The organism is Streptomyces sp. bgisy027, from assembly GCF_057710365.1.
This window is the reverse complement of record NZ_JBYIVZ010000017.1, coordinates 1-111,844: the sequence shown is the minus strand read 5'-3', so window position 1 is coordinate 111,844 and position 111,844 is coordinate 1. Positions and strand designations below refer to the sequence as shown.

110 protein-coding genes, 1 pseudogene and 1 riboswitch (1 of these 112 cut by a window edge) are annotated in these 111,844 nt (G+C 71.0%); of the genes and pseudogenes, 67 read left to right on the top strand and 44 right to left on the bottom strand.

Annotation, left to right across the window (positions count from 1 at the left end; all coding sequences use genetic code 11):
- Together AC3ETA_RS19400 and AC3ETA_RS19395 are read right to left on the bottom strand one after the other, a co-directional pair.
- On the bottom strand, positions 1 to 108 hold the 5' end (the start) of the coding sequence (locus AC3ETA_RS19400; RefSeq protein WP_432194156.1) for a GNAT family N-acetyltransferase. Its footprint begins 366 nt before the window's first position; 108 of the gene's 474 nt are visible here — the first part of the coding sequence; its start codon is at positions 106 to 108; the stop codon falls past the left edge of the window.
- A gap of 68 nt (positions 109 to 176) precedes the next feature.
- On the bottom strand, positions 177 to 776 hold the full coding sequence (locus tag AC3ETA_RS19395) for a flavin reductase family protein (protein ID WP_432194155.1): 600 nt from the start codon (positions 774 to 776) through the stop codon (positions 177 to 179).
- 337 nt (positions 777 to 1,113) lie between these two features.
- Here AC3ETA_RS19395 and cdgB point away from each other — a divergent pair, with 337 nt between their 5' ends.
- Positions 1,114 to 2,769, top strand: coding sequence for a diguanylate cyclase CdgB (gene cdgB / locus AC3ETA_RS19390; RefSeq protein WP_432194154.1), 1,656 nt, complete (start codon positions 1,114 to 1,116; stop codon positions 2,767 to 2,769).
- Positions 2,770 to 2,887: 118 nt separating this feature from the next.
- Positions 2,888 to 3,823 (top strand): CBM35 domain-containing protein, encoded by a 936-nt coding sequence (locus AC3ETA_RS19385; RefSeq protein WP_432194153.1) that lies wholly within the window; start codon positions 2,888 to 2,890, stop codon positions 3,821 to 3,823.
- Here AC3ETA_RS19385 and AC3ETA_RS19380 read toward each other — a convergent pair whose 3' ends face one another.
- The 3 genes from AC3ETA_RS19380 to AC3ETA_RS19370 all read right to left on the bottom strand — a co-directional run bounded on the left by AC3ETA_RS19380 (position 3,824) and on the right by AC3ETA_RS19370 (position 7,053).
- On the bottom strand, positions 3,824 to 4,753 hold the full coding sequence (locus tag AC3ETA_RS19380; protein WP_432194152.1) for a 1-phosphofructokinase family hexose kinase: 930 nt from the start codon (positions 4,751 to 4,753) through the stop codon (positions 3,824 to 3,826).
- A 144-nt stretch (positions 4,754 to 4,897) separates the two neighbouring features.
- Positions 4,898 to 6,109, bottom strand: a complete 1,212-nt coding sequence (gene nagA / locus AC3ETA_RS19375) for an N-acetylglucosamine-6-phosphate deacetylase (RefSeq protein WP_432194151.1) — start codon at positions 6,107 to 6,109, stop codon at positions 4,898 to 4,900.
- Positions 6,109 to 7,053, bottom strand: coding sequence for an ROK family protein (locus AC3ETA_RS19370; protein ID WP_432194150.1), 945 nt, complete (start codon positions 7,051 to 7,053; stop codon positions 6,109 to 6,111). The genes nagA and AC3ETA_RS19370 overlap by 1 nt, the downstream gene beginning before the upstream one ends.
- A gap of 159 nt (positions 7,054 to 7,212) precedes the next feature.
- On the opposite strand from AC3ETA_RS19370, the gene AC3ETA_RS19365 reads away from it, so the two are divergent.
- Genes AC3ETA_RS19365 through otsB form a run of 3 tightly spaced genes read left to right on the top strand, consistent with a single transcriptional unit; the run spans position 7,213 to position 9,670 of the window.
- Positions 7,213 to 8,457, top strand: coding sequence for an extracellular solute-binding protein (locus AC3ETA_RS19365; RefSeq protein ID WP_432194149.1), 1,245 nt, complete (start codon positions 7,213 to 7,215; stop codon positions 8,455 to 8,457).
- Positions 8,458 to 8,493: 36 nt separating this feature from the next.
- Positions 8,494 to 8,745, top strand: coding sequence for a DUF3263 domain-containing protein (locus tag AC3ETA_RS19360; RefSeq protein WP_030959984.1), 252 nt, complete (start codon positions 8,494 to 8,496; stop codon positions 8,743 to 8,745).
- A gap of 40 nt (positions 8,746 to 8,785) precedes the next feature.
- Positions 8,786 to 9,670 (top strand): trehalose-phosphatase, encoded by an 885-nt coding sequence (gene otsB, locus AC3ETA_RS19355; protein WP_432194148.1) that lies wholly within the window; start codon positions 8,786 to 8,788, stop codon positions 9,668 to 9,670.
- Between the two features lie 184 nt (positions 9,671 to 9,854).
- Here otsB and AC3ETA_RS19350 read toward each other — a convergent pair whose 3' ends face one another.
- Both AC3ETA_RS19350 and AC3ETA_RS19345 read right to left on the bottom strand, forming a co-directional pair.
- Positions 9,855 to 11,357 (bottom strand): alpha,alpha-trehalose-phosphate synthase (UDP-forming), encoded by a 1,503-nt coding sequence (locus AC3ETA_RS19350; RefSeq protein ID WP_432194147.1) that lies wholly within the window; start codon positions 11,355 to 11,357, stop codon positions 9,855 to 9,857.
- A gap of 95 nt (positions 11,358 to 11,452) precedes the next feature.
- On the bottom strand, positions 11,453 to 12,397 hold the full coding sequence (locus tag AC3ETA_RS19345; RefSeq protein WP_432194146.1) for a glucosyl-3-phosphoglycerate synthase: 945 nt from the start codon (positions 12,395 to 12,397) through the stop codon (positions 11,453 to 11,455).
- Between the two features lie 147 nt (positions 12,398 to 12,544).
- Positions 12,545 to 12,714, top strand: a riboswitch (SAM riboswitch).
- 18 nt (positions 12,715 to 12,732) lie between these two features.
- On the opposite strand from AC3ETA_RS19345, the gene thrC reads away from it, so the two are divergent.
- The 8 genes from thrC (at position 12,733) to AC3ETA_RS19305 (ending at position 20,574) form a co-directional block, all read left to right on the top strand.
- Positions 12,733 to 14,019: a threonine synthase gene (gene thrC / locus AC3ETA_RS19340; protein ID WP_432194145.1), complete on the top strand. Its 1,287-nt coding sequence runs from the start codon at positions 12,733 to 12,735 to the stop codon at positions 14,017 to 14,019.
- A gap of 111 nt (positions 14,020 to 14,130) precedes the next feature.
- A complete protein-coding gene (locus tag AC3ETA_RS19335; protein WP_128432056.1) occupies positions 14,131 to 14,406 on the top strand; it encodes a ubiquitin-like small modifier protein 1 in 276 nt (91 codons plus the stop codon).
- 442 nt (positions 14,407 to 14,848) lie between these two features.
- Positions 14,849 to 15,055 carry a cold-shock protein gene (locus AC3ETA_RS19330; RefSeq protein ID WP_007493268.1) on the top strand — a complete coding sequence of 69 codons (207 nt, stop codon included), beginning with the start codon at positions 14,849 to 14,851 and terminating at the stop codon, positions 15,053 to 15,055.
- A gap of 387 nt (positions 15,056 to 15,442) precedes the next feature.
- Entirely contained in the window at positions 15,443 to 17,065 is a 1,623-nt protein-coding gene (gene groL / locus AC3ETA_RS19325; protein ID WP_030949077.1) for a chaperonin GroEL, read from the top strand.
- Between the two features lie 352 nt (positions 17,066 to 17,417).
- A complete protein-coding gene (locus tag AC3ETA_RS19320; RefSeq protein WP_432194144.1) occupies positions 17,418 to 18,545 on the top strand; it encodes an NADH:flavin oxidoreductase in 1,128 nt (375 codons plus the stop codon).
- 28 nt (positions 18,546 to 18,573) lie between these two features.
- Positions 18,574 to 18,750: a metallophosphoesterase gene (locus tag AC3ETA_RS19315; RefSeq protein WP_432194143.1), complete on the top strand. Its 177-nt coding sequence runs from the start codon at positions 18,574 to 18,576 to the stop codon at positions 18,748 to 18,750.
- A gap of 38 nt (positions 18,751 to 18,788) precedes the next feature.
- Positions 18,789 to 18,938: a hypothetical protein gene (locus tag AC3ETA_RS19310; protein ID WP_432194142.1), complete on the top strand. Its 150-nt coding sequence runs from the start codon at positions 18,789 to 18,791 to the stop codon at positions 18,936 to 18,938.
- Between the two features lie 157 nt (positions 18,939 to 19,095).
- Positions 19,096 to 20,574, top strand: a complete 1,479-nt coding sequence (locus AC3ETA_RS19305; RefSeq protein WP_432194141.1) for an MFS transporter — start codon at positions 19,096 to 19,098, stop codon at positions 20,572 to 20,574.
- 3 nt (positions 20,575 to 20,577) lie between these two features.
- Here AC3ETA_RS19305 and AC3ETA_RS19300 read toward each other — a convergent pair whose 3' ends face one another.
- The 6 genes from AC3ETA_RS19300 to rpmB all read right to left on the bottom strand — a co-directional run bounded on the left by AC3ETA_RS19300 (position 20,578) and on the right by rpmB (position 23,535).
- Positions 20,578 to 21,153: a hypothetical protein gene (locus tag AC3ETA_RS19300; protein WP_432194140.1), complete on the bottom strand. Its 576-nt coding sequence runs from the start codon at positions 21,151 to 21,153 to the stop codon at positions 20,578 to 20,580.
- A 38-nt stretch (positions 21,154 to 21,191) separates the two neighbouring features.
- The gene (locus AC3ETA_RS19295; protein ID WP_432194139.1) at positions 21,192 to 21,725 is read right to left on the bottom strand and encodes a DinB family protein; all 534 of its coding nucleotides are present in this window, start codon (positions 21,723 to 21,725) and stop codon (positions 21,192 to 21,194) included.
- A gap of 26 nt (positions 21,726 to 21,751) precedes the next feature.
- Positions 21,752 to 21,955 (bottom strand): DUF397 domain-containing protein, encoded by a 204-nt coding sequence (locus AC3ETA_RS19290; RefSeq protein WP_432194138.1) that lies wholly within the window; start codon positions 21,953 to 21,955, stop codon positions 21,752 to 21,754.
- On the bottom strand, positions 21,939 to 22,778 hold the full coding sequence (locus AC3ETA_RS19285) for a helix-turn-helix domain-containing protein (protein ID WP_432194137.1): 840 nt from the start codon (positions 22,776 to 22,778) through the stop codon (positions 21,939 to 21,941). The genes AC3ETA_RS19290 and AC3ETA_RS19285 overlap by 17 nt, the downstream gene beginning before the upstream one ends.
- A 215-nt stretch (positions 22,779 to 22,993) precedes the next feature.
- Positions 22,994 to 23,299 carry a 30S ribosomal protein S14 gene (gene rpsN, locus AC3ETA_RS19280; protein ID WP_125526809.1) on the bottom strand — a complete coding sequence of 102 codons (306 nt, stop codon included), beginning with the start codon at positions 23,297 to 23,299 and terminating at the stop codon, positions 22,994 to 22,996.
- The gene (gene rpmB / locus AC3ETA_RS19275; RefSeq protein ID WP_432194136.1) at positions 23,299 to 23,535 is read right to left on the bottom strand and encodes a 50S ribosomal protein L28; all 237 of its coding nucleotides are present in this window, start codon (positions 23,533 to 23,535) and stop codon (positions 23,299 to 23,301) included. The genes rpsN and rpmB overlap by 1 nt, the downstream gene beginning before the upstream one ends.
- A 62-nt stretch (positions 23,536 to 23,597) precedes the next feature.
- Here rpmB and rpmG point away from each other — a divergent pair, with 62 nt between their 5' ends.
- The 8 genes from rpmG to AC3ETA_RS19235 all read left to right on the top strand — a co-directional run bounded on the left by rpmG (position 23,598) and on the right by AC3ETA_RS19235 (position 27,145).
- Positions 23,598 to 23,762 (top strand): 50S ribosomal protein L33, encoded by a 165-nt coding sequence (gene rpmG, locus AC3ETA_RS19270; protein ID WP_007383717.1) that lies wholly within the window; start codon positions 23,598 to 23,600, stop codon positions 23,760 to 23,762.
- An 8-nt stretch (positions 23,763 to 23,770) separates the two neighbouring features.
- Entirely contained in the window at positions 23,771 to 24,019 is a 249-nt protein-coding gene (locus tag AC3ETA_RS19265; protein WP_030944086.1) for a type B 50S ribosomal protein L31, read from the top strand.
- A gap of 4 nt (positions 24,020 to 24,023) precedes the next feature.
- On the top strand, positions 24,024 to 25,175 hold the full coding sequence (locus tag AC3ETA_RS19260; protein ID WP_432194135.1) for a CobW family GTP-binding protein: 1,152 nt from the start codon (positions 24,024 to 24,026) through the stop codon (positions 25,173 to 25,175).
- A 6-nt stretch (positions 25,176 to 25,181) separates the two neighbouring features.
- Positions 25,182 to 25,412 (top strand): 30S ribosomal protein S18, encoded by a 231-nt coding sequence (gene rpsR / locus AC3ETA_RS19255; RefSeq protein WP_432194134.1) that lies wholly within the window; start codon positions 25,182 to 25,184, stop codon positions 25,410 to 25,412.
- A gap of 87 nt (positions 25,413 to 25,499) precedes the next feature.
- Complete coding sequence (locus AC3ETA_RS19250) at positions 25,500 to 25,871, top strand: VOC family protein (RefSeq protein ID WP_432194133.1); 372 nt, start codon at positions 25,500 to 25,502, stop codon at positions 25,869 to 25,871.
- Positions 25,872 to 25,886: 15 nt separating this feature from the next.
- A complete protein-coding gene (locus AC3ETA_RS19245; protein ID WP_030944077.1) occupies positions 25,887 to 26,240 on the top strand; it encodes an ArsR/SmtB family transcription factor in 354 nt (117 codons plus the stop codon).
- On the top strand, positions 26,237 to 26,722 hold the full coding sequence (locus AC3ETA_RS19240) for an SRPBCC family protein (RefSeq protein WP_432194132.1): 486 nt from the start codon (positions 26,237 to 26,239) through the stop codon (positions 26,720 to 26,722). The genes AC3ETA_RS19245 and AC3ETA_RS19240 overlap by 4 nt, the downstream gene beginning before the upstream one ends.
- 168 nt (positions 26,723 to 26,890) lie before the next feature.
- Positions 26,891 to 27,145 carry a DUF397 domain-containing protein gene (locus AC3ETA_RS19235; protein ID WP_030944073.1) on the top strand — a complete coding sequence of 85 codons (255 nt, stop codon included), beginning with the start codon at positions 26,891 to 26,893 and terminating at the stop codon, positions 27,143 to 27,145.
- Positions 27,146 to 27,229: 84 nt separating this feature from the next.
- On the opposite strand, the gene AC3ETA_RS19230 is transcribed toward AC3ETA_RS19235, so the two are convergent.
- Positions 27,230 to 27,733, bottom strand: coding sequence for an ATP-binding protein (locus AC3ETA_RS19230; protein WP_403080032.1), 504 nt, complete (start codon positions 27,731 to 27,733; stop codon positions 27,230 to 27,232).
- A gap of 354 nt (positions 27,734 to 28,087) precedes the next feature.
- On the opposite strand from AC3ETA_RS19230, the gene AC3ETA_RS19225 reads away from it, so the two are divergent.
- The 5 genes from AC3ETA_RS19225 (at position 28,088) to AC3ETA_RS19205 (ending at position 33,033) form a co-directional block, all read left to right on the top strand.
- On the top strand, positions 28,088 to 28,912 hold the full coding sequence (locus tag AC3ETA_RS19225) for a helix-turn-helix domain-containing protein (RefSeq protein WP_269641221.1): 825 nt from the start codon (positions 28,088 to 28,090) through the stop codon (positions 28,910 to 28,912).
- A gap of 91 nt (positions 28,913 to 29,003) precedes the next feature.
- A complete protein-coding gene (locus tag AC3ETA_RS19220) occupies positions 29,004 to 30,464 on the top strand; it encodes an aldehyde dehydrogenase family protein (RefSeq protein WP_432194131.1) in 1,461 nt (486 codons plus the stop codon).
- 114 nt (positions 30,465 to 30,578) lie between these two features.
- Positions 30,579 to 31,220: a PadR family transcriptional regulator gene (locus tag AC3ETA_RS19215; RefSeq protein WP_432194130.1), complete on the top strand. Its 642-nt coding sequence runs from the start codon at positions 30,579 to 30,581 to the stop codon at positions 31,218 to 31,220.
- 74 nt (positions 31,221 to 31,294) lie between these two features.
- Positions 31,295 to 32,275 (top strand): ATP-binding cassette domain-containing protein, encoded by a 981-nt coding sequence (locus tag AC3ETA_RS19210; protein WP_432194129.1) that lies wholly within the window; start codon positions 31,295 to 31,297, stop codon positions 32,273 to 32,275.
- Complete coding sequence (locus AC3ETA_RS19205; protein ID WP_432194128.1) at positions 32,272 to 33,033, top strand: ABC transporter permease; 762 nt, start codon at positions 32,272 to 32,274, stop codon at positions 33,031 to 33,033. The genes AC3ETA_RS19210 and AC3ETA_RS19205 overlap by 4 nt, the downstream gene beginning before the upstream one ends.
- A gap of 18 nt (positions 33,034 to 33,051) precedes the next feature.
- On the opposite strand, the gene gad is transcribed toward AC3ETA_RS19205, so the two are convergent.
- Positions 33,052 to 34,470 carry a glutamate decarboxylase gene (gad, locus tag AC3ETA_RS19200; protein ID WP_432194127.1) on the bottom strand — a complete coding sequence of 473 codons (1,419 nt, stop codon included), beginning with the start codon at positions 34,468 to 34,470 and terminating at the stop codon, positions 33,052 to 33,054.
- Between the two features lie 88 nt (positions 34,471 to 34,558).
- Between gad and AC3ETA_RS19195 the strand changes: the two genes are divergently transcribed.
- On the top strand, positions 34,559 to 35,320 hold the full coding sequence (locus AC3ETA_RS19195) for a MerR family transcriptional regulator (protein WP_432194126.1): 762 nt from the start codon (positions 34,559 to 34,561) through the stop codon (positions 35,318 to 35,320).
- A gap of 17 nt (positions 35,321 to 35,337) precedes the next feature.
- Here the strand turns inward: AC3ETA_RS19195 and AC3ETA_RS19190 are convergent, their stop codons facing one another.
- Positions 35,338 to 35,703 carry a YbjQ family protein gene (locus AC3ETA_RS19190; RefSeq protein ID WP_432194125.1) on the bottom strand — a complete coding sequence of 122 codons (366 nt, stop codon included), beginning with the start codon at positions 35,701 to 35,703 and terminating at the stop codon, positions 35,338 to 35,340.
- 137 nt (positions 35,704 to 35,840) lie between these two features.
- Between AC3ETA_RS19190 and AC3ETA_RS19185 the strand changes: the two genes are divergently transcribed.
- The gene (locus tag AC3ETA_RS19185; protein ID WP_432194124.1) at positions 35,841 to 36,797 is read left to right on the top strand and encodes a DedA family protein; all 957 of its coding nucleotides are present in this window, start codon (positions 35,841 to 35,843) and stop codon (positions 36,795 to 36,797) included.
- A 29-nt stretch (positions 36,798 to 36,826) separates the two neighbouring features.
- Here the strand turns inward: AC3ETA_RS19185 and AC3ETA_RS19180 are convergent, their stop codons facing one another.
- Entirely contained in the window at positions 36,827 to 38,458 is a 1,632-nt protein-coding gene (locus AC3ETA_RS19180) for a threonine/serine exporter family protein (protein ID WP_432194123.1), read from the bottom strand.
- Positions 38,459 to 38,632: 174 nt separating this feature from the next.
- Positions 38,633 to 39,124, bottom strand: coding sequence for an inorganic diphosphatase (locus tag AC3ETA_RS19175; RefSeq protein ID WP_015658794.1), 492 nt, complete (start codon positions 39,122 to 39,124; stop codon positions 38,633 to 38,635).
- Between the two features lie 94 nt (positions 39,125 to 39,218).
- Between AC3ETA_RS19175 and dacB the strand changes: the two genes are divergently transcribed.
- The 6 genes from dacB (at position 39,219) to folE (ending at position 47,050) form a co-directional block, all read left to right on the top strand.
- Positions 39,219 to 40,835, top strand: coding sequence for a D-alanyl-D-alanine carboxypeptidase/D-alanyl-D-alanine endopeptidase (gene dacB / locus AC3ETA_RS19170; RefSeq protein WP_432194122.1), 1,617 nt, complete (start codon positions 39,219 to 39,221; stop codon positions 40,833 to 40,835).
- A gap of 71 nt (positions 40,836 to 40,906) precedes the next feature.
- The gene (locus AC3ETA_RS19165) at positions 40,907 to 42,046 is read left to right on the top strand and encodes a zinc-dependent metalloprotease (protein ID WP_432194121.1); all 1,140 of its coding nucleotides are present in this window, start codon (positions 40,907 to 40,909) and stop codon (positions 42,044 to 42,046) included.
- Between the two features lie 212 nt (positions 42,047 to 42,258).
- Positions 42,259 to 43,425 carry a tRNA lysidine(34) synthetase TilS gene (gene tilS, locus AC3ETA_RS19160; protein WP_432194120.1) on the top strand — a complete coding sequence of 389 codons (1,167 nt, stop codon included), beginning with the start codon at positions 42,259 to 42,261 and terminating at the stop codon, positions 43,423 to 43,425.
- Between the two features lie 71 nt (positions 43,426 to 43,496).
- Positions 43,497 to 44,057 carry a hypoxanthine phosphoribosyltransferase gene (gene hpt, locus AC3ETA_RS19155; protein ID WP_432194222.1) on the top strand — a complete coding sequence of 187 codons (561 nt, stop codon included), beginning with the start codon at positions 43,497 to 43,499 and terminating at the stop codon, positions 44,055 to 44,057.
- Between the two features lie 207 nt (positions 44,058 to 44,264).
- Positions 44,265 to 46,304, top strand: a complete 2,040-nt coding sequence (gene ftsH, locus AC3ETA_RS19150; RefSeq protein WP_380851000.1) for an ATP-dependent zinc metalloprotease FtsH — start codon at positions 44,265 to 44,267, stop codon at positions 46,302 to 46,304.
- Between the two features lie 140 nt (positions 46,305 to 46,444).
- Positions 46,445 to 47,050: a GTP cyclohydrolase I FolE gene (folE, locus tag AC3ETA_RS19145; RefSeq protein WP_432194119.1), complete on the top strand. Its 606-nt coding sequence runs from the start codon at positions 46,445 to 46,447 to the stop codon at positions 47,048 to 47,050.
- Positions 47,051 to 47,229: 179 nt separating this feature from the next.
- Here the strand turns inward: folE and AC3ETA_RS19140 are convergent, their stop codons facing one another.
- From AC3ETA_RS19140 to AC3ETA_RS19115, 6 genes are all read right to left on the bottom strand, one after another.
- Positions 47,230 to 47,718, bottom strand: coding sequence for a DUF3180 domain-containing protein (locus AC3ETA_RS19140; RefSeq protein ID WP_432194118.1), 489 nt, complete (start codon positions 47,716 to 47,718; stop codon positions 47,230 to 47,232).
- 57 nt (positions 47,719 to 47,775) lie between these two features.
- Positions 47,776 to 48,387 (bottom strand): 2-amino-4-hydroxy-6-hydroxymethyldihydropteridine diphosphokinase, encoded by a 612-nt coding sequence (gene folK / locus AC3ETA_RS19135; RefSeq protein WP_107904547.1) that lies wholly within the window; start codon positions 48,385 to 48,387, stop codon positions 47,776 to 47,778.
- A complete protein-coding gene (folB, locus tag AC3ETA_RS19130; protein ID WP_432194117.1) occupies positions 48,384 to 48,743 on the bottom strand; it encodes a dihydroneopterin aldolase in 360 nt (119 codons plus the stop codon). Before folB ends, folK begins: the two co-directional genes overlap by 4 nt.
- A gap of 344 nt (positions 48,744 to 49,087) precedes the next feature.
- The gene (locus tag AC3ETA_RS19125) at positions 49,088 to 49,591 is read right to left on the bottom strand and encodes a nuclear transport factor 2 family protein (protein WP_432194116.1); all 504 of its coding nucleotides are present in this window, start codon (positions 49,589 to 49,591) and stop codon (positions 49,088 to 49,090) included.
- Positions 49,588 to 50,487, bottom strand: coding sequence for a dihydropteroate synthase (folP, locus tag AC3ETA_RS19120; protein WP_432194115.1), 900 nt, complete (start codon positions 50,485 to 50,487; stop codon positions 49,588 to 49,590). Before folP ends, AC3ETA_RS19125 begins: the two co-directional genes overlap by 4 nt.
- Before the next feature lie 148 nt (positions 50,488 to 50,635).
- Positions 50,636 to 52,468, bottom strand: a complete 1,833-nt coding sequence (locus tag AC3ETA_RS19115; RefSeq protein WP_432194114.1) for a phosphatidylglycerol lysyltransferase domain-containing protein — start codon at positions 52,466 to 52,468, stop codon at positions 50,636 to 50,638.
- 258 nt (positions 52,469 to 52,726) lie between these two features.
- Between AC3ETA_RS19115 and AC3ETA_RS19110 the strand changes: the two genes are divergently transcribed.
- Together AC3ETA_RS19110 and AC3ETA_RS19105 are read left to right on the top strand one after the other, a co-directional pair.
- A complete protein-coding gene (locus AC3ETA_RS19110; protein WP_432194113.1) occupies positions 52,727 to 53,845 on the top strand; it encodes an alpha/beta hydrolase in 1,119 nt (372 codons plus the stop codon).
- A 144-nt stretch (positions 53,846 to 53,989) separates the two neighbouring features.
- Positions 53,990 to 55,633 carry a hypothetical protein gene (locus AC3ETA_RS19105; protein WP_432194112.1) on the top strand — a complete coding sequence of 548 codons (1,644 nt, stop codon included), beginning with the start codon at positions 53,990 to 53,992 and terminating at the stop codon, positions 55,631 to 55,633.
- A gap of 384 nt (positions 55,634 to 56,017) precedes the next feature.
- Here AC3ETA_RS19105 and AC3ETA_RS19100 read toward each other — a convergent pair whose 3' ends face one another.
- Positions 56,018 to 57,352: a PH domain-containing protein gene (locus AC3ETA_RS19100; RefSeq protein WP_432194111.1), complete on the bottom strand. Its 1,335-nt coding sequence runs from the start codon at positions 57,350 to 57,352 to the stop codon at positions 56,018 to 56,020.
- Entirely contained in the window at positions 57,349 to 57,867 is a 519-nt protein-coding gene (locus AC3ETA_RS19095; RefSeq protein WP_432194110.1) for a PH domain-containing protein, read from the bottom strand. The genes AC3ETA_RS19100 and AC3ETA_RS19095 overlap by 4 nt, the downstream gene beginning before the upstream one ends.
- Before the next feature lie 31 nt (positions 57,868 to 57,898).
- Here AC3ETA_RS19095 and AC3ETA_RS19090 point away from each other — a divergent pair, with 31 nt between their 5' ends.
- Complete coding sequence (locus AC3ETA_RS19090) at positions 57,899 to 59,050, top strand: NADH-quinone oxidoreductase subunit D (protein WP_432194109.1); 1,152 nt, start codon at positions 57,899 to 57,901, stop codon at positions 59,048 to 59,050.
- 30 nt (positions 59,051 to 59,080) lie between these two features.
- On the opposite strand, the gene AC3ETA_RS19085 is transcribed toward AC3ETA_RS19090, so the two are convergent.
- Positions 59,081 to 60,097 (bottom strand): SAM-dependent methyltransferase, encoded by a 1,017-nt coding sequence (locus AC3ETA_RS19085; protein WP_432194108.1) that lies wholly within the window; start codon positions 60,095 to 60,097, stop codon positions 59,081 to 59,083.
- 118 nt (positions 60,098 to 60,215) lie between these two features.
- Between AC3ETA_RS19085 and AC3ETA_RS19080 the strand changes: the two genes are divergently transcribed.
- The 3 genes from AC3ETA_RS19080 (at position 60,216) to AC3ETA_RS19070 (ending at position 62,862) form a co-directional block, all read left to right on the top strand.
- Positions 60,216 to 61,430, top strand: coding sequence for a sensor histidine kinase (locus AC3ETA_RS19080; protein WP_432194107.1), 1,215 nt, complete (start codon positions 60,216 to 60,218; stop codon positions 61,428 to 61,430).
- A 75-nt stretch (positions 61,431 to 61,505) separates the two neighbouring features.
- Positions 61,506 to 62,177, top strand: a complete 672-nt coding sequence (locus AC3ETA_RS19075; protein WP_030967559.1) for a response regulator — start codon at positions 61,506 to 61,508, stop codon at positions 62,175 to 62,177.
- Between the two features lie 52 nt (positions 62,178 to 62,229).
- Positions 62,230 to 62,862: an AAA family ATPase gene (locus AC3ETA_RS19070; RefSeq protein WP_432194106.1), complete on the top strand. Its 633-nt coding sequence runs from the start codon at positions 62,230 to 62,232 to the stop codon at positions 62,860 to 62,862.
- 175 nt (positions 62,863 to 63,037) lie between these two features.
- Here the strand turns inward: AC3ETA_RS19070 and AC3ETA_RS19065 are convergent, their stop codons facing one another.
- Positions 63,038 to 64,144, bottom strand: a complete 1,107-nt coding sequence (locus tag AC3ETA_RS19065; protein WP_432194105.1) for a DUF5937 family protein — start codon at positions 64,142 to 64,144, stop codon at positions 63,038 to 63,040.
- 185 nt (positions 64,145 to 64,329) lie between these two features.
- Here AC3ETA_RS19065 and AC3ETA_RS19060 point away from each other — a divergent pair, with 185 nt between their 5' ends.
- On the top strand, positions 64,330 to 64,545 hold the full coding sequence (locus tag AC3ETA_RS19060; protein WP_432194104.1) for a hypothetical protein: 216 nt from the start codon (positions 64,330 to 64,332) through the stop codon (positions 64,543 to 64,545).
- Here the strand turns inward: AC3ETA_RS19060 and AC3ETA_RS19055 are convergent.
- On the bottom strand, positions 64,535 to 65,803 hold the full coding sequence (locus AC3ETA_RS19055) for a threonine aldolase family protein (protein ID WP_432194103.1): 1,269 nt from the start codon (positions 65,801 to 65,803) through the stop codon (positions 64,535 to 64,537). The two genes, AC3ETA_RS19060 and AC3ETA_RS19055, sit on opposite strands and share 11 nt — an antisense overlap.
- Positions 65,804 to 66,000: 197 nt before the next feature.
- Here AC3ETA_RS19055 and AC3ETA_RS19050 point away from each other — a divergent pair, with 197 nt between their 5' ends.
- From AC3ETA_RS19050 to AC3ETA_RS19005, 10 genes are all read left to right on the top strand, one after another.
- Entirely contained in the window at positions 66,001 to 66,957 is a 957-nt protein-coding gene (locus AC3ETA_RS19050) for a Rossmann-like and DUF2520 domain-containing protein (protein WP_432194102.1), read from the top strand.
- On the top strand, positions 66,954 to 67,952 hold the full coding sequence (gene panC, locus AC3ETA_RS19045; RefSeq protein WP_432194101.1) for a pantoate--beta-alanine ligase: 999 nt from the start codon (positions 66,954 to 66,956) through the stop codon (positions 67,950 to 67,952). Before AC3ETA_RS19050 ends, panC begins: the two co-directional genes overlap by 4 nt.
- The gene (locus AC3ETA_RS19040) at positions 67,949 to 69,712 is read left to right on the top strand and encodes an L-aspartate oxidase (RefSeq protein WP_432194100.1); all 1,764 of its coding nucleotides are present in this window, start codon (positions 67,949 to 67,951) and stop codon (positions 69,710 to 69,712) included. The genes panC and AC3ETA_RS19040 overlap by 4 nt, the downstream gene beginning before the upstream one ends.
- Positions 69,713 to 69,717: 5 nt before the next feature.
- Positions 69,718 to 70,689: a carboxylating nicotinate-nucleotide diphosphorylase gene (gene nadC, locus AC3ETA_RS19035; RefSeq protein WP_432194099.1), complete on the top strand. Its 972-nt coding sequence runs from the start codon at positions 69,718 to 69,720 to the stop codon at positions 70,687 to 70,689.
- An 8-nt stretch (positions 70,690 to 70,697) separates the two neighbouring features.
- Positions 70,698 to 71,495 carry a type III pantothenate kinase gene (locus tag AC3ETA_RS19030; RefSeq protein ID WP_432194098.1) on the top strand — a complete coding sequence of 266 codons (798 nt, stop codon included), beginning with the start codon at positions 70,698 to 70,700 and terminating at the stop codon, positions 71,493 to 71,495.
- A 383-nt stretch (positions 71,496 to 71,878) separates the two neighbouring features.
- Positions 71,879 to 72,568: a hypothetical protein gene (locus tag AC3ETA_RS19025; RefSeq protein ID WP_432194221.1), complete on the top strand. Its 690-nt coding sequence runs from the start codon at positions 71,879 to 71,881 to the stop codon at positions 72,566 to 72,568.
- Between the two features lie 335 nt (positions 72,569 to 72,903).
- Complete coding sequence (locus AC3ETA_RS19020) at positions 72,904 to 73,083, top strand: hypothetical protein (protein WP_432194097.1); 180 nt, start codon at positions 72,904 to 72,906, stop codon at positions 73,081 to 73,083.
- A 196-nt stretch (positions 73,084 to 73,279) separates the two neighbouring features.
- Positions 73,280 to 73,783, top strand: a complete 504-nt coding sequence (locus tag AC3ETA_RS19015; protein WP_432194220.1) for a BlaI/MecI/CopY family transcriptional regulator — start codon at positions 73,280 to 73,282, stop codon at positions 73,781 to 73,783.
- Positions 73,784 to 73,918: 135 nt separating this feature from the next.
- On the top strand, positions 73,919 to 74,482 hold the full coding sequence (locus AC3ETA_RS19010) for an amino-acid N-acetyltransferase (protein ID WP_107904505.1): 564 nt from the start codon (positions 73,919 to 73,921) through the stop codon (positions 74,480 to 74,482).
- Positions 74,483 to 74,740: 258 nt separating this feature from the next.
- Positions 74,741 to 75,076, top strand: a complete 336-nt coding sequence (locus AC3ETA_RS19005; protein WP_030959275.1) for a histone-like nucleoid-structuring protein Lsr2 — start codon at positions 74,741 to 74,743, stop codon at positions 75,074 to 75,076.
- Positions 75,077 to 75,108: 32 nt separating this feature from the next.
- Here AC3ETA_RS19005 and AC3ETA_RS19000 read toward each other — a convergent pair whose 3' ends face one another.
- Entirely contained in the window at positions 75,109 to 75,933 is an 825-nt protein-coding gene (locus AC3ETA_RS19000; protein ID WP_432194096.1) for an SCO3374 family protein, read from the bottom strand.
- Positions 75,934 to 76,363: 430 nt separating this feature from the next.
- On the opposite strand from AC3ETA_RS19000, the gene AC3ETA_RS18995 reads away from it, so the two are divergent.
- Positions 76,364 to 78,889, top strand: a complete 2,526-nt coding sequence (locus tag AC3ETA_RS18995; protein ID WP_432194095.1) for an ATP-dependent Clp protease ATP-binding subunit — start codon at positions 76,364 to 76,366, stop codon at positions 78,887 to 78,889.
- Positions 78,890 to 78,968: 79 nt separating this feature from the next.
- On the opposite strand, the gene AC3ETA_RS18990 is transcribed toward AC3ETA_RS18995, so the two are convergent.
- Both AC3ETA_RS18990 and AC3ETA_RS18985 read right to left on the bottom strand, forming a co-directional pair.
- Positions 78,969 to 79,604: an HAD family acid phosphatase gene (locus tag AC3ETA_RS18990; RefSeq protein WP_432194094.1), complete on the bottom strand. Its 636-nt coding sequence runs from the start codon at positions 79,602 to 79,604 to the stop codon at positions 78,969 to 78,971.
- Positions 79,605 to 79,707: 103 nt separating this feature from the next.
- Positions 79,708 to 80,226, bottom strand: coding sequence for an NACHT N-terminal Helical domain 1-containing protein (locus AC3ETA_RS18985; RefSeq protein WP_432194093.1), 519 nt, complete (start codon positions 80,224 to 80,226; stop codon positions 79,708 to 79,710).
- A gap of 370 nt (positions 80,227 to 80,596) precedes the next feature.
- Between AC3ETA_RS18985 and AC3ETA_RS18980 the strand changes: the two genes are divergently transcribed.
- Positions 80,597 to 81,223: a M23 family metallopeptidase gene (locus AC3ETA_RS18980; protein WP_432194219.1), complete on the top strand. Its 627-nt coding sequence runs from the start codon at positions 80,597 to 80,599 to the stop codon at positions 81,221 to 81,223.
- 12 nt (positions 81,224 to 81,235) lie between these two features.
- Here AC3ETA_RS18980 and AC3ETA_RS18975 read toward each other — a convergent pair whose 3' ends face one another.
- Positions 81,236 to 81,823, bottom strand: coding sequence for a TetR/AcrR family transcriptional regulator (locus AC3ETA_RS18975; RefSeq protein ID WP_432194092.1), 588 nt, complete (start codon positions 81,821 to 81,823; stop codon positions 81,236 to 81,238).
- Between the two features lie 118 nt (positions 81,824 to 81,941).
- On the opposite strand from AC3ETA_RS18975, the gene AC3ETA_RS18970 reads away from it, so the two are divergent.
- Both AC3ETA_RS18970 and AC3ETA_RS18965 read left to right on the top strand, forming a co-directional pair.
- The gene (locus AC3ETA_RS18970; RefSeq protein WP_432194091.1) at positions 81,942 to 83,522 is read left to right on the top strand and encodes an MDR family MFS transporter; all 1,581 of its coding nucleotides are present in this window, start codon (positions 81,942 to 81,944) and stop codon (positions 83,520 to 83,522) included.
- 163 nt (positions 83,523 to 83,685) lie between these two features.
- A pseudogene (locus AC3ETA_RS18965) lies at positions 83,686 to 83,766 on the top strand (AraC family transcriptional regulator); the annotation flags it as partial.
- An 86-nt stretch (positions 83,767 to 83,852) separates the two neighbouring features.
- Here the strand turns inward: AC3ETA_RS18965 and cseC are convergent.
- The 6 genes from cseC to AC3ETA_RS18935 form a co-directional block, all read right to left on the bottom strand.
- Positions 83,853 to 85,319, bottom strand: a complete 1,467-nt coding sequence (gene cseC, locus AC3ETA_RS18960) for a two-component system sensor histidine kinase CseC (protein ID WP_432194090.1) — start codon at positions 85,317 to 85,319, stop codon at positions 83,853 to 83,855.
- 10 nt (positions 85,320 to 85,329) lie between these two features.
- The gene (cseB, locus tag AC3ETA_RS18955; RefSeq protein WP_432194089.1) at positions 85,330 to 86,034 is read right to left on the bottom strand and encodes a two-component system response regulator CseB; all 705 of its coding nucleotides are present in this window, start codon (positions 86,032 to 86,034) and stop codon (positions 85,330 to 85,332) included.
- Between the two features lie 49 nt (positions 86,035 to 86,083).
- Positions 86,084 to 86,674, bottom strand: a complete 591-nt coding sequence (locus AC3ETA_RS18950; RefSeq protein WP_432194218.1) for a hypothetical protein — start codon at positions 86,672 to 86,674, stop codon at positions 86,084 to 86,086.
- Positions 86,675 to 86,895: 221 nt separating this feature from the next.
- Positions 86,896 to 87,435, bottom strand: a complete 540-nt coding sequence (locus AC3ETA_RS18945) for a SigE family RNA polymerase sigma factor (RefSeq protein ID WP_030961701.1) — start codon at positions 87,433 to 87,435, stop codon at positions 86,896 to 86,898.
- 314 nt (positions 87,436 to 87,749) lie between these two features.
- A complete protein-coding gene (locus tag AC3ETA_RS18940; protein WP_432194088.1) occupies positions 87,750 to 88,688 on the bottom strand; it encodes an HhH-GPD family protein in 939 nt (312 codons plus the stop codon).
- A 1,239-nt stretch (positions 88,689 to 89,927) separates the two neighbouring features.
- The gene (locus tag AC3ETA_RS18935) at positions 89,928 to 90,527 is read right to left on the bottom strand and encodes a phosphatase PAP2 family protein (RefSeq protein ID WP_432194087.1); all 600 of its coding nucleotides are present in this window, start codon (positions 90,525 to 90,527) and stop codon (positions 89,928 to 89,930) included.
- Between the two features lie 261 nt (positions 90,528 to 90,788).
- Between AC3ETA_RS18935 and AC3ETA_RS18930 the strand changes: the two genes are divergently transcribed.
- On the top strand, positions 90,789 to 91,622 hold the full coding sequence (locus AC3ETA_RS18930; protein ID WP_432194086.1) for a hypothetical protein: 834 nt from the start codon (positions 90,789 to 90,791) through the stop codon (positions 91,620 to 91,622).
- A 198-nt stretch (positions 91,623 to 91,820) separates the two neighbouring features.
- On the opposite strand, the gene disA is transcribed toward AC3ETA_RS18930, so the two are convergent.
- Positions 91,821 to 92,945 carry a DNA integrity scanning diadenylate cyclase DisA gene (gene disA, locus AC3ETA_RS18925; RefSeq protein WP_030958303.1) on the bottom strand — a complete coding sequence of 375 codons (1,125 nt, stop codon included), beginning with the start codon at positions 92,943 to 92,945 and terminating at the stop codon, positions 91,821 to 91,823.
- A gap of 82 nt (positions 92,946 to 93,027) precedes the next feature.
- Entirely contained in the window at positions 93,028 to 94,437 is a 1,410-nt protein-coding gene (gene radA / locus AC3ETA_RS18920; protein WP_432194085.1) for a DNA repair protein RadA, read from the bottom strand.
- Between the two features lie 205 nt (positions 94,438 to 94,642).
- Here radA and AC3ETA_RS18915 point away from each other — a divergent pair, with 205 nt between their 5' ends.
- Positions 94,643 to 96,439: a BACON domain-containing protein gene (locus AC3ETA_RS18915; RefSeq protein WP_432194084.1), complete on the top strand. Its 1,797-nt coding sequence runs from the start codon at positions 94,643 to 94,645 to the stop codon at positions 96,437 to 96,439.
- 53 nt (positions 96,440 to 96,492) lie between these two features.
- On the opposite strand, the gene AC3ETA_RS18910 is transcribed toward AC3ETA_RS18915, so the two are convergent.
- Entirely contained in the window at positions 96,493 to 97,353 is an 861-nt protein-coding gene (locus tag AC3ETA_RS18910; protein ID WP_432194083.1) for a DUF3109 family protein, read from the bottom strand.
- A 74-nt stretch (positions 97,354 to 97,427) separates the two neighbouring features.
- On the opposite strand from AC3ETA_RS18910, the gene AC3ETA_RS18905 reads away from it, so the two are divergent.
- From AC3ETA_RS18905 to ilvD, 4 genes are all read left to right on the top strand, one after another.
- Positions 97,428 to 98,360, top strand: a complete 933-nt coding sequence (locus AC3ETA_RS18905) for a Ppx/GppA family phosphatase (protein ID WP_432194082.1) — start codon at positions 97,428 to 97,430, stop codon at positions 98,358 to 98,360.
- A gap of 550 nt (positions 98,361 to 98,910) precedes the next feature.
- On the top strand, positions 98,911 to 99,735 hold the full coding sequence (locus AC3ETA_RS18900; RefSeq protein WP_432194081.1) for a sugar phosphate isomerase/epimerase family protein: 825 nt from the start codon (positions 98,911 to 98,913) through the stop codon (positions 99,733 to 99,735).
- Positions 99,732 to 100,358, top strand: a complete 627-nt coding sequence (locus AC3ETA_RS18895) for a TetR/AcrR family transcriptional regulator (protein ID WP_432194080.1) — start codon at positions 99,732 to 99,734, stop codon at positions 100,356 to 100,358. The genes AC3ETA_RS18900 and AC3ETA_RS18895 overlap by 4 nt, the downstream gene beginning before the upstream one ends.
- A gap of 243 nt (positions 100,359 to 100,601) precedes the next feature.
- The gene (ilvD, locus tag AC3ETA_RS18890) at positions 100,602 to 102,455 is read left to right on the top strand and encodes a dihydroxy-acid dehydratase (RefSeq protein ID WP_432194079.1); all 1,854 of its coding nucleotides are present in this window, start codon (positions 100,602 to 100,604) and stop codon (positions 102,453 to 102,455) included.
- Between the two features lie 154 nt (positions 102,456 to 102,609).
- Here ilvD and AC3ETA_RS18885 read toward each other — a convergent pair whose 3' ends face one another.
- The gene (locus tag AC3ETA_RS18885) at positions 102,610 to 104,799 is read right to left on the bottom strand and encodes a serine/threonine-protein kinase (RefSeq protein ID WP_432194078.1); all 2,190 of its coding nucleotides are present in this window, start codon (positions 104,797 to 104,799) and stop codon (positions 102,610 to 102,612) included.
- A 182-nt stretch (positions 104,800 to 104,981) separates the two neighbouring features.
- Here AC3ETA_RS18885 and AC3ETA_RS18880 point away from each other — a divergent pair, with 182 nt between their 5' ends.
- The 6 genes from AC3ETA_RS18880 (at position 104,982) to proC (ending at position 110,317) form a co-directional block, all read left to right on the top strand.
- On the top strand, positions 104,982 to 105,326 hold the full coding sequence (locus AC3ETA_RS18880; protein ID WP_432194077.1) for an SH3 domain-containing protein: 345 nt from the start codon (positions 104,982 to 104,984) through the stop codon (positions 105,324 to 105,326).
- Between the two features lie 67 nt (positions 105,327 to 105,393).
- The gene (locus AC3ETA_RS18875) at positions 105,394 to 105,906 is read left to right on the top strand and encodes an EamA/RhaT family transporter (protein WP_432194076.1); all 513 of its coding nucleotides are present in this window, start codon (positions 105,394 to 105,396) and stop codon (positions 105,904 to 105,906) included.
- Between the two features lie 709 nt (positions 105,907 to 106,615).
- The gene (locus tag AC3ETA_RS18870; RefSeq protein WP_432194075.1) at positions 106,616 to 107,386 is read left to right on the top strand and encodes a class I SAM-dependent methyltransferase; all 771 of its coding nucleotides are present in this window, start codon (positions 106,616 to 106,618) and stop codon (positions 107,384 to 107,386) included.
- A 392-nt stretch (positions 107,387 to 107,778) separates the two neighbouring features.
- Complete coding sequence (locus AC3ETA_RS18865; protein WP_432194074.1) at positions 107,779 to 108,591, top strand: ABC transporter ATP-binding protein; 813 nt, start codon at positions 107,779 to 107,781, stop codon at positions 108,589 to 108,591.
- A complete protein-coding gene (locus AC3ETA_RS18860; RefSeq protein ID WP_432194073.1) occupies positions 108,588 to 109,379 on the top strand; it encodes an ABC transporter permease in 792 nt (263 codons plus the stop codon). The genes AC3ETA_RS18865 and AC3ETA_RS18860 overlap by 4 nt, the downstream gene beginning before the upstream one ends.
- Before the next feature lie 122 nt (positions 109,380 to 109,501).
- Positions 109,502 to 110,317: a pyrroline-5-carboxylate reductase gene (gene proC, locus AC3ETA_RS18855; protein WP_432194072.1), complete on the top strand. Its 816-nt coding sequence runs from the start codon at positions 109,502 to 109,504 to the stop codon at positions 110,315 to 110,317.
- Between the two features lie 41 nt (positions 110,318 to 110,358).
- On the opposite strand, the gene trpS is transcribed toward proC, so the two are convergent.
- On the bottom strand, positions 110,359 to 111,390 hold the full coding sequence (gene trpS / locus AC3ETA_RS18850) for a tryptophan--tRNA ligase (protein WP_432194071.1): 1,032 nt from the start codon (positions 111,388 to 111,390) through the stop codon (positions 110,359 to 110,361).
- Positions 111,391 to 111,844: the final 454 nt, after the last annotated feature.

Sequence of the window (111,844 nt, the reverse complement as noted above, 5' to 3'; positions counted from 1 at the left end):
GGGGGAGACCGCGTGTTCCTGGTCGGGCCGGACCCGTATGCCCGTGGCGGCTTCGAAATTTCCAGGTGTGATCTTTTCGAGGCGGGGTGCGGAAGTCGTCGGCGTCATCCCGGCACGCTATGCCGGGCGGTCAGTCGTCGGCCACGGGAATTCGACCGCCGTATCCGCGGCGGAGATCATCCCAAGTGCCGGTAACGGCCCCGGAAATAGGTCAGCGGGCGTCCGTCCGCACTCGGCAGCGAGGCCGACAGGACGCGTCCGATCACCAGGGTGTGGTCGCCGGCCGTCACCCGCTGCTCGGTGCGGCACTCCAGGGTGGCGAGGGCGCCGCCCACCAGAGGGGCGCCGGTCTCCTTGCCGCGGACGTAGGGGATGTCGGCGAACAGCAGGCGGTCGCTGACCCGGCCCTTCATCGCGAAGCGTCCGGCGATGTGGCGCTGGCTCTCGGCGAGGACCGAGACCCCCCACAGCGGCTGCTCGTCGAGCAGCTCGTCCATCCGGGCCCCCGTACGCAGGCTGACCAGCACCAATGGCGGATCCAGGGACACCGACACGAACGCCGTCGCGGTCATGCCGACGTCCTCGCCGGGCGGCGCGTGCGGATCGTCGGGGTCCAGCGGCGGCTCCAGCGCGGTCACCAGGACCACGCCCGCGGCCAGCCGCGACATCGCGGCAAGGAACTCGTCGTCGCTCACTCCCTCAGCATGCCCAAAGGGGCTGCGGGAGGCGGGGAGGACTGCGGTCACGGGCTGCGCGGGGGAAGAAGTGTTCGGCACGCCGGAAACGCTAATGTCGGTCCCGCACGCCCCGCATCGGGCCTGCGCCCGAGAACGGACCTAGGACTCCCGACGGAGTCGCGCGGAACTGTTCGCGGCCGTTTCGTGCCATCTCCACGGGCATGCCAACTTTGCGTTCCGTAAACACACAGGAAAAACGCAGAAACACCGCTCAATTGTTCACGTTTAGCTGTGACTTGAGTCACAAGAGCCATTAATTGTTGACCCTGTGTACCGAGTGAGCAGCGCGCTGTGATTCAGTGGCGGGGACTAGCAAGGGACGTTACGCCGAAGCAGAACCCTTGATTCGCTGCGAGGTCTCGGGGGGAGGGCGAGCATGGAGACCGAGTCGGAGCCGTACGTCCGTCTTGCGACCCTGCGGCAGCTGCACCAGGTCATGGCGGACATGAACACGGCCCGCAGCCTGGCGGACACGCTCCAGACCGTGGCCGACGGCGTCGTCAACGGCCTCGGCTACGAGCTCGCGTGCGTCAACCTCGTACGCCCCGACGGCGATCTCGTCGTCGCCGCCTTCGCCGGCAACCCCGCCGCCGAGGCCCTCATCACCGGCCGGGTCGGCTCGCGCGAGTCGTGGGAGCGCCGGCTGAGCATGGGCCAGCACTGGGGCGACCTGGTGTTCATACCGCACACCGAGGGCTGGATCCTCGACGACGACGACGTCCCGCAGTGGTACACCGACGGGCCCGCCCCCCGTTTCGAGGACGAGTGGCACCCCTCGGACCGCCTGTTCGCGCCGATGTACACGCCCGGTGTGCAGGGCGGCGCGTGCGGCGAACTGATCGGCGTCCTGTCCGTGGACCGGCCGCGCAACGGCCGGCTGCCGGGCGCGTGGGGGCGCGAGGCGCTCCAGATGTACGCCTTCCAGGCAGCCATCGCGATCAGCAACGCACGTCTACGCGCGAATATGCAGCGGGCACTGGTCAGGCTGGAGCGCGAGCAGCAGGCCCTGCGCGCGAGCGAGGAGAGCTTCCGGCAGGCCTTCGAGTACGCCCCCTCCGGCATGGCCATCGCCGAGATGGGCGGCGACCAGCACGGTCGCATCCTGCGCACCAACGACGCGCTGTGCCGTCTCCTCGGCCGCCCCGCCTCCGCGATGCGCCGCTACTCCTTCTCCGACCTCGTCCACCCCGAGGACATCGGCACGCTGCTGCGGACGTCCGCCGAGGGCGGGCGCGCGGAGCTCAGGCTGGGGCGCCGGGACGGTTCGTACGTCTGGGTGTCGCTGCGCAACAGCGTCGTCGCGGACGCCGCCGACGGGCCCCGCTTCCTGCTGACCCACGTCGAGGACATCGAGGAGCGCAAGCGCCGCGAGCTCCAGCTCGCCCACCGCGCCTCGCACGACTCGCTCACCGGACTGCCGAACTCCGCCGAGCTGCGGGCGCGCCTGGCGGCGCGGCTGTGCCGGCGTCCCACGCACGCGGGTGCCCTGGAGTCCATGGACGCCGCCTACGGCCACCCCGCCGTCTTCGACGCCAACGGCCACGGCTTCGACTTCCCCGGTGTGGCGGCGCTGGACGCCTACGACCACCATGTGCACATCGTCTCCCCGGACGAGGCCGAGCGCGACGACGGCACCAAGGGGCTCGCGGTGCTCTTCTGCGACCTCGACGGCTTCAAGTCGATCAACGACCGGTTCGGGCACAACGCGGGTGACGCGGTTCTCATCGAGGTCGCCCGGCGGCTGACCCGGCAGGTCCGCGACGGCGACACCGTCGCCCGGCTCGGCGGCGACGAGTTCGTGATCCTCGCCGACGGGCTCGGCCGCGCCGACGCCCAGGACCTCGCCGTCCGGCTGCGCGGTGAGATCATCCAGCCGATCCGGGCCGAGGGCCGTGCCGTGCGGGTCGGGGCCAGCTTCGGCATCGGGTGGGCACACTGCGGGATGACCGCGGACGAAGTGTTGAAGTCCGCTGACGAGCGGATGTACGTAGAGAAACGATCTCGTCCCAAACAACACAGACGCGCGGGATGAATCCCAGGTCAGCGAGCTGATGCGGTCCGAGTCACCCGTTTGGGCCATCAGGAGCGGGTAGGCTCGCCCTTCTGACCGCCCCATCGCAACGCCCGCACCTGGTGAGGAGTACCAAGGGATGACGTCCGGCAACAACGGCGCCAGCACGCCCGAGGACGACGACCCGTTCGGCTACCTCTACGCCGACGGCCAGGCCAACGGAGCCCAGCCGCCGTCCGGTGGCTACGGCTACCCGAACGCCGTCAACCGGGTGCGTGCCGTCGGCCAGCGCCAGTACGGCCAGCAGCCGACCGCGGCGGCCCCCCAGATACCGCAGCAGCAGGGCGCCTACGGTCAGCCGAACGCGCACTACGCCGCGCCGGAGACACACCCCGGCGGGGCGACCACGGTCCAGCAGCAGCCGTCGTACGGCGGCGGGCGCGGCCGGGGCCCGAACACCAAGGGCCTCCTCATCGGCGCGATCGCGGTCGTCGCGGCGGTCGTCATCGGCATCAGCGTGGCGATGCTGGGAGGTGACGACGACAAGGACAAGAAGGACGACGCGGCACAGCCGACGCCGACGCAGTCCCAGCAGAGCAGCGCGCCGAGCCCGTCGAACAGCAACAGCGCCGCCGCCGAGGACGACCTGCCGACGATCGACGCCAAGGCCCTGGCTCTCGCCGGCGGTGCCGCCACCGCGTCCGACATCAAGGGCGCCCAGGCGGACGGCGGCGTCTATGTCACCGGCTTCAACCAGGTCGGCTCCTCGGTCTCCTGGTCCGTGAGCGACATCCCGAAGAGCGGCAAGTACACCGTCTACGTCGGCTACAGCGTCCCGGGCAAGGACCAGAACGCCACCCTGACGGTCAACGGCACGCCGTCCACCGCGCCGGTCAACTTCAAGAACTACGCCAACGGCCCCGAGGGCGACTACGAGAAGGGCTGGACGAAGACCTACAACTACGTCCAGCTCAACAAGGGCTCGAACACGATCAAGGTGTCCTGCGAGCAGGGCAACCAGTGCGACGCCCTCATCGACCAGATGTGGCTGGTCAAGGGCTGGGTCAAGTCCTAGTCACGCGGCGGTGACGTCCGCGGTCACCGCCACCCGGCTCAGGAACTCCTCGTAGGTCGCGCGGTCGAACTCGCCCGCCGCCGGGGACACGACGGTCGCCGCCGACAGGGCTGTCGCCCGGGTCAGCCGATCGGGCCAGGGGAGTTTCTCCACCAGCCCCGACAGCAGGCCCGCCACCGCCGCGTCGCCCGCGCCCGTAGGGTTGCCGTGCAGGCGGGTGGGCGGGGCGGCCTGCCAGCGGCCCTCGGGGGTGACGGCCAGGAGGCCGGCCTCGCCGAGGGACGCGACGACCGCTCGGGCGCCGCGCCTGCGGGCGTCCTGCGTGGCGCGCGACGGCTCGTGGGAGCCGGTCAGTTCGGCCAGCTCATCGGCGTTGGACTTGATGATGTCCGGGCGGGCGGCGACACCCCGGCGCAGTGCCTCGCCGCTGGTGTCCAGCAGGACGGGTACCTCGGCCGCCTTCGCGGACCGGACCAGACCGGCGTACGCACCCACCGGCACACCCGGCGGCAGGCTGCCGCACAGGGCCACCACGGAGGCCGACGCCAGCAGGTCGTCGTACGCCTCCTGGAAGGCGGACCACTCGGCGGGCGTGACCGTCGGGCCCGGCTCGTTGAGCTGGGTCGTGTCGCCGGTGCGCTCGTCGACCACGGCGATGGTGCGCCGGGTCGCGCCGGAGACCGGCAGCAGGGCGTCCACCACGCCGGGGACGCCGGTGAGCCGCTCCTGGACCACCCGGCCCGTCGCGCCGCCGGTGAAGCCCGTGACCGTCACCTCGTGTCCGAGGGCCGCCAGCACCCGGGCCACGTTCAGGCCCTTGCCGCCGGGGTGCTCGGTCACCTCGGAGACCCGGTGGGAGGCGTGGGGCCGCAGCGCCCGGACGCGATAGGTGATGTCGAGAGCGGTGTTCAACGTGACCGTGAGAATCACCTGTACTCGACCTCCCCCGAAGAGTTCGGCATGCGTGTGCCGTCCGTCCGCCGGTTGTTCGCTCCGGCAGATGCCGATCATGCCAAACGGGCGGCAGTCGTCCCAGTCTCGCAGGACAACCACCGCCCCCAACAGGCGGACACATCACCCCAGTTGCGGCTCAACCACCCATTCGCCCCGCCGCATCACGCCCTTGAGGTCGAAGTCGGAGTCCACGACGACCAGGTCGGCGTCCTTGCCGGGCTCCAGGGAGCCGATGCGGTCGTAGCGGCCGAGGAGGCGGGCGGGGTTCGCCGACAGGGCCGCCACCGCGTCCTCGATCGGCAGCCGGTCGACCGTCACCGCCCGCTTGAAGGCGCGGTCCAGGGTGAGGGTCGAGCCCGCGATCGAGCCGCCCTCGACCAGACGGGCCACCCCGTCGGCGACCTCGACCTCCAGCGGGCCGAGCATGTAGCGGCCGTCGCCGAAGCCGGCCGCGTCCATCGCGTCCGTGATGAACGCGACCCGGTCGGCGCCCGCGTGATGGAACGCCAGCTGCAGGGACGCCGGGTGCAGGTGCGTGCCGTCGTCGATCAGCTCGACCGTGACGCGCTCGTCCTCCAGCAGGGCGGCGATCGGGCCCGGCTCGCGGTGGCCGAGCGGCGGCATCGCGTTGAAGAGGTGGGTGGCGACCGTCGCGCCCGCCTCGATCGCCTCCACCGTCTGCTCGTAGCTGGCGTCCGTGTGCCCGATCGCCGCGATGACGCCGCGCTCGGCGAGGAGACGTACGGAGTCGATGCCGCCCGGCAGTTCGGTGGCGAGGGTGACCATCGTCGCGTGGCCGCGGGCCGCGTCGACCAGCCTGCGCACGTCCGCCGGGTCCGGGTCGCGCAGCAGCTCCTCGGAGTGCGCGCCCTTGCGGCACGGGGAGATGAACGGCCCCTCGAAGTGGATGCCCGCGATGTCGCCCTGCTCGGCCAGCTCGGCCAGCAGGCCCGCGCGCCGGGCGAGGAAGTCCATGTCGCCGGTGACGGTGGAGGCGACCAGGGTGGTGGTGCCGTGCAGGCGGTGGGTGTGGATGCCCCGCAGCACCTCCTCGGGGGTGCCCGAGGTGAAGGAGGCGCCGCCGCCGCCGTGGTTGTGGATGTCGATAAAGCCCGGCAGGAGCCAGTGGCCGCTCACGTCGATGTGGTGAGCGTTCTCCGGGGCCGCGCCGGCGATGCGCGTGCCGTCGACGATCAGCCGGCCCTGTTCCAGGGTTCCCGTCGGCGTGACCACGTTGGCGCCGGACAGGACGAGGGGTGCCTTGTCGGTTGCGGGGTGCGGGCGTTCCGTGGCTTGTCGCGCAGTTCCCCGCGCCCCCAGGTCGGCTGTCATCAGGGAGTTACCTCCGTACGGTCGGTTCGGTCGAGGAGATCCCAGGCCAGGAGCCCGGCGCCGAGGCATCCCGCCGTGTCGCCCAGGGCCGCGGGGACGATGGACGGCAGCTTCTGGAAAGTGACCCGCTGCCGGACCGCGTCCCGCAGTGGTGTGAACAAGGTTTCCCCCGCCTCGGCGAGGCCGCCACCGATGATCAGGGTGCGGGGGTCCAGCAGGGTGAGAGCGGTGACCAGGCCGTCGGCGAGGGCGTCCACGGCCTCCTGCCAGATCCGTACGGCGTTCGGGTCCCCGGACGCGACGGCCTTGGCGCAGTCCGCGGCGTCCGCCTCCGGGTCCCCGCAGGCCGCGGCCCACGCCTCGCTCACGGCCGCGGCGGACGCGAACCGCTCCAGGCAGCCGCGCTGTCCGCACGGGCAGGGGGCGCCGCCCGGCCGTACGACGATGTGGCCGATCTCGCCCGCGAAGCCGTGGGCGCCCGCCTCCACCCGGCCGTCGATGCCGATGGCGCCGGCGATCCCGGTGCCCAGCGGCACGAAGAGAAAGCGGTCGGCGCCCCGGCCCGCGCCGATCCGGCCCTCGGCGAGACCGCCGGTGCGCACGTCGTGGCCGAGGGCGACGGGGACCCCGCCGAGCCGCTCGGACATGAGCCGGCGCAGGGGTACGTCCCGCCAGCCCAGGTTGGCCGCGTAGGCGGCGATGCCGTGCTCCTCGTCGACGATGCCGGGGACGGCGACGCCGACGGCGGCCGCGGGCTCGCCGAAGCGCTCCTCGCCGTACCCGCGCAGCTCCGCGGCGAAGTCGAGGATTCCCTCGACGACCGCGTCCGGCCCGCGCTCGCGTCCGGTCGGGCGGCGGGCCTGGTGGAGCAGCTCACCACCCGCGCCCGCCAGGGCGGCCTTCATCCCGGTGCCGCCCACATCGAGGGCGATGACATGTCTCACGGGGGACAGTGTGGCTTGCGCACCCGCGAGAGGTCTAGTCCACTTACGTGGTGTAGACCTGATGGGGGCAATATGTATGACGTTTCGAAAATTTCGAACATGGGCGTGGGGCGGTTTGGCGTGCAGCGGCGTAGTCGTGGTCGTAGGCGTACGGGAGCGATGGCGGCGGTGTCCGCGCTGGGCCTGACGGCGGCCCTGGGAGGCTGCGGGCTGACCGGCGGCTCGGGCGACGTGACCCTGCGGCTGGTCGCCGCGGACTACGGGGACAGCGAGTCGAACGGCTCCCAGAAGTACTGGGACAAGCTCGTCACGGCCTACGAGGCCGAGCACCCCGGCGTCACGGTCGACGTCACCGTGTACTCCTGGAACGACGTCGACGCCAAGGTCAAGGAGATGGTCGACGCCGGGAAGGCCCCGGACATGGCCCAGATCGGCGCGTACGCCGACTACGCCGCGAAGGGCCTGCTCTACCGGGTCGACGATCTGCTCTCCATCCCCGTACAGGCGGACTTCGGCGCCCAGTTCGCGGACGCGGGCCGGGTGAAGGACGTGCAGTACGGCATCCCGTTCGCCTCCTCCACGCGGCTGCTCTTCTACAACAAGACGCTCTTCGAGAAGGCCGGCATCTCCGCGCCGACCACCTGGAAGGAGCTGGCCGCCGACGCCGAGGCGCTCAAGGCGCAGGGAGTGAGGACGCCGTACGCGCTGCCGCTCGGCGCCGAGGAGGCGCAGGCCGAGACGATGCAGTGGCTGCTCAGCGGCGGGGGCGGCTACACCGACCGAAACCTCGGCACGTACAGCATCGACTCCGCCGAGAACGTCGCCACCTTCGACTGGCTCAAGAACGACCTGGTCGGCAAGGGCCTCACCGGCCCGGTCGCACCCGGCGAACTCAACCGCGCCGACGCCTTCGCCGCCTTCGCGGCCGGTGACGTCGGCATGCTCAACGGCCACCCGACCCTGATGCAGATGGCCAAGAAGAAGGGCGTGAAGTTCGGCATGGTGCCGATGCCCGGCGTCGACGGCCCGAGCAAGGTCTCCATGGGCGTGGCGGACTGGATGATGGCCTTCAAGGAGAACGGCCACGCCGACGAGGTGGGCGACTTCCTCGACTTCGTCTACGACAAGCAGAACGTCCTGGACTTCTCCCGCGAGTACGACCTGCTGCCGGTGACGAACTCCGCGTCCACGGTGATGACCGCGGCCGAGCAGGACGCCGACCTCAAGCCCTTCCTGGAGCAGCTCCCGCTCTCCGAGCTCTACCCGGTCGGCCGCACGTCCTGGGCGGAGGTCAGCGCGGACATCAAGAAGCGCATAGGCAGGACCGTCACCTCCGGCGGCAGCCCCTCGGCGGTCCTCGGCGGGCTCCAGACGACGGCGACGCGGGCCGAGAGCGCCGAGTAGCGGCGGTTGTCGGTGGCGGGGGTTACGGTGCGAGCCATGGACCAGCACCAGGACCCGCCCGAGGCCGCCCTCGCCGAGCGCGAGCGGGCCATCCTCGCTCTGGAACGCCGGGGCTTTCCGGGCCCCGGCGTCAAGGAGCGCGCGATACGCGAGGAACTGGGCCTGGCCCCCGTCCGCTACTACCAGCTGCTGAACGCCCTGCTGGACGACCCGAGGGCCCTGGCCCACGACCCGGTCACGGTGAACCGGCTGCGGCGGGTGCGGGAGGCCCGGCGGGCGGAGCGCTGAGCGAGGGGTGGGCGGCGCCCTCGCTGGATAGGGTCGACGTATGGCCAGTGACAAGAAAAAGGATCTGACCGACCCCGACCCGGCCGGCGCCACGGCCCCTCTGCCCACCCCCGCGACCGCGCGCGGCCGTGACGGGCTCGCCGCGCTCCTCGCGAGGCCCGCGCGGGCACTGATCGCCCTGGACTTCGACGGGACGCTCGCCCCGATCGTGCCGGACCCGGAGCAGGCGCGGGCCCACCCCGACGCCCTCACGGCGCTCACGGCGCTCGCCCCGAAGGTCGCCGCCGTCGCGGTGATCACCGGCCGCCCGGCCGACGTCGCCGTCCGGTACGGCGGCTTCGCCGGGGTCCCCGGCCTTGAGCACCTCGTCGTGCTCGGGCACTACGGCGCCGAGCGCTGGGACGCCGTCAGCGGCGAGGTCACCGCGCCCGACCCGCACCCCGGCGTCGCGGCCGCACGGGCCGAACTCCCCGGCATCCTCGACGCGAACGGCGCCGGAACAGGCACCTGGACCGAGGACAAGGGACACGCCGTCGCCGTCCACACCCGCCGCGCGGCCGATCCCCAGGGCACCTTCGATGCCCTGCGCACCCCCCTCGCCGACCTGGCCGTGCGCAACGGCCTGATCCTCGAACCCGGCCGCATGGTCCTGGAACTGCGCCCGCCCGGCATGGACAAGGGCGTCGCGCTGAGCGAGTACGTACGGGAGCTCGGCGCCGAGTGCGTCCTGTACGCCGGCGACGACCTCGGCGACCTGTCCGCCTATGCCGCCGTCGACAAACTCCGCTCCGACGGCACCCCCGGCCTGCTGGTGTGCAGCGGCAGCGAGGAGGTCACCGAACTGTCGGAACGGGCGGACATCGTGGTGGACGGCCCGGCAGGGGTCGTACGGCTGCTGAAGGCGCTCGCCGACCGGGCCGGCTGACCCGCGGCTGCCTGCCCCGGCGGCTGGGCCCGGCCGGACCGAACGCCCGGTCACGGGTCGGCCGGAGCGAACGCGACCGGGCTGGGGCCGGTTGTCCGTCGCGGGCCGGGTGGCGGGACAGAGCCGGCCGGTCCCGGCCGGCAGGCCGCCCCGCTTCAGTCGGGCTGACCGGGCGCAGACGGGCTCACCGGGCTCCGGCGGGCGGACCCGCCTGTTCCTCCAGTGCGTGCAACTGGTCCAGGAACCACTGGGCGGGCGGCAGCGCGGTCGCGGCGGCCGCCAGGCGCTTCGAGCGCTCCGCCCGCTCCTCCGGCCGCACGGACAGGGCCTCGTGCAGCGCCCGTGCCGTGCCGACCACGTCGTACGGGTTGACGGTGATCGCGTCCTCGCCGAGCTCCTCGTGGGCCCCGGCCTCCCGCGACAGCACCAGCGCGCAGCCCTCGTCGGAGACGACCGGCACCTCCTTGGCGACGAGGTTCATGCCGTCCCGGATGGGGTTGACCAGCGCCACGTCCGCGAGCCGGTAGGCGGCCAGCGAGCGGGCGAAGTCGTCCTTGACGTGCAGCACGACCGGGGTCCAACCCGGCGTGCCGTACTGCGAGTTGACTTCGTCCGCCAGCCGCTGCACCTCGGCCGTGTAGTCCCGGTACACCGCCAGGTCCTGCCGCGAGGGGTAGGCGAAGGCCACGTGCACCACCCGCTCGCGCCACTCGGGGTGGTCGTCGAGCAGCTGCCGGTAGGAGAGCAGACCGCGCACGATGTTCTTGGACAGCTCGGTCCGGTCGACCCGCACGATCGTCCGGCGGGCGGTGCCGTCCGGGGCCGAGCCGATCTCGGCGCGGAGCGCGGTCATCCGCTCCGCCACGTCCGCCCGGTGGGAGCGTTCGCGCAGGAAGTCCGCGTCCGCGCCCAGTCCGTGCACGCCGATCCGCGTGCCCCCGAGCCCGTCGGCGAACCGGGCGCAGCACGCCTCGAACGCGTCCGCCCACCGCCGGGTGAGGAACCCCAGCCGGTCCGCGCCCAGCATCCCGCGCAGCACCTGCCCGGCGATGTCGTCGGGCAGCATCCGGAAGTACTCCGGCGGCGCCCACGGCGTGTGCGAGAAATGGCCGATCCTGAGGTCGGGGCGCAGCTCACGCAGCATCCCCGGCACCAGCGTCAGGTGGTAGTCCTGCACCAGCACCGCCGCCCCCGGCGCCGCCCGCCCGGCCAGCGCCTCGGCGAAGGCGCGGTTGTACGCCTCGTAGGACGCCCACTGCCGGCGGAACTCCGCGTCGAACACCGGCTCCAGGGGCGTCTGGTAGAGCATGTGGTGGACGAACCACAGCACCGAGTTGGCGATGCCGTTGTACGCGTCCGCGTGCACGTCCGCCGGGATGTCCAGCATCAGCACGCCGTCCTCTCCCGCCCGCCGCCCGCCACCACCCTTCTGCGGAGGGGCCTCCGGCCCCGCACCTGCGATTCCGCGCCGCACCGCCTCTCGGTCGCCGTCGGACAGCGCCGAGCACACCCACAGGGCGCCCGCGTCCGGCCCGATCGCCGACAGCCCGGAGACGACTCCGCCGCCCCCGCGCCTGGAGTGCAGCGAGCCGTCGTCCCGCACCTCGTACGAGACCGGGCCGCGGTTCGACGCGACGAGGACCTTGGCAGCACCGTGCGCACCCGGCGCATCCTGCGTGGAAGCCATAAGCCTCAACCTAGCCCGCCCCGGAAACGCTCAAACGTGCGGTTCCGCTCGCTGGAGGGCTCTGGTCCGCCCTGTATACGGCCGGTTTCCGGCGTTTACGCGACCTTCCGCTTCGCGTACTCGGCGATCTCCACCATCGGCGGCCGTTCCTCGGTGTCCACGGAGTACGTACGCGGCTCGAAACCGTCCTCGCCGCGCTCGAACTGGGTCAGCGACGGCCGCACCAGATGCCCGCGGGCCAGCCGCAGCTGCGCCGTGCGGTAGATCGCGGCGGACATCCGGCCGAGCGCCTGCCCGTCCTGGTGCCGGTGCTTGCGCACCCCCACGTCCACCTGGGCCAGCGCGTCCAGCCCCACCAGGTGCAGCGCGTCGACCAGCATGCCCAGCTCGACGCCGTACCCGACCGGGAACGGGAGCTGTTCCAGCAGGCTGCGGCGGGCCGCGTACTCGCCGCCGAGCGGCTGCACGAAGCCGGCGAGCTGCGGCCAGTGCATGTTGAGCAGCGGGCGTGCCATCAGCTCGGTGACCCGGCCGCCCTGCCCGGCCGCACCCCCCAGCGGACGGTCGTACATCGCCTTGACCAGGTCCACGCCGGGGTCGGTGAGCAGCGGGCCGACGATCCCGGAGACGAAGTCGGAGGAGAACTCCTTCAGGTCGGCGTCGATGAAGCAGACGATGTCGCCGCTCGTCACGAGCAGGGAGCGCCACAGGACCTCGCCCTTGCCGGGCACGGTGGGGACGCGCGGCAGGATGTCGTCGCGGTGCACCACCCGGGCGCCCGCCGCGGCGGCCACCTCGGAGGTGCGGTCGGTGGAGCCGGAGTCGACGACCACGATCTCGTCGACCAGCGGGACCTGCCGGACGAGGTCATGGGCGATGATCGAGACGATCTCGCCGACCGTCTCCTCCTCGTTGAGCGCGGGCAGCACGACGGACACCGACTGGCCCGTGCGCTGTTTGGCGGCCAGGATGTGATGCAGCGGGCGGTCGGCAACGGACCAGGAGCGGCTGCTCAGCCAGCGCTCTGCTTCTTCCAGCACGGTCGGCGGCTCCTCACTGTCGGGAGGTCTGTGATCCATCTCGCGGATCGGACGGCTATCTCAACTGTCCTGGCGTTCGGTTACAGTCTTGAACAACGCGGATGACCATCGCATGTCCGAGGTCGGCCGTCGTCCACAACCGAATACCGCTCATCCAGAGGGGCAGAGGGATACGGCCCGATGAAGCCCCGGCAACCCTCCAGTCGGTTCTCGTAGATCAGCGTCGATCGTCACGGCTGATCGTCTCCGCGAGGCTCCCGGCTAGGGAAGGTGCCAAATCCGTCTCACGGCGAGATGCGTCGTGAGGAAGATGAGGAGAAAGGGCCTCGCCTCACATGGCTGCGCAGACTGTTGCAAGCACCACCGAATCCACCGTAGACCTCGGCCCCGCCGCGGCGCTCTCCTGCCGCGAGTGCGGTCACCGGGTACCGCTCGGCCCGGTCTTCGCGTGCGAGGAGTGTTTCGGCCCGCTGGAGATCGCCTACGACTTCTCGGCCCACGACGCCGAGGAGCTCCGCAAGCGGATCGAAGCGGGCCCCGCGAACATCTGGCGCTACGCGCCACTGTTGCCCGTCCCGGCCGACGTCGCCGACAAGCCGAACCTCAACCCCGGCTGGACCAAGCTCGTCAAGGCCGACCACCTGGCGAACGAACTCGGCGTCGACGCCGGCAAGCTGTTCGTCAAGGACGACTCCGGCAACCCGACGCACTCCTTCAAGGACCGCGTCGTCGCCCAGGCCCTGGAGGCCGCCCGCGCCTTCGGTTTCACCACGCTCTCCTGCTCCTCCACCGGCAACCTGGCCGGCGCGGTGGGTGCCGCGGCCGCCCGTGCCGGCTTCCGCTCGTGCGTGTTCATCCCGCACGACCTGGAGCAGGGCAAGGTCGTCATGGCCGCGATCTACGGCGGCGAGCTCGTCGGCATCGAGGGCAACTACGACGACGTGAACCGTTTCTGCTCCGAGCTGATCGGCGACCCGGCCGGCGAGGGCTGGGGCTTCGTCAACGTCAACCTGCGGCCCTACTACGCCGAGGGCTCCAAGACCCTGGCGTACGAGATCTGCGAGCAGCTCGGCTGGCGGCTCCCGGACCAGTTGGTCGTCCCGATCGCGTCCGGCTCGCAGCTCACGAAGATCGACAAGGGGCTCCAGGAGCTGATCAGGCTCGGGCTCGTCGAGGACAAGCCGTACAAGATCTTCGGTGCGCAGGCCGAGGGCTGCTCGCCGGTGTCGACCGCGTTCAAGGCCGGCCACGACGTGGTCCGTCCGCAGAAGCCGAACACCATCGCCAAGTCGCTGGCCATCGGCAACCCGGCCGACGGGCCGTACGTCCTCGACATCGCGCGCCGCACCGGCGGGTTCGTGGAGGATGTGACGGACGAGCAGGTCGTCGAGGCGATCAAGATCCTCGCCCGGACCGAGGGCATCTTCGCGGAGACCGCCGGCGGTGTGACCGTGGGCGTGACGAAGAAGCTGATCGAGAACGGCGTCCTCGACCCCACCAGGACCACCGTCGTGCTGAACACCGGCGACGGCCTCAAGACGCTGGACGCGGTGGCCGGCACGGGGCTCACTGCGACAATCCGCCCCAACCTGGACTCGTTCCGCGAGGCCGGCCTCGCCTAGTCGTTTTTCGTCCGCGGGCCGGTGGGGGCTGGTCGCGCCCACGCGGCGGCAGCCGCAGATCGAACACGGCCCCGCGCCCCTGGGCCCGTACACCTGACCGGAGGTTTCATCGTGAGCGTCAACGTCCGCATCCCGACCATCCTGCGCACCTACACCGGCGGGCAGGCCGAGGTCGCCGCCGAAGGTGCCACCCTCGGCGAGGTCATCGCCGACCTGGAGAAGAACCACACCGGGATCGCCGCCCGGGTGCTCGACGACCAGGGCAAGCTGCGCCGGTTCGTCAACGTCTACGTCAACGACGACGACGTGCGTTTCGAGCAGGGCCTGGAGACGGCGACCCCGGACGGTGCGGGCGTTTCCATCATCCCGGCCGTCGCCGGCGGCTGACCGAATGACCGATCATTACCATCGGTAACCCAGGTTACTGAGAGTTCATCGAATTGCCTCCTCCGTGAGAGAAGCGGAGGGGGCAATTCTGTGTGGTTGAGCGAGGTACAGTTGGGGAACGTGCCGCCGGTCTCCGAGTCGGTTGCCTTGAATTTCTGCCGTAAGCCCGACAAGAAGTAGCCAAAGTGTGCGGGGTTTTTGCGGCTTTTGTTCCGTATGCCGGGTCCGACTTGACCTGAAGTCAGCGGAATTGTCCCCACATTCCCGACCGGGCGTGCCCGGATTTCTCGTCCGATTGACCTGTTGCAGACGGCAGTTGGGCAGATACATTCAGCCGCGGTCGACGCGTTCCGGCGCACGCCCCCGACCGATGGGGGGTGAGGTCTGACCCGGATCCGCGAAGTGTGGATCTGTGCAAGGGCCAGTAATAGGGGAGTTAGGCATGGCTCAGGGCACCGTCAAGTGGTTCAACGCGGAGAAGGGGTACGGCTTCATCGCGGTCGACGGTGGTGCGGATGTTTTCGTCCACTACAGCGCGATCCAGATGGACGGGTACCGCACCCTGGAAGAGGGCCAGCGGGTCGATTTCGAGATCTCGCAGGGTCAGAAGGGGCCGCAGGCGGACATGGTCCGACTGGCGACCGGCTGAAGCACGCGTCGACTAACAGCAGCGACGTACTTCTTCGAAGGGCCCGCACCTCCCGGGGTGCGGGCCCTTCGTCGCGTTCGCGCCCCGTTCGCGCCCTGTTCGCCCCGGCGGAGCGCCCCGCCCGATCCCCGGGAGCCGCTTGCGCCCGCCCGTCACCCGACCACCGCCCCTCAACGAGCGCCCGCTTCGCGAGCGCGCCTTGCACTCTCCTGGGTCGAGTGCTAATCATTGCGTTAGCACTCTGAAGGTGAGAGTGACAAAGAAGGACCGGGTCGGTGAGGCCCGCAGGCCAGGTGGGGCAAGGAACCACGAGGCATGTGAGCCGTCCGTCGCGGGCGCGGGCGCGGTCCGAAGGAATCACCCCCAGTCCTGGAGGGACCACTTCACATGGCCAAGATCATCGCGTTCGACGAGGAGGCGCGGCGCGGCCTCGAGCGCGGCATGAACCAGCTCGCGGACGCCGTGAAGGTGACGCTCGGCCCCAAGGGCCGCAACGTCGTCCTCGAGAAGAAGTGGGGCGCCCCCACGATCACCAACGATGGTGTCTCCATCGCCAAGGAGATCGAGCTCGAGGACCCGTACGAGAAGATCGGCGCCGAGCTGGTCAAGGAAGTCGCCAAGAAGACGGACGACGTCGCCGGTGACGGTACGACCACCGCGACCGTTCTCGCCCAGGCCCTGGTCAAGGAGGGTCTGCGCAACGTAGCCGCCGGCGCCAACCCGATGGCCCTCAAGCGCGGTATCGAGCGTGCCGTCGAGGCCGTCTCCGCCGCCCTGCTGGAGCAGGCCAAGGACGTCGAGACCAAGGAGCAGATCGCCTCCACGGCCTCCATCTCCGCCGCCGACACCCAGATCGGCGAGCTCATCGCCGAGGCGATGGACAAGGTCGGCAAGGAAGGCGTCATCACCGTCGAGGAGTCCCAGACCTTCGGTCTGGAGCTGGAGCTCACCGAGGGTATGCGCTTCGACAAGGGCTACATCTCGGCGTACTTCGCCACCGACATGGAGCGGATGGAGGCGTCGCTCGACGACCCGTACATCCTGATCGCCAACTCCAAGATCGGCTCCGTCAAGGACCTGCTCCCGCTCCTGGAGAAGGTCATGCAGTCGGGCAAGCCGCTGCTGATCATCGCCGAGGACGTTGAGGGCGAGGCCCTGTCGACCCTGGTCGTCAACAAGATCCGCGGCACCTTCAAGTCCGTCGCCGTCAAGGCCCCGGGCTTCGGTGACCGCCGCAAGGCGATGCTGAACGACATCGCCATCCTCACCGGCGGCGAGGTCATCTCCGAGGAGGTCGGTCTCAAGCTGGAGAACACCTCCCTGGACCTCCTGGGCAAGGCCCGCAAGGTCGTCATCACCAAGGACGAGACCACCATCGTCGACGGTGCCGGCTCCTCCGAGCAGGTCGCCGGCCGCGTGAACCAGATCCGCGCCGAGATCGAGAACAGCGACTCGGACTACGACCGCGAGAAGCTCCAGGAGCGTCTGGCGAAGCTCGCGGGCGGCGTGGCCGTCATCAAGGCCGGTGCCGCGACCGAGGTGGAGCTCAAGGAGCGCAAGCACCGCATCGAGGACGCCGTGCGCAACGCCAAGGCGGCCGTCGAGGAGGGCATCGTCGCCGGTGGTGGCGTGGCCCTGCTGCAGGCCTCCGGTGTCTTCGAGAAGCTGGAGCTGGAGGGTGACGAGGCGACCGGCGCTGCCGCGGTCAAGCTCGCGCTCGAGGCCCCGCTGAAGCAGATCGCCGTCAACGCCGGCCTTGAGGGCGGCGTCGTGGTGGAGAAGGTCCGCAACCTCACCCCGGGTCACGGCCTGAACGCCGCGACCGGTGAGTACGTCGACCTGGTCGCCGAGGGCATCATCGACCCGGCGAAGGTGACGCGTTCCGCGCTGCAGAACGCCGCGTCGATCGCCGCGCTGTTCCTCACCACCGAGGCCGTCATCGCCGACAAGCCGGAGAAGGCCGCCGCGCCCGCCGGTGGCGGCATGCCGGGCGGTGACATGGACTTCTGATCGGCCTCGGGGGCGCTGACCTCCGGTTGATCAACGTCCTTCCCGAGGGCGGCGCCTCTTGTTGCGACATTCGCGACAGGGGGTGCCGCCCTCGGTGCGTTTGACGGGTGCGGGCCGGTGGGGGCTGGTCGCGCAGTTCCCCGCGCCCCTGAAGAAGGGGCGTCCGCCGCGCGCCCCTCAGGGGTGCGTGGGAACTGCGCGACCAGCCCCCACGCACCTGCGGTCGCCCGTGAAACCGATCCCCCTCCTCGGGAATGCGCAGTCTCACACCCATCGTTGCTTAATGAGGTGCAACAATGCGTGTGCACATACTGACCGGTATAAGAAGACCCCTATCCCCTGGAGCCCCCACGTGACCGTCACCCAGCCCGCCGCCTCCCGTGCGGCGCAGATCCTCGCCCGGCCGACCGCGATCAACGGCCTCACCGTTCCCAACCGCATCGTGATGGCGCCGATGACGCGGATGTTCTCGCCGGGCGGTGTGCCGGGTGCGGATGTGGAGTCGTACTACTCGCGTCGGGCCGCCGCCGGTGTGGGGCTGATCGTGACCGAGGGGACGTACGTCGGGCACGAGTCGGCCGGGCAGAGCGACCGGGTGCCGCGGTTCCACGGCGAGGAGCAGCTCGCCGGCTGGGCGAAGGTCGCCGACGCGGTGCACGCCGCGGGCGGCACCATCGTGCCGCAGCTGTGGCACATCGGCATGGTGCGCGAGCAGGGCCAGCCGCCGTACGCCGAGGCGCCCGCGGTCGGGCCGTCCGGGCTGCGGATCGGCGCCGACGTGGCCACCGGCAAGGCGATGACCCGGCGCGACCTGGACGACGTGATCGGTGCCTTCGCCGAGGCCGCCGCGGACGCCGAGCGCATCGGCTTCGACGGCGTGGAGATCCACGGCGCCCACGGCTACCTCGTCGACCAGTTCCTGTGGGAGGGCACCAACCGCCGCACGGACGCCTACGGCGGTGACCCGGTCGCCCGTGCCGCCTTCGGAGCGGAGATCGTGGCCGCCGTACGCGAGCGCGTCTCCCCGGACTTCCCCGTCATCTTCCGCTACTCGCAGTGGAAGCAGGAGGCCTACGACGCCCGCCTCGCCGAGACCCCCGAGCAGCTGGAGGCCATCCTGGCCCCGCTCGCCGCGGCCGGTGTCGACGCCTTCCACGCCTCCACCCGCCGCTACTGGATCCCGGAGTTCGACGGCTCCGACCTCAACCTCGCGGGCTGGACCAAGAAGCTGACCGGCAAGCCCACCATCACCGTCGGCTCGGTCGGCCTGGACGGCGAGTTCCTGGGCGCCTTCGCCGGCCAGGGCTCCGGGGTCAAGGGCATCGACGACCTCCTGGACCGTCTGGAGTCCGAGGAGTTCGACTTCGTCGCCGTCGGCCGGGCGCTGCTCCAGGACCCCGAGTGGGCGGCGAAGGTGCTGGAGGGCCGCTTCGGGGACCTGGCGCCGTACGACGCGGCGTCGCTGAAGACCCTGAGCTGAGCCCCGACTCGCGGCAACCGTCGGAGAGATGAGGATCCTTCATCTCTCCGACACCCATGTGGAGAAGACCGACGCCCCCAACAAGTACGGCGTCAACGCCACCGACTCGCTGCGGCTGATGCTCGCCGAGCTGAGGCACCTGCGGGCCGTCGACGCGATCGTCGTCACGGGGGGCATCGCGGACGACGGCGCCGTGGAGGCGTAGGCGGCGACCTGACGACGGCACCCGGCACGGACCGCGTGGTGCGCGGCGCGTCGGCGTCCCTGGTGGAGCTGGACGGCCCGTCCGGCCCCCTCTTCCACACCCTCCACGCCCGTGATCCCCGGGCGCACGAGACGGTGTACGAGCTGGACGAGGGGCAGGTGCGGGCGCTGGTCGAACGGGAGGGCTGAGCGGGTTCCGCCCTTGGCCCGGGTCCCGCCTCCGTCCGGGCAGGGGGCGTGACCTGGGTCGCTTGAGTAAGTCAATCAACTGACTTAAGGTTGCCCAGGTCAATCAGTCAGGTCGATCAGGCACCCTTCCTGCTCGTACGCCCTCGGAGGCCCCGCCATGTCCCACGCCCCTGCTCCTCCCGCCGAGGCGGGGGCCGGAGCCCCGCCGCGGTCGAACGCCGTGGTGGCGGTGCTGGCCTTCGCCGGAATCGTCGTCTCGCTGATGCAGACGCTGGTCATCCCGATCGTCCCGGAGCTGCCCGAGCTGCTGGACGCCCCGGCCTCCGACACCGCCTGGGCGGTCACGGCGACCCTGCTCGCCGCCGCCGTCGCCACCCCCGTGATGGGCCGGCTCGGCGACATGTACGGCAAGCGGCGGATGCTGCTGGTCAGCGTCGTCCTGCTGGTGGCCGGCTCCGTCGTCTGCGGTCTGAGCGACGCCCTGGTCCCGATGATCGTCGGCCGGGCGCTCCAGGGCCTGGCCTCCGGGGTGATCCCGCTCGGCATCAGCATCATGCGCGACGAACTCCCCGCCGAGCGCCTCGGCTCCGCCACCGCCCTGATGAGCGCCTCCCTCGGCATCGGCGGCGCGCTCGGCCTGCCAGCCGCCGCGCTCATCGCGGACAACTTCGACTGGCACGTCCTGTTCTGGACGTCGGCCGGCCTGGGTGTCGTGGCCCTCGGATGCGTGCTGCTCTTCGTCCCCGAGTCGCAGGTGCGCACCGGCGGGCGCTTCGACCTGGTCGGCGGCACAGGCATGGCCCTCGGGCTGGTGTGTCTGCTGCTCGGCATCTCCAAGGGTGCCGACTGGGGCTGGACCAGCGGCACCACCCTCGGTCTGTTCGTGGCGGCCGTGCTGATCCTGCTCGCCTGGGGCCGGTGGGAGCTGCGCACCGAACAGCCGCTGGTCGACCTCCGTACGACGGCCCGCCGGCAGGTGCTGGTCACCAACCTGGCCTCGATCGCGGTGGGCTTCGCGATGTTCGCGATGAGCCTCGTCCTGCCGCAGCTCCTCCAGCTCCCCGCCCGGACCGGCTACGGCCTCGGCAGGTCGATGCTGGTCGCGGGCCTGTGCCTGGCGCCGTCCGGCCTGGTCATGATGGCCACGGCCCCGGTGTCGGCGGCCATCTCCCGGGCCAAGGGCCCCAAGGTCACACTGATGACCGGTGTCCTGATCGTGGCCGCGGGCTACAGCCTCAACATCGTCCTGATGTCCCAGGTCTGGCACTTCATCCTGGTCGCCTGCGTCATCGGCGCGGGCATCGGCTTCGCCTACGGCTCCATGCCGGCCCTGATCATGGGCGCGGTGCCCGCGTCGGAGACGGCCGCCGCGAACAGCCTCAACACGCTGATGCGCTCCCTCGGTACGTCCACCGCGAGCGCCGTCGCGGGCGTGATCCTCGCCCAGATGACGACGGACCTCGGCGGCTACGCCCTCCCGTCCGAGAACGCCTTCAAGGTGGTCCTCGCGGTGGGCGCCGGCGCGGCACTGCTGGCCTTCGTCGTGGCGTCCTTCATCCCGCGCCAGGGGTCGGCCGCCGCCGGGGGGCTCGTGGCGCAGCCGGCGTCGGAGCCGGCGCGGGCCACGGCCGAGTAGCTCCTACAGATTGCCCAGCGGCTCGATGTCGACCTTCACCGGGGTGCCCCACACCCGCAGCACCTCGTAGTCGGTGAACTCGTGCACGAGCCGGTAGGCCATCGCGGGACGCGGGCCGCGACGCTGGGCGGCGAGGTACAGCTCGGCCTCCCGGCGGTCACGGCGCGGCGTCCCGCACAGCTGCCACTCCTGCCCGTTCCACAGCTCCGGCAGCCACCGCTGCTGAGGCTGCGGGCGGTCACCGCGGACGCCGTAGCGGGACGGCACCGGGTGCTCGGGCGCCTGCGGGGCCGCCGGGCCCGAGCCGCCGTACTCGGAGCGGCGGGCCGACCTGCGCCGGGTCTCGCACAACAGGCACAGGTCCGGGGCCGCGGGGTCCACCGGGCCGCCCGGGTGCTCCGTGCACCGGGTCGTCCGGGCGGCCGTCGAGACGCTCTCGTCCAGCAGATCGATGGCGCGGCGCAGATCCGCCTTGACCTCGTGCAGCCGGGCGTCCGGCGTGTCGGCGGTCAGGGCCTCGCCGTGCTCGCCGAGGAGGCGGAGGGCTCGGCCCAGTGCCGTCAGTTGGGCGTGGTTCATGCAACCCAGTGTGCAGTCCCACGCCCGTACGCCGTCCCTCAGCCCATGCTCTTCGCCCCGTCCAGGGACTCCCGGATGATGTCGGCGTGGCCGGCGTGCTGCGCCGTCTCGGCGATGATGTGCAGCAGCACCCTGCGGGCCGACCAGCGGGCCCCGGGCTCGAACCACGAGGCCTCCGGCAGCGGGTGGGAGGCGTTGAGGTCGGGAAGGTCCGCGACCAGCTTGTCGGTCAGCGCGGCCACTTCCTCGTACGCCGCCAGGACCCCCTCCAGAGTGTCGCCGGGCAGCATCCGGAAGTCGTCGGCCCGCTTCGCGAAGTCGGCCTCGGTCATGTCCTTGAAGTCGGGCATGGCCGACGTGCCCCGCTCGATGAATTCCGCCCAGCGCCGCTCCGTCGACGTGACGTGCTTGATCAGGCCGCCGAGACACAGCTCACTGGCCGTGGTCCGCTGCCCCGCCTGCTCGTCGGTGAGGTCCCGGGTGGTGAACCGCAGGAAGTGCCGGTGCTTGGCCAGCGTCTCCAGGAGGTCGGAGCGCTCGTCGGTGACGGTGTTGTTCGAGGTCTCGTTCATGAGCCCTACGGTAGGAACCGATTAGGTCAGATTCTGACCGCATTGACGAAGGCCGCCCAAACGGACGCGGGAAATATGAGCGCCGGGCCGTGGGGGGTCTTGGAGTCGCGGACGGGGACGAGGTCGGGGATGTCGTGGGTGACTTCGAGGCAGTTCCCGCCATCGCCGCCGCTGTAGCTGGACCTGTGCCAGGTGGCCGCGTCCAGGTCGTACTCAGGGATGCTCCTCATGGGCGTAATCCTGCGCCATTGCCTCGATGAGGGCCAGGGACTTCTGCGGCGAGAGCGCGCAGGCCGAGAGGAGGTCGTAGGTGCGGCGCTGGTACCTGACGGTGGCCGGGTCGTCCTCCAGCCGCCCGGTGCCGACACCCTCGAAGTAGGCCAGTGGGGGCGCGTCTTCAAAGTCCATCAGCTTGATGGCGCCCTGCATGGCCGCGTGTGCCTCTGCCTCGAACGGCAGCACTTGCACGATGATTCGGCCGCGGTGAGCGAGGTCGATGATGTGGCGGAGGGCTTCCGCCATGACACCCCGCCCACCCGTGGGCCTTCGTAGCGCGGCTTCGTCAAGGACCACCCACAACAAGGGTTCTGTTGGGTCGTCGAGGATGCCGGCCCGTTCCATCCGGGCTGTCACGAGCTTCTCGATCTTCTCGGCCGGTGCCGTCGGCTGGTGTGCACGGCACACTGCCCGTGTGTAGGCGGGGGTCTGGAGCAGTCCAGGGACGAGCAGGGGCGCGTACTCCCGGATTTCCGTGGCCGTCGCCTCCGCCTCCGCGGCCTCCGCGAAGTGCTCCGGATACTTCGACTTCGACGCGACCCTGAAGTTCCGCTGGAAGAAGTCCCCCGTACCCAGCGCCTCATCCAACAAGCGTGCCTGTTCTGGCTGAATTCGCCGCGTACCGGCCTCCAGCTGCCCGACGAACGAGCCGCTGGCGAACAGCAGTAGGCCCAGCCTCTCCTGGCTGAGGCCCGCCTTCTCGCGGGCATGCCGCAGCTCCGCGCCCAGCAGCGCGCGCGGCGATGAGGATGGATCCAGGTCCTTGGGTCCAGGCACGGCAACTCCCGGCCGCACAGCACAGATTGTTGGGGCGCTCCCTCTGGTCAGGTTAGAGGCGAGGTCGGCACGCTGTGTTGTGAATGGCGAACTCTGCGTAGAGAGGTGGTTGAGGCGTGCGGTCGACCTCTGCGGGGTCGCCCCGCGCCGGCCCCCGCGGCAGCGCCCCGCACCGGCCCCCGCGAGGACGCCCCGCGCCGGCCCCCGCGACAGCTCTACCAGGACGCCTTGCGCACCCCCGGCAGATACCCGGCGTGCGCCTGCTCCCGCAGGTTCACCCGGGAGAGTCCGAAGGTGCGGAGGTAGCCGCGCGGGCGCCCGTCCACCTGGTCGCGGTTGCGTACGCGCGTGGCGCTGGCGTCCCTCGGCTGGCGCCCCAACTCGCGCTGCGCGGCGAGCCGTTCGGCGTCCGTGGACGAGGGCCTGCGGATGATCTCCTTCAGTTCGGCGCGCCGCTCGGCGTACCGCGCGACGACCTCCTGGCGCCGGCGGTTCTTCGCGATCTTGCTCTTCTTGGCCATCAGACCTTCACTCCCCGGGCGCGGATCCGTGCGACGGCCGCCTCGACACCGATGGCGTCGACCGTCCTGATCCCCTTGGTGCTCAGCCGCAGCCGTACGTGCCGGCCCTCGCTCGGCAGCCAGTAGCGCTTGCTCTGGATGTTGGGGTCGAAGCGGCGGGAGGTCCGCCGGTGCGAGTGGGAAATCGTGTTGCCGAAGCCGGGCCGTGCGCCGGTCAGCATGCAGTGGGCGGACATGAGTGACGGACCTCTCCTCGTCGATTACTGGTAATGGGATTCGTTTTCAGTAAGATAGCAGCATGGCACGCAACGAACTCCGTCCGGTCGTCAGGCTCCGGTCCACGGCCGGCACCGGCTTCACCTATGTGACCCGCAAGAACCGCCGCAACGACCCCGACCGCATGACCCTGCGCAAGTACGACCCGGTCGCCGGCCGGCACGTCGACTTCCGAGAGGAGCGCTGAGGCACGCCATGCGCAACGCGATCCACCCGGCCTACGGTCCCGTCGTCTTCCGCGACCGTGCCGCGAACCACGCCTTCCTCACCCGCTCGACGATGACCAGCGAGAAGACGATCGAGTGGGAGGACGGCAACACCTACCCCGTGGTCGACGTCGAGATCTCGAACGTCAGCCACCCCTTCTACACGGGCACCGCCCGTGTCCTGGACACCGCCGGCCGCGTCGAGCGCTTCGAGCGCCGGTACGGGAAGCAGGGCTGACGCGGTGTCCGAGCTCTCCGTCGTGATCGTCGGCAGCGTCGACGTCCCCGGCAGCGTCGTGCTCCACCACGACCTGGCCACGGCAGCCGCCGGCACCGTCGTACGGACGATCCGCGACGCCACCGGACTCCTGGGCACCGGCGAGGCCCCCCTCGTCAACGACTGCGCCTGCTGCGCCCTGCGCGAGGACCTGGTGCCGGAGCTGCTGAGGATCCGGGACGCCGGCGGCACCCGTATGGCCGTCGTCGAACTGTGGGACTCGGTCGAGCCGAAGGCCATGGCCGAGGTGGTCACGGCGGGCGGGCTCACGGTGACCGGGGTGATCACCGCGGTCGACCCGGCGCTGGTGCTGCCGTACCTGGGCAACGGCGACGACCTGGCCGAGCGCGGCCTGGCCGCCGCCGCGACCGATCAGCGCACCGTCGCCGACACCTTCGCGCGTCAGCTGGAGTACGCCCCCGTCCTCGCCGTCGCCGACTCCGTGGAGGCCGACGACGAGGACCGTGAACTGCTCGCCCAGCTCCACCCGACGGCCCGCCGGGTCCCGATCGGCCACGGTGACCCGGCGGGCGCACCCGCCGACGGCCTGACGGTGCCGGCCCCGCGCCGCCGTCCGCTCACCCCCCTCGCGCAGGCGGCGCTGGCCGGCTTCGACGTCGAGTCGGCCGCGGCCGCCCAGCACCCGGCGTGCGCCCTGCTCCCCGCCGAGGCCGACGCGCACGGCGTCGCCACCCTCGTCTGGCACCGCCGCCGCCCCTTCCACCCGGAGCGGCTCTACGAGGCGCTGGAGGACATCACCTGCGCGGCGGCCCGCAGCAGGGGCCGCTTCTGGCTCGCCGACAAGCCCGACGTGCTGCTGCACTGGGACGCGGCGGGCGGCGCCCTGTGCGTGGAGAGCGCGGGCCCCTGGCTCGCCTCGCTCCCCGACGCGGCCTGGGACATGGTCCCGCCGGTGCGCCGGGCCGCCGCCTCGCTGGACTGGCACCCCGAGCACGGCGACTGCTGCCAGCACCTGGTCTTCACCTCGCCCGGCCTGGACCGCGACGGCCTCGAACGGCTGCTGGAGTCCTGCCTGCTCACCGACGCCGAGTACACCGCCGGGCGCGACGCCTGGAAGCGGCTCCCGCCCGCCTTCGACACCCTCCTGGAGGTCTGACCCCCCATGCCCCGCAAGCCCGAGCGCAGTCCCGCCAAGAAGCCCAACCCGCTGGACCAGGCGGGCATCACCTCCATCGACTACAAGGACACCGACCTGCTGCGCCGCTTCATCTCCGACCGCGGCAAGATCCGCAGCCGCCGGGTCACCCGCGTCACGGTCCGGCAGCAGCGCCGGCTGGCGCAGGCCATCAAGAACGCGCGGGAGATGGCACTGCTGCCGTACTCGTCCCGGTAGGCGTCTCTCGCGATCCCCTCGCGACCCTATAGGTAGGAGATCCCCTACGTTTGACGCGTAGGGAATCCCCTACCTATGGTCGTTCCCATGAATATCACTCACGCCTCCTTCGTCACGCTCCCCGTCGCCGACCAGGACCGCGCCCGGCGCTTCTACACGGAGGTCCTCGGCTTCGAGGTCGCCGCCGATCTGGACATGCCGCAGGGGAGGTGGCTCCAGGTCGCGCCCAAGGGTGCGCAGACCGTCTTCACGCTCTCCGGTCCGGGCATGGGCGGTTTCGAGCCCGGCACGACCCGGGGGATCATGTTGGTCACGACCGACGTCGACGCGGACTGCGCGAGGCTCGCGCGGGCGGGGGTCTCCGTGCAGGGGCCGGACGATCTGCCCTGGGGGCGGATGGCCGGGTTCCAGGACCCCGACGGCAACGGTCTAATGCTGTTGACGGAGGCCGCTCAGTAACGGGAAGGGCAGGGCATGACCGCGACCGGGGCCCGGGAGGCCGCAGAGGACCGCGTCTTCGCCGCGCTCGCCAACGGCACGCGCCGGGAGGTGCTGCGGCTGCTGCGCGACGGCGGGCCCCAGCCGGTCCAGGTCCTGGCCGACCACTTCGACATGCGCCGCCCCAGCCTCTCGGAGCATCTGAAGGTGCTCCGGGACGCCGGCCTCGTCTCCGAACAGCGCTCCGGCCGGCAGCGCATCTACCGCCTGGAGGCGGCCCCGCTCGCCGAGGTGCAGGACTGGCTCCATCCGTACGAGCGGTTCTGGCGCGACCGTATGAAGGGCCTCGGCGAACTGCTCGACCGCATGCCCGACGATGAGCCGGCATGAGTGACGAACCGGACCCCCGCCTCGGCCCCGAGCCGGACGGCGACCTGACCGTCGTCCGCGTGGACCAGTCCTTTCCGCATCCGCCGGCCAAGGTCTGGCGCGCCCTGACCGAGCCCGAGCTGCTCGTGCAGTGGCAGATGCAGGGCGTCGAGGGTTTCCGGCTGGAGGTCGGGCACAGGTACACGATGACCTCGGTCCCGCGGCCCGGCACGAACTTCTCCGGAACCATCGAGGTGGAGGTCCTGGCGTACCGGGCCGAGCGGATGCTGAGCCTCCGCCGGAGCGACCCTTCTCCGGCCAACTCCGCCAATTGGACGGTTACTTGGAGTTTGGAACAAGAAGGACGCGGAACGCGTCTCTTCCTAGTGCACGAGGGATTCGATCCGGACGACCCGGCTCAGCTCATGGCGAGGAAGATCATGGGCGGCGGCTGGCGGACGCATGTGATGCGATCCCTGGGGCATGCGCTGGAACGCATGTGAGCCCGCGTACGTCACAGGAGTAACCACAGGAACACCCCGCGTGCACGTGCATCTGCTCATGCAGTTGCACGTGAACAGAGCTATGATCCGGAAGCAGTTGACTTCCGCACCACTGCACCACCTCTTGCCTCAATGGCCTCGAGCCACCGCACCACCGGGGAGCGACCTGTGGACCACGACGTGTACAACGACGTGTACAACGGCATGGCAGCCACGGAGCTGAACGGGGTCGCCTGGCAGAAGAGCCGGCACAGCAACTCGCAGGGTTCCTGCGTGGAGTTCGCGCGGCTGCCGGGCGGTGACGTGGCGGTGCGCAACTCGCGCTTCCCGGACGGCCCGGCGCTCGTCTACACCCGCGCCGAGATCGAGGCCATGCTCCTCGGCGTCAAGGACGGCGAGTTCGACCACCTGGTCGTGGGCTGACCCAACCGGGTGCGCAACCCAGGGCAATCGGCGCGTTCCGCTCTGTAACGCGCGTAGAACCGCGGTGCCATCGAGCACCGCGGTTCATGAGTCCGCCGAGCCGGCTGCTGCGGTCTGGCCCGGTTGCAGCCGGAACAGCGCCCAGACCACCTTGCCGCTGAGCGTCCCCGCCAGCGGCTGCCACCCCCAGCTGTCACTGAAGGAGTCGACGAGGAAGAGACCGCGCCCGGATTCCGCCGAGAAGTCGTCGGAGTCGCGTGCCACCGGGCTGTCGTGGCTGGGATCGCGCACCGCGCACACCAGTCGCTCGGTCCACCGCATCAGATGCAGCCGCACGGGCGGCGTCTGCTCCGGCAGTCGTTGCGCACCGGCCGGCAGCGCGTGCCGCAGCGCGTTGGTCACCAGTTCCGAGACCACGAGGCAGACGTCGTCGAAGCGGTGGTCCAGTTCCCACTGGTCCAGCGTGCGCCGGGTGAACTTGCGTGCCTCACGGACCGCTTCGTAGCGGGCGGGCAGTGCGCAGGAGGCGGCGTTGGAGACGGCTGCGGGGTCCAGTGGCGGAAGGCCCTGCCGTAACGGCTCGAGCATGGTCGATCCATTCGTCCCCATGCGAGGCACTCCCGGGAGTTCGCGGTCGTTGCGATGCAGCGGTTGCGCGGGACCATGGTTTCTGATGCGCAGAGCAGATGCAAGGGCAGATGCACGTGCACGTGACCGAATTGGACGCTCCCGTACCGCTTGTTGGCCATTTTTTCCGCCAACTTCGCTTCCTCTCCTTGCGTTCCGCTGACTCCTTCCTGGGTGAAATCCTTGTCTTCTTTCCGTCTCTGTAATCGGACGAGTACTGCTCGAAGTGATTTAGTGGCAGACTGCGGGCCCTGAAGACGGTTGGGGAGGGTGGCGAACGTGAGCGCGGGAGAGCCCGGATCGGTGGTGCGGCGCATGCTGCTCGGCTCGCAACTGAGGCGACTGCGGGAGGCGCGTGGGATCACCCGCGAAGCGGCGGGGTACTCGATCCGTGCGTCCGAGTCGAAGATCAGCCGCATGGAGTTGGGTCGGGTGAGCTTCAAGACACGGGACGTCGAGGACCTGCTGACGCTGTACGGCATCACGGACGAGCAGGAGCGCGCCTCACTCCTCTCCCTCGCCCGCGAGGCCAACGTGGCCGGCTGGTGGCACAGTTACTCGGACGTTCTGCCCAGCTGGTTCCCCACATACGTCGGCCTGGAGGGCGCCGCAAGTCTCATTCGCGCCTATGAGGTGCAGTTCGTGCACGGCCTGCTCCAGACCGAGGCGTACGCGCGCGCGGTCGTCAGGCGCGGCATGAAGGGCGCGAGCGCGGCCGACGTGGAGAAGCGCGTGGCGCTGCGCCTGGAGCGGCAGAAGTACCTCGTCTCCGAGAACGCCCCCGAGTTCCACATCGTCCTGGACGAGGCCGCCCTGCGCCGTCCCTACGGCGACCGCGAGGTGATGCGCGGCCAGCTCCAGCACCTGATCGAGATCTCCCAGCGGCCCAACGTACGGCTCCAGATCATGCCGTTCAGCCTCGGCGGCCACTCCGGCGAGTCCGGCGCCTTCACGATCCTCAGCTTCCCCGAGTCCGACCTGTCGGACGTCGTCTACCTGGAGCAGCTCACCTCCGCGCTCTACCTCGACAAGCACGAGGACGTCGCCCAGTACGAGACGGCGCTCAAGGAGCTCCAGCAGGACAGCCCGGGTCCGGACGAGAGCCGGGATCTTCTCCGGGGTCTCCTTCAACTCTCTTGAATCACAAGTACGATGACGTGTGATCAGACCGTGAAGACGAGCGCGATGGCGGCCGTGCCGATCGCGGGTCTGCTAGGGATTGAGGGATCACATGTCGTCCTACTTCACCGACCTTGCTCAGCAGTACATCGACGGTGAGTGGCGCCCGGGTACAGGCTCCTGGGACATCATCGACTTCAACCCCTACGACGGCGAGAAGCTCGCGTCGATCACCATAGCCACGGTCGACGAGGTGGACGACGCCTACAAGGCCGCCGCCCGCGCCCAGAAGCAGTGGGCCACGACCAATCCCTATGCCCGCCGTGCCGTGTTCGAGAAGGCGCTGCGCCTGATAGAGGACCGCGAGCAGGAGATCACCGAGGCGATCATCGCCGAGCTCGGCGGCACCCGATTGAAGGCGGCGTTCGAACTCCACCTCGCCAAGGAGTTCCTGCGCGAGGCCATCCATCTGGCGCTGCGCCCCGAGGGCAGGATCCTGCCCTCCCCGGTGGACGGCAAGGAGAACCGCGTCTACCGCGTCCCGGTCGGCGTCGTGGGTGTGATCAGCCCCTTCAACTTCCCCTTCCTCCTCTCCCTGAAGTCGGTCGCCCCGGCGCTCGCGCTCGGCAACGGCGTGGTGCTCAAGCCCCACCAGAACACCCCGATCTGCGGTGGCTCCCTGGTCGCGAAGATCTTCGAGGACGCGGGGCTCCCGGCCGGCCTGCTGAACGTCGTCATCACGGACATCGCCGAGATCGGCGACGCCTTCATCGAGCACCCGGTCCCGAAGGTCATCTCCTTCACCGGCTCCGACAAGGTCGGCCGCCACGTCGCCACCGTCTGCGCCTCGCACTTCAAGCGCTCGGTCCTCGAACTCGGCGGCAACAGCGCGATCGTGGTCCTCGACGACGCCGACATCGACTACGCCGTCGACGCGGCCGTCTTCAGCCGGTACGTCCACCAGGGCCAGGTCTGCATGGCCGCGAACCGCGTCCTCGTGGACCGCTCGGTCGCGGACGGGTTCACCGAGAAGTTCGTCGCCAAGGTGAGGTCGCTCAAGGCCGGTGACCCCCGCGACCCCGAGACCGTCATCGGCCCGGTCATCAACTCCTCCCAGGCGGACGCCATCTCGGGTGCCGTCGAGCAGGCGATCGCGGAGGGCGCCACGGCGCTGGTGCACGGCACGACCACCGACAACCTCGTGCGGCCGTCGGTGCTGACCGACCTCCCGGCCGACTCGCCCCTGCTGAAGCAGGAGGTCTTCGGCCCGGTCGCCTTCCTCCTCACCTTCGACGGCGAGGAGGAGGCCGTAACCCTCGTCAACGACAGCCCGTACGGCCTGAGCGGCGCCGTCCACACCGGTGACGTCGAGCGCGGTGTGGCCTTCGCCAAGCAGATCGACACGGGCATGTTCCACGTGAACGACGGCACCGTGCACGACGAGCCGATCGTCCCCTTCGGCGGCGAGAAGCACTCCGGACTCGGCCGCCTCAACGGCGAGACGATGCTGGACGCCTTCACCACGACCAAGTGGATCTCCGTCCAGCACGGCCGCAGCGGCTTCCCGTTCTGAGCGTCCCGAGCCCCGTCCCGAGCCCCGTCCCGAGGCGCACCCGCTCCGTGTCGAGCGGTGCGCCTCGCGGGGCTGACCTCGGCGCCCGCCCCTCACGGTCCTAACCTGGAGCGCATGTCAGCGATCCGTCTTCTCGTGCTCGGCGCGGTGCGCCAGCACGGGCGTGCCCACGGCTACCAGGTGCGCAACGACCTGGAGTACTGGGGCGCGCACGAGTGGTCCAACGCCAAGCCCGGCTCGATCTATCACGCCCTGAAGCAGATGGCGAAGCAGGGACTGCTGCACGCCCACGAGGTCGCGCCGTCCACGGCCGGCGGGCCGCCGCGCACGGAGTACGAGATCACCGACCGGGGCGTCGAGGAGTACCTCGGCCTGGTCCGCGAGGCGCTGACCTCCTACGACCAGAAGATGGACGTCAAGTCGGCGGCCATCGGGTTCATGGTCGACCTGCCGCGCGGCGAGACGGTCGCCCTGCTCAAGGAGCGCATCCGGCGCATCGAGGAGTGGCGCTGCGCCGTCACCGAGCACTACGTGCCCGAGGCCGGTCCCGGCCAGCTCGGCCACATCGGCGAGATCATGAACCTCTGGATCCACACCGCCGACGCCGAGGCCGAGTGGACCCAGGGGCTCATCGGGCGGATCGAGGGCGGCGCGTACACGTTCGCCGGGGAGGGCGAGCCCTTCGTCGGGATTCTCGCCGATGACGAGGACAACCCGTACGCGACGGGGGAGCGGCACCCCGGGGACGACCGCTAATCAAGTTTGACTAATTGATAACGGGGTATTAGCTTCGAGCTGGTAGTCAAGTTTGACTAGCGAAGGGGTTCTCAGTGGCCGACACGGCGATCATCGTCGAAGGGGCACGCAAGAGGTACGGCGGCAAAGCCGGCCGGAACGCACTGGACGGGCTCGACCTCACCGTCGCTGCCGGCACCGTGCACGGAGTGCTCGGCCCGAACGGCGCGGGCAAGACCACCCTGGTCCGCATCCTGTCCACCCTGCTGCGGCCGGACAGCGGCCGCGTCGAGGTGGCCGGGCACGACGTGGTCCGCCAGGCGTACGAGGTGCGCCTGCGCATCGGCCTTCTCGGCCAGCACGCGGCCCTGGACGAGGAACTGGACGGCCGGCAGAACCTGGAGATGTTCGGCCGCCTGCACCACCTCGGCGCTCGCCACGCGCGCGTGCGCGCCGGCGAGCTCCTGGGGCGCTTCGGTCTGGCCGACACCGGCCGCAAGCCGGTCAAGCAGTACAGCGGCGGCATGCGGCGCCGGCTGGACCTGGCCGCCTCGCTCATCGGCAACCGGCACGGCACCGACCCGCAGGTGCTGTTCCTGGACGAACCCACCACCGGACTCGACCCGCGCGGCCGCGCCGAGGTCTGGTCCGCCGTCCGCTCCCTGGTCGGCGGCGGCACCACGGTCCTGCTCACCACCCAGTACCTTCAGGAGGCCGACCAGCTCGCCGACCGCATATCGGTCGTCGACGCCGGCCGGGTCACCGCCGACGGCACGGCGGACGAACTCAAGGCGCTCACCGGCGGCGACCGCATCGACGTCGTCCTGCGCGACGCCGGGCAACTGGGCGCCGCCGTGGCCCTGTTGCCCGTACCGAAGGACACCGTCTCCGTGGACGCCGACCGCCGGCTGCTCAGCGCCCGGGTCACCGACCGGATGGCGGCGCTCTCCGGCGTCGTACGGGCTCTGGAGGCGGCCGGGATCGAGGCCGAGGACGTGGCACTGCGGCGCCCCACGCTGGACGAGGTGTTCCTGCACCTCACCAGGGACGACAACCGAGTGAAGGAGCCCGCATGAACACGAGCGCCTACGCCCTGGCCGACTCCTGGACCATGACCCGCCGCGAGCTCGCCCACTGGGCGCGCCAGCCCGTGCAGGTCGTCGTCGCCCTGGTCTTCCCCGTGATGCTGCTGCTGATGTTCGGCTACCTCATCGGCGGCGGACGCGGTGTCGAGGGCTCCTACATCGACTACCTCCTGCCCGGCATGCTCGCGCTCACCATGGCCTTCGGCCTGGAGGGCACGATGATCGCGGTCACCCAGGACCTCAACAAGGGCGTGATCGACCGCTTCCGGTCCATGCCGATGGCCAACGGGGCCGTCCTGGTGGGCCGTTCGGTCGCCGACATGCTCCAGTCGGCGCTGGCCCTGCTGGCCCTCATGGGCGTCGGGTTCGCGCTCGGCTGGCGGGCGGACGGCGGCCCGGGGGCCTTCCTGGGCGCCGTGGGACTGCTCCTGCTGTTCCGCTTCGCCATGCTGTGGATCGGCATCCACCTGGCCCTGGTGGCCGGCAAGCCGGAACTGGTGCAGGCCGTGCAGATCCTGGTCTGGCCGATCGGCTTCCTGTCCAACGCCCTCGCCCTGCCCGGGTCCATGCCCGGCTGGCTGGGCACCGTCGTCGAGTGGAACCCGATGTCCCACACGGCGACGGCCGCACGCGACCTGTTCCGCGGCACCGGCACCGAGCACGTCTGGCCCGCCGTCGTCTGGCCGCTGCTGCTCCTCGCGGTGTTCTTCCCGCTGGCGGTACGGCGGTTCGCGCGCCTGAGCCGCTGACGGTCCGCCCGTGAATCGCTAGTGGTGGAACCCGGTGGCCGCGCCCTTGTCATGGGTGGTGGGGTGCGGCTGCCGGCGCAGCTCCGGCAGGCACCGGCTCAGGTCCTCCACGAACAGCTCGGCGAGATCGGTGGAGAAGCCGTTGCGGCAGACCACCCGCAGCACCGACAGGTCCTCGCGGTTCGGCGGGAACGTGTACGCCGGAACCAGCCAGCCCGCCTCGCGCATCCGTCGCGAGAGGTCGAAGACGTCGTACGCCTTGACGTCCGGGGCCGTCGTGAAGGCGAACACGGGCAGCTGGTCGCCCCTGGTCAGCAGCCGGAAGTCGCCGAGCTTCCCGACGGCCTCGGCGACCTGCCCGGCCACCTCCCGCGCGGCCTGCTGCACGGCCCGGTACCCCTCCCGCCCCAGCCGCAGGAACGAGTAGTACTGAGCCACGACCTGTGCACCCGGCCGGGAGAAGTTGAGCGCGAACGTCGGCATGTCGCCGCCCAGATAGTTGACCCGGAACACCAGCTCCTCGGGCAGCGCCTCCTTGTCCCGCCACAGGGCCCAGCCGACGCCCGGGTAGACCAGGCCGTACTTGTGCCCCGAGGTGTTGATCGAGGCGACCCTCGGCAGGCGGAAGTCCCACTCCAGATCCTCGTCGAGGAACGGCGCCACCATCGCCCCGGACGCCCCGTCGACATGCACCGGGACATCGAGGCCGGTGCGCTCCTGAAGGGCGTCGAGCGCGGCGCACAGGTCCGCGACCGGCTCGTAGGAACCGTCGAAGGTCGAGCCCAGGATCCCGACGACGCCGATGGTGTTCTCGTCGCACAGCTCGGCCGCCGCCTGCGGATCGAGGTGGAACCGCTCGCCCTCCATCGGGACCAGCCGGGGCTCCACCTCCCAGAAGTTGCAGAACTTGTCCCAGCAGACCTGGACGTTGACGCCCATGACCAGGTTGGGGCGCGCACCCGGGTAGCGGTCGGCGTTGCGCCGTATCCAGCGCCGCTTCAGCGCCATCCCGGCGAGCATGCACGCCTCGCTGGAGCCGGTGGTGGAGCAGCCCACGGCCGACGACGGGTCGGGCGCGTTCCACAGATCGGCGAGCATCGACACACAGCGCCGCTCCAGCTCGGCGGTGCGCGGGTACTCGTCCTTGTCGATCATGTTCTTGTCGCGGCACTCGGCCATCAGCGCGCTCGCCTGCGGCTCCATCCACGTCGTGACGAACGTGGCGAGATTGAGCCGTGAGTTGCCGTCGAGCATCAGCTCGTCGTGCACCAGCTGATACGCCGACGAGGGTGCCATGGGGGCGTCCGGCAGCCGATGCCTGGGGGGAGCCTCGGTCATTCCGCCGACCGGGTTCGCCTCGCCGAAGAAGGGGTTGACGGACAGCCTGCGCGGGCCGTCCCCGTCCGAGGCTTCGGTGTTCCCACGATGCAGTGGCATGTAATCGACGGTAGTTCCGCGCTGCCCGGCTTGCACCTCACGCCGCGTGAGGCCCCAGTGTGGAGCGCGAACCGAGAAGGGAGCGGAAGTGAGCTACTCCGTGGGACAGGTCGCGGGCTTCGCCGGCGTCACGGTGCGCACCCTGCACCACTACGACGACATCGGCCTGCTCGTACCCGGCGAACGCAGCCACGCGGGCCACCGGCGCTACAACGACGCCGACCTCGACCGGCTTCAGCAGATCCTGTTCTACCGAGAGCTCGGCTTCCCGCTCGAAGAGGTCGCCGCCCTGCTCGACGACCCGGCCGCGGACCCGCGCGAACACCTGCGCCGGCAGCACGAGCTGCTGACCGCCCGGATCGAGAAGCTGCGCAAGATGGCGGAGGCCGTGGAGCACGCCATGGAGGCACGCACGATGGGAATCAATCTGACGCCGGAAGAGCGCTTCGAGGTCTTCGGCGACAAGGACCCGGAGCAGTACGCCGAGGAGGCGGAACGGCGCTGGGGCGGCACGGAGTCGTACGCCGAGTCACAGCGCCGCGCCGCGAGCTACACCAAGGAGGACTGGAAACGGCTGCAGGCGGAGGCGAACGAGTGGAGCGAGCGCTACGTCGCCCTGATGGCCGCCGGCGAACCGCCCACCGGCGAGGGCGCCATGGACCTGGCCGAGGAACACCGCCGGCACATCAGCGGCTGGTACTACGAGTGCGGCTACGAGATGCACCAGTGCCTCGCCGAGATGTACGTCGCCGACGAACGCTTCAAGGCGTTCTACGACACCATGCGTCCCGGCCTCGCCGAGCACCTGCGGGCCGCGATCCTCGCGAACGCGGCCCGGCACTCCTCCTGACGTCCTGGCCCGGGTCTCTACTCCCGGGCCAGGACCACCGCGGTCCCGTAGGCGCACACCTCGGTGCCCACGTCGGCCGCCTCGGCCACGTCGAAGCGGAACGCCAGCACACCGTTGGCGCCACGCGCGCGTGCCTGCTCGACGAGCCGCTCCATGGCCTGGTTACGGGTCTCCACGAGTGTCTTGGTGAGCCCCTTGAGCTCACCTCCGACCAGCGACTTCAGCCCGGCGCCGATCTGGCTGCCGACGTGCCGGGAGCGCACGGTCAGTCCGAAGACCTCACCGATGACCTCCGTGACGCGGTGGCCGGGAATGTCGTTCGTGGTCACCACCAGAACGTCAGGGCGGGGCCCCTGCCCGCCGCCGTACTCTTCGATGCCCATGGCTCACAGCTTTGTCCCAGCGGGCGCACAGTGCATCCTGAACGGGTCCATGGAACCTGGGCGACCGGCGCAGCGTTGATATTTTTGACCCGCCAGTCACAGCCCGCCCGCCCCTTCCCCGCAGGAGCCACAATCCCGTGACCACGCTTGCGCTCGGCCCCGAGTGGCTCAGCCCGGACTATCTGATCGAGACCTTCAGCCTCCCCGGCATCCTGCTGATCGTCTTCGCCGAGTCCGGTCTCTTCGCGTTCCTGCCCGGGGACTCCCTGCTGTTCACAGCGGGCCTGTTCGTGGCCGAGGGGAACTACATCAGCCAGCCGCTGTGGCTGGTCTGCACGCTCATCGTCCTGGCAGCCGTCATCGGCGACCAGGTCGGCTACACGATCGGCAAGTTCTTCGGCCCGAAGCTCTTCAGCCGGCCCAACTCCAAGCTCTTCAAACAGGAGAACCTGGAGAAGGCCCACGAGTTCATGGAGAAGTACGGACCCAAGGCGATCGTGCTGGCCCGCTTCGTACCGATCGTGCGCACCTTCGCCCCCATCGTGGCGGGCGCCGGCCGCATGAGATACGCCACGTTCCTCACGTACAACGTCATCGGCGGTATCGCCTGGGGCACCGGCGTCACGCTCGCGGGCTACTGGCTCGGCCAGATCACGTTCATCAAGACGAACGTCGAGGCGATCCTCATCCTGATCGTCTTCGTCTCGGTGGTCCCGATCATCATCGAGTTCCTGCGCGAGCGCGCCAAGAAGAAGCGCGCCGCGGCCGAGGGTCCCGCCGCCGTGCAGCCTCAGCAGCAGCACCAGCAGATGGACGACGCGACGACCCAGCTGCGCCGCATCCCCTCCGACGGCCGGCCCCAGCAGCCCTACGGCAACCTGGACCAGCCGTACGGCAACCAGGACCAGTCGTACGGAAACCAGGACCAGCAGCACTACGGCAACCAGGGCGGCGGGCAGTACGGCCACGACGAGCGGTACTACGGCAACCAGCCCCAGCAGCCGTACGCCCAGCAGTACCCCCAGGGTTACGGCCGGCAGCAGCCCTACGGCGGACAGCAGAACCAGCAGTACCCGCCGGACCAGGGTTACTGAGACACCACCGCGACCGAGCTGCCAGGCGCTCAGAACCCTCGGGTGCGCTTGGCGGCTCGTCGCTTCTCCGGGGACCCGATCCGCAGGAACAGCCGCGAGATCTCGGACCCCAGATTGACCCCGATGGCGATGGCCATGGCGAGCGAGGCGGCCGTGGCCAGCGACACCAGCCCCTTGTCGACGTTGTTCTGCGCGATCGACAACAGCCCGAAGTACGTCGCGGAACCCGGCAGCAGGGGGCCGATCGCCGCGGTGGTGTACGGCAGCGCCGACGCGAACCGGTAGCGGGCCATCAGCTGCCCGAACAACCCCACCAGCCCCGCGGCGACGGCTGTCGCGGCAACCGGCGAGAACCCGCCGGCGTAGTGCATGGCGCCGTACACGACCCAGGCGACACCGCCGTTGAGGGTCACCGCGAGCACGGTGGATCGTTCCTGCTGAAGCAGCACCGCGAAGGTCAGCGACAGCAGCATCGACGCGGCGATCTGCCAGTACGGCCGCGGGGAGATGTTCAGCGCAGCGTCCGGGTCCAGCTTGGCGCCCAGGTTCACCCCGAAGTACAGGATCACCAGCACGCCGACCACGATGCCGACGAAGAAGTACATGACCTCCAGCAGGCGCGCGGACGCGGTGATGTAGAAGCCGGTCAGGCCGTCCTGCACACCCGCGACCAGGGCCCGCCCGGGCAGCAGCGCGAACAGCCCACCGGTGATGACCGCGGACGCCTTCACGTCGACGTGCGTCAGCGTCAGCGCGACCCCTATCGCCGCCGGCGGCATCGCCGCCACCGTGAACTGGTAGAACTCCGGCAGCCCGCGCCCCGCGCACAGCCACGCCAGCCGGTCGCCGAGCATCGCCCCGACGGCGGCCGCGACGAACACGAGCAGACCGCCGCCGACCAGCACCGAGGCCGCCCCGGCGAGCAGCCCGCTCGCCGCGGTCAGCACCCAGGTCGGATACGGGTGCCGGTTGCGGCGGATCTCCGCGAGCCGCCCGTAGGCCTCCTCCAGGGAGATGTGGCTCTCCGGATCACTGAGGTCGTCGACGAGCCGGTACACGGCCGCCAGACGCGTGTAGTCCGTGCCGCGCCGCCGCACCGTGCGCGACGCCGACACCGGATCGTCCACCAGCGACGGCTGGTACGAGATCGACAGCAGCGTGAAGGTGACGTTCGGCTCGCAGCGGTCCAGCCCGTAGGACCGGCACACCGCGAACATCGCGGCCTCCACGTCCTCCGCGCCCTCACCGCCCGCCAGCAGCAGCTCACCGATACGCAGGGTCAGGTCGAGCACGCGCGGGACGGCCGGACCCTCCTCCTCCGCCTTCGGCATCCGCTCCGGCGCGGGCCGCTCGGCCACCGGCATGCGCAGCATCGTGCGCATCCGGTCCTGCCAGGGCAGGTCCTTCGTCAGGCTTATCCGCGGGATGCCGGTGGCGGGCGTGAACGCCGGCGAGGCGTCCTCGATGCTGTACCTGCCCGGGGTGGTGAACGCCGAGCCCTCCGGTTCCGAGGACGGCGACTGCAGTACCTCCAGCCCCGTGGGAAGGGCGAACTCGGAGGTGGTCTCCGACTCGCTGTCCGCCACCTCGATACCGGCCGGCGGCGTGAAAGCCATCCTCGCCTCGTCCGACTGCGGTTTGCGGTCCTCCGCTTCCGTCACGTGCGCAGCACTCCTCGTACGACACCTCCTGCCGCCCTCAGTATGCGCACAGACAATTCATCAGAGGGGGTGGCGTGTAGCGCCTCGTTGAGGGGTGGCGGTCGGGTGACGGGCGAACGGGCTGCACGCGCACGCGTACAGCCCGTTCACACGGCCAGAAGCCGAGGATCAGCCTCAGTGGCCGCCCTGGTCCTTGAAGCGCTTGTAGGAACGCTCGATCTCGGCCTCGGCCTCGGTACGGCCCACCCAGTCGGCACCCTCGACGGACTTGCCGGGCTCCAGGTCCTTGTAGACCTCGAAGAAGTGCTGGATCTCCAGGCGGTCGAACTCCGAGACGTGGTGGATGTCACGAAGGTGCTCCTGGCGCGGGTCCGTCGCCGGCACGCACAGCAGCTTGTCGTCGCCGCCGGCCTCGTCCGTCATGCGGAACATGCCGATCGCACGGCACTTGATGAGGCAGCCCGGGAACGTCGGCTCGTCCAGGATGACCAGCGCGTCCAGCGGGTCACCGTCCTCGCCGAGGGTGTTCTCGACGAAGCCGTAGTCGGTCGGGTAGGCGGTCGAGGTGAAGAGGCGACGGTCCAGGCGGATCCGACCGGTCTCGTGGTCCACCTCGTACTTGTTCCGCGAACCCTTCGGAATCTCGATCGTGACGTCGAACTCCACCGGTGGCTCCTCCATGATCAACACATAGTTCTGGTGGTTAAGTGTCCCTCACGCAGGTGTGTGATCGCGAAAGGGGCTGGTGGTCGTGCCGGAGATGAGACCTTGGCGAGCCGCGAAACCGCATGTGACGCGGGTCGCGGGCGCCGTGCGACCCCGTCTGGCACGAGCCGCGGAGGCCGTCCGGCCACGACTCGCGCGCGCCGCGACGGCCGCGGGACCGCGGATCGCGCGGCTCACCCGAGCCGCCCTGCCGCAGGCCGCACGCATCACCGGGCCGAAGACCTGGCAGTACACCGCGGGCGCCGCCACCGCCGGACTGGCGCTGGCCGCCGGAGTGGTGACCGCCGCCGGCCCCTGGGACTCCACCGGTCAGCGTACGGCCGAGCGGGACTGGGCGGCCGCCCAGGAACGCACGGGTGGCACAGATCACGGTCCTCATGCCGATACGTCCGACTCCTCCGGCACGGCGGCCGCAGGCCCCCGCCCCGCGCCCAGCGCCGCCTCCGTCCTGACCGGCCTCGGCGGCGGCGCCGGCACCGCCGGATCGGTCCCGAACGGCAAGGCCGTCGCCGGACTCGTCGGCCCGCTCCTGGCCGACCCGGCGCTCGGCAGCAGATCCGTGGCGATCGTCGACGTCGCCAGCGGCGAACGCCTCTACGGCGACGACTCCGGCAAGGCCCTCACCCCCGCCTCCACCACCAAGATCGCCACCGCTGTCGCCGCCCTCGACGCGCTCGGCCCCGACCACCGCCTCACCACCCGCACCGCCCTGGAACCCGACACCGGGGAACTGGTCCTCGTCGGCGGCGGCGACCCCACACTCACCGCCCGCAAGGAGGCCGAGGGCTGGGCGAGCCTGCGCGAACTCGCGGACCGCACCGCCCGCGCACTGAAGAAGCGGGACGTACGCCAGGTCACCCTTTCGTACGACAAGACGCTCTACGACGGCTCCGAACTGCACCCCATCGGGAACAACCCCAACCTCGCCCTGGTCAGCGCCCTCATGGTCGACGAGGCCCGCACCGACGACTCCACCAGCGGCCCGGTGAGGCGGGTCGAGGACCCCGCGAAGGACGCGGCCGCCCGGTTCGCGGACCTCCTCGCCGACCACGGCATCAAGACCAGCGCGCCCGGCCCCTCGAAGGCGACCGACCGCGCCGAACCGCTCGCCGAGGTCTCCTCACCGCCGCTGTCCTCCGTGGTCGAGCGCATGCTCACCAACAGCGACAACGACATCGCCGAGGCCCTCGCCCGCCAGACCGCCGTCGCGAGCGGCGCCCGCGCCGACTTCGACGGCGCGGGCAAGGCGATCAGGGACCGCCTGAAGAAGCTCGGCCTGCCCGTCGCGGGCGCCGACATCAAGGACGGCAGCGGCCTCGACCGCGCCGACAGACTGACGGCGGACCTGCTCACGGCACTGCTCGCCAAGGCGGCAGACCCGACCCGCCCCGAACTCCGCCCCGTCCTCACCGGCCTCCCCGTGGCCGGCTTCACCGGCACCCTCAGCACCCGCTACAGCGACGGCGCGGCCGGCGTCGTCCGCGCGAAGACAGGCACGCTGCACGGCGTGAACTCCCTGGCCGGCACGGTCGTCGACCAGGACGGCCGCCTCCTCGCCTTCGCGTTCCTGTCGACCGGCGACAATCCGTACGCCGCCCGGTCGGCACTGGACAGGACGGCCACCGCACTGGCGTCCTGCGGCTGCCGCTGACCTCACCGGCCCCCGCTTCCGCCACGCATCACGGCCTGCCCCAAGCGGGACCGCTCACGTACGGTTGACACATGACGAGCATCGGTGGTGCCGAGATGGTCGACTGGAATCTCGCGGTGGCGACCGCGACCCGGTTCGTGAGGCCGGGCCCGGAGGTGAGCCGCGACGAGGCCCGCGCCGTCGTCGCCGAGCTGCGCCGGCATGCCAAGGCCTCGGAGGAACACGTCCGGGGCTTCACTCGTATGGGCGCGGACGACATCCACGACACCCCGGTCCTCGTCGTCGACCGCCCCGGCTGGGTCCGGGCGAACGTCGCAGGCTTCCGGGAGATCCTCAAGCCCCTCCTCGACAAGATGCAGGAACGACGCACCACCAGTCCCGGCGGCGCCGTCCTCGGCGCGGTCGGCGGCAAGGTCACCGGCGTCGAACTCGGCATGCTGCTGTCCTTCCTCGCCTCCCGCGTCCTCGGCCAGTACGAGACCTTCGCCCCCGCCACCCGTGACCTCCCGGCGGGCGGCCCTCCTGGCTCACCCAGCGGCGGCGGCCGCCTCCTCCTCGTCGCCCCGAACATCGTGCACGTGGAGCGCGAACTCGACGTACAGCCACACGACTTCCGCCTGTGGGTGTGCCTGCACGAGGAGACCCACCGCACCCAGTTCAGCGCGGTGCCCTGGCTGCGGGACCACCTGGAGGGCGAAATCCAGTCGTTCTTGGGGGAGACCGACGTCGACCCCATGACCGTCCTGGAGCGCATCCGCGAAGCCGTTCAGTCCCTCTCCGGCGGCAGGCCCGAGACGGAGGAGGACGACGGCGGACGTTCTTTCGTCGAACTGGTGCAGACGCCGGCCCAGCGAGAGATCCTCGGCCGTCTCACCGCCGTGATGTCCCTCCTCGAAGGCCACGCCGACTTCGTGATGGACGGAGTCGGCCCCGCCGTGGTGCCGTCCGTCGCCGAGATCCGCGAGAAATTCCAGCAACGCCGCGCCAAGGGGGCGTCCCGGCTGGACATGACCCTGCGCAAACTGCTCGGCCTGGACGCCAAGTTGCGTCAGTACCGCGACGGCGAACGCTTCGTGCGCGCCGTCGTGGAACAGGTCGGCATGGACGGTTTCAACCGCGTGTGGACATCCCCGAACACCCTCCCCACCAAGGCGGAGATCGCCAAACCGGCGGACTGGATCGCGCGGGTGCACCGCAAGGCGGAGTCGTGAAACACGCGCCGAGTCGTGCATCTCATACGAAGGTCGTGAACCGAATCCGGCCGACGGCAGGTGAACGCCCCTGCAATCACCCGTCCGAGGGACCGTGAGCCATGGGTAGGCGTGCAATGCTCGGGGAACGGCCCGGTTCTGTCACCATCTACACACTCTGAGTGACCGAGCTTCGGGCTCACCCCCCGACAACTTCATGAAGGGAACCGGACATGGGTCCCCATCCTGCGGTCGCGGCGATACGCCTGGCGGTCCGCCGCGTCCTCCACGACATCCTCACCGAACACAGCCGCATCCACGACGTGCCCGCGCCCGGCAACCCGCGCGCGGCCTCCCTCAAGACCTCGCACGCGCCGTCCCCCGGCACGCAGCGAGCCGCCGGGAGCACCGCACTCGAAACGTCGTACGAGCTCCCCGGCCAGAGCCCCCAGGAGCCCCCGCGCGCTGCCCCGCACGAGCGGCCCCCCTCCCCGCTCGTGCTCGTGGCATGCTCCGGTGGCGCCGACTCCATGGCCCTCGCCTCCGCCCTCGCGTTCGAAGCCCCCAAACTCGGCATCCGCGCCGGCGGCATCACCGTCGACCACGGCCTCCAGCCCGGCTCCGACCTGCGCGCCGAAGAAGTCGTCCTGCGCCTGCGCCAACTCGGCCTCGACCCGGCCGAGTCCCTCGCCGTGACCGTCGGCCGCACCGGCGGACCCGAGGCAGCGGCCCGCGACGCCCGCTACGCCGCCCTCGACGACGCGGCCGTACGCCACGGCGCTTTCGCCGTCCTCCTCGGCCACACCCGCGACGACCAGGCCGAGACCGTCCTCCTCGGCCTCGCCCGCGGCTCCGGCATCCGCTCCCTGTCCGGAATGGCCGCGGTCTCGGGGGCCGGCGGCCGTTACCGTCGCCCCTTCCTCGGACTCGACCGGCAGACCGCCCGCAAGGCCTGCATGGTCCAGGCCCTGCCGGTCTGGGACGACCCCCACAACTCCGACCCCGCGTACACCAGGTCCCGCCTGCGCCAAGAGGGCCTGCCTGCCCTGGAGAAGGCGCTCGGCAAAGGTGTCGTGGAGGCTCTCGCCCGCACCGCCCAGCTCTCCCGCGACGACGCCGACGCCCTCGACGCCTGGGCCAGCCAGGCCGAGGCCGGCGTACGCGACGCGACCGGCCTCCTGGAGTGCGCCAAGCTGTACGCGCTGCCGCCCGCCGTACGCCGCCGGATCCTGCGCCGCGCAGCCATCGAAGCCGGGGCGCCCGCCGGTTCGCTGTTCGCCCGCCACATCGAGGAAGTCGACCGTCTGATCACCGGCTGGCGCGGCCAGGGAGCCATCAACCTCCCCGGCAAGGTCGTCGCCCAGCGGCAGGGTGGCAGACTGGTGATTCGGCAAGGCTGATTCCCGACCCCTCCACAGCAGACCACGGAGGGGCCGGTGAGCCGAGAATGCGGGACGACCGACCGAAAGTGATGCGGGTGGACGCGAAAGACATGGGTGCCGACCTCCAGCAGGTACTCATCACCAAGGAAGAGATCGACGCCAAGCTGGCAGAGCTGGCAGCGAAGATCGACGCGGAGTACGAAGGCAAGGACCTGCTCATCGTCGGTGTCCTCAAGGGCGCGGTGATGGTCATGGCCGACCTCGCCCGGGCGCTGTCCACCCCCGTCACCATGGACTGGATGGCGGTGTCGTCCTACGGCGCCGGCACCCAGTCCTCCGGTGTCGTGCGGATCCTCAAGGACCTCGACACCGACATCAAGGGCCGGCACGTCCTGATCGTCGAGGACATCATCGACTCCGGCCTGACCCTGTCCTGGCTGATCAACAACCTCGGCTCGCGCGAGCCCGAGTCCCTGAAGATCTGCACCCTGCTGCGCAAGCCGGACGCCGCGAAGGTCTCCATCGACGTCGAATGGGTCGGCTTCGACATCCCCAACGAGTTCGTCGTGGGCTACGGCCTCGACTACGCCGAGAAGTACCGCAACCTCCCGTTCGTCGGTACGCTCGCGCCCCACGTCTACGGCGGCTGAGCCCCACGGTCCGCGACCGCGGACCCGAAGGGCCCAAGCACCGTAGGAAGATCGGGAACCCCGGCGGGCCTCGCGCCGTTGGAGCATGCAGACGGGCTTGCCAGCCGTCCCGTGCGGCTTCGCGCGACGAAGCTGGGGTACCGTCAGAAGAACTGTCTTATCAAACTCACTATGGCAGGAGGGACGGGGCGGCACCGCTCCGTATGGATGGACGTGAAGCGATACTTCCGTGGGCCGGTCATGTGGATCGTGCTGGCCGTCCTTGCCGTGGTCGTGTTGATGCAGGTCGTCGGCTCGTCCGGCGGCTACAAGACGGTGGACACCGGCCAGGTCGTCCAGGCGATCAATGACAACAAGGTCGAGTCGGCCAAGCTGACCACTGGTGACGAGAACACCATCAAGGTCCAGCTCAAGGACGGCGAAAAGGTCGAGGGCGCCACCAAGATCCAGGCGAGCTACATCGGCGACCAGGGCGTGACCATCGCCAGCACGCTGCAGAACAAGTACCAGGACAAGCAGATCCCGGACGGCTACACGGTCTCGCCGTCCAAGCAGAACCCGTTCGTCGGGATCCTGCTCTCCCTGCTCCCCTTCGTCCTCATCGTCGTCGTCTTCCTGTTCCTGATGAATCAGATGCAGGGCGGCGGCTCCCGAGTCATGAACTTCGGGAAGTCCAAGGCGAAGCTCATCACCAAGGACACCCCCAAGACGACGTTCTCGGACGTCGCCGGCTCGGACGAGGCCGTCGAGGAACTCCAAGAGATCAAGGAATTCCTCCAGGAGCCGGCCAAGTTCCAGGCCGTCGGCGCCAAGATCCCCAAGGGCGTACTGCTCTACGGGCCTCCCGGAACCGGCAAGACGCTCCTCGCGCGCGCCGTCGCCGGTGAGGCGGGCGTCCCCTTCTACTCGATCTCCGGTTCCGACTTCGTCGAGATGTTCGTCGGTGTCGGTGCCTCCCGAGTCCGTGACCTGTTCGAGCAGGCCAAGGCGAACGCCCCGGCGATCGTCTTCGTCGACGAGATCGACGCGGTCGGCCGCCACCGCGGCGCCGGGCTCGGCGGCGGTCACGACGAGCGCGAGCAGACCCTCAACCAGCTGCTCGTCGAGATGGACGGCTTCGACGTCAAGGGCGGCGTGATCCTCATCGCCGCGACGAACCGGCCCGACATCCTCGACCCCGCCCTCCTGCGCCCCGGCCGCTTCGACCGCCAGATCGCGGTCGACCGCCCGGACATGCAGGGCCGTCTGGAGATCCTCAAGGTCCACCAGAAGGGCAAGCCGGTCGCCCCGGACGTCGACCTGTCGGCGGTCGCCCGCCGCACGCCGGGCTTCACCGGCGCGGACCTGAGCAACGTCCTCAACGAGGCCGCGCTGCTCACCGCCCGCTCGGACAAGAAGCTCGTCGACAACCAGATGCTGGACGAGGCCATCGACCGCGTCGTGGCGGGCCCGCAGAAGCGGACCCGGATCATGTCGGACAAGGAGAAGAAGATCACCGCGTACCACGAGGGCGGACACGCCCTGGTCGCGGCGGCCTCCCCGAACTCCGACCCGGTCCACAAGATCACGATCCTGTCGAGAGGCCGCGCGCTCGGCTACACCATGGTCCTGCCGGACGAGGACAAGTACTCCACGACCCGCAACGAGATGCTGGACCAGCTGGCCTACATGCTGGGCGGCCGCGCGGCCGAGGAGCTCGTCTTCCACGACCCGACCACCGGTGCCGCCAACGACATCGAGAAGGCCACGACCACCGCACGCGCGATGGTCACGCAGTACGGCATGACCGAGCGTCTCGGCGCGATCAAGTTCGGCGGCGACAACACCGAGCCCTTCCTCGGACGTGAAATGGCTCACCAGCGCGACTACTCGGAAGAGGTCGCCGCGCTCGTGGACGAGGAAGTAAAGAAGCTCATCGAGAACGCGCACAACGAGGCCTGGGAGATCCTGGTCGAGAACCGCGACGTCCTCGACAACCTGGTGCTCCAGCTGCTGGAGAAGGAGACGCTGGGCAAGGAGGAGATCGCCGAGATCTTCGCCCCCATCGTCAAGCGTCCCCCGCGGCCCGCCTGGACCGGGTCCTCCCGCCGCACGCCGTCCACCCGTCCGCCGGTGCTCTCCCCCAAGGAGCTCGCCCTGACGAACGGCGCCAACGGCGCGACCCCGGCGATCAGCACCGCCAAGTCGACGGTGACGGAGCCCGCCCCGGCGACGGAGCCGGCTCCCGAGGAGCGTCCCGAGAGCTGACGCCCCGCCCGGTGAGCGCACCGGGCCCGGAATGGATGCCGCGCCCCCCTGGTTCTAGCCTGGGGGGCGCGGCATTTCCGTATGCCCGCAGTTCAGACGCGTGACCCACACGCGCCACCCGCGAAGGAACGAGGCACCACATGACCGACCCCGTGACGCTGGACGGCGAGGGCCGCATCGGCGAGTTCGACGAGAAGCGCGCCGAGAACGCCGTACGCGAACTGCTGATCGCGGTCGGCGAGGACCCGGACCGCGAGGGCCTCAGGGAGACGCCGGCGCGGGTGGCGCGGGCGTATCGGGAGCTTTTGGCGGGACATGCGCAGCAGCCCGAGGACGTTCTGACGACCACGTTCGACATTGGGCACGACGAGATGGTCCTGGTGAAGGACATCGAGATCGTATCTTTGTGTGAACATCACATGTTGCCATTCCATGGCGTAGCCCACATTGGGTACATTCCGGCTGAAAGCGGCAAAATCACCGGCTTGTCGAAGCTCGCGCGGCTGGTCGAGGTGTTCGCCCGTCGACTCCAGGTGCAGGAACGACTCACCACGCAGGTTGCCGATTCCCTCATGAAGATCCTTGAGGCTCGGGGCGTGATCGTCGTGGTCGAGGCCGAGCACATGTGCATGTCGGTGCGGGGGATTCGTAAGCCCGGTGCCAAGACCACGACGTCCGCGGTGCGGGGCCAGCTTCGGGACGCTACGACCCGCGCCGAGGCAATGAGCCTGATACTGGCGCGCTAGCAAGCCCGAGCGGCATCAGTTGCAGCTCGTTGAATCGGCTTGGGCGGAAGTGCGCGAGGTACGGCTTCGCGGCGCCGGAAGCACGAAGCCGTTCACTCTCTACAGCTACCGTCTCGCCCCCTACCCGGGCTTTCTCGTGAACGGTCACCTCGCCCGCCAGCCCTGGTGAGCCGAGGGCCCTACGTCGTGGGCGTAGCCCCCGCGCCGTTGTGTTCGTCGTCCTCCGGGAGTTTGCAGACTCGTTCCAGGAAGACGGCTGCCGCTATGACGCCGAGGCCGGCCAGGACGGAGAAGCCGGCGTAGATGGCCTGGTCGCGGCGGGCGGGGATGTCGAGGTACTCCAGGAGGAAGACGCCCGTGCCGCCGTACATGCCGGCGACGAGGGCGGCTACCAGGGCGCTGGCCTGGCCGAAGACGACCGCGCGGGCGGCCATCAGGGGATCGACGCCCTTGGCCTCGGGTTGACGTTCGCGCTGGGCCTTGAGGCGGGCGCGGATCGAGATCGCCGTGGACAGGAGGACCACGGCGATCAGGGCGAGGACGATGGGGGCGGCCAGGGGGACGCTGGGCAGGGTCCCGACGGCGTTCCACAGGCGGGCACCCGCCCAGGACAGGACTCCGGCGATGATGAACACGCCGGCCAGCAGCCTGATGCGCAGCTCTCTCACGGTGTTCCTTCAGCTCCCCCGGGTGCCCGCGGATGGTGGTCGTCTTGACCTTAACGACTACTCGGGCAGCTGGAGTTCCAGGTCCACGCGCGGCGCCACGCCGTCCAGGGTGACGGTGCCGAGCAGTTCGGCGACCGCGCCGCGGCCGGGCAACTGGGCCTCGGGTTCGAGGTCGTGCCAGGGGGCGAGGACGAACGCCCGTTCGTGGGCGCGGGGGTGGGGGAGCGTGAGGTGCGGGTCGTCGGAGACGACGTCGGCGTAGGAGACGATGTCGACGTCGAGGGTGCGTGCGCCCCAGCGTTCGTCGCGGACCCGGTGGAAGGCCTCCTCGACCGCGTGCGCGCGCTCCAGCAGGGAGGACGGGGGGAGCGTGGTCTTGAGGACCACGACGGCGTTGAAGTAGGAGGGCTGGCTGCCCGGCTCGACGCCCCAGGGTTCGGTCTCGTAGACGGGGGAGACGCCCTTGATGCGGACGCCGGGGGTGTCCTCCAGCGCGTCGATGGCGCCCTGGAGGGTCTCCAGGCGGTTGCCGAGGTTGGAGCCGAGGGAGATCACGGCCCGTTTCGGGTTGCTGAGGGTGGTGTCGGCGGCGTCGACCTGCTCGACGACGGAGGCGGGTACCGGCTGTACGGTCGGGTCGCTGGGGCCCTTGATGAAGGGTGCAGTCATACTCGGCTCCGGGTGATGGTGACGGTCACGTCGTCGAAGGGGACCGTGATCGGCGCGTCCGGTTTGTGGACGGTGACCTCGACCTCGTGGACCCCTTCGTGCTTCAGACAGGCCTGGGCGATGCGTTCGGCGAGGGTCTCGATGAGATTGACCGGGTCGCCCTCGACGACGGCCACGACCTCCTCCGCCACGATGCCGTAGTGCACGGTCTTCGCCAGGTCGTCGTCCGCGGCGGCGGGCCGGGTGTCGAGGCCCAGGACGAGGTCCACGACGAAGACCTGGCCCTGCGCGCGTTCCTCGGGGAACACGCCGTGGTACCCGCGGGCCTTCAGGCCGCGCAGCGCGACACGATCCACGCGAATCACTCCTGCAATCGTCGGTGAGGGCCGGTCGGTGCCGTGTGCGGGCGGCACACCGGCCTCGAACGAATCTACCTGCGGGCACTGACAGGGCCGGGCCAGGGGGCGTGGGCCCGGTCCGGTGCCGGCAGGATTCACCGTGTGTTTCCCCTGGGGAATCCGGCGGCTCACGGGTTGGTAGCCGCCCCTACCCGCACACACGTGATTCCAACCACTTCTTGGTCCCGGAAGGGCCCGAGGGTCCCCTTGCGGGTGGTCGTGCGGGCAGGGGGCGTCACCGCGGTCGTCCCCCCCTGCGGGACCCTGGTGGGTCCTGCCGGTCCTGTACGGCGCCTACCCACTCAGGCGGGGGTGTCGTCGTTTTCGTCCTCGTCGTTCTCGGCCAGAACCGGCGAGGCGTGGTGCGACCACATCTTCCAGCCCTCGGCCGTGCGCCGGAACACGTTCGTGGCGACCACCAGCTGGCCGACGAGCGGGCCGAGCTCTTCGCCCGCGTCGGGTGCGGGGCCGCCGCTGAGGATGTTCTCGGTGCAGGTCACCAGGGCGGTGTCGCCGGTGACGGAGACGTGCACGTCGGTCAGGAAGAACTGGATGTAGTCGGTGTTCGCCATGATCAGCGCGTACGACCTGAGGACCTCGCCGCGTCCGGTGAGCACCGGCCAGCCGGGGTGCACGCAGGAGATCACGCCGGCGTCGGCCGGGTCGTGGTACGTCTCGTCGATGCCGAGGTCGGTCGGGCTGAGCCAGAGCTTGGACAGCTGCTCGAAGTCGCCGCTCTCCACGGCCTCGTAGAAGGCGGTGTTGGCCGCCTCCACCTGTTCGACGTCGGTGTGGGGGGCGCTCACCGGGCTCCTTCAGGGCCGCCGGGCGCGGTTCCGGCGTCGCGCGCCTCTTCGATGGCGCGGGTGACCCGCACCGCGTCCGCCGTGGCGCGTACTTCGTGCACGCGTACGGCCCATGCGCCGGCCTGGGCCGCGAGCGCCGAGACGGCGGCCGTGGCGGCGTCGCGCTCTCGGGCGGGCGGCGGCTCGCCCTGCGGGCCGGCGAGTACGCGGCCGAGGAACCGCTTGCGGGAGGCGGCGACGAGGAGGGGGTGGCCGAGGGTGAGCAGCCGGTGGAGGTGGGCGAGGAGCACGAGGTCGTGCTCGGCGTCCTTGGAGAAGCCGAGGCCGGGGTCGACGACGATGCGGTCGGGGGCGATACCGCCCTCCAGGACGGCCTCCACGCGTGCGTGGAGCTCCTCGACGACCTCGGCGACGACGTCGGCGTACACGCCCTTGACGTTCCCGCCGGCGAGGAAGCCCCGCCAGTGCATGACGACGAAGGGGGCGCCGGCGTCGGCGACGACCGGGATCATCGCGGGGTCGGCGAGGCCGCCGCTGACGTCGTTGACGAGGGCGGCGCCGGCGGCGAGGGCCTGCTCGGCGACGGAGGCGCGCACGGTGTCGACGGAGATCGTGACGCCCTCGGCGGCGAGGCCGCGGACGACGGGGATGACGCGGCGCAGTTCCTCGGCCTCGTCCACGCGGGTGGCGCCGGGGCGGGTGGACTCGCCGCCGACGTCGACCAGGTCGGCGCCCTCCTCGACGAGGGCGAGGCCGTGCTTGACGGCGGACGTCGTGTCGAACCAGCGGCCGCCGTCGGAGAAGGAGTCCGGGGTCACGTTGACGACTCCCATGACCGCGCACCGGTCCCACCGGGGGAGGCCCGCGACGTGCCCGCGTCCGCTGTGCTTGCTCATACGTTCAGCGTATGCGCTCCGCCGGGAGGCCGGGACAGGTCGGGGTGGGACAGGGCTGTGGGCGGGTGCAGGGCCGTTGTGGCTGGTCGCGCCCACGCGGCGGAGCCGCATGTCGAACACAGCCCCGCGCCCCTTGGCGGCGCTGCCGCTAGGCCGCTCGGACGTCCCGCTCCGCCACCCGGTGCGCGCACGGGCGCGGGGCGGCCGTGCGGCGGCGCAGGAAGCGGGGCAGCGGCAGGGCCATGTTCACGAAGCCTTCCGCCTGCATGGCGGCGAGACCGAGGCGGGGCAGGTCGGCCGAGGCGCGATAGACCACGAAGCGGGGCTCCCAGCGGGGCTGGAACTTCGCGTTGAACTTGTACAGCGACTCGATCTGGAACCAGCGGGAGAGGAAGACCAGCAGTCCCCGCCAGGCGCGCAGCACCGGTCCCGCGCCGATCTTCTCGCCGCGTGCCAGGGCCGAGCGGAACATGGCGAAGTTGAGGGACACGCGCGCGATGTCGAACCTCGGGGCGGCCTGGAGGGCGGCCACGATCAGCAGTTCGTTCATGCCGGGGTCGGCCGCGCGGTCGCGGCGCATCAGGTCCAGGGAGACGCCGTCGGTGCCCCAGGGCACGAAGTGCAGGATCGCCTTCAGGTCGCCGTAGGGGCCCGGCTCGTCGTCCGCCTTGTGGGCGGTGGCGATCAGGCAGTCCCCGTCGGACGGGTCGCCGACGCGGCCGAGCGCCATGGAGAAACCGCGCTCGGTGTCGGTGCCGCGCCAGTCCTCGGCGGCCTGGCGGATCCGCTCCAGCTCGGTCTCGCCGAGGTCACGGACACGGCGTACCCGGGTCTCGTAACCGGCGCGCTCGATGCGCTTGACCATCTGACGCACATTGCGCATCGCGCGGCCGGTGAGCGAGAAATCCGGGACGTCCACCACCGCCTCGTCGCCCAGTTCGAGGGCGTCGAGCCCGGTCTCGCGGGTCCAGACCTCGGCGCCGGTCTCGGAGCAGCCCATGACGGCGGGGGTCCAGGAGTGGGCCTTGGCCTCGTCCATGAAGCGTTCGATGGCGCCGGGCCAGGCCTCGACGTCGCCGATGGGGTCGCCGCTGGCGAGCATCACGCCGGAGACGACGCGGTAGGTGACCGCGGCCTTGCCGCTGGGGGAGAAGATGACGGCCTTGTCGCGGCGCAGTGCGAAGTGGCCGAGGGAGTCGCGGCCGCCGTGCCTGGCGAGCAGGGCGCGCAGCCGGGCCTCGTCGTCCTCGGTGAGGGCGGCGGCCGGGTGCTCGGGGCGGAAGGCCAGGTAGATGGTGGTGATCGCGGTGAGCAGGCCGAGGGCGCCGAGGGAGAAGGCGACCGTCCAGGAGGTGGTGCCCTGGTAGTCGACCGGGCCCTCGAAGCCGAACAGGCCGTACAGGACGTGGGTGATGCGGTCCGCCAGGCTCGGGTCGCCGACGAGGGTCTTCGGGTGGGCGCTGACGATGACGAGCCCGAGGGCGAGCGAACCGGCGCCCATGAGGACGAAGTTGGCGAGTGCGCGCCAGCGGCTGCGCGGGTCGGGCAGGGCCGCGAACTGGTCGCGGTGGCGCAGCAGGGGCGCGAGCAGCGCGAGGGAGATCAGGACGCCGATGACGGAGTGGCGGTAGGTGAACTGCGCCACCGCTCCGGCCGGCAGCAGGACGACGGCGGCGCGCCAGGCCCTGCGCTTGCCGCGCTTGAGGCCGTGCGCGAGCAGCAGCAACAGCACGCCGGCGCCGAGCGAGAGGGCGGCCGCGAACGGGCCCGTCGCGCCCGGCAGCACCTCGGCGATGGCGTGCATACGGCTGTGCCGGAAGCGCGGGAAGACACCGGCGGCGACGTCCAGCAGGCCGACCAGGGCGCAGGCCCTGCCGAGGAGGACGGGAACGGCCTCGGGGCGCGGGCCGCGCAGCACGTTCCGCACGCGGCTCGACAGATGCCCCACCTGGGGAGATCGTTGAGGAACCTTGCCCGACATTTCCACATCTGTCCTGACAGACATCGCATCCCATTAGTTCTGCGAGAGACCTTGGATCCGGTGCCGATTCGGGCATCCGGCGACATTGCGCCCTCTAGGACGGTGTCTTGAGGGGAGAGGTTCACTCGGCTCCCCAAAACCGTTTCAAAGGCCAAGGAAAGTCCGGGGCAAGCCCTTGCGAAGGTGCGGGGGAGGCGACGCGCGGGGCAGGTGTCCGCGCTCGTGGTCCGGGCGGAAAGCGCGGGCAGGTAACCATCGATGGGTCTCACGAGCGACAAGGTGTCGGCGCTGACGGTGCTCGCGGCCGTAGGGCTGTTCGTCGGCACGGTGTGGCTGTGGCCACGGCTGGCGCGGCGGGGCGCGCGGGCCGTCGCCGGGCGCGTCGGGCTGCTGCTGGCCACGCAGTTGGCGCTCTTCGCGTCGGTCGGCCTCCTCGCCAACCAGGCCTTCGGGTTCTACGCGAGCTGGGCCGACCTGTTCGGGCAGGAGAAGGACCAGGGCGTCGTAGTGGACCACGTGCCGGCGGGCGGGGCGCTGCGGGTCGCCGCGACGCAGCGGGTGCCGGGGGCGAGGAGTGCCGGTCCGCAGCGCGGCGGCCGGATCGAGAAGGTCGACATCGTGGGCCGTACGACACGCATCGCTACGCCCGCGTATGTCTATCTGCCGCCCGAATACTTTCAGCCGGAATACCGGACGCGTACGTTCCCCGCGGCCCTGGTCCTCACCGGCTATCCGGGTACGGCCCAGGCGCTGGTGGACAAACTCGACTACCCGCGCACGGCCGCCCGGCTGGTCGAGGAAGGCCGTACGGAGCCGATGATCCTGGTGATGATGCGGCCCACCGTGGCGCCGCCTCGCGACACCGAATGCGTGGACGTCCCCGGGGGCCCGCGGACCGAGACGTTCTTTGCGTCCGATCTGCCCGAGGCGGTGAGCGGCCACTACAGGGTCGGCGGGAATCCGGGCAGTTGGGGCGTCATCGGCGACTCCACCGGCGGCTACTGCGCGCTCAAGCTCGCCATGCACCATCCGCGCGTGTACGCCGCCGGTGCGGGACTCTCCGCCTACTACAAGGCGCCGGTCGACGCCACGACCGGCGATCTCTTCCACGGCGACGAGGAACTGCGCAATCGCGCGAACCTGTGGTGGTGTCTTGACCACATGCCGGCTCCGGACACTTCCCTGCTCGTCAGCAGCAGCAAAGTTGGAGAATCCAACTACAAGGACACGCTGAAGTTCATTGAGCGCGTGAAGGCGACCGGGCTGACCCGGATCTCGTCGATCGTCCTCGAAAGCGGAGGGCACAACTTCAACACCTGGCGGCGGGAGATTCCGGGGACCTTGGAGTGGATGAGCGGACGGCTGGACGGCAGGTGAGGTGGCCGATCCGGCTTTTTGATCTTGGTTCGTGGTCAATTAGGTGACGGAACTGAATCCTGGTGCCAAGTGAACGACTCGGGATGGCTGTCTTTTTACGGGGCGGGGCGCCAAGATTCGCCTACGCGCGGTAAGTTTCTGGCCATGCCACGTGGACGTCACCGCCATTCCCCGCCCTTGCACAGGATGCTGCCCCCGTCGGCCATCGCGGGCGTGTCCGTCGTCTGTGCGCTCGCCCCCTGGGTGTTCTCCGAAACCATGGCGTTGCGCGGCTTCGCCGCGGCCGCCGCGGCGACGGCGGTCGTGGGTGCGGTCGTCCTGCGCCGCTGGGACACGCACGCGGGCAAGCAGGTCGCCGACCTCACGCGCGCGCGTGCCAGCGACGAGTGGCGGCACGAGGAGCGGGTCGCCGAACTGGAGGCCGACCTCGAGGAGTCGCGCGAGCTGCGCGTGAAGCTCGAGCAGCGGCTGCGCGGCAAGCGGGCCGAGCTCGCCGGGCTGCGCAACGAGCACGCCTCGCTGCTGCGGCGGTACGCCACGTCGGAGACCGAGCGCGCGACCGTCCTGGAGGAGCGCCGGGTTCTGGAGATAGAGGCCGCCGCGCCCGCGCGTGCGCTGCCGCCGGTACCGGAGCCGGGTGACGACGGGGGAGAGGCCGCCGACGACGCCGCTGCCGAGTTCGCCGGGACCGCCGAGGAGGCGGGGGCTGTGGCTGCCCCGGCCGAGGCGGACGGTGCGGACGGTGCGGACGGCGTGGACGGCGTGGACGGCGTGGAGTGCGTGGCGGACGACGAGGCTGCCGAGGCGGTCGAGGACGGCGAGGACGCAGCGGGCGCGGAGGCTGCCGAAGAGGCGCCGGTGGACGCGAAGGTCTTCTCGCCGGAGGGTTCGCGGCTGTTCCTGCGGGCCAAGGCGGCGCTGGCGCGTTTGGACAAGGACGGCGGGGCGGCGGAGGACGGCGAGGCGAAGGGCGAGGCGGCCGACGAGGACTTGCCCGGGGGGAGGTCCGAGGACACCTCCGAGGGGACGTCCGAGGACACCTCCGAGGGGACGTCCGAGGAGACGTCCGAGGAGACGTCCGAGGAGACGTCCGCCGAGGGCGAGTCGCAGTCGTCCGTGGACGCATCGCCCCTGGGCGAGGCTTCGCAGGACGAGTCGGGCGCGGACCGGTCGGTCGAGGACGAGCCCGTGAAGGCGAAGTCCGTCAAGAAGTCCGTCAAGGAGCCCTCCAAGGACGAGTCCCCGAAGAACGACCCCCCGAAGGGCGACGGCCCGTCCGGCGGCAGGCCGTTGAAGGACGCCTCGGGTGACGCCGGGGTTGAGGGGGCCGGTGCCTCCGAGACGGAGCCCGTGCTGGAGGACGACCCACAGGGGAAGTCCGGGGCGGTCGACGGGCACGAGCACGCGGCCGCCGTCACCCCGGCAGGCGCCCTCGCCACGACCCGGCCGGCGCTGCCCGCCGCCCGGCGCCCCGCGGGGCACTTCATCGAGCCGACCGCGGTGGCCGTCGCGCCGGCCGCGCCCGTACGGCGTCCGGCGGTCGAGGGCGGGTTCGACTTCTTCGGCACGAAGCAGGGCACGGAGCCGTCCGCGCTGGAGTCCGTGCAGAACGAGGACCTCGCCGACGTCGTCGGCCAGGAGGCCCTCGCCCTGCACAAGGCCGAGTCCGAGGCCGAGTTCAAGCCGGCCGACGAGGAGTCCCGGGGCATCGGCCAGGTCATCGACCTGACGGCGCACGACGAGACCGAGCAGATTGACGTACAGGGGCTGCGGAGCGCGGTCTCCTGACGCAGGAGGGGCGACGGCTCGCTCGCGAGGCCGCCGCCACCTTCCGTGACGGGGACGGCTCGGGCCCTCTCCAGGGGGCTCACGCCACCGCTCAGGACGGCTCACGCCACCTCTCAGTCATGGCTCAGGCCACCCCTCGGGGACGGCTCACGCCACCTCTCAGTCATGGCTCAGGCCACCTCCCGGGACGGGCTCGCGCTACCTTCCGGGGCCGCTCCGGCCTTCCGGGGCGGGCTCACGCCACCTCCCCGGACCGTTCAGGCCGCGCCCCCGGAGCCGCTCAGGCCGCCTCCCGGAGCCGCTGAGGCGCCCCTGGGACGGGCTCACGCCACCTCCCGGGACCGCTCAGGCCCCCCGGGACCGCTCAGGCCCCCCGGGGACCGCTCACGCCATCCACCGATCCGGCCGGGCATCTCTCCGCCCCGTTCGGGATCGCTCCGCCTGGCCCCGGAGCAGCTCCGACGCCTCCTCGGCGTCCCTCAGGCGGGCGGTGACCGTCTTGTTGGCCCCCGTGTCCACGTGGACGTCGGCGACGCCCCACAGGCGCTCCCAGGGCCCCTGGGCCAGTCGGACGCTCTGGACCTTGGCGTGCGGTACCAGGGCGAGGCTGCGGCGGAGCAGGCCCGTGCGGGCGGCGAACACCGCGTCCGTGACGGCGAGACCGTAGCCGCGCCACCACAGCGGCACGCACCTGGCCGCGCGACGTGGCGGACGGGACAGGGACGCGCGGCTCGGGACCGTCACCCCGGGCAGCACGCGCGCGACGACCGACTCGGCCACCTCGCGCGGTGCCACCGGGAGCAGGAGCGAGTTGGCGGAGCCGGCCACGTCCAGTTCCACCCGCACCCAGCCGCGTCGTCGCCACAGCAGCGGCTCGACGATCCGTACCGTCTGCACACGGCCCGGCGGCACCGTCTCGTGGGCGCGGTCGAGGAGGCCGTGGTCGATGCGCAGCCCGTCCTGCGACTCGCCCACCGTCCAGTCGTACTCGGTCACGAACCGCCCCACGCTGCTCGCCCCCGCCGCGCCGACCAGGGGAATCGCGGTTGCCAGGACCGTCCACGCGCTCTCGGTGACCAGCCACAGGATCGTCGGTACGACCAGCGCGGCAACCAGCGTCGCCCAGGTCGCGCCGGTGAGGACGAGGGAGGTGGCGAGGACGGCGGGCGGGACCCGCAGGAGTTGCTGGGCCGGCGCCTCACCGACCTCGTGCGCCGTCTCGGGGGCGAAACCGGCGGCGCGCGCGAGGAGTTCCGCACGCAGGGCGCGCGCCTCCTCCGCGCCCAGGAAGGCGAGTTCGTCCTTCTTGTCGGCGCCTATGACGTCCAGCTTCAGCTTCGCGACGCCCGCCACGCGCGCGAGGAGCGGCTGGGTGACGTCGATCGCCTGGATGCGTTCCAGCCGGATGTGCGCGGTGCGCCGGAACAGCAGACCGGTGCGGATGCGCAACTCCGCGTCGGTCACCGCGAAGTGCGTGTACCACCAGGTGAGGAAGCCGTACAGGGCGGCCGCCGGAAGCAGCACGGCGAGTGCGATCAGCAGCGTGGTCGTGGTCAGCCTGGTGAGCTGGCGCTGCGCCTGGTCCGGGTCGTGCACCGCCCAGCCGATCAGCACGGCCACCGGCGCCCACGCGCGCCTGAGCGGCGTCACGGGGTGCAGGCGCCGCTCGGACACCGGCCGCCGCTCGCGTACGGCGCCGCCGACGCCGGGCGTCGTCACAGGCCCGCCGATCGTGCCTCGCCGAGCTCGGTGAGCCGGTCGCGCAGCCGTTCCGCCTCCGCCGGATCCAGGCCGGGGATGGTGGCGTCGGTCGCGGCGGCCGCCGTGTGCAGTTGCACGCTGGCCAGCCCGAAGTGCCGCTCCACGGGGCCGGAGGTGACCTCGACCAGTTGCATACGGCCGTACGGCACGACCGTCTCCTCCCGCCACAGCACGCCCCGGCTGATCAGCAGGTCGTCGGCGCGCTCGGCGTAGCGCCAGGAACGCCAGTTGTGGCCCAGCATCACCCAGCCCCACGCCATCAGCGCGAGCGGTAGCACCGAGAACGCCGCCCAGCCGGGCCCGGCCAGCAGTCCGAGCAGCAGTCCCAGGCCGATCGCCAGCAGTCCCAGCCACACCACCAGCAGCAGCCGGCGCATGCGCAGCAGGCCCGGCGGCAGGCCGGTCCACCCCGGCTCGTCCCCCGCCCGCTCGTTCCCCGCAGTACCCGTGTTCTGTGGGCTCCCCGTCTCCATGGGGCCAGCGTACGTAGGAGAGACTGTGTCCATGACTCCTACGACGGAGACCATGGTCGGTATCGGCGGCGCCGCGGAGAGCACCGACATGGTGCTCAACATCGGGCCCCAGCACCCCTCCACGCACGGCGTGCTGCGCCTGAAACTCGTGCTGGACGGCGAGCGCATCATCAGCGCGGAGCCGGTGATCGGCTACATGCACCGCGGCGCCGAGAAGCTCTTCGAGGCCCGTGACTACCGCCAGATCATCATGCTCGCCAACCGCCACGACTGGCTGTCGGCGTTCTCCAACGAGCTGGGCGTCGTCCTCGCCGTCGAGCGCATGCTCGGCATGGAGGTGCCCGAGCGGGCCGTGTGGACGCGGACGCTGCTCGCCGAGCTCAACCGGGTGCTCAACCACCTGATGTTCCTCGGGTCGTATCCGCTGGAACTGGGCGGGATCACGCCGATCTTCTACGCCTTCACGGAGCGCGAGGAGCTCCAGCACGTGATGGAGGAGGTCTCCGGCGGGCGGATGCACTACATGTTCAACCGGGTCGGCGGCCTGAAGGAGGACCTGCCGGCGGGGTGGACCACGCGCGCGCGTACCGCCGTCGCCGACGTGCGTTCCCGGATGGACCGGTTCGACGACCTGGTCCTCGGCAACGAGATCTTCCGGGGGCGCACGCGGGGCGTGGGCACTCTCACGCCGGAGATCGTGCACGCCTACGGCGTGAGCGGGCCGATCGCGCGCGCCGCGGGCGTGGACTTCGACCTGCGCCGCGACGAGCCCTACCTCGCCTACGGCGAGCTGGGGGACGTCCTGCGCGTGGTGACCCGGCAGGAGGGCGACTGCCTCGCCCGCTTCGAGTGCCTGCTGGAGCAGACCCACAACGCCCTCGACCTCGCCGACGCCTGCCTCGACCGGCTCGCCGAGCTGGCGCCGGGGCCGATCAACCAGCGGCTGCCCAAGGTGCTGAAGGCGCCCGAGGGCCACACGTACGCGTGGACCGAGAATCCGCTCGGCATCAACGGCTACTACCTCGTCAGCAAGGGCGAGAAGACCCCGTACCGGCTGAAGCTGCGCTCCGCCTCGTACAACAACATCCAGGCGCTGGTCGAGCTGCTGCCGGGGACGCTGGTGGCGGACATGGTGGCGATCCTGGGGTCGATGTTCTTCGTGGTGGGAGACATCGACAAGTAGGCGACGAGTAGGCGCCAAGCGGGCGGCCCGTCAGTCCGTCGGGTCGCCGCCCTGCCCTGGGGTCAGTACGTTCGGAATTCCAACCGACTGCAGGAGCCAGCCGAAGTCCCCCAGCCCGCCCGTCGCCGTCAGCTCGGCGGCCTCGCCCGCGCCCGCCAGGGCCCGCACGTACTCCGCCGGGCGGGTCGAGGCCAGCTCCAGCGGGGGGCGTGCGCCCGAGATGCCCAGGGCGTGCAGGGCGGCGCGCTGGGTCAGCAGGACAGCTCCGGGCAGGGCACAGGCGTCCAGTGCCACATGAGCCGTGATGTCGCACGAACCGTCCGGGACGGGCGCCGTCTCCCGGCCCTCGCGGAAGCCGGTGAGGGTGCCGAAGGGCGGCCGGGCCGCCGCCGTGTGCGCGTAGTCCACGGCCACCGCCAGGCCCCGCTCCAGCGTCCCGGCCGCGGCGGCCCAGGCCTCGTCCCGCGGCAGGCCGATCTCGGCCCGCGTCCCCTGCACGCCCCCCGACGGCCACCACCGCTCCAGCCACCGCGCCTGCGCCCCGGCGACCGGCTCCCCGAGGCGCTCGGTGCCGTCGCGCCGTACGAGGACCCGCCGCGGTACGCCCGCGGCGTCGACCTCGGCGACCTCCACGGGGACGTTGTCCAGCCACTCGTTGGCGAACAGCAGGCCCGTGACTCGCGGCGGCGGCTCCGGCAGCCACTCGATGCGGTGATCCAGGGACCGCGGGCGAGCGGCGATCTCGACGGCGTACGCACGCGTGCGTGCCGCCACCTCGGCGGGCAGGGCGGCCAGGACACCCGTGACCAGCTCGCCGCGTCCGGCGGCCATGTCGACGACGTCGAGCCGCGCGGGGCGGCCGAGGGCCTCGTCGACCCGGCACAGCAGGCGGGCCACGGCGGCGGCGAAGAGCGGCGAGGCGTGGACGGACGTACGGAAGTGCCCGGCCGGCCCCTCCGGGCGGCGGTAGAAGCCGTCCGGCCCGTAGAGAGCGGCCTCCGCTGCCGTGCGCCACCCGTGCCACTCGCCCGTCGCCTCTGCTGTCACCGGCCCAGGCTAAGCGCAGGGAAGAACACAGCCTCCACCTTGGGGAGTACGCGCGCGGGGTGCGGATCGGCCCTCCGGTTGACCCCTGCACACATCTCGCTTCCCTACGCTGGGTTACGTGCAGCGCCTCTACGACTTCATCCGCAGACACCCGACGTGGGTCGACAGCTTCTGGGCCGTCTTCCTCTTCGGGATCTCTGTGGTCACCGTGGCCGTCCGCGACGAGGGCGGGCAGAACCCTCCGGGCACGGACTCGGAGGCGGCCATCGTCGTGGTGGTCGTCCTGCTGTGCCTGGTGATCGCGCTGCGCCGGCGGATGCCGGAGAAGATGCTGCTGCTGGCCATCGGAGTGGGGCTGGCACAGCTGGCCCTCGACGTGGCGACGACGCCCGCCAACTTCGCCTTCCTGGTGATCACCTACACCGTGGCCGCCACCGGCGCCCGCTGGGCCTCCCGGACCGCGCTCGGCGTCGGCCTGTGCGCGGCACCCCTGGCACAGCTGCGCTGGCCGGAGAGAGACTCCAGCGTCCTGGGCAACATCGCCCTGATGATCTTCCTGACGGTGCCGTTCGCGCTCGCCTGGGTCCTCGGCGACTCGATCCGCACCCGCCGCGCCTACTACGAGCAGCTGGAGGAGCGCGCGACCCGGCTCGAGAAGGAGCGCGAGGCGCAGGCCAAGGTCGCGGTCGCCGCCGAACGCGCCCGGATCGCACGCGAGCTGCACGACGTCGTCGCGCACAACGTCTCCGTGATGGTGGTGCAGGCCGACGGCGCCGCCTACGTCCTCGACGCCGCCCCGGACCAGGCCAAGAAGGCCCTGGAGACGATCTCCTCCACCGGCCGCCAGGCGCTCGCCGAGATGCGCCGCCTGCTCGGCGTGCTGCGCACCGGCGAGCACCAGGAGGGCGGCGAGTACGTCCCGCAGCCCGACGTCGAGCAGATCGACGAGCTCATCCAGCAGTGCCGCACCTCCGGCCTGCCGGTGGACTTCAAGGTCGAGGGCACCCCGCGCCCGCTGCCCAGCGGCGTCGAGCTCACGGCGTACCGCATCGTGCAGGAGGCGCTCACCAACACCCGCAAGCACGGCGGGCCGAACGCCGGCGCCAGCGTGCGCCTGGTCTACTTCGACGACGGCCTCGGCCTGCTCGTCGAGGACGACGGCAAGGGCGCCCCGCACGAGCTGTACGAGGACGGCGGCGCCGACGGCAGCGGGCACGGACTGATCGGGATGCGGGAGCGGGTCGGCATGGTCGGCGGCACGCTGGACGCGGGGCCGCGTCCGGGCGGAGGATTCCGCATCAGTGCGCTGCTGCCGCTCAAACCAGCACACTGACCCCTTGGCCATGCACCTTGTTGACACCTGTAACGGCCCTGTAGACGCATACGGAAGAGACGGAAGAGGACCCCGATGGCGATCCGCGTGATGCTCGTCGACGACCAGGTGCTGCTGCGCACCGGGTTCCGGATGGTGCTCGCCGCCCAGCCGGACATGGAGGTCGTCGCGGAGGCGGGCGACGGCGTCGAGGCCCTCCAGGTGCTGCGCTCGACCGCCGTCGACGTCGTGCTGATGGACGTGCGCATGCCGAAGCTGGACGGCGTGGAGACCACCCGCCGCATCTGCGCGGAGGCGGAGCCGCCCAAGGTGCTGATCCTGACCACCTTCGACCTCGACGAGTACGCCTTCTCCGGGCTGAAGGCGGGCGCCTCCGGCTTCATGCTCAAGGACGTGCCGCCCGGCGAGCTCCTCGCCGCCATCCGCTCGGTGCACAGCGGCGACGCGGTCGTCGCCCCGTCCACCACCCGGCGCCTGCTGGACCGGTTCGCGCCGATGCTGCCGTCCGCCGGCAAGGAGCCCCAGCACAAGGAGCTGGAGCGGCTCACCGACCGGGAACGCGAGGTCATGGTGCTGGTCGCGCAGGGGCTGTCCAACGGCGAGATCGCCGCCCGGCTGGTGCTGTCCGAGGCGACCGTGAAGACCCACGTCGGCCGCATCCTGACCAAGCTGGGGCTGCGCGACCGGGTGCAGGTGGTGGTCCTGGCCTACGAGACCGGGCTGGTCCGCGCCGGCGGGCACGGCTGACCGGACGCGGGGGCGTGACCCCGGCGTGACCGGTGCCCACTAGGGTCTGCGCATGCTCCTGTGGATCAACGGCCCCTTCGGGGGCGGCAAGACACAGACCGCACACGAGATCCAGCGCCGTCTGCCCGGCAGCGTCATCTGCGACCCGGAGCACGCCGGGTTCGGTCTGCGCCGTATGCTCCCGCCCGAACTGCGGCATGACTTCCAGGACTTGGCGTCCTGGCGGCAGGGCGTCGTCGAGGTGCTCGACCTCGCGCTCACCAAGCACGACGGCGTGGTCATCGCCCCCATGACGGTCACGAACTCCGGCTACTTCGCCGAGACGGTCGGCCGGCTCGGCGAACTCGGCCACGACGTACGGCACTTCAGCCTCCTGGCCCAGCGCGAGACCGTTCTGAAGCGGCTTCGGGAGCGCGGCTTCGGGCACCTCTTTCAGCGCGTTGCCGGGAAGAACGCCGGGCTGCGCCAGGAGAGCTGGGCCGTGCGGCAGCTCGACCACTGCCTGGAGCGGTTGTGCGAGCCGGAGTTCGCCGAGCATCTGTGGACGGACCAGTCGACCGTGCCGAAGACGGCCGACCGCATCGCCGTCCTGGCCGGACTGCGGCTGCGGCCCAACAACGAGGGCGCGCTGCGGACGCGGCTGCGGCAGGCCGGAGTGGGGATCAGGCACATCCGGTTCGACTGAGCCCCGGAGCGGGCCGCTGCCGGAGGACGCCCCCGGGCCCTGGTGCGGGCCGCTACCGGAGGATGCCTTCCAGGAAGTCGCTGCCCAGCCGGGTGTCGCTGCCCAGCCGGGCCACCACCGTTGAGCCCCGGAGCGGGCCGCTGCCGGAGGACGCCCCGGGCCCTGGTGCGGGCCGCTACCGGAGGATGCCTTCCAGGAAGTCGCTGCCCAGCCGGGCCACCACCGTCACGTCCAGCTGGTGCAGGACGTACCGGCCGCGGCGGCGGGTGGTGATCAGGCCCGCCTTCTTCAGGACGCCCAGGTGCCGGGATATCTCCGGTGCCGTCATGCCGTGCACCTGGGCCAGCTCGCCGGTGGTGTAGGCGCTGCGGGCGAGGTGGCGGCAGAGGCGCATCCGTACGGGGTGCGAGAGGGCGGTCATCCGCAGGGCCAGCTGCTCGACCGAGGGCGGCGCGGCGAGCTCGGGGGAGCCGACCGGGTAGTGCAGCACCGGCTGCCAGTCGTGGCGGTGCAGGACCATCAGGTGCGGCCAGCCCAGGCTCGTGGGGACGAGGAGGAGGCCGCCGTCCCCGACGGCCGTATGCCCCTCGCCCAGCTTGTCGACGGTGATCCGGGCGGCCGACTCGTCCAGGGCCACCGCCGGGGACACCGCGGCCAGCGCCTCCGCGAGGCCCTTGTGCCGCAGCAGGTCCGTCTTGTGGCGGGCGTCGTTGGCCAGTTGGTGACGCAGCCGGGACCAGGCCTCCGCGAAGAACGCCTCGTCGCAGTCCTGGAGGAACTGCCGCAGCCAGGCCCTGATCCGCGGCGGGTCGACGAGCAGCCGTTCACTGAACCGCAGCTGCCGGGGCCCGCGCGCGGCGGCGAGGTCCAGCGCCCGGTGCCGCGCCTCGGGATCGGACAGCGCGTCGGGCCCGCCGGTGCTGTACGGCAGGGCGCAGGTGAACTCCAGGGCCGCGTCCACGAACTGCTCGTCCGTGAGCTTGTCCAGCTGGTCGAGCTCCTCCGCGAGCGTGGCGCCCGGGAGGGTGCCGCGGCCCGGGATGCCGGCGAAGGGCATGAACAGGTCGGAGAAGGTCGTCCGCCACAGGAAGTCGGCCTCGCACATCCGGTCGGCCAGATGGGAGTCCAGACGGGCCGTCACGCCCGTCACCCAGCCCTGGAGGCCCGGGTGATGCCCCGGCTCCGACAGTGCGTGCAGCGCCATGCCGAGCTCGGCCAGGGGCGAGGGCACGACGGCGAGCCTCTCCGGCCGCAGCCCCGCGATGTCGATGGTCACGCTCATGCACTTCATGGTGCACCCCGCCACTGACAACGCCGCCGCCGATTGACGGCCGCCGTCAATCGACGCGACGCGGCGGCGGCACCGGGCGCAGCCTGGGAGCACCCGGGCAGCCGCGGAGCCCGATCAACCACCCACGTCATGTCTCCTGCGTCCCGGGAAAGTGCGTCCCGAGAAGGCGATCAGCCATGAGCATCACGCAGCACCACCTCCTCGACACCTACCGTGCCCGGCAGCTGGGCGAGCCGGTCCCGCCCGCGCCCGGCGCCCACGACTGGCAGGTCATGCGCGAGATCCGCGAGCACCGGCAGTTCAAGGCCGTCGTCGCCGGGCGTCCGGCCCGTGGGCGGATACGGCACGCCCTGGCGCGGTGGCTGCACGGGCGGCCGCGCTCTACCTGCTGATCTCCTCCGTCAGCAGGGCCACGAACCGGGCCACGGACTCCCGTACGTCCCCGGCCGTCCACTCCAGGCCGGCGGCGCGCACATAGACCTCCGTGAAGGCCAGTCCGGGGCCCTTGGCCTCCCAGCCGTTGCCGAACAGGACGGTCTTCGTCACCTCGGCGTGCCGGATCGCCGCCTCGGCGAGCACGTCGGCGTCGTACGGCAGCCAGACCTGGAACTCGTTCGTGTGCGGCGGCTCGGGGTGGACCCGCATCCACGGCACCCCGGCCGCCGCGAACCCCTCGCGCAGCGCGGCAGCCACCACGCGCGCGTGGGCGACGTACTCGGGCAGCCGGGGCAGCTCCCGTTCCAGGCCGGCCAGGGCCGACAGCGCGGTCGGGAACTGCTGGAAGATCATGCCGCCGTAGCGGTGGCGCCAGGCCTTCGCCTCGTCCACCAGGGTCTTCGGACCGGCGAGGGCCGCGCCGCCGAAGCCGTCGAGGGACTTGTAGAAGGACACGTACACGCTGTCCGCCAGGTCCGCGATCTCCTCCAGGGAGCGGCCGAAGTGGACCGTGGACTCCCACAGGCGCGCGCCGTCGAAGTGGACCACCGCTTCACGCTCGCGCGCCGCCTCCACCACCTCCGTGAGCTCGTCCCACGTGGGCAGCACGAAACCGGCGTCCCGCAGGGGCAGTTCCAGCATCAGCGCCCCGAAGGGCTCGTCGAAGTCCCGTACCTCGGCGGCGGTCGGCAGTCGCGGCTCGCTCGTCAGGCGGACCGGGCGCAGGCCGCTGACCTCGCTGAACGCGTTCCGTTCATACATCTCGGGGTGCGCCAGCGCATGCAGCGCGACGGTCGGGTTCCCGGTACGGCCCGCCCAGCAGCGCAGGGCCACCTGCTGGGCCATCGTGCCGGTCGGGAAGAACGCGGCGGCCTCCTTGCCGAGGAGCCCGGCGGTCTTCCCCTCCAGGGCCTCGACGATGCCGTCGCCGTAGACGTCCGACGGCGTGTCCAGGTCGTGCAGATCCAGCGCACGCGCCTCGTCCAGCAGCGTCAGGCGCTCGCGGAGGGTCCCCAGAAAGCCGGGGCGCGCGAGCACGCGCCGCGCGCTGCGGTAGGCGGCGATGCGCCGCTCATGGCGCTGCTTGCGCCGCTCGTCGTCCGGCACCTGCCCGTCCGACAATTGCGCGCCGGGACCCGCCACTTCCCTCGCCTCTGCCCCCTGTCCGCCCCGCTCCACCCGCTGCCGGTCGCTCCGCTCCGCCGTATCGCTCATGCCCGGGATCATCCCGCGCCCCCACCTGCGCGGGCATCCGCATTTCCCGCCGCGGCCCCGCCCGAAGCGCCCGCGCGGGAAGGCGTGGCGAAACCCACAGCCTGTGGACAACCGAACGCCTCTCGAACCAATCGCGTTAACATGACGAGAAATCGTCCGGTACCCCGAGCGGACTGGAACGGGAAGGCCGCCGTCGCGTGAGTACAAGCCAACAGCCAGATCCCAGGGACCGCCCCGCGCGGCTCTCCGTCGGTGTCGTGGGCGCCGGCCGGGTGGGCCCCGCGCTCGCCGCGTCCCTCCAGCTCGCCGGGCACCGCCCGGTGGCCGTCTCCGGCGTCTCCGACGCCTCCCGGCGACGGGCCGAGCGGATGCTCCCCGACGTGCCGATGGTGCCGCCCGCCGAAGTGCTCGCGCGGGCCGAACTGGTGCTGCTGACCGTCCCGGACGACGTCCTGCCCGGCCTGGTCGAGGGCCTCGCCGAGACCGGTGCCGTCAAGCCCGGCCAGCTGCTGGTGCACACCTCCGGGCGGTACGGCGCCAAGGTCCTGGACCCCGCCCTGCGCGCGGGCGCGCTGCCGCTGGCCCTGCACCCGGCGATGACCTTCACCGGCACCCCCGTGGACGTCCAGCGCCTCGCCGGCTGCTCCTTCGGCGTCACCGCGCCCGAGGAACTGCGGCTGGCCGCGGAAGCCCTCGTCATCGAGATGGGCGGCGAGCCGGAGTGGATCGCCGAGGAGCGGCGCCCGCTGTACCACGCGGCGCTCGCACTGGGCGCCAATCACCTGATCACGCTTGTCGCCCAGTCCATGGACCTGCTGCGCGAGGCGGGCGTCACCGCTCCCGACCGCATGCTCGGCCCGCTGCTCGGCGCCGCCCTCGACAACGCCCTGCGCTCCGGCGACGCCGCCCTGACCGGCCCCGTCGCGCGCGGGGACGCCGGCACCGTCGCGGCGCACGTCAGCGAGCTGCGCCGGCACGCCCCGCAGACCGTCGCCGGCTACCTCGCCATGGCCCGCGCGACCGCCGACCGCGCCCTGGCCCACGGCCTGCTCAAGCCGGAGCTCGCCGAGGACCTCCTCGGGGTACTCGCCAACGGGACCAATGGGACCACCGGCAGCAACGGGACCGACGGCGCCGAGGGGGACGCCCGATGACCACCACCCTGCGCACCGCCGCCGAACTGCACGCACGCACGCGTGCCGGCCGCCGCGCCGTAGTGATGACCATGGGCGCCCTGCACGAGGGCCACGCCACCCTGGTCCGCACCGCGCGCGCGATGGCCGGACCGGACGGCGAAGTCGTCGTCACCGTGTTCGTGAACCCCTTGCAGTTCGGCCAGGGCGAGGACCTCGACCGCTACCCGCGCACCCTGGACGCCGACGTCAAGATCGCCGAACAGGCCGGAGCGGACGTCGTGTTCGCGCCCGCCGTCGACGAGGTCTACCCCGGCGGCGAGCCCCAGGTCCGCATCAGCGCCGGCCCCATGGGCGAGCGCCTGGAGGGCAGCTCGCGCCCCGGCCACTTCGACGGCATGCTCACCGTCGTCGCCAAGCTGCTGCACCTCACCCGGCCCGACGTCGCCCTGTTCGGCCAGAAGGACGCCCAGCAGCTCGCGCTGATCCGCCGCATGGTCCGCGACCTGAACTTCGGCGTCGAGATCGTCGGCGTCCCCACCGTGCGCGAGGAGGACGGCCTCGCCCTCTCCAGCCGCAACCGCTACCTCTCGCCCAAGGAACGCCGCACGGCCCTCGCGCTGTCCCAGGCCCTGTTCGCCGGCAGCGACCGGCACGCCGCCCAGGAGGCACTGCGCGCACGCGCGCGTGAAGTCCCCGCCACACGCGCGCGTGCCGAGGCGCTCAGCGCCATAGGGGAGTCCCGCGCCGCGGCCGATGCGCACGCCGTCGCCAAGGCCGTCCCCGGCGCCGCGGCCGCCGTCCGCGCCGCCGCCCGCCTGGTCCTGGACGAGGCCGCCCGCCTCGACCCGCCGCTCGAACTGGACTACCTCGCCCTCGTCGACCCGTCCGACTTCACGGAGATCACCGATCACGAGGACGAGTACACCGGCGAGGCCGTCCTCGCCGTCGCCGCCCGGGTCGGTACGACCCGGCTGATCGACAACATCCCCCTGACCTTCGGAGCCGCCTCGTGACCAGCACAGGCATAAGACTGCACGCGCCCGCGCCCGGGTGGTCCATCGCCGCGGACGTCGTGGTCGTCGGCTCCGGTGTCGCCGGCCTCACCGCCGCCCTGCGCTGCGAGGCCGCCGGGCTGAAGACCGTCGTCGTCACCAAGGCCCGCCTCGACGACGGCTCCACGCGCTGGGCCCAGGGCGGCATCGCCGCCGCCCTCGGCGAGGGCGACACCCCCGAACAGCACCTGGACGACACCCTGGTCGCGGGCGCCGGCCTGTGTGACGAGGAGGCCGTGCGCATCCTGGTCACCGAGGGCCCCGACGCCGTACGCCGGCTGATCGAGACCGGCGCCCACTTCGACGAGTCCGGCGAAGGGGAACTCGCGCTCACCCGTGAGGGCGGCCACCACCGCCGCCGTATCGCCCACGCGGGCGGTGACGCGACCGGCGCGGAGATCTCCCGCGCCCTGGTCGAGGCGGTACGCGCAATCGGCAGGGGCGAGCGCGCAGCGCTCTCGGTCAAGGGTGGTGGCGGGCGACGGGCGGGACTGCGCACGATCGAGAACGCGCTCGTCCTGGACCTGCTCGCGGATGCCGACGGCCGTACTGCCGGCGTCACCCTGCACGTCATGGGCGAGGGCCAGCACGACGGCGTGGGCGCCGTGCACGCCCCCGCGGTGGTCCTCGCGACCGGCGGCATGGGCCAGGTCTTCTCGGCGACGACGAACCCGTCCGTCTCCACGGGCGACGGCGTGGCCCTCGCCCTGCGGGCGGGCGCGGAAGTGAGCGACCTCGAATTCGTCCAGTTCCACCCGACGGTCCTGTTCCTCGGCCCGGACGCGGAGGGCCAGCAGCCCCTGGTCTCCGAGGCCGTACGGGGCGAGGGCGCCCACCTGGTCGACGCCGACGGCGTGCGCTTCATGGTCGGACAGCACGAACTTGCCGAACTCGCCCCCCGGGACATCGTCGCCAAGGGCATCATGCGACGCATGCAGGAGCAGGACGCGGAACACATGTTCCTCGACGCCCGGCACTTCGGCGCCGACATGTGGGAGCACCGCTTCCCGACGATCCTCGCCGCCTGCCGCGCGAACGGCATCGACCCGGTCACCACCCCCATCCCCATCGCCCCGGCCGCCCACTACGCCTCCGGTGGCGTACGCACCGACTCCCAGGGCCGCACGACCGTCCCCGGCCTGTACGCGTGCGGCGAGGTCGCCTGCACCGGAGTGCACGGCGCCAACCGCCTGGCCTCCAACTCACTCCTCGAAGGCCTGGTCTACGCCGAACGCATCGTGGAGGACATCGCGGCGTCCCGCGCGGCCGACGGCCTGCACGCGCGTGTGCCGGACCCGGTGGCCCACCCCGAGACTCCCGAGCACCCCCTGCTCGCGCCCGAGGCCCGCTTCACGATCCAGCGGATCATGACGGACGGCGCCGGCGTCCTGCGCTCCGCGAACTCCCTGGCCAGGGCCGCCGACCAGCTCCAGCAACTGCACAGCGAGGCCCGCGACGCCCTCGCCGAGAACGGCAAGACGGCCGAGCCCGGCGTCGACACCTGGGAGGCCACCAACCTGCTGTGCGTCGCCCGGGTGCTGGTCGCCGCCGCGCTCCGGCGCGAGGAGACCCGGGGCTGCCACTGGCGCGAGGACGAGCCCGACCGTGACGACACCGGATGGCGCCGCCACATCGTCGTACGCCTGAACCCCGACCGCACACTGGCCGTGCACACCACAGACACCGCAGACTTCCCCCCTACCCGTCCCCAGGAGCAGTGACAGCAGTGACCACCCCCGACCTTCCCCTCGCCCAGAACGGCGGCTGCGGCGACGACTGCGCCTGCGGTGCCGGCGAGGAGTACCTGGAGTGCGGCCTCGACCCCGCACTCGCCGAGCTCCTCGCCGAGGCGGGCCTGGACCCCGTCGAGGTCGAGGACATCGCGAACGTCGCCATCCAGGAGGACCTCGCGCACGGCGTGGACGTGACGACGGTCGCGACCATCCCCGAAGAAGCAGTGGCCACGGCCGACTTCGTAGCCCGTGAAGCGGGCGTCGCGGCGGGCCTCCGGATCGCCGAAGCGGTCGTCTCGATCGTCTGCGAGGACGAGTTCGAGGTCGAGCGCCACGTCGAGGACGGCGAGCGGGTGGAGGCGGGCGACAAGCTCCTGTCCGTCACCACCCGCACCCGCGACCTGCTGACGGCCGAGCGCAGCGCCCTGAACATCCTGTGCCGCCTGTCCGGCATCGCGACGGCCACGCGCGCGTGGGCGGACGTACTGGACGGCACCGGGGCGAAGGTCCGCGACACCCGCAAGACGACACCGGGCCTGCGCGCCCTGGAGAAGTACGCGGTGCGCTGCGGAGGCGGCGTCAACCACCGCATGTCCCTCTCCGACGCGGCCTTGGTGAAGGACAACCACGTGGTGGCCGCAGGTGGGGTCGCCCAGGCCTTCAAGGCGGTCCGGGAGGCCTTCCCCGACCTCGCCATCGAGGTCGAGGTGGACACCCTGCACCAGCTCCGCGAGGTCGTGGACGCGGGCGCCGACCTGATCCTGCTGGACAACTTCACACCGGGCGAGTGCGAGGAGGCCGTGGCGATCGTCAACGGCCGAGCGGCCCTCGAAGCCTCGGGCCGCCTGACCCTCGACAACGCCAAGGCGTACGCGACCACCGGCGTCGACTACCTGGCCGTCGGAGCCCTCACCCACTCCTCGCCGATCCTGGACATCGGCCTGGACCTGCGAGCGGCGGAGTAGGAACCGGCATGCTGCTCACCATCGACGTAGGCAACACGCACACCGTCCTCGGCCTCTTCGACGGCGAGGACATCGTCGAGCACTGGCGCATCTCCACGGACGCCCGCCGCACGGCCGACGAGCTCGCGGTCCTCCTCCATGGCCTGATGGGCATGCACCCGCTCCTCGGCGACGAGTTGGGCGACGGCATCGACGGAATCGCCATCTGCGCCACCGTCCCCTCGGTCCTGCACGAACTGCGCGAGGTGACCCGCCGCTACTACGGCGACGTCCCCGCCGTCCTGGTCGAACCGGGCGTGAAGACGGGCGTCCCGATCCTCACCGACAACCCCAAGGAGGTCGGCGCCGACCGCATCATCAACGCGGTCGCGGCGGTCGACCTCTACGGCGGCCCGGCGATCGTCGTCGACTTCGGTACGGCGACGACGTTCGACGCGGTGAGCGCGCGCGGCGAGTACATCGGCGGCGTCATCGCCCCCGGCATCGAGATCTCCGTGGAGGCCCTCGGCGTCCGCGGCGCCCAGCTCCGCAAGATCGAGGTGGCCCGCCCCCGCAGCGTCATCGGCAAGAACACGGTCGAGGCCATGCAGTCCGGCATCATCTACGGCTTCGCGGGCCAGGTCGACGGCGTCGTCAACCGCATGGCCCGCGAACTGGCGGACGACGCCGACGACGTCACGGTCATCGCCACAGGTGGCCTCGCCCCCATGGTCCTGGGCGAATCCTCGGTCATCGACGAACACGAACCCTGGCTGACCCTGATCGGCCTCCGCCTGGTCTACGAACGCAACGTCTCCCGCATGTGACAGCCGGGGCCCTCGTGACGCCGCCCGCAAGCGCCGGACGGGCTGAAGTGGTGTGGACCGGCGAGAGAGGTGCCCGCACCCGCCCGCGGCGGCAAGGGGACGTGCCGGGGGGGGGTGTCCGCCCGCAGCGGCGGGCGTCAAGAAGCAGCACCCTTCTTCGTGCCGGGCAACCGCCCGACCGAGGACGGACACCCCCCCGGCACGTCCCCGACCCACCCCACACCCGCAGGCGCTACCCGCACCCCCACCACCCCGCACAGGCCGCCGCAGGCACCCCACCCACCCGAGTGTCACCCCACGCCACACCCGCCCCCATATGCCGCGTTTGTCTGATTAGCGCGTATCGTCAGCGCATGCCCACGCCATACGGATCCCGCGGCGGCATGGCGTTCGGCGTGGAGGAGCTGCGTGTGCTCCGCCGCGCCCTCGACCTTGCCCTCACCCCCAGCCCCGCCCCGGCCCAGGACGTCGAGGCCTGTCTACGCCTCGCCGAGAATCTCGACGAGGCGATGCGCGAGGGTGCCCGGATGCGTGCCTTCCTGGTGGCCGACCTCGCCCGCTACCGCGCCGCCCTCCCCGGCACCGCAGCCGGCTACCTCACCCTCCTCGAAGAGGCCCTCGGTGCCGGCTACCCCCCGATCCTCGAGGACCTCGCCGCCCTCAGGGCCCTGCGCGGCAACCCCACCGCAGCCACCCTCCTGGCGCGCTGTCTGCCCCTGGAGCGCGACACCGCCCACCCGGCGGCCCCGCGCACCACGCCGACCATCCCGGCGTCCCGTACCCACCTCCAGGCCGTCCCTGGAGGCCGTTCCGCAGGCGCCCCCGGCACCTCCGAGCCCGCACCCGGCACCCCGCTCGGCGTCCCTGCCCAGGCGGCCGCCCAGGAACCCGCCAAACAACCCCGCAAGAAGCCCGCAGAAAAGCCGGCCACCCCCAAGCCCGACCCCGGCCCGGAACGCACCCCGGCCGCCCCGAAGCCGCCCCGCCCCATCCCCACCCCCGGTGAGGTCTTCCCCCGCCGCAAGCCGACCCCGCCCCCCGCCAACCCCTCCCAGCACCTCGCGGCAGGCTGACCGGCAGCGCGACCCGGCACCCGGCCGCACCCCTCGGCCCGCTTCCCCCCCCCACCTGGACGGCCGCTCACGCGCACCCGGGCGGCCACCCCACCAGCCACCCGCCCGCCCCGCCACCGGACCGCACCCCCCCCGAACCACCGCACCCGCCCCCAAGCAGCCACCCCCACCCCCCGAACCGCCGCACCCCCCGAACCGCCGCACCCCCCGAACCACCGCACCCCCCGAACCCCCGCCCCCCCCGAGCCGCCGCACCCGCCCCCAAGCAGCCACCCCACCCACCCAAACCCCGCCCCAGGCGCCGGAACCCCCCACCCCCTGGCTACCCTGGCCGCATGGACTACGTCTCCGCACTCCTCCCCCCGGCCGTCATGGCGGTCTTCTTCATCGGTGTGATCCGAGTGATCGTGAAGACCCAGGGCGGAGCCAACAAGGCCAAGGAGGACGCGGCGGTGGACGCCGCCCTCGCGCGGGCGGAGGGCGCCCGGCAGGCCTCCGTGGCCAAGGACGCCTGACACCGTCCGCCGCCGCCTCCCGCCCGGCGGCGACCCGCACAACGGCGTACGACTCCAAGCCCGCCGCTTTCCGAGTCGTACGCCCTTTTTGTTCTCGTTTGCCAAGGAAACTGCACGTCCGGCACGCCAACAACCAGAACTCCCACTATTGTGCTGAACTGTGCCTCGCCCCTTGGGAGAACTCGAAGACGCGGTCATGACGCGGGTGTGGAAGTGGAACCGCCCGGTGACCGTTCGAGAAGTCCTGGAAGATCTCCAGCAGGAACGGTCCATCGCGTACACAACGGTCATGACCGTTTTGGACAATCTCCATCAGAAGGGCTGGGTACGCCGCGAAGCGGAAGGCCGGGCCTATCGATATGAGGCGGTCTCCACCCGAGCCGCGTACTCGGCGGCCCTGATGAACGACGCCTGGTCGCAGAGCGACAACCCCGCCGCCGCACTCGTCGCCTTCTTCGGCATGATGAGCGAGGAACAGCGCCAGGCCCTGCGGGACGCCGTACGCATCGTCCAGGTCCCGGAAACCTTCGAACCTCCGCCGGCGGCGTCGTCCGATACCCGCGCCGTAACGGACACCGATACCGACCGCATCGATACCGGCAGCGCCGATACCAGCACCGATACCAGCACCGATAGCGACAACACCGATACCGGCGGTTCCGATACTGCCGGTCCCGATACCGCCCCCGGTCAAACCTGACGCTCCCAAACCTGAAGCTCCCAAACCCGACGCCGCCAAACCCCCGCCCCGCATACCGGCACCGATACCCGGCCGGATACCGCGGGCGAGAACCCCGGCTCAGCGCAGGAGCCCGACGGGCGATAGCGTCCGCTCATGTCAGCAGAGAGCCACTCGACCGGGACTCCCTCGGCCGAGAGCCCAGAAGTCAGCTCAAAAGCCATCACCGTCCGACGGGCCCGTACCAGCGATGTCCCGTCGGTGCGTCGTCTCCTTGACGAGTACGTCCGCCGGCGCATCCTGCTCGACAAAGCCACGGTGACGCTTTACGAGGACATCCAGGAGTTCTGGGTCGCCGAACGCGACGACAACGGCGAGGTCGTCGGCTGCGGTGCGCTGCACGTGATGTGGGAAGACCTGGCGGAAGTACGCACTCTCGCGGTGAAGCCCGGTCTGAAGGGCGCCGGCGTCGGTCACCAGTTGCTGGAGAAGTTGCTGCACACCGCTCGCTGGCTCGGCGTTCGACGCGTTTTCTGTCTGACCTTCGAAGAGGACTTCTTCAGCAAGCACGGCTTCGTCGAGATCGGTGAGACGCCGGTGGACACCGATGTCTACGCGGAGCTGCTGCGTTCCTATGACGAGGGTGTGGCGGAGTTCCTCGGTCTCGAACGAGTGAAACCGAACACCTTGGGCAACAGCCGGATGCTTCTGCATCTGTGATCGCGAAGGATCCGTCATCGATCCGCCATCGATCCGCAAGGCGTATTCCGCCCGACAGGCCATGCCCAGGTGCCCTATGTCCGAAACGCGCATGTTTCCGGACGGTGCCCGGGCTGTCGGTCTCTCCCGGGGGTTTGTGTTTTTCCAGCAAAAGCGGTTTGCTTTCCGACGTACTGCAGTACTGCATATAACAGGGGACGGCGAAACGGCGGACGCCGCAGACCCCAGGCCCTCAAGTTATCGATGAAAGGAAATCCGGTGGCACAGAAGGTTCAGGTCCTTCTTGTCGACGACCTCGACGGCGGCGAGGCGGACGAGACCGTGACGTTCGCGCTGGACGGCAAGACGTACGAGATCGATCTCACGACTGCCAATGCGGACAAGCTCCGTGGTCTTCTCGACCCTTACGTGAAGGGCGGTCGTCGTACCGGAGGCCGCGCTTCGGGTGGTCGTGGAAAGGCGCGCGCCGCATCCGGTGGCAGCCAGGACACCGCACAGATCCGCGCGTGGGCCAAGGAGAACGGCTACGAGGTCAACGACCGCGGCCGTGTTCCCGCGTCCATTCGTGAGGCATACGAGAAGGCCAACGCCTGATCCAGGGCAAAGCCTGATCCACGGAAACAGGTCTATGGACGGGCCGACGGCCGGGCGCACCCGCGCTTCAGCCGCAGGCGGTGGCAGTGAGTCGCCACCGTGTCCACAACCCGCACGAGATCGGGGGCGCCCCCACCGCCCCCGAGGGCCGACAACGTCGGCAGCGAGGCCTCGACCTCGCCCCCAGGCTCGGGGGGCCGCAGCCACACGGCGGCCCCCTGTACGGCACCGGAGCGGCCCGGAGGAAGCGGCCGCACGCCACCGGGCCCCGACAGCCCGGGACGACGTACGGCCCCTCTCGGTCCGGCATCGACGGGACGCCGTACGGTCGCCCCGCCCGTGCCCGGCTCGTCCGCGCGGTGCCGCACGGACACCGACGGCCGCACCTCCCCGGTGCGATGCCAGGCCGAATACCAGGCCGAGAACCAGGCGGAAGGCCATACGGCCGCAGGCGTCCCGATCGCCCGCGCGGGCAGCGGCGCCTCCGTGAGGTCGCCCTCACCGAGCGCCGTCAGGTCCAGCGGCAGCGCCCCCCACTCCAGCCAGGCCAGCAGGCCCGGCACCTCCTGCGCGCAGCCCGCCGCGACGAGCAGCCGCATGCGGTCGCCCTGGACGGCCACCGGGGAGTGCGGCCCGAGATGGCGCAGTGCCGCACGGCCCGCCTCGGCCGGGACGTCCAGGACGTCGAAGCGCAGGCCCACCCGCAGTGCCGGCGGGGATCCCGGGGCCGTGGGCACGACCGGCCAGTCCAGTTCGTTCTCGTACCACCGCCGGACCTGATCGCTCGGATCGAGCGGACGGCGGGGGAGAGGGATCGCGGCGATGTCCGTGGAGATCGAGGGGCTGGTGCCGACCATGCCGAGAGCAACCGCCGAATGGGCGTGCGGGTTACGCTGGGTGCGCTGACGAATGCGCAGTGTGGCGGAAAAGGGGGCGTGCGGGGGTGTGGGGTGGCGCAAGGTTGTTCGCCCGTAGCGGAGGGAACCGGGGGGCGCGGCATGGAGTGTCAGTCCCAGCGGGTAAGACATCCCTAGTGGGAGGGGGCGACACGCAGGACAGTGAGTCTCACGTTCGCCATCGGCGTACTGATGGTGAGGGTAACTGCCTGGCCTGCGGGAACATCGTCTCGCACCATCGGGTTGGAGCAGATGTCGGCGTTCGGGGTCAGGAGGCCATCGACGGTGTCGGCAGTTGGAATGAGCGGTCCCCGCTTGCGGGACTAAGCTGCGGAAGGACAGGGAGGGGAAGTTCCCCCCACTGCCTGACCGCTCTGAGGAGCGATTAACGATGTTCGAGAGGTTCACCGACCGCGCGCGGCGGGTTGTCGTCCTGGCTCAGGAAGAAGCCCGGATGCTCAACCACAACTACATCGGCACCGAGCACATCCTCCTGGGCCTGATCCACGAGGGTGAGGGTGTCGCCGCCAAGGCCCTTGAGAGCCTCGGGATTTCGCTCGAGGCGGTCCGCCAGCAGGTGGAGGAGATCATCGGCCAGGGCCAGCAGGCCCCGTCCGGGCACATCCCCTTCACCCCCCGTGCCAAGAAGGTCCTGGAGCTGTCGCTCCGCGAGGCCCTTCAGCTGGGTCACAACTACATCGGCACGGAGCACATCCTGCTCGGCCTGATCCGTGAGGGCGAGGGCGTCGCCGCCCAGGTCCTGGTCAAGCTGGGCGCTGATCTCAACCGGGTGCGGCAGCAGGTCATCCAGCTGCTCTCCGGCTACCAGGGCAAGGAGACCGCCACCGCCGGCGGGCCTGCCGAGGGCACGCCCTCGACGTCCCTGGTCCTCGACCAGTTCGGCCGGAACCTCACCCAGGCCGCTCGTGAGTCCAAGCTCGACCCGGTCATCGGGCGCGAGAAGGAGATCGAGCGGGTCATGCAGGTGCTGTCCCGCCGTACCAAGAACAACCCGGTCCTGATCGGTGAGCCCGGCGTCGGCAAGACCGCCGTCGTCGAGGGCCTCGCCCAGGCCATCGTCAAGGGCGAGGTGCCCGAGACCCTCAAGGACAAGCACCTCTACACCCTGGACCTCGGCGCGCTGGTCGCCGGCTCCCGCTACCGCGGTGACTTCGAGGAGCGCCTGAAGAAGGTGCTCAAGGAGATCCGCACCCGCGGCGACATCATCCTGTTCATCGACGAGCTGCACACGCTCGTCGGTGCGGGTGCCGCCGAGGGCGCCATCGACGCGGCTTCCATCCTGAAGCCGATGCTGGCCCGCGGTGAGCTGCAGACCATCGGTGCGACGACGCTGGACGAGTACCGCAAGCACCTGGAGAAGGACGCCGCGCTGGAGCGCCGCTTCCAGCCCATCCAGGTCGCCGAGCCGTCCCTGCCGCACACGATCGAGATCCTCAAGGGTCTGCGTGACCGGTACGAGGCCCACCACCGCGTCTCCATCACCGACGAGGCACTGGTCCAGGCCGCCACCCTGGCCGACCGGTACATCTCGGACCGCTTCCTGCCGGACAAGGCGATCGACCTGATCGACGAGGCCGGCTCCCGGATGCGTATCCGCCGGATGACCGCGCCGCCGGACCTCCGCGAGTTCGACGAGAAGATCGCCGGTGTCCGCCGGGACAAGGAGTCCGCGATCGACTCGCAGGACTTCGAGAAGGCAGCTTCGCTCCGCGACAAGGAGAAGCAGCTCCTGGCCGCCAAGGCCAAGCGCGAGAAGGAGTGGAAGGCCGGCGACATGGACGTCGTCGCCGAGGTCGACGGCGAGCTGATCGCCGAGGTCCTCGCGACCGCCACCGGCATCCCGGTCTTCAAGCTGACCGAGGAGGAGTCCTCGCGTCTGCTGCGCATGGAGGACGAGCTCCACAAGCGGGTCATCGGCCAGGTCGACGCCGTCAAGGCGCTGTCGAAGGCGATCCGCCGTACGCGTGCCGGTCTGAAGGACCCCAAGCGCCCCGGTGGCTCGTTCATCTTCGCCGGCCCGTCCGGTGTCGGTAAGACCGAGCTGTCCAAGGCGCTCGCCGAGTTCCTCTTCGGTGACGAGGACGCGCTGATCTCCCTCGACATGTCGGAGTTCAGCGAGAAGCACACGGTCTCGCGTCTCTTCGGTTCGCCCCCCGGTTACGTGGGCTACGAAGAGGGTGGCCAGCTGACCGAGAAGGTCCGCCGCAAGCCGTTCTCCGTCGTCCTCTTCGACGAGGTGGAGAAGGCCCACCCGGACATCTTCAACTCGCTGCTGCAGATCCTGGAGGACGGTCGTCTGACCGACTCCCAGGGCCGGGTCGTGGACTTCAAGAACACGGTCATCATCATGACGACCAACCTCGGCACCCGGGACATCTCCAAGGGCTTCAACCTGGGCTTCGCGGCCTCGGGTGACACGAAGACCAACTACGAGCGCATGAAGAACAAGGTCCAGGACGAGCTCAAGCAGCACTTCCGGCCCGAGTTCCTCAACCGAGTCGACGACGTGGTCGTCTTCCCGCAGCTGACCCAGGACGACATCCTCGCGATCGTCGACCTGATGATCGGCAAGGTGGACGAGCGCCTGAAGGACCGGGACATGGGCATCGAGCTCTCCCAGTCCGCCAAGGAGCTGCTGTCCAAGAAGGGTTACGACCCGGTGCTGGGCGCGCGTCCGCTGCGTCGCACGATCCAGCGCGAGATCGAGGACAGCCTCTCCGAGAAGATCCTCTTCGGCGAGCTGCGTCCCGGTCACATCGTGGTCGTCGACACGGAGGGCGAGGGCGAGACCAAGACCTTCACCTTCCGCGGCGAGGAGAAGTCGGCCCTGCCGGACGTCCCGCCGATCGAGCAGGCGGCCGGTGGCACCGGACCGAACCTGAGCAAGGAGGCCTAGCCGCCGCGCTGGACCTACCTGAACCAAAGGGGCTGCCCCGGGACCCAAGTCCCGGGGCAGCCCCTTTGTGTGTGCCTCGTCAGGAGAGCTGGCCGTTGTAGTCCGGCAGCTTGTACGTCTTCTCGGCGTGGCCGCCCGACAGGTCGGTGGCGCTGTTGCCGATGTTCGCGATGATCGTGTAGCCCTTCTTCTCGATGTCGGCGCGCTGGGCCGTCTTGTAGTCGGCGACGTTCTTGAACAGGTCGAAGAAGTTGCGCACGTACAGGCCGGAGACCTTGTAGCCGACGTACTTGAGGTTGTAGTCGGTCACCGCGTAGATGATGCCCGGGCGGGCGGTCACGAAGAACACCGAGACGCCGTGCTCCTGGGCGTACTTGGCGACCTCCAGGGCCGGCTTGTTGGCCGGCTGCGGGTAGCTGAAGCCGAAGTCCGTCTCCAGGGTGGTGTTGTCGATGTCGAAGACGATCGCCTGCTTCTCACCCGGCTCGGTGTCGGCGATCCGCTGCTTCAGATAGGGCAGCGCCTGGTTCATGACGGCCTGGCAGTCCTTCTGCCAGGTGTCGTAGTCCACGTCCTCGGCCGACGCGGTGGCGGTGGCGGTGGTCGAGGTGCTCGCGGCCGTGGCCGCTTCGGCGGGGACCGCGAAGGCCACGAGGGCGGCCGCGGAAACGGTGCCGACCGCTATACGGCGCGCCCAGGGCTGGCGAAGCGTCATGTGGGGGGTCCTCTCACGTCACGTGCGCTCTGTTGTTGTCGCGTGCATGTTCGTGGGTGGGGGTGGCGTGAGGGGAACGGTAAGGTTACTGAAGGGTAAGTCGCTAGAGGTGTGCGTCAGATGATGCCGAACGATCACTCGTCGACGAGTGATGTGGCAGACGGTGGCGGGCAGCGCGTCGACATTGCGGATGCGGACACTCAAGGTGTTCACGCGGCTGAGGCGAGGGCGCGCGGCGAGCGGGGCAAGGTCGGGTTCCTCGGCGAAGTGCACGTTCAGGGCGTAGCCGGTCGCCGCCCGCCTGTGCGTACCGCTTGTCGGCCGGCGCCTCGTGGCCGAGCCGTACGGCCTCCAGGTCGTCCAGGTCCGGATCGCCGAGCGAGTGCAGGGTCCGCAGCAGCGCCCATGCGACCGCCTCCGGCTCGCCCTCGTCGAGCGGTGCCTCGCGTGGCCCGCGTGCGGCCCTCTCCACCCGCTCGCGGACGAGTCCGCGTAACTCCTTGCCGCCGAGCCTGCGCTTCTCGCCCCGGAACGACACCAGCGACGACAGCCGTACGGGCTTGTCGACCAGGTCGGCCCCCGGTTCGGACGCGATTCTCGTGCCGATGACCGCCGGATCCACGCGGTCTCCCCTGAGCCCTCGTAGGCGGAACAGCAGCGTAGTGCCCGTCACATTCCGGGGTCTTCCGGTTGCGCAGGGCGGTGACATGCCGCACAGGCGATTTGTCCGTTACTAGCGGGAATAGTGGAAAGGGGCCTGGAGAACAAAACGGACTTTAGCTATGAAAGCTGACGCACGATTTTGGCGTTGGCGCTGGTTCGTCCGTATTGGGCGCTCTGTCAAGATGCGGGGATTTTTGCTGCGGAGTACTAGCCCTCGTCGTAGTTGAGGGGTTTTGGGGTTGGGGTCCGGCGGGGTTACCAAGGGATGGCCATCCGGCGACCTGATGTGTCGGGTGGTTTTCCCTGTCGTCGTACCCGTGAGGTTTCGAATGTCCCCGCGCTTCTCGTTCCGTTCGCCCCGTACGTCCGCGCTCCGCACCCGTGCTGCTGTGCTGGCCGCCGGACTGGGAGCATCGGTCGTGCTGGGTGCCGGAGGCGCGGTCGCTGCTGAGATGACCTCCGCCCCCGCCGCTGTGCAGGCCCAGACCGTCGCCGTCAAGCAGGCCGCCGCGAAGAAGGCCCCGGCCAAGAAGGCCGTCTCCTGGGTCAAGCCGGTCAAGAAGTACACGAAGTCCGCCAGCTTCGCGCAGGCCGGCGGCATGTGGCAGTCCACCCACAGCGGTCAGGACTTCGCCGTCCCGACCGGCACCCAGGTCGTCGCCGCGCACGGCGGCACCGTCGTCAAGGCCGGCGGCAACGGCGCCGGTGACGGTCCCGCGTACGGCAACGCCATCGTCATCAAGCACGGCAACGGGACCTTCTCCCAGTACGCCCACCTGTCGCGCATCGACGTGAAGATCGGCCAGGTCGTCAAGACCGGCCAGAAGATAGCCAAGTCCGGCAACACCGGTAACTCCAGCGGTCCGCACCTGCACTTCGAGATCCGCAAGTCCGCCAACTACGGCACCGCGATCGACCCCGTGGCCTTCCTGCGGGCCAAGGGTCTGTCGATCTGATCACCCTGCCGCTCAGGCGCCCTTGTGCGCCTGGGTGATCAGATCCGTGGCGACCTCGAGGATGGCCTTGCGCTTCTCCTCGGGGTCGCCTTCGAGGTCTTTCAGCACGAACATCCCGGCGTGCATCGTGAACAGGGCGCTGATGCAGCGCACCTGGTCCACCAGATCGGCGTCCGGGTCGATGACGATGTCCCGCATGCCGAGCATGCGGTCCTTGAACGTCTCGCCGATGCTCAGCTCGCGGACCGTCGCCTGGTTCTCCTGCATGAAGCGGAACAGGGGCGACGCGCCGGCCAGGGCCTCGCTGTAGCGACGCACGATCTCCTGCTTGGTCTCCAGGGTGTGCGGCTGCTGCCTGCCCCAGTCGATCAGTTCCTCGATCGGCTTCGTCAGATCCTCGAAGAGGCTGACGATGATTTCTTCCTTGGTCTTGAAGTGGTAGTACAGGGCCGCCTTCGTGACCTCCAGGTGCTCGGCGATCTCGCGCAGTGAAGTCTTCTCGTAGCCCTGCTCGGCGAAGAGTTCGAGGGCCACGTCCTGGATGCGCTGGCGGGTGTCCCCGCGGCGCCGCTGCTTGGTGCCGTCCATGGTGCCACCCATCCTCGTACTCCTCGGCTTTCCAGAAAACTTACTTGACGCCCGGCTAGTTACGCCCCTACCTTCCTTCAGTGTAGGGAACTAGCCGGGCGGCAAGTAAGTGGCTGGGGGAGTGGGATTCATGGCGGACACAATGGCAGTGGACACAGGACCGGCGGATCGGGCGAAACAAGCCGATCCGGTCGGCAAGCAGCCGAAGAGCGTACGGGTCGTACTGCTGGCGCTGATGATCACGATGATGCTGGCGATGCTCGACAACATGATCGTGGGCACCGCGATGCCGACGATCGTGGGCGAGCTGGGCGGCCTGGAGCATCTGTCGTGGGTGGTGACGGCGTACACCCTGGCGACCGCGGCCTCCACCCCGTTGTGGGGCAAGCTCGGCGACATGTACGGCCGCAAGGGCGTCTTCATGTCGTCGATCGTCCTCTTCCTCATCGGATCCGCGCTCAGCGGCATGGCCCAGGACATGGGCCAGCTCATCGGGTTCCGGGCCGTCCAGGGACTCGGCGCCGGCGGTCTGATGGTCGGTGTCATGGCGATCATCGGCGACCTCATCCCGCCGCGGGAGCGCGGCAAGTACCAGGGCATGATGGCCGGCGTCATGGCGCTGGCGATGATCGGCGGACCGCTGGTCGGCGGCACCATCACCGACCACTGGGGCTGGCGCTGGGCCTTCTACATCAACCTGCCGCTCGGCGTCGTGGCGCTCGCCGCGATCAGTGCCGTGCTGCACCTGCCGAAGAAGCGGGCCAAGGCGCGGATCGACTACCTGGGCGCGGGGCTGCTGACCGTCGGCATCACCGCGATCGTGCTGGTCACCACCTGGGGCGGCACGGAGTACGCCTGGACGTCCGCACGGATCATGGAGCTCATCGGCATCGGCGTCGCCGCACTCGTCGGGTTCGTGTTCTGGCAGACCAGGGCGGCCGAGCCGGTGGTCCCGCTGCACATCTTCCGCAGCCGCAACTTCACGCTGATGTCCCTGATCGGCTTCATCACCGGGTTCGTGATGTTCGGCGCCACGCTGTTCCTGCCGCTGTACCAGCAGTCGGTGCAGGGCGCCTCCGCCACCAACTCCGGGCTCCTGCTGCTGCCGATGCTCGGGGCGATGCTGGTCACCTCGATGGTCGCCGGCCGGGTGACCACGAACACCGGGCGCTACAAGGTCTTCCCGGTCGTCGGCAGCGTCGCGATGGTCGGCGGGCTGTACCTGCTGTCGACCATGGACACGGGGACCTCGCGGTTCATGTCCGGGGTGTTCATGGCCGTGGTCGGACTCGGCATGGGCTGTCTGATGCAGATCACCATGCTGGTCGCGCAGAACAGCGTCGAGATGAAGGACATGGGCGTCGCGTCCTCCTCCACCACCCTCTTCCGTACGCTCGGCTCCTCGTTCGGCGTCGCGATCATGGGCGCGCTGTTCAACAACCGGGTGCAGGACGTCATGTCCGAGCGGGCCGGGTCGCTGGGCTCCGAGGTCACCGAGCAGTCGGCGCAGCTGGACGCGGCGAGCCTGGCGAAGCTTCCCGACGCGGTGCGCGAGGCGTACCAGCACGCGGTGTCGGCCGGCACGCACTCGGCGTTCCTGCTCGGAGCGGTGATCGCCGTGCTGTCCCTGGCCGCGGCCGTGTTCGTCAAGGAGGTCCCGCTCAAGGGGGGCGAGGGCCCGAAGCCGGAGGCCGTCGAGGGCGGCATCTAGGCCGGCCCCGGGCGGCGCGAGCCGTCCCGCCCGGCATGAGGAAGGCCCTCGGGTGAGCTGCCCGGGGGCCTTCCCCTCTGCCGTTCTCGCCGGTGGCCCTGCGCCTGCCGACGTTGTCAGTGGGGCGTGTCACGATCGACCGTATGGACAAGATGCGGCAGGCGGGCAGTGTCTGACCCACCGCCGGATCGAGCGGGCCGAGGAGTATCTGCGGGTCGCCAACCCGACCGTGACGGAGATCTGCCCTCAGACCTCGCCGGGCGACGCCCCGCCTCGGCGGGGTGGGGAGTGGCTTCCCGGGTGCTAGCCGCCCGGGTCCGAGGGTTGCCGTTACGGCAGCATCGGGTAGCTCCCCGTGGCCGTCGGCGCGTGCTCCGGTAGCCAGAGGACGGCCACCGCGCCCTCCGCCGGCACCGGGTCCGGGGTGCCCGGCGGGCGAATGTTGCGGAAGGTCAGCCGGGCTCCGAGAACCCGGGCCTGACCTGCGGCGATCGTCAGGCCAAGGCCATGGCCGTGGCCCGCGCGGTCGCTGCTGCCGGTGCGGAAGCGACTGGGCCCGTCGGCGATCAGATGCTCCGGGAATCCGGGGCCGTGGTCGCGGACCCGGATGACCCGGCCCTCGACCGTGACCTGGATCGGCGGCCTGCCGTGCCGGGCCGCGTTGGCCAGCAGATTGAACAGCACCCGCTCCAGGCGCCGCGGATCGGTGGTGACCTCCGACTCGTGCACGACCCGCACCTCGACGGCGGGATCCTTGGCCGCGACCCGCCGGCTGACGAACTCGCCCAGCAGGATGTCCTGCAGCTCGGCCCGCTCCGAGGCACTGTCCAGGCGGGCCACCTCCAGGACGTCCTCGACCAGGGTGCGCATGGCCTTCGCCCGGTCCAGGACCAGTTCCGTGGGCCGGCCGGGCGGCAGCAGCTCGGCCGCCGTCAGCAGCCCGGTCACCGGTGTGCGCAGCTCGTGCGCGATGTCCGCGGTGACCCGGCGCTCCGCCTCCAGCCGCTGCTGAAGCGCGTCCGCCATGGCGTCCACCGCGCTCGCGAGGTCGTCGGTCTCGTCCCGTACGACACCGCCGATGGCGTCCCGCACCCTGACGTCCGGCTCGCCGCTCGCGACCTGGTTCGCCGCGGCCGCCGCCTTGCGCAGCCGCCGCGACAACTGCCCGCCGATGAGCACGCCGAGCGCGCTGCCGCCGAGCACCACCGCGATCGAGCCGATGATCATGGCCTGGTCAAGACGGTTGAGGATGTGCTCGCTGCGGTCGGTGAAGCCGGTGCGCAGCGACAGGACGTGCCCGTTGTTGAGCGGTACGGCCGCCCAGATGTCGGGCGCGCCGCTCGGGGTGTCGGTGACGTAGGTCGCCCGCCGGCCCTCCTCGGCCTTCTCCCGCAGCGCCGCCGGCAGCTCCGGGTCGTCGATCGTGAGATTGGGGAAGTTCAGCCGCTTGGACTGCTCGTAGCTGCGTTGGGCGATCTGGATGCGCTCGTCCGCGAGGTCGCGTGCGCTGTCCAGCATCGAGACCCGGGCCTGGTTGTGCACGACGAGGCTCAGTACGACCGCCACCAGGGCGCCGACCAGGGCGATCGCCGCGCTCAGCTTCCACCGCAGCCCCGTACGTATGGCGATCCGTCCGCCGCCCGTGCCTCTCGCCCGCAGGCCTTTGCGACCGCCCGCCGGTGCCCCCGTGACACCGCTCGCCCGGACGTCGGCCCCCTGCCCCGCGAGCTCCGCCGGATCCGTGAGGCCGACACTCGCCGCGCCGGACGCGGCCGGCCGTCTGAACATCCCCCGCATGCCGCCCCGCTCAGGCCTTCAGTTTGTAGCCGAAGCCACGGACCGTCTCGATGCGGTCCTGGCCGATCTTCTGCCGCAGCCGCTGCACATGCACGTCGACCACCCGCGTGTCCCCGCCCCAGCCGTAGTCCCACACCCGCTCCAGCAGCTTGTCCCGCGACAGCACCGTGCCCGGCGCCGAGGAGAACTCCAGCAGCAGCCGCATCTCGGTCGGTGTGAGGGCGACGTGCTGCCCGTCCCGGCGCACCTCCATGCCCTCGGTGTCGACCTCCAGGTCGCCGAAGGTCAGCAGGCCGCCGGTGGCCGCGGGGTCGCTCCCGTCCACCCGGTCCGTGCGGCCGGCGTGTCCGAAGCGGCGCAGCACCGCCCGGATCCGCGCGACCAGCACGGCACCGTCGAACGGCTTGGTGACGTAGTCGTCGGCGCCCGCCTCCAGGCCCAGCACCACGTCGATCGAGTCGGCACGCGCCGACAGCATGATCACCGGCACGGTCGACTCGTCGCGGATACGGCGGCACAGGCTGACCCCGTCCAGGCCCGGGACCATCACGTCCAGCAGTGCGATGTCGGGCCGGTCCGTGCGGAACGCCTCCAGACCCGACAGCCCGTCGGGCATGGCGGTCACCGCGAAGCCGTCCCGCTCCAGGGCGAGCTGGGTGGCCTCGCGGATGACGTCGTCGTCCTCGACGAACAGGACGTGGGTCTGGTCTGCCATCCCGGTGCTCTCAGTCCTCGTGTGTTTCCGGTGGTGCGTCGGACGCGTCTCAGCCGTCCGGCGCCGGTGAGTCGTCGCCGCCGAGCGAGCCGTAGTCGGTGCGGGTGCTGAACTTGCGGTCGAAGCGGTCGGACTTCCACTGGTACGAGATCACGTCCTCGCTGGACGGGTTCGACAGTGCGTCGTCCTGGGCGTACACCTGCTTGGTCACCACAAGGTAGCCGCGGTCGATCTCGGCGTAGACCGGAGGCTCCTCCGACTTGAACACATTGCGGTACGCGCCGCTCTGCTCGCGGTACACGTACGAGGCGACGCCCACGCCGTCCCCGCAGGACAGCACGTTGACCACGATGTCGTCCTCGGGACCGCCGGTCAGGTCGCCGTACGACACGTCGATGGGGTAGTCGTCGGAGACGCACGGCTTCAGCTCGCGCTTGACCTCTGTCGAGACCACGGGGTCAGCCTTGACCAGCCGGACGGCCTCAGTGCGGTCCGGGACGGCCGACGCCGAGGTCACGGCCGACGGCGATACGGCCGCGCCGCCCGCCAGGTCGGCGTGCGCGGGCCCCTCGTCACGGGCTCCGGTGCCGCCGGTGGCGCAGGCGGAGGCGAAAAGGGCGAGGGCGACGACCACGGCCATCGCCGTGAACGCCGCCTGCAAGGTCCCCCGCACGGGCCCGGATCCGGGTCCGGACCGTGCGGATCCGGGTCCGGACCGTGCGGAGCCGGTGCCCTCGGAGTCTCCGTCCGTGGCCCTGTCACTCCTGCCCGTGTCCGTGTCACCCGTTCCTGTTCCCGTGTCACCCGTTCCCGTTCCCGTGTCACCCGTTTCCGTGTGCCCGGTGCCGCCCGTGGTCGTGCCTAGGCCGCGCAACGCTCCCGCTCCTCACGCTCCAGCGCGCGTGCGTCCAGATCGCGGCTCTCCAGCTCCTCGCGGAGCCGGGCGAGCGCCCGGTGCAGCGTGCTCTTGACCGTTCCGGCCGACATTCCGAGGGCCGCGGCCGTCTCCTCCGTGGACATCTGCTCCCAGTGTCGCAGCACGACGACGCTGCGTTGCTTGGGTGCGAGAACCTTCATGATGTCCATCAGCAGGGCGCGGTCCGCGTGCTGCTCGGTGGAGTCCTCGACGGAGGCGTCCGGGAGCTGCTCGGTCGGCACCTCCTCCAGCTTGCGCGCACGCCACCACTCGGTGCGCGTGTTGATCATGACGCGGCGCAGGTAGGCGTCGGCGAGCCGCTTGTCGGCGATGCCGTCCCAGCGGTGGTACGTCCGCACCAGCGCGGTCTGGAGCAGGTCCTGCGCGTCGACCGGGTCCGGGACCAGTCGGCGGGCGCTGCGCAGCAGCGCGTCCTGCCGGGTGCGGACGTACTCCTCGAACTCGAGCACCTCGCCCTGCGCCATGTTGACCGCCTCCCGATTCCCCGTTCCCGGCCGGCCTGTCGGCCGTCGGTCTCACTGCTTCTGCTTCGTGGTCGTCCCGGTCTGCCGGGTACGGAAATGAAGCTACGGAGGCGTTGTCACGGCGCTGTCCGAAGCAGCCTGCGGCCAGCGCTCGGCTGTCCGTCGGTTGTGTAACGGAATCAGGAAAGGGACAAAATGGTCGGCCGGCTGGTGTCGTTATGGGGTGTTTTGTTGATGTGCCGGCCGTGCAACAGCCGTGCGGACGCTGTGATTCGTGTGGCGCAGAGCCCGCAGGGCTGTGATGTGACTGAGTGTCAGCTCAGGGGCAGCCGGTACATCCCGCCCGGCAGCGGCTCCACCAGTCCGTCCGCGACGAGGCCGTCCAGCGCGCGGGCGCGCTGCACCGGTTCGTGCCACACCCGGTCGAGCGCCGCCTGGGAGACGGGGGTGTGGGCGTCGCGCAGCACGGCGAGCAGCTTGCCGCGGACCTGACGGTCGGTCCCGGCGTACGTCTGGCCGCGGCGCGGCGGGCCGTCGTGCTCCGGCTTGCCGGCGAGCCGCCAGGCGCACTGCGCGGCGATCGGACAGCGGTGGCACGACTCGTTCTTCGCGGTGCACACCAGCGCGCCGAGCTCCATGGAGGCGGCGGCCCAGCGGGACGCGGTGCGCTCGTCGTCGGGGAGCAGGGCACGGGCGAGCTTGCGTTCGGCGGCGGTGGTGGCGTTCGGCGGGTACTGCACGCCGGTGACGGCCCGGGCGAGGACCCGGCGGACGTTGGTGTCCAGGACGGGGTGCCGCTGGCCGTACGCGAATGACGCCACGGCGGCGGCCGTGTACTCGCCGATGCCGGGCAGCGCGAGGAGCTGGGCATGGTCGGTGGGTACGTCCCCGCCGTGCCGTTCCGCTATGGCGACGGCGGCGCCGTGCAGACGCAGCGCGCGGCGCGGGTAGCCGAGCCGGCCCCAGGCGCGGACGGCTTCGCCGGGCGCCTCCTTGGCCAGGTCGGCGGGACGGGGCCAGCGGGACAGCCACTGCTCGTAGACCGGCAGGACGCGGTTCACCGGCGTCTGCTGGAGCATGAACTCACTGACCATCACACCCCAGGGGCCGGCCTCGGGGCGCCGCCAGGGGAGATCGCGGGCGTTCTCGTCGAACCAGTCGATGACGGGGCTGTGCAGCGAGTCGTCTCCGACGGGGGAGCCGGAGAGGGTGTCGCCGGTGCTGTCGGGTGAGGGTTTCGTGGGCGCAGTCATGGCTTTCCGATCCTGCCATGCGGAGGGCGGCCGGGTGGGTAGGCGGCGGGTGCCGGTGCGTTGGGGGGTGCCGATGGGGGTGGTTGCGGATCGCGGGAGGCTGCGGGGCCGGGTGGGTTGCGGCCTTGGAGCCTGCGTCCGCGGGACCTCCGCTTCGGCCCTGAACGGGCGTCGTCGAACGGGGGTCGTCGAACGGGCGTCGTCCTCAAACGCCGGACGGGCTGAAGGGGGTGGGGCTGCGTGAGGGGGCTGCGGGCCGACAGGAACCGGCCCCGGCCGACAGGAACCGGCCCCGGCCGACAGGAACCGGCCCCGGCCGACAGGAACAGGCCCTCGTACCTGACGATCGGCAGCAGCGGGCCCCGGGCCTCCGCTTGTAGTCCTCCGGATGGAACGTTCTCGCGGATGGCGGACCGGTCTGCTGTGGGCCGTCCTCGTGTCGCCCTCACTCACGGCTGACCGAATCGGGCTGAACGAACCGTCTGCCCTGTGGCAGCACCTGGCCGGACCGGCCGTGATCGGCGTTGCGGTCGGCGTCGCGGTCGGCGTGGCGGTCGGCGTGGCGCGACGGCGGCCCCTGGCGGCCTTCGCGTCGGTGGCCCTTGGCGGCCTTCGCGTCGGTGGCCCCTGGCGGCCTACGCATCGGTGGCCGCGCTGAGCCTTGCCGCCACGCCCTCCCTCGGGCGCCCCTGACGGCCGCCGCAGATCCCGCCGCCGCGGCCGTGACCGGCACGGCGCGCGCCGCCCCGGCGCTGACGGCGTCGCAAGCTCCGCGTCCTCCGGCGGCACCGGTCTCCAAGCGCTCCGTGTCGCCGTCGTCGCCCTCGGCGGTGACTTCGACGCCGGGCCCCGCGAGGGCGGGTTCATGGTGCGGGCGTGCGTTCCGGAGCGGGCGGCGATGGGGTCACGGCCCGCGCCCGGCGGCCCCGTACGCCCCCTTCACCCACGCCCGTCGCCGAGTGGCGCCGGCCCTCGCGGGCTCCGTCGGTGCGGGGGTCGTGCTCGTGGGCGGGGCGTTCGCCTGGTACGCGTACACCCAGACGCACTCGGTGCTGACGCCCACCGCCTACGCCGAGCTGCGCCGGAGCGTCGGCGCGTCGGCCGACGATCTCGCCGGCGTCCTCCCGGAACGTGCCGTGCGCGACGCCCCCGTGGAGCGCGCGCCCGGCCCGCCCCCGAGGGACAGCGACTGCCGCCACTGGCGCGCGAGCGGCGAACTCCTCGTCTCCGTAGACCACTTCAGGCTCTGTTCTCGACGACTCCGGGCAGCTCGTCGCCAAGGACGTGATCCCGCGGGCCGGCCCTGACCCAACGCCCCTCCGCAGATGCGAAGTTCGCACGGGGATCCGCGTCCTGTACGAGGGGACGCGCGCCGGTCCCGGTCCCGTGGACCACCGGACGGACAGGGCCGACAAGGCCCGCATCGCCTCGGTCGGCCGGATGGCCGGGCCGGGCCGGGCCGGTGCGGAGCTGTACGGCGGCGATCGCGGCCAGTGCACCCACGGCGAGGACCGCGACGACGTCATGCGGAGAGCGAATGCCGACGAAGACGCGGGAGAACGCCATCAGGAGGACCGGCGGCGCCGTCAGCCGGATCAGTGCGCGCCCGGTCAGGGCAGTCGCTGATGGAGGCGCGGCCAGGGTCACCGCCCGGCACGGACGCTCGTCCGTGAAGCCGGACTTGAGCACCTCACTGATGACGTATGCGACAGCCATGGCCATAGGTGCAAGGGGCGCGATCGCGAACGCCCGGGTCGTGTCCCGCCTGGCCCGCCGCCACGCCAGGACGAACAGCGCGGCGAACGACAGCAGTCCGGCCTCCGTCCATGTCGCGGCCACGTGCTGTACCCACGTGGGGGTGGCACGGGGGAAGGTCGGTGATGCCTCGACAGAGGTCGGCGTCCCAGGAGTCCATGGTGACGGACCGTAGGGAGCGGGCCGATCCCGTCACATCTTGTGATCGACAGGTGTCACCCCTGACCGAAGACGGGGATGGCGCGGCCCTCGGTGAGCGGTTTCCGGGATGATGATCCGGAAAAGTTGCCGTCCGGGGCGGCGGGTGGCGCAGTTAACGCGCCGATCTCTCGTACAGTTTGCGCCGTGGGATCTCTGCGCAATCCGGTCGGGCCGCTTCCCTCCACCATCTACTGGCGACGGAGGGCCGTACTGCTGTCGGTGTGCGCCCTGTTGGCGCTGCTGATCACCTGGGTGCTCACCTCGGGCGGTGGAGGCGGAAAGAACGACGCGGGCGGACCCGACGGCAAGAATCCCGTCCCCTCGACGATCACGCCGGGCCCCTCGGGCTCCGGCCCTGCGATCAGTCAGGCGCCGGGCGGACGCGACGAGTCGACCGCCGGCGGGGACTCCGGCGGGTCGGGTTCCGGGGACGGTTCCGGTGACGGGAGTGGCTCCGGGGACGGTACGACCGACGGGGGCTCCGACGGGTCGGGCGGCTCCGGCAGCGGTTCCGCCGGTGGCGGCGCGGGTGGGAACGTCGGTGCGGGCGACACGGTGGCCGACGGCTCCTCGCTGCCCAACTGCGTCTCGGGTCAGATGAAGCTGAAGGTGAGCAGCCGCCACAACGCCTACGAGCCCGGCGAGACCCCCGCGCTGCTGCTGACCGCGACGAACTCCTCCACCTACGACTGCAAGGTCGATCTCGGCCCGAAGAACGCGGTGGTGACGGTCACTCAGGCAGGATCCGAGGAGGACTTCTGGTCCTCGGCCGACTGCCCCAAGGCCGCCGGCAGCCTGCGGTTCCGGGTGCCCGCCGGTTCGAGCATCACGTACACGGTGAAGTGGGACCGCAGGGCGAGCGCCCCGCAGTGCGCCACGCCCGCCGCCGGGCCGGCCGAGGCGGGCACGTATCTGGTGGAGGCGACGACGCCCGGCTTCGGCACGGCACAGACGTCGTTCGTGCTGGAGAACGACTAGCCGGTCGTATGACCTGGCGGGCCGTATGACCTGGCGGGCCGTACGGCTTGGCGGGCCGTACGACTGCCGGGCGGCGGGGGTGCCGGCGGTGAGGAGTGCGCCGGGCGGCGCGGGGTGCCGGCCGGCGGACGGCCCCGGTTCCGGCGGTGCAGCGTGCCGGTGTGGGCGTGCCGGTGTGGGGTGCGGCTCCCGGTCCGGCTAGACGTACCGTTCCAGGATCGAGCTCTCCGCCAGCCGCGACAGGCCCTCGCGCACGCTGCGTGCCCGGGCCTCGCCGACGCCGTCGACCGTCTGGAGGTCGTCCACGCTGGCGGCGAGCAGCTTCTGGAGGCCGCCGAAGTGCTCCACCAGGCGGTCGATGATCGCGCCGGGCAGCCGAGGCACCTTGGCCAGCAGGCGGAAGCCGCGCGGGGAGACCGCCGAGTCCAGCGCCTCCGGGGAGCCGGTGTAGCCCAACGCCCTTGCCACCGTGGGCAGTTCGAGCAGCTCGGCGTGGGTGAGCGCGTCCAGTTCGTACAGCGCCTCGTCGACCGTGCGGGAGCGCTTGGCCGTCGGCTCGGGGACGTAGTCGCGCACCACGAGCTCGCGCTCGGGCTCCACGCCCGCGATCAACTCGTCCAGCTGGAGGGCGAGAAGGCGGCCGTCGGTGCCCAGTTCCACCACGTACTCGGCGATCTCGGTCGCGATGCGCCGGACCATCTCCAGCCGCTGGGCCACCGCCGAGACATCGCGGACCGTCACCAGGTCCTCGATCTCCAGCGCTGACAACGTTCCCGCGACCTCGTCCAGGCGGAGCTTGTAGCGCTCCAGGGTCGCCAGGGCCTGGTTGGCGCGGGAGAGGATCGCCGCCGAGTCCTCCAGGACCCGGCGCTGACCGTCGACGTAGAGCGCGATCAGCCGCATCGACTGGGAGACCGAGACGACCGGGAAGCCGACCTGCTTGCTGACCCGGTCCGCCGTCCGGTGCCGGGTGCCGGTCTCCTCCGTGGGGATCGTCGCGTCCGGCACGAACTGCACGCCCGCGCGGAGGATCTTCGACAGGTCCGACGACAGGACGATGCCGCCGTCGAGCTTGCACAGCTCACGCAGCCGCGTCGCCGTGAACTCGACATCCAGGACGAATCCACCCGTACTCATCGACTCGACGGTCTTGTCGAAGCCGAGCACGATGAGTCCGCCGGTGTTGCCCCGCAGGACGCGTTCGAGCCCGTCGCGCAAGGCGGTGCCGGGAGCCACCGCGCTCAGTGAGGCGCGCATCAGGCCATCGGCACCGGAACTCCCGCCGGACTTTCCGGGAGCTGCTGCCCGGTCGTTGGCTGCCACTGCACTCCTCCGGTCGCAGGTTCTTCTGGCGCTCCCGTTTCGCACATTCGGTTCGTACGGACGGGCGAGACCAGGGCAAAGTCTACCGGCGGTCCTCCGCCTCCCGTGGGGCCTCTCGCCGACGTGAGCGCGGAAGGACCCGGAGCGCGTCTCCTATGTCGGCCACTTCCAGCACCTTCATGCCCGTCGGGATCTTGCCGGGGTCGCCCGGAACGAGGGCGTGCGTGAAGCCCAGGCGGTGCGCCTCGGCGAGCCTGCGCTGCACGCCCGTGACCCGTCTGACCTCGCCCGCGAGGCCGACCTCGCCGATCGCGACGAGGTTCTTGGGGAGAGGTGTGTCACTGGCGGCGGAGGCCAGCGCGAGGGCGACGGCGAGGTCGGCCGCGGGCTCCGAGAGCTTCACCCCGCCGACCGTCGCGGAGTAGATGTCCCGCTTGCCGAGCGCGCTGATCCGGCCGCGCTGCTCCAGCACGGCCAGCATCATCGAGACGCGCGAGGTCTCCAGGCCGGACGTCGTACGGCGGGGCGAGGGGATCTGGGAGTCGACGGTGAGCGCCTGCACCTCGGCGACCAGGGGGCGGCGGCCCTCCAGGGTGACGGTCAGGCAGGTGCCCGGGACCGGTTCGTCACGTCGGGTCAGGAAAAGTCCGCTCGGGTCCGCAAGGCCCGTGATGCCCTCGTCGTGCAGTTCGAAGCAGCCGACCTCGTCGGTCGCGCCGTAGCGGTTCTTGACGCCGCGCACGAGCCGCAGGCGGGCGTGCCGGTCGCCCTCGAAGTGGAGGACCACGTCCACGAGGTGCTCCAGGAGGCGGGGTCCGGCGATGGCGCCGTCCTTGGTGACGTGCCCCACGAGCAGGGTGGACATCCCGCGCTCCTTGGAGGCGCGGATCAGGGCGCCGGCCACCTCCCGGACCTGGGCCATGCCGCCGGGCGCGCCGTCGATCTCGGGGGAGGCGACCGTCTGTACCGAGTCGAGGACGAGCAGGGACGGCTTCACCGCGTCCAAGTGGCCCAGCACGGCGGACAGATCGGTCTCGGCCGCGAGATACAGATGGTCGTCGAGGGCGCGGATGCGGTCGGCGCGCAGGCGCACCTGGCTCGCCGACTCCTCACCGGTGACGTACAGCGTGCGGTGCTCGTGGCTCGCCGACTTGGCCGCCACGTCCAGCAGCAGGGTGGACTTGCCGACGCCGGGCTCGCCCGCGAGGAGGACGACGGCGCCGGGCACCAGCCCGCCGCCGAGCACCCGGTCCAGCTCCGGCACACCGGTGGAGCGCGCGGTCGCCTGCCGCCCGTCGACCTGCCCGATCGGCAGCGCGGAATTCGTCACCCGCCCCGGCGTCGTCGTACGGACCGCGGGCGCGCCGTACTCCTCGACCGTCCCCCATGCCTGGCACTCGGGGCAGCGGCCGAGCCACTTGGCCGTCTGCCAGCCGCACTCGGTGCAGCGGTAGGACGGTCGGTCCTTCGTGGTCTTGGTACGGGCAGCCATGCGATGAACCGTAGCCGAGCCCACCGACAACGCCGTACGGCTGTGCACAAGGCGCCTCTCCGGGGTGCGGCGGAGGGCCGACTCGTCATGCACAAGCCATGGAATCCCGGGTTCCTGTACCCCTTTGAGGGATCGTTTCACCCGTATGGATTAAAACTGCTCAAGCAGGCAGAAGGTGCAACTCCGGGCCGCCTACGGTCCACCAATGATGAGCAGCACTCCGGACACCACGACCCGCACCACCGGCGCGCATCGGGCGCACCGGGAGGCGCGTGATCGTGCGGCGGCGCGCACATTGGCGCAGCGGCCGCCCGCGCGCTACGAGCCCTATCTGGACGGGCTGTTCACCTACTGCCTGTCCGTCCTGTGCGACCACGACACCGCGACCGCCGCCCTCGGCGACGTCCTCGCTCTCGCCGAGCGCCGCGGTCAGCGCGTGCCCGCGACCGCCGCCGACCGGCGCCCCTGGCTGTACGCGCTGGCCCGCTGGGCGTGTCTGCGCAAGCTGGCCGAGGTCAAGCAGAAACGTACTGGCAGCCATGCGGCGGGCCGGCACGGCGCGCATCGGCCGACCGGCGCGCAGCCCGCCGGAAAGCCGGTCACCGAGGAGATCCAGGAGCAGCGGCGCCGCGAACTCGCCCTGCTCGCCTGGCCGGAGGCCGCCGGCACCACCCCGGAGCAGCGCGAGGCCCTCGAACTGGCCGTCCGCCACCACCTCGCCGCGGGCGAGGTCGCCGCCGTCCTCGGCCTGGACCTGGCCGCCGCGCGCGCGTTGCTCGCCGCGGCCGCCTGCGAGGTGGAGCGCACCCGCGCGGCCCTCGCCGTCGTCGAGACCGGCGCCTGCCCGAGCGTGGCCCGGCTGACCGGCGACAACCAGGTCGTGCTCGGCACGGCCCTGCGCCGCGAACTCGTGCGGCACGTCGATGACTGCCCGCGCTGCCGCCGCACCGCCGAGCGCGCGATCCCGGGCCGGTGGCCCGGCGCGGCCGTCACCCCCGCCGAGCTGCCCGTCCTTCCGGCGCCCCGCGCGGCCCTGCACATGGCCCTCGCGCACCACCCGCGCGCGCGGGGCGCCGCCGTGCCGCGCTTCGACCGGCGCGGCTTCCCGATGGACCCGAAGGACCGTGCCGCCCGCAGGGACCGGCTACGCGCGCGTGCCGTCACCACGACCGTCGTCGCCACCGTGGTCGCCGCCCCGGTGATCGCCCTGTGGGCCGCCTACCGGGGCACCCCGACCGGCGAGGGCGTCGAAGGCGGTGCGGCAAGCGCCAGCGAGGCGCACGACCCGGGGGCCCTCGAGGGAGACAGTGCGGGCGGCGGCTACGAGAACGCCGGCAACGCCAGCACCGCCCCCGGCGGCCGCTTCGGCGACCACCCCGGCTCGGACGTCCTCGTCGAGGTCGTGGGCGTCAGCGGCGCGAGCGCGGGGAACCTGGACGTGAGCGCCGACCACAGCGGCGACACCACTCTCGTCACCCTCAAGGCGACGGGCGGCAAGCCGGTGCGCTGGTCGGCGAGCACCGGCGCGCACTGGCTGTACCTGAGCCGGTCGTCGGGAACGCTCGCGCCGGGCGAGTCGTTGACGATCAAGGTGTACGTCGACCAGCTGCGCGAGCCGTCCGGGTTCTGGAGCGCGCGGGTGGCGATCTCACCCGCCGGTGCCGTCGTCGCCATCGAGGGCTACGGCACCGCCCCGAGCCCCTCCGACCCCGGTCAGGGCCCGGGCCCCGACCCCCTCCCGAGCGACCCGACCCATCCCGGGACGCCGAGCGACCCGCCGCCCTCGTCCTCCGGGCCCGATCCGACACCGACGACCCCGGATCCGCCGGACCCGACCCCGGGCGATCCGACTCCGAGCGACCCGACCGAACCCGGGACGCCCAGCGATCCACCGCCCTCGTCGTCCGACCCGACGCCGTCGGACCCGTCCGGTTCGTCCGCCCCGACGAGCTCGACGCCACCGCCCGGCGGGAGCGGGGAGCCCGGCCCGTCGGGGCCGTAGATCCCCTCGTGCGGCGCCGTGCAAGGCCTCGGCGGCGCGCGGGCGGGAGCCGGTCAGCCGGCCGGGTCCGCCGGGTGCGGAGCCAGCAGGGGCAGCTGCGACGCCAGCCGCTCCTCGCACAGCTCGACCAGGCGGTCGTAGCCGGCCTTGCCCATCAGCTCCGTCAGCTCGGGCCGGTAGGACACGTACACCGGATCGCCTGCGCCGTGCGCCGAGGTCGCCGAGGTGCACCACCAGTGCAGGTCGTGGCCGCCCGGACCCCAGCCGCGGCGGTCGTACTCACCGATCGACACCTGGAGCACCCTGGTGTCGTCGGGCCGGTCGATCCACTCGTAGGTCCGGCGGACCGGCAGCTGCCAGCAGACGTCCGGCTTGGTCTCCAGCGGCTCGCGGCCCTCCTTCAGGGCGAGGATGTGCAGCGAGCAGCCCGCGCCGCCCGCAAAGCCGGGGCGGTTCTGGAAGATGCACGAGCCGTTGAAGGGGCGGGTCTGGCGGTCGCCGTCCTCGTCCTCCGAGATCCAGCCGTGCTCCATGCCCTCGTCGTGGTGCTGCCAGATTTCGGGCGTGAGCCTCGCCACATGCTCCGCGACGCGCTTCTCGTCGTCCTCGTCCGAGAAATGGGCCCCCAGCGTGCAGCAGCCGTCGTCCGCGCGGCCCGCCTGGATGCCCTGACAGCCGCTGCCGAAGATGCAGTTCCAACGGGAGGTCAGCCATGTCAGATCGCAGCGGAAGACCTGCTCGTCGTCCGCCGGATCAGGGAATTCCACCCATGCGCGTGCGAAGTCGAGACCCTTCTCGTCCGACTCCGGGGAGTCCTTCCTCGGCTTCTTCGACTTCGTGGCCGCCTTCGCCTGCGAAGAACCCTTGCCGGATTTGGACGTCTTGTCGTCCTTCGCCTTTTTCGTCTTTGGCACGGGACCAGGGTACGGCGTCCGTACCTGCGACTTCGAGGACGGAGGATCGCCCAGGTGGCAGTAGCGTTCCGTACATGAGACTCGGTGTCCTCGACGTGGGATCCAACACGGTGCATCTGCTGGTGGTGGATGCCCACCCCGGCGCGCGCCCGCTGCCCGCGCACTCGCACAAGGCGGACCTGCGCCTGGCCCAACTCCTCGACGGCAGCGGAGCCATCGGCCCCGACGGGGTCGACCGGCTGATCGGCGTCGTCCACGAGGCGCTCCAGGCCGCCGAGGACAAGGGTGTCGAGGAGGTCCTGCCGTTCGCCACGTCCGCGGTGCGCGAGGCGAGCAACGCCGACGACGTACTCGCACGGGTGATGGACGAGACCGGGGTACGGCTGCAGGTCCTCACCGGCGCGGAGGAGGCCCGGCTGACCTTCCTCGCCGCCCGGCGCTGGTTCGGCTGGTCGGCCGGGAAGCTGCTCGTGCTGGACATCGGCGGCGGGTCCCTGGAGATCGCGTACGGCATGGACGAGGAGCCGGACGCGGCCGTCTCGCTGCCGCTCGGCGCCGGACGGCTGACCGCCGGGTGGCTGCCGGGGGATCCGCCGGAGCCCGAGGACATACGGGCACTGCGGCGGCACGCGCGCGCACAGATCGCTCGCACGGTCGGCGAATTCAGCCGCTTCGGCGCGCCGGACCACGTGGTCGCGACGTCCAAGACCTTCAAGCAGCTGGCCCGTATCGCCGGTGCCGCACGCTCCGCGGAGGGCCTGTACACCCAGCGCGAGCTGAAGCGGGAGTCCCTGGAGGCCTGGGTGCCGCGGCTGGCCGGGATGACCACGGCCCAGCGCGCGGAACTGCCGGGCGTCTCCGAGGGACGCGCCGGGCAGCTGCTCGCCGGGGCGCTGGTGGCCGAGGGAGCGATGGACCTGTTCGGCGTGGAGACGCTGGAGGTCTGCCCCTGGGCGCTGCGCGAGGGCGTGATCCTGCGGAAGCTGGATCAGATGACCGTGGGCTGACGGGCGGGGCCGGTGCCCCGGGTGTACGGGTCCGCGCGGCCTGGGTCGTGCGGTCGTGTGCCGTGCAGCCTGGGTCGTGCGGTCGTGTGCCGTGCAGCCTGGGTCGTGCGGTCGTGCGGTCGTGCGGTCGTGCGGTCGTGTGGCCGTGTGCCGTGCGGCTGTGGCCTGAGGACCTGGGGTGCTTGTGACGGTGGTCGGTCTTGGGGCTGCGGTGGGGTGCTTGTGACGGTGGTCGGTCTTGGGGCCGTGGGGGTGCTCGCGAAGGCCGTCGGTCTAGGGGCGTGCGGCGCTCGCGAAGGCCGTAGAGCTCGCGGCCGGACTCGCGTGCCGCGGTCGGCGGCGCCCCGCGCCCGCGCGTGAACCCCGCCACACCCCCGCCCCGCGCCGCCCCCGCCCGCGCGTGAACCCCGCCACACCTCCCCGCCCCGCGCCCGCGCTCCACCTGCCCCGCATCGGCCCAGTTCGCGTACCTGGCCGGTTGTCGGCCCTGGCGGCGGGCGTGCGGTCATCGGTTCCCCCGCGCTCCGTGCCGCCCCGTACTCTGTCCCTCGTGGCAGAACCAGTGGTGCGCATCCCGGATGCGAAGGTCGCTCTGTCGACGGCCTCCGTCTATCCGGAGTCGACGGCGACGGCCTTCGAGATCGCCGCGCGCCTCGGGTACGACGGCGTCGAGGTCATGGTGTGGACCGATCCGGTCAGCCAGGACATCGAGGCGCTGCGCCGGCTCAGCGACTACCACCGGATCCCGGTCCTGGCCGTCCACGCTCCTTGTCTGCTGATCACACAACGCGTCTGGTCGACGGATCCGTGGACCAAGCTCCAGCGCGCCCGGGCCGCCGCCGAGAAGCTCGGGGCGGCCACGGTCGTGGTGCATCCGCCCTTCCGCTGGCAGCGCCAGTACGCGAGGGACTTCGTCACCGGCATCTGGCGTATGGCGAACGAGACGGACGTACGGTTCGCCGTCGAGAACATGTACCCCTGGCGCTACCGCGACCGTGAGATGCTCGCCTACGCGCCCGACTGGGACGTCACGAAGGACGACTACCGCCACTTCACGATCGATCTCAGCCATACGGCGACCGCCCGCGCGGACGCCGTGCAGATGATCGACCGGATGGGCGACCGGCTCGGGCATGTGCACCTCGCGGACGGACGGGGGTCCGCGAAGGACGAGCACCTCGTGCCCGGCCGCGGCAACCAGCCCTGCGCCGAGGTGCTGGAACGTCTCGCCCTGACCGGCTTCGACGGTCACGTCGTCATCGAGGTCAACACCCGCCGCGCGATGTCCGGCGCCGAACGCGAGGCCGACCTCGCCGAGGCCCTCGCCTTCACGCGGCTGCACCTGGCCTCCGCGGTGAAGGTGCCCCGGCCGTGACCGACACGGCAGGCGGGCGGGGCGGCGTGGGATCCCGGCGCCGGGGCCGGCCCCCGCGCGCCGAGTCCGCCGACACCCGCGACCGGATCCTGGACGCCGCCCGCGAGGAGTTCGCCGAGCGCGGCTACGACAAGACCTCGGTGCGGGGCATCGCCAAGGCCGCAGGCGTGGACTCCGCGCTCGTGCACCACTACTTCGGCACCAAGGAACAGGTCTTCGAGGCGGCCGTGGAGGTCGCCCTGGTACCTGCCCTGGCGGTGCGGGACGCGGTGCTCGAAGTGCCCGTCGACGACGTCGGCGAGCGCCTGACCCGCAACCTGTTCGGGCTCTGGGAGAACCCCGTGACCCGCAGGCCGCTGCTCGCGATCGTGCGCTCCGCGGTCAACAACGAGGCCGCGGCCACCGTCTTCCGGCGCCTGGTCTCGGCCCAGCTGCTGCGCCGCATCGCCGGCGAGATCGACGCCCCGGACGCGGAACTGCGCGCCGAGCTGGCCGCAGCGCAGCTGGTCGGGGTCGCGATGATGCGCTACGTCATCAAGATCGAGCCGATCGCCTCCGCGGACCCGGAGCAGATCATCGCGCGCGTCGCGCCCGTCGTGCAGGGGCACCTGACCGGCCCGTGACGGCCGGGGGCGCCTGACCGGACCGGGTCGGCCGGATCGCCGGTACCGCAAGGCATGCGCCGCCGACGCGAGGGCGATTCCGCGAGACATGCGTCCCGTATTCCGGACACCTCGTCCCGCCCTCTGGATGACCGGCGTACGCTCGTTAGCAGTCAGAAGTCTCTGATCGCATTCTCCGCAGTACACCGCAGTACCGCCGCAGTACCCCCGCAGTCCCTGCAGTCCTTGAAGGAGCGAGCGACGATGCCCGAGCTGAGGTCCCGCACAGTCACCCACGGCCGCAACATGGCGGGCGCCCGCGCCCTTATGCGCGCCTCCGGTGTACCCGGTGCGGACATCGGCCGGAAGCCGATCATCGCGGTGGCGAACTCCTTCACCGAGTTCGTGCCCGGCCACACCCACCTCCAGCCCGTCGGCCGGATCGTCAGTGAGGCGATCAGGGAGGCCGGCGGCATCCCGCGCGAGTTCAACACCATCGCGGTGGACGACGGCATCGCCATGGGCCACGGCGGCATGCTGTACTCCCTGCCGTCCCGCGACCTCATCGCGGACAGCGTGGAGTACATGGTCGAGGCGCACTGCGCCGACGCCCTGATCTGCATCTCCAACTGCGACAAGATCACCCCGGGCATGCTCAACGCCGCCCTGCGGCTGAACATCCCCACGGTCTTCGTCTCCGGCGGCCCGATGGAGTCCGGCCGCGCCACGCTGGTCGACGGCACGGTTCGCACCCTCGACCTGGTCGACGCGATCTCCGACGCCGTGAACGACAAGATCTCGGACGAGGACATCCTCCGTATCGAGGAGAACGCCTGTCCGACCTGCGGCTCCTGTTCCGGCATGTTCACCGCCAACTCGATGAACTGCCTGACCGAGGCCATCGGCCTGTCCCTGCCCGGCAACGGCTCGGTCCTCGCCACGCACACGGCCCGCAAGGCCCTGTACGAGGACGCGGCCCGCACGGTCATGGACATCACCCGCCGCTACTACGAGCAGGACGACGACACGGTCCTGCCGCGCAACGTCGCCACCTTCGCGGCGTTCGAGAACGCCATGGCCCTCGACATCGCCATGGGCGGCTCCACCAACACGATCCTGCACCTGCTGGCCGCCGCCCAGGAAGCGGGCGTCCCGTTCGGCCTGGAGCAGATCAACGAGGTCAGCCGCCGGGTGCCGTGCCTGGCCAAGGTCGCGCCCAACGTCGCCAAGGACCGTACGTACTACATGGAGGACGTGCACCGCGCCGGCGGCATCCCGGCCCTGCTGGGCGAGTTGCACCGGGCCGGCCTGCTCAACGAGGACGTGCACGCCGTCCACAGCCCGTCCCTGTCGGACTGGTTGAAGACCTGGGACGTGCGCGGCGGATCCCCCTCGCCGAAGGCCGTCGAGCTGTGGCACGCCGCCCCCGGCTGCGTCCGCTCCGCCGCGGCCTTCTCCCAGTCCGAGCGCTGGGAGGCGCTGGATGAGGACGCCGAGGGCGGCTGCATCCGCAGCGCCGAGCACGCCTACTCCAAGGACGGCGGCCTCGCGGTCCTCAAGGGCAACCTCGCCGTCGACGGCTGTGTCGTGAAGACCGCGGGCGTCGACGAGTCCATCTGGACCTTCGAGGGCCCGGCGGTCGTCTGCGAGTCGCAGGAAGAGGCCGTCGAGAAGATCCTCAACAAGCAGGTGACGGACGGCGACGTCGTCGTCATCCGCTACGAGGGCCCCAAGGGCGGCCCCGGCATGCAGGAGATGCTCTACCCGACGTCCTTCCTCAAGGGCCGCGGCCTCGGCAAGACCTGCGCCCTGATCACCGACGGCCGCTTCTCCGGCGGCACCTCGGGCCTGTCCATCGGCCACGCCTCCCCGGAGGCCGCGTCCGGTGGCACGATCGCCCTCGTCGAGGACGGCGACCGCATCCGCATCGACATCCCGAACCGCTCGATCGAACTGCTCGTCGACGAGACGGAACTCACCCGCCGCGAGCAGGCGTTGAACGGCGTATACGCCCCGAAGAACCGCGAGCGCAAGGTGTCGGCGGCGCTGCGCGCGTACGCCGCGATGGCGACGAGCGCGGACAAGGGCGCGGTGCGGGACGTGACGAAGCTGGGCTGACGCCCGAAGCGCGTGTCACGGGGCCGTCTCTTCGGAGGCGGCCCCTTCGGCATACGGCGGCGGGGACGCCCCCGGGTGCCCGTCTCCGTCACCACCGTGACGGATCGCGGGCGGGTCTTCGTCACCACCGTGACGGATCGCGGGCGGGTCTTCGTCACCACTGCGACGGATCGCGGGCGTCGACGCCGAAGACGGTGCCGTCGGGGGCGGCGGAGTAGACCCGGCCACTGGCGAGCACCGGCTCCGGCAGGTTGGCCGCCAACCGGTCCGAGTCGGTGCCGAGCCGCGGTGGTGTCTGGCCGAGCAGCCTGCCGTCGCGGGCGTCCACGGCGAGCAGCCGGCCGTCGGGCGCGCTGAGGTACACATGCCGGCCGTCGAAGACGGGCAACGACGTACGGATGACCGACGTCTCCAGACTCCACAGCTGCTTGCGTGCCTCCATGTCGACGGCGACCAGCGTGCCGCCGACGCCGACGACGTGCACGACGTTCCCCCGGACCGTGCCGCGCCCCTGCTGCACCGGACGGGGCAGGGGCACGCGCTGTGTTGTCCCGTCGCCGGGGGAGTAGCGGACCACGGCCCTCGTGTCGCTGTAGACGCCGTTGACCGAGAGCAGGAAGACCGAGCCGTCCGACGTGCCGGCGAGCTCCAGGTCGCCGTCCAGCCTGGCGTCCCAGCGCACGTCACCCGTGGCCGGGTCCACCGCGGTGATCCGGGTGCTCGATCCGTCCGCGGACGTGGTTGCCGTGTACGCCAGCGGATCCTTCGGGAAGGAGACGACATACGGATTCTCGTGCCCCGGCAGCGAACGGCTCCACTTCTTCTCGCCCGAGGCGCCGTCGACGGCGGTGACCGTGCCGTCGGCGCCGGTGAGCAGCAGCATGCCGCCGACGGCCGCCGACGGGCCGTCCACGGGCCTGCTCCGGTGCCAGGCCGGCTTGCCGGTGGCGGGATCGAGGGCTTCCAGCCGGCCGTCCGACGCCGCGTGCACGAGGCCGCCCGCGACGACCGGCGCGACGCTCACGGCCGACGGGGCGACGGGCCGGCGCCACAACTCCCGGCCGTTCGCAGGGTCGAGCGCGAAGACGAGCCCGCTCTGCGAGCACAGCATCTTCCCGGCACCGTACGTGCACTGGGGTGTGCCCTTCCCGGGCGCCGGCGTCGCCGTCCACGCACCGAAAGCGGCCGGCGCGGTCCGTGTCTCCCCGCCCTTCGGCGCCGGGCCGCCACCGCCGAGCAACTGCACCGAGGCCAGCGTGGCCACCGCGGCGAGCGCGACGACTCCGGCTCCGAGGGCGAGCAGTCGGCGGCGCCGGGGTCCACCGGACGCCCCTTCGGGCTTCCTCCCGGCACCGGACGGCGACTTGGCATCCGAGCCCGAGCCCGAGGCTGCTCCCGCCCCGGCCCCCGCTCCCGCCCCCGCGCCTGGCTCCGCTCCCGCGCCTGGCTCCGGCTCCGGCTTGCGCGGCCCGTCCGTGGCCCGCTGCGCCGGTATGAACGCCTGCGTGTCGTACGACGCCGCCACCGACCGCAGCTCGCGCATCATCTCGTCGGGTGTCGGCCGGTCCTCGGGCTCCTTGGCGAGGCAGCGCAGCACGAGCGGCGCGAGATTCGGTGGCAGCCCGGTCAGGTCCGGCTCGTCGTGGACGACCTGGTAGGCCACGACATACGGGCTGTCCGAGTCGAACGGCCCCCGTCCCGTCGCCGCGTGCACCAGCACGGACCCGAGCGCGAAAATATCGGCGGCCGGCCCGACCTCCCGGGGCCGCCGGAACTGCTCCGGCGCCATGAACGGCGGCGTGCCGATCAACTTCCCCGTCTCGGTCCGCAGTTCGCTGTCCTTTGGCCGAGAGATGCCGAAGTCGATGACCTTCGGCCCGTCCTCGGCGAGCAGCACGTTGCTCGGCTTCAGATCCCGGTGCACCACGCCGACCCGGTGTATGTCGCGCAGCGCCTCCGCCAGCCCGGCCATCAGCCGCCGCAGCCGCGCCGGCTCCATCGGGCCATTCCGCTTCACATGATCGGAAAGGGTAGGGCCGGGGATGAACAGCGTGGCCATCCAGGGCCGTTCGGCCTCCGGATCGGCGTCCACGACAGGCGCGGTGAAAGCGCCGCTGACCTTGCGAGCGGCCCCCACCTCCTGCCGGAAGCGCCCCCTGAACTCGGGATCCCTGGCGAACTCGGCATGCACGACCTTCACCGCGAGCTGCATGCCCGAGGTGCTCCGCGCCAGATGGACGACGCCCATGCCACCGGAGCCCAGACGTTCCTCCAGGCGGTAGTGACCGGCGTATTCGGGAAGTTCCGCTTCCGCGCCCGCTCCGGTGTTCTGCTGTGGCGCCATGGAACCACCCCCGTGCTGTTCGTACGCGCGCGCGACGCACGGAGCCTAGTCGATGACTCGTACGAGACAGAGGCGGCTTGCTAGCCTCCGTGTTCCCCATACGTACATGTGTGCGTGGCGTGATTTAGGGGAATCAACGGGACCCCATGGCAGTCATGGGGATCAACGGGGGAGGAACGATCATGTCCGCAGATCGCATCGAAGAGGCCGAAAGAGCCGAGGAGACCGGGGGCGTCGCGGCCGAGGGCGTAGCGACGACGGCCGCCACGGCCAACGCCGTGCGCTACTACTCGGTCGCGCCCGGCGTCCGCCTGAACGTCCGCCGGGGTCCCGGCACCACCTACGGCATCGTCCGCGTCCTGCCCGAGGGCGCCAGGATCCCGATCTACTGCCAGACGCCGGGCACGACCGTGTCCGGTCCGTACGGCACGTCGAACATCTGGGACAACATCGACGACGGCGAGTACGTCTCGGACGCCTACGTCCAGACGGGCAGCGACGGCTACGTCCGTCCGCGCTGCTCCTGAGCCGGCCGGTCCCGGTGCGCCGGGACCCGTACGGAGCCCGCGGCCCCGCCGGAGCCATAATCGACTCGTGAGCGAGAAGAGCGAGAAGAACGGCACGCCGGCCACCCCCGCGGGCTCCTCGGGCCCCCGCCCCGAGCCCCTGCGCTTCTTCGGCACGACCTGGGTCGACCACGACAACGGCTACACCGCCCGTCGTATCGGGGTCAGCGCCGGATCCCTCCTCGCCGCAGCCGTCTCCTGTCTGGTGCTGCGCTTCGCCTACGAGGGGATCGCGATCGCCGGTCCCGGCAGCTTCGTGACCGTCCTGGTCGTCGCGATGTTCGCGATCTGCAGCGCGCTCGCCTTCCGCCACACCTGGGAGGGCTTCACCAAACGCCCCGACCCCGACCGGCACGCCTCCCTGCGGGGCCTGCTCACCATCGGCTTCGTCGGCTCCCTCCTCGCCTATTTCTTCCGCTCCCTCATCGAGGCCCCCGGCGAGAAGCTCCACCGCGAGGAATACGAGAAGGCCCGCAAACAACACGAATCCCGAACCAACCGCCGCACCGGCAACCCCTCCAAGAAACGCCGCCGCGATTAGAACCTAGGGGCTGGTTGTGGGTGCGGGGTGAGGGCGGATGCAGACGTGCGGGCACTGCGCCTCAAGTCAAGGGTGGGGGGGCGCGCTCCACCGACAGGCGCCAGAGTTTGTCGCGCCGATCAACCGCAGGGGCGGGGGCACACAGGAACCGACGTGTGCTGCGCAGGTGAGACGGTCGGGGTGTGTGGCGCAGACGAGCGCGGGCGTGTGGCGCAGATGCAGATAGGGACACCGGCCTGCTGCGCGGACCTGGCTGGTGGTGACGCCTTCCGCAGCCCTCTCACTGAGCCAAGCCCTCCTCACCGAGCGACGCCAGCCTGCCGAGGCACGCCCGTCCACCGGGGCACGCCCGTCCACCGAGGTAGGCGCGTCTACCGAGGTAGGCCCGTCCACCGAGGCAGGCGCGTCTACCGAGGCACGCCCGTCCACCACGAGGCACGCCGCCGAATCGCGCCCGCCCTTGGAGCCGCGTCCGCCCTTGGAGCCGGGCCCGTCGACCGGACCGTGCCCCTGCACCGGACCGTGCCCGTCCACTGGACCGTGCCCCTGCACCGGAGCGTGCCTGCCATCGAACCGCGCCGCTTGGGAAGCCACGCCCAACCCAACTCACTCCATCCCCCCACCCCACCCCACCAAGTCATGCCGCCCCACCGAAGCACCCCCGCCAAACTCGGTGCCCATGACACCAACCAGGGCGCACCATGACCGTATGAATGCCCCCTCCCGATCCGACCGCGCCAGCTCCTTCAACGCTGCCGCAGCCCAGTACGCCGCGAACCGCCCCTCCTACCCGCCCGCTCTCTTCGACGCGGTCGAGGAACTCGCCGGCCGCCCCCTCACCGGCGCGCGCGTCATCGACGTCGGCGCGGGCACGGGCATCGCCACCGCCCTCCTCCACCGACGCGGCGCCGACGTACTGGCCGTGGAACCCGGCGACGGCATGGCCGCCCAGTTCCGGAGCGCCCACCCGGACATACCGATCATCCGTGGCAACGGCAACCACCTCCCCCTGGCCACCGCCTCCGCCGACTTCCTCACCTACGCCCAGGCCTGGCACTGGACCGACCCCGCCCACTCGGTACCGGAGGCCCTGCGCGTGCTGCGTCCCGGCGGCGCGCTGGCCCTGTGGTGGAACATCACCCCGCTCGACATCGACTGGCACGCCGCCCAGGCGCGACGCATCGAGCGCAGCTTCGGCATCCACCCGGCCGTCGAACAGAACGGCAGCGGCGCCCGAGCAGTCCTGGGCGACCCGACCGGCAAACTCGACTTCATCCGCCGCAAGGTGCGCTGGAGCCGCCGCGTCCCCGTCGACACCCACCTGGCCAACATCGGCAGCCACTCGATCTTCCTCGTCCACGGCACCGAGGCGAGCACCACCTTCCTCACCGAGGAGAGGCGGTTCCTCCTCAACGCCTTCCCCGACGGAATCATCGAAGAGACCTACGACGTCGACCTCCTCGTGGCCACCACCCCCTGACGCGCCCCGCCACACCCCCCGCCCGCCCTACGCCCCGACCGGCGAGGGTGGGCGCACGCATGCGCCGACACCCCAAGCACCCCAGTACCCCGAGGCCCCCGAACCCCAGGGCACATCGAGGCCCCCCGAACCCCAGGGCACATCGGCATCTCGTCACGCACTCGCCACTCCCCGCACCCCAAGGCACTCCTCACCCCCGTCACACCCCGCGACTTCGCGCACCCCAGCGCACCCCAGCGCACCCCAAGACACCCCTCCCCCCGACCCCGCGCACCCCAGGGCATCCCGCGTCCCCCCGACTCCGCGCACCTCCACGCGCACCTCGACGCACCCTCTCCCCAAGCCCACCCCGTCGCTTGACTGCATAGCCCCACCGGAGCATTATTCATCGCATGATGAATTATTCCCCGGCCGATCCCGTCCGCTCCGACCCTCCCGACACCCCAGCCATCCGAGCCGAGGCCCTGAACGTCGTACGCGGTCCGCGCCAGGTACTCCGAGACCTCGCCTTCACCGTCCCGCGCGGCCAGATCACGGGCCTGCTCGGCCCCTCCGGCTGCGGCAAGACCACCCTCATGCGGGCGATCGTCGGCACCCAGGGCAAGGTCACCGGCACCCTCGACGTCCTTGGCCGCCCCGCCGGCCACCCGACCCTGCGCACCCGCATCGGCTACGTCACCCAAGCCCCCTCCGTCTACGACGACCTGACGATCCGCCAGAACCTCGACTACTTCGCGGCGATCCTCGACCCCGGCCACACCGCCGCCGACCGGCGTCACGAGAACGTCACCCGCGCCATCGCCGACGTCGACCTCACCAGTCACGCCGACGTCCTGGCCGGCAACCTCTCCGGCGGCCAGCGCAGCCGCGTCTCCCTCGCCGTCGCCCTCCTCGGCACCCCTGAACTACTCGTACTCGACGAACCCACGGTCGGCCTGGACCCGGTCCTGCGCCGCGACCTGTGGAACCTCTTCCACGACATCGCCGCCTCCCGCGGCGCCACCCTCCTCATCTCCTCCCACGTCATGGACGAGGCCGAGCGCTGCCACCGCCTCCTCCTCATGCGCGAGGGCCAGATCCTCGCCGACGACACCCCCGAAGCCCTCCGCACCCGTACGGGATCCGAGACCGTCGAGGCGGCCTTCCTGCACCTGGTCGACGAGGCGGTCGCGGCTGCCGCCCGCGCGAAGGAGACCACGCGATGACCACGACGACGAGCACGACCGGCACGCTCCGGCCCGTTCCCACCGGCGCCCTGAACTTCGCCCGCACCACCGCCACCGCCGCCCGGGTCCTGCGCCAGCTCCGACACGACCCGCGCACCATCGCGCTGATGCTCCTCGTGCCCTGCGTGATGCTGTTCCTGCTGCGCTACGTCTTCGACGGCAGCCCGCGCACCTTCGACAACATCGGCGCCTCCCTCCTCGGGATCTTCCCGCTGATCACGATGTTTCTGGTCACCTCCATCGCCACCCTGCGCGAACGCACCTCGGGCACCCTCGAACGTCTCCTCGCCATGCCCCTCGGCAAGGGCGACCTGATCGCCGGCTACGCCCTCGCCTTCGGCACGATCGCGATCATCCAGTCCGTCCTGGCGACCGGACTCGCCCTCTGGTTCCTCGGCCTGGACGTCACCGGCAGCCCCTGGCTGCTCCTGCTCGTGGCACTGCTCGATGCCCTGCTCGGCACCGCGCTCGGTCTCTTCGTCTCGGCCTTCGCGGCCTCCGAGTTCCAGGCCGTCCAGTTCATGCCGGCCGTGATCTTCCCCCAGCTCCTCCTCTGCGGCCTGTTCACACCTCGCGACAACATGCACCCCGCCCTGGAGGCCATCTCCAACGTCCTCCCCATGTCCTATGCGGTCGACGGCATGAACGAAGTGCTCAAGCACACCGACATGACCGCCAACTTCGTCCGCGACGCCCTGATCGTGGCCGGCTGCGCCCTGCTCGTCCTGGGCCTGGGAGCAGCGACCCTGCGACGCAGGACGGCATGACCCCCGACGGGCCGGGCCCGGCGTCGCCCGGACCGTCCGCCCACCGGACACGTCACCTCCAAAGGCGGCGCCCGGTGCGAGGATGAATCCGGACGACGCAACCCCCGGAGGACACCCCAGCCATGACTCAGAAAGTCGCAGTCCTCGGCACCGGCAAGATCGGCGAAGCCCTGCTCAGCGGAATGATCCGCGGCGGCTGGGCCCCGGCCGACCTCCTGGTGACGGCCCGCCGCGCGGAACGAGCCGAAGAACTCCGCACCCGCCACGGAGTCACCCCGGTCACCAACGCGGAAGCCGCCAAGACCGCAGACACCCTGATCCTCACCGTCAAGCCGCAGGACATGGGCACCCTCCTCGACGAGCTGGCCCCGCACGTCCCCTCCGACCGCCTGGTCATCAGCGGAGCAGCCGGTATCCCCACCTCCTTCTTCGAGTCCCGCCTCGCCGCTGGCACCCCGGTCGTCCGCGTCATGACGAACACCCCCGCCCTCGTCGACGAGGCCATGTCCGTCATCTCCGCCGGCAGCCACGCCAGCGAGGCCGACCTCGTGCACACGGAGGAGATCTTCGGCTCCGTCGGCAAGACGCTCCGCGTCCCCGAGTCCCAGCAGGACGCCTGCACCGCCCTCTCCGGCTCCGGCCCGGCGTACTTCTTCTACCTGGTCGAAGCCATGACGGACGCCGGCATCCTCCTCGGACTGCCCAGGGACAAGGCGCACGACCTGATCGTCCAGTCCGCGATCGGCGCCGCGACGATGCTCCGCGACAGCGGCGAACACCCCGTCAAGCTCCGCGAGAACGTCACGTCCCCCGCCGGCACCACCATCAACGCCATCCGCGAACTCGAGAACCACGGCGTACGAGCCGCCCTCATCGCCGCCCTCGAAGCCGCCCGTGACCGCAGCCGCGAGCTCGCCTCCGGCAGCAGCAACAAGTGACCCCCGCCGCCCCCTCCCCAGGGGGCGGCACGGCGCACCCCCTATACGGTCACCCCGGTATCGGCGGCCGCAGGCGCAACCGCCGGCAGCAGTCCGATCGCCCGATACGCGGCATCCACGGTCGGCCGAGCCATCGCCCGCGCGCGCTCCGCACCATCCCGCAGCACCCCCTCCACATAGCCAGGATCCGTGCACAGCTCCCTGTGCCTGTCCTGTACGGGCTTGAGGACCCCGATCACAGCCTCTGCGGTGTCCTTCTTCAAGGCTCCGTACGATTCATATACACCGCTCAGCTCCGATGGGTTCCCACCCGTGCACGCCGCGAGGATCTCCAGCAGGTTCGCCAGGCCCGGCTGCGCCTCCCGGTCGTACACGACCTCCCGCCCACTGTCGGTCACGGCCCGCATGACCTTCCGCCGCACCACGTCCGGCTCGTCCAGCAGATAGACGATCCCCGGCCCGGAGTCATCGCTCTTGCCCATCTTCGACACCGGATCCTGCAGGTTCATGACCCGAGCAGCGACCTGCGGCGGCGTGGCCCGAGGCACCACGAACGTATGTCCGTACCGGTCGTTGAACCGCGCCGCGAGATCCCGCGCGAGCTCCACATGCTGCGTCTGATCGTCACCGACCGGCACCGCATCGGCCCCGTACGCGAGGATGTCCGCCGCCATCAGCACGGGATACGTCAGCAGCGACAGCCGCACACTCCCGCCCCGCACCCGCTCCCGCGCCGCCTTCTCCTTGTACTGGATCATCCGCCGCATCTCGCCGTCCGTGGCCACGCACTCCAGGACGTACGACAGCCGCGCGTGCTCATCCACATGACTCTGTACGAAGACGGTGCACAGCTCCGGATCCAGCCCCGACGCCAGCAACAACGTCGCCGCCTGCCTACTGAGCCTGCGCACCCGCGCCGGATCGTGATCCACGGTCAGGGCGTGCAGATCGACGATGCAGAACAGCGCGTCGGCCTGGTGCTGATCGACGGTCGCCCAGCGCCGCATGGCCCCCAAGTAGTTCCCCAGCGTCAGATGCCCGGTCGGCTTGACCCCACTGAAGACCCGCGTCATCTCTTCTCCACCTCCTGGTCGAGACCGCCGTCCCCGGCCGGCCGACCCTCTGGAGGGAGAAACGAAAACGGCCGCCGAGGCGGCGGCCGTTGAGTGCGTACGTGAGCGCGGCCGCCGTCAGGCGGCCCACCACAGCTGGGTACACGTACGCGAAGTCATGTGCCCCACACTACGCCCCTGGGGTGCCACGCGGAGTGAAGTTGACACGCCCAGACCCGGTACGTAGTGTTCTCCGAGTTGTCCGACGTGAGCGCCGACTCCGGTCGGTCCCCGGACAACCACTCCGCAGGTACCAACCACTATTCGACGACAATCGATCTGTCTGCCGTCGTTTCATTGGCGTGCGTATTTACGGAATGAGGAATCCGCGCCCGACAGGACGCAGCCCCCGATTAGCTCGGGAGCGAGGAATCCGCTAAAGTCTCACTCGTCGGAAGGGCTCAACAGCCCGGAA

Coding starts and splice junctions, on each gene's coding strand:
- AC3ETA_RS18995 (WP_432194095.1), top strand. CDS start 76,364: ATGTTCGAGAGGTTCACCGACCGCGCGCGGCGGGTTGTCGTCCTGGCT.
- AC3ETA_RS19350 (WP_432194147.1), bottom strand. CDS start 11,357: ATGGCTTCCACGCAGGATGCGCCGGGTGCGCACGGTGCTGCCAAGGTC.
- AC3ETA_RS19315 (WP_432194143.1), top strand. CDS start 18,574: ATGAGGATCCTTCATCTCTCCGACACCCATGTGGAGAAGACCGACGCC.
- cseB (WP_432194089.1), bottom strand. CDS start 86,034: ATGGCAGACCAGACCCACGTCCTGTTCGTCGAGGACGACGACGTCATC.
- otsB (WP_432194148.1), top strand. CDS start 8,786: ATGGCCAGTGACAAGAAAAAGGATCTGACCGACCCCGACCCGGCCGGC.
- AC3ETA_RS19225 (WP_269641221.1), top strand. CDS start 28,088: ATGCTGCTCGGCTCGCAACTGAGGCGACTGCGGGAGGCGCGTGGGATC.
- AC3ETA_RS19110 (WP_432194113.1), top strand. CDS start 52,727: ATGGGTCTCACGAGCGACAAGGTGTCGGCGCTGACGGTGCTCGCGGCC.
- AC3ETA_RS18870 (WP_432194075.1), top strand. CDS start 106,616: ATGAATGCCCCCTCCCGATCCGACCGCGCCAGCTCCTTCAACGCTGCC.
- AC3ETA_RS19095 (WP_432194110.1), bottom strand. CDS start 57,867: ATGGAGACGGGGAGCCCACAGAACACGGGTACTGCGGGGAACGAGCGG.
- AC3ETA_RS19000 (WP_432194096.1), bottom strand. CDS start 75,933: ATGGTCGGCACCAGCCCCTCGATCTCCACGGACATCGCCGCGATCCCT.
- thrC (WP_432194145.1), top strand. CDS start 12,733: ATGGCTGCGCAGACTGTTGCAAGCACCACCGAATCCACCGTAGACCTC.
- AC3ETA_RS19360 (WP_030959984.1), top strand. CDS start 8,494: ATGGACCAGCACCAGGACCCGCCCGAGGCCGCCCTCGCCGAGCGCGAG.
- radA (WP_432194085.1), bottom strand. CDS start 94,437: ATGGCTGCCCGTACCAAGACCACGAAGGACCGACCGTCCTACCGCTGC.
- AC3ETA_RS19165 (WP_432194121.1), top strand. CDS start 40,907: ATGACGAGCATCGGTGGTGCCGAGATGGTCGACTGGAATCTCGCGGTG.
- AC3ETA_RS19250 (WP_432194133.1), top strand. CDS start 25,500: ATGAATATCACTCACGCCTCCTTCGTCACGCTCCCCGTCGCCGACCAG.
- AC3ETA_RS18865 (WP_432194074.1), top strand. CDS start 107,779: ATGATGAATTATTCCCCGGCCGATCCCGTCCGCTCCGACCCTCCCGAC.
- ftsH (WP_380851000.1), top strand. CDS start 44,265: ATGGACGTGAAGCGATACTTCCGTGGGCCGGTCATGTGGATCGTGCTG.
- AC3ETA_RS18990 (WP_432194094.1), bottom strand. CDS start 79,604: ATGACGCTTCGCCAGCCCTGGGCGCGCCGTATAGCGGTCGGCACCGTT.
- AC3ETA_RS19190 (WP_432194125.1), bottom strand. CDS start 35,703: ATGGGCATCGAAGAGTACGGCGGCGGGCAGGGGCCCCGCCCTGACGTT.
- AC3ETA_RS19030 (WP_432194098.1), top strand. CDS start 70,698: ATGCTGCTCACCATCGACGTAGGCAACACGCACACCGTCCTCGGCCTC.
- panC (WP_432194101.1), top strand. CDS start 66,954: ATGACCACCACCCTGCGCACCGCCGCCGAACTGCACGCACGCACGCGT.
- AC3ETA_RS19220 (WP_432194131.1), top strand. CDS start 29,004: ATGTCGTCCTACTTCACCGACCTTGCTCAGCAGTACATCGACGGTGAG.
- folE (WP_432194119.1), top strand. CDS start 46,445: ATGACCGACCCCGTGACGCTGGACGGCGAGGGCCGCATCGGCGAGTTC.
- AC3ETA_RS18940 (WP_432194088.1), bottom strand. CDS start 88,688: ATGACTGCGCCCACGAAACCCTCACCCGACAGCACCGGCGACACCCTC.
- AC3ETA_RS18885 (WP_432194078.1), bottom strand. CDS start 104,799: ATGGCGCCACAGCAGAACACCGGAGCGGGCGCGGAAGCGGAACTTCCC.
- AC3ETA_RS19230 (WP_403080032.1), bottom strand. CDS start 27,733: ATGCTCGAGCCGTTACGGCAGGGCCTTCCGCCACTGGACCCCGCAGCC.
- AC3ETA_RS19215 (WP_432194130.1), top strand. CDS start 30,579: ATGTCAGCGATCCGTCTTCTCGTGCTCGGCGCGGTGCGCCAGCACGGG.
- AC3ETA_RS18970 (WP_432194091.1), top strand. CDS start 81,942: ATGGCGGACACAATGGCAGTGGACACAGGACCGGCGGATCGGGCGAAA.
- AC3ETA_RS18975 (WP_432194092.1), bottom strand. CDS start 81,823: ATGGGTGGCACCATGGACGGCACCAAGCAGCGGCGCCGCGGGGACACC.
- rpmG (WP_007383717.1), top strand. CDS start 23,598: ATGGCACGCAACGAACTCCGTCCGGTCGTCAGGCTCCGGTCCACGGCC.
- AC3ETA_RS19290 (WP_432194138.1), bottom strand. CDS start 21,955: ATGAGGAGCATCCCTGAGTACGACCTGGACGCGGCCACCTGGCACAGG.
- AC3ETA_RS19020 (WP_432194097.1), top strand. CDS start 72,904: ATGGACTACGTCTCCGCACTCCTCCCCCCGGCCGTCATGGCGGTCTTC.
- AC3ETA_RS19060 (WP_432194104.1), top strand. CDS start 64,330: ATGAGCATCACGCAGCACCACCTCCTCGACACCTACCGTGCCCGGCAG.
- AC3ETA_RS18980 (WP_432194219.1), top strand. CDS start 80,597: ATGTCCCCGCGCTTCTCGTTCCGTTCGCCCCGTACGTCCGCGCTCCGC.
- tilS (WP_432194120.1), top strand. CDS start 42,259: ATGGGTCCCCATCCTGCGGTCGCGGCGATACGCCTGGCGGTCCGCCGC.
- AC3ETA_RS19115 (WP_432194114.1), bottom strand. CDS start 52,468: ATGTCGGGCAAGGTTCCTCAACGATCTCCCCAGGTGGGGCATCTGTCG.
- AC3ETA_RS19385 (WP_432194153.1), top strand. CDS start 2,888: ATGACGTCCGGCAACAACGGCGCCAGCACGCCCGAGGACGACGACCCG.
- AC3ETA_RS19090 (WP_432194109.1), top strand. CDS start 57,899: ATGACTCCTACGACGGAGACCATGGTCGGTATCGGCGGCGCCGCGGAG.
- AC3ETA_RS19070 (WP_432194106.1), top strand. CDS start 62,230: ATGCTCCTGTGGATCAACGGCCCCTTCGGGGGCGGCAAGACACAGACC.
- AC3ETA_RS19265 (WP_030944086.1), top strand. CDS start 23,771: ATGCGCAACGCGATCCACCCGGCCTACGGTCCCGTCGTCTTCCGCGAC.
- AC3ETA_RS18905 (WP_432194082.1), top strand. CDS start 97,428: ATGAGACTCGGTGTCCTCGACGTGGGATCCAACACGGTGCATCTGCTG.
- AC3ETA_RS19065 (WP_432194105.1), bottom strand. CDS start 64,144: ATGAGCGTGACCATCGACATCGCGGGGCTGCGGCCGGAGAGGCTCGCC.
- AC3ETA_RS19300 (WP_432194140.1), bottom strand. CDS start 21,153: ATGAACCACGCCCAACTGACGGCACTGGGCCGAGCCCTCCGCCTCCTC.
- AC3ETA_RS18945 (WP_030961701.1), bottom strand. CDS start 87,435: ATGGCGCAGGGCGAGGTGCTCGAGTTCGAGGAGTACGTCCGCACCCGG.
- dacB (WP_432194122.1), top strand. CDS start 39,219: ATGAGACCTTGGCGAGCCGCGAAACCGCATGTGACGCGGGTCGCGGGC.
- AC3ETA_RS19245 (WP_030944077.1), top strand. CDS start 25,887: ATGACCGCGACCGGGGCCCGGGAGGCCGCAGAGGACCGCGTCTTCGCC.
- folP (WP_432194115.1), bottom strand. CDS start 50,487: ATGAGCAAGCACAGCGGACGCGGGCACGTCGCGGGCCTCCCCCGGTGG.
- AC3ETA_RS19055 (WP_432194103.1), bottom strand. CDS start 65,803: ATGAGCGATACGGCGGAGCGGAGCGACCGGCAGCGGGTGGAGCGGGGC.
- rpmB (WP_432194136.1), bottom strand. CDS start 23,535: ATGTCCGCCCACTGCATGCTGACCGGCGCACGGCCCGGCTTCGGCAAC.
- proC (WP_432194072.1), top strand. CDS start 109,502: ATGACTCAGAAAGTCGCAGTCCTCGGCACCGGCAAGATCGGCGAAGCC.
- folK (WP_107904547.1), bottom strand. CDS start 48,387: ATGACTGCACCCTTCATCAAGGGCCCCAGCGACCCGACCGTACAGCCG.
- AC3ETA_RS19075 (WP_030967559.1), top strand. CDS start 61,506: ATGGCGATCCGCGTGATGCTCGTCGACGACCAGGTGCTGCTGCGCACC.
- AC3ETA_RS19105 (WP_432194112.1), top strand. CDS start 53,990: ATGCCACGTGGACGTCACCGCCATTCCCCGCCCTTGCACAGGATGCTG.
- AC3ETA_RS18950 (WP_432194218.1), bottom strand. CDS start 86,674: ATGGCCGTGGTCGTCGCCCTCGCCCTTTTCGCCTCCGCCTGCGCCACC.
- groL (WP_030949077.1), top strand. CDS start 15,443: ATGGCCAAGATCATCGCGTTCGACGAGGAGGCGCGGCGCGGCCTCGAG.
- AC3ETA_RS19010 (WP_107904505.1), top strand. CDS start 73,919: ATGTCAGCAGAGAGCCACTCGACCGGGACTCCCTCGGCCGAGAGCCCA.
- AC3ETA_RS19240 (WP_432194132.1), top strand. CDS start 26,237: ATGAGTGACGAACCGGACCCCCGCCTCGGCCCCGAGCCGGACGGCGAC.
- AC3ETA_RS19025 (WP_432194221.1), top strand. CDS start 71,879: ATGGCGTTCGGCGTGGAGGAGCTGCGTGTGCTCCGCCGCGCCCTCGAC.
- gad (WP_432194127.1), bottom strand. CDS start 34,470: ATGCCACTGCATCGTGGGAACACCGAAGCCTCGGACGGGGACGGCCCG.
- cdgB (WP_432194154.1), top strand. CDS start 1,114: ATGGAGACCGAGTCGGAGCCGTACGTCCGTCTTGCGACCCTGCGGCAG.
- AC3ETA_RS18880 (WP_432194077.1), top strand. CDS start 104,982: ATGTCCGCAGATCGCATCGAAGAGGCCGAAAGAGCCGAGGAGACCGGG.
- AC3ETA_RS19295 (WP_432194139.1), bottom strand. CDS start 21,725: ATGAACGAGACCTCGAACAACACCGTCACCGACGAGCGCTCCGACCTC.
- rpsN (WP_125526809.1), bottom strand. CDS start 23,299: ATGGCCAAGAAGAGCAAGATCGCGAAGAACCGCCGGCGCCAGGAGGTC.
- AC3ETA_RS18860 (WP_432194073.1), top strand. CDS start 108,588: ATGACCACGACGACGAGCACGACCGGCACGCTCCGGCCCGTTCCCACC.
- hpt (WP_432194222.1), top strand. CDS start 43,497: ATGCGGGTGGACGCGAAAGACATGGGTGCCGACCTCCAGCAGGTACTC.
- AC3ETA_RS19330 (WP_007493268.1), top strand. CDS start 14,849: ATGGCTCAGGGCACCGTCAAGTGGTTCAACGCGGAGAAGGGGTACGGC.
- AC3ETA_RS19205 (WP_432194128.1), top strand. CDS start 32,272: ATGAACACGAGCGCCTACGCCCTGGCCGACTCCTGGACCATGACCCGC.
- nagA (WP_432194151.1), bottom strand. CDS start 6,109: ATGACAGCCGACCTGGGGGCGCGGGGAACTGCGCGACAAGCCACGGAA.
- cseC (WP_432194090.1), bottom strand. CDS start 85,319: ATGCGGGGGATGTTCAGACGGCCGGCCGCGTCCGGCGCGGCGAGTGTC.
- ilvD (WP_432194079.1), top strand. CDS start 100,602: ATGCCCGAGCTGAGGTCCCGCACAGTCACCCACGGCCGCAACATGGCG.
- trpS (WP_432194071.1), bottom strand. CDS start 111,390: ATGACGCGGGTCTTCAGTGGGGTCAAGCCGACCGGGCATCTGACGCTG.
- AC3ETA_RS18915 (WP_432194084.1), top strand. CDS start 94,643: ATGATGAGCAGCACTCCGGACACCACGACCCGCACCACCGGCGCGCAT.
- AC3ETA_RS19015 (WP_432194220.1), top strand. CDS start 73,280: ATGACGCGGGTGTGGAAGTGGAACCGCCCGGTGACCGTTCGAGAAGTC.
- rpsR (WP_432194134.1), top strand. CDS start 25,182: ATGCCCCGCAAGCCCGAGCGCAGTCCCGCCAAGAAGCCCAACCCGCTG.
- AC3ETA_RS19305 (WP_432194141.1), top strand. CDS start 19,096: ATGTCCCACGCCCCTGCTCCTCCCGCCGAGGCGGGGGCCGGAGCCCCG.
- AC3ETA_RS19365 (WP_432194149.1), top strand. CDS start 7,213: ATGGCGGCGGTGTCCGCGCTGGGCCTGACGGCGGCCCTGGGAGGCTGC.